General features: G+C 29.8%; 114 protein-coding genes and 2 pseudogenes (2 of these 116 running past the window's edge). 50 read left to right on the plus strand and 66 right to left on the minus strand.

All coding sequences use genetic code 11. The features are described from left to right. From CF386_RS09795 to CF386_RS09810, 4 genes are all read right to left on the minus strand, one after another. Nucleotides 1–688 carry the 5' portion of a LytR/AlgR family response regulator transcription factor gene (locus CF386_RS09795; RefSeq protein ID WP_089074253.1) on the minus strand. 131 nt of this gene lie to the left of the window's left edge, so only the first 688 of its 819 coding nucleotides appear in the window; the start codon lies at nt 686–688; its stop codon lies beyond the left edge, outside the window. A 177-nt stretch (nt 689–865) separates the two neighbouring features. Then, nucleotides 866–1,690, minus strand: a complete 825-nt coding sequence (locus CF386_RS09800; protein WP_089074254.1) for a thioredoxin domain-containing protein — start codon at nt 1,688–1,690, stop codon at nt 866–868. Between the two features lie 59 nt (nt 1,691–1,749). Further along, a complete protein-coding gene (locus CF386_RS09805) occupies nt 1,750–2,652 on the minus strand; it encodes a LysR family transcriptional regulator (RefSeq protein ID WP_089074255.1) in 903 nt (300 codons plus the stop codon). 175 nt (nt 2,653–2,827) lie between these two features. After that, the gene (locus CF386_RS09810) at nt 2,828–3,730 is read right to left on the minus strand and encodes a DMT family transporter (RefSeq protein WP_089074256.1); all 903 of its coding nucleotides are present in this window, start codon (nt 3,728–3,730) and stop codon (nt 2,828–2,830) included. A gap of 388 nt (nt 3,731–4,118) precedes the next feature. On the opposite strand from CF386_RS09810, the gene CF386_RS09815 reads away from it, so the two are divergent. From CF386_RS09815 to CF386_RS09825, 3 genes are all read left to right on the plus strand, one after another. Continuing rightward, on the plus strand, nt 4,119–5,039 hold the full coding sequence (locus CF386_RS09815) for a LysR family transcriptional regulator (protein WP_089074257.1): 921 nt from the start codon (nt 4,119–4,121) through the stop codon (nt 5,037–5,039). A 154-nt stretch (nt 5,040–5,193) separates the two neighbouring features. Continuing rightward, nucleotides 5,194–7,128 carry a RecQ family ATP-dependent DNA helicase gene (locus CF386_RS09820; protein WP_089074258.1) on the plus strand — a complete coding sequence of 645 codons (1,935 nt, stop codon included), beginning with the start codon at nt 5,194–5,196 and terminating at the stop codon, nt 7,126–7,128. Nucleotides 7,129–7,249: 121 nt separating this feature from the next. After that, on the plus strand, nt 7,250–8,044 hold the full coding sequence (locus CF386_RS09825) for a transporter substrate-binding domain-containing protein (protein ID WP_089074259.1): 795 nt from the start codon (nt 7,250–7,252) through the stop codon (nt 8,042–8,044). A 169-nt stretch (nt 8,045–8,213) separates the two neighbouring features. On the opposite strand, the gene CF386_RS09830 is transcribed toward CF386_RS09825, so the two are convergent. From CF386_RS09830 to CF386_RS09840, 3 genes are all read right to left on the minus strand, one after another. Continuing rightward, nucleotides 8,214–8,645 (minus strand): DUF4116 domain-containing protein, encoded by a 432-nt coding sequence (locus CF386_RS09830; protein WP_089074260.1) that lies wholly within the window; start codon nt 8,643–8,645, stop codon nt 8,214–8,216. 258 nt (nt 8,646–8,903) lie between these two features. Then, the gene (locus CF386_RS09835; protein WP_089074261.1) at nt 8,904–10,184 is read right to left on the minus strand and encodes an MFS transporter; all 1,281 of its coding nucleotides are present in this window, start codon (nt 10,182–10,184) and stop codon (nt 8,904–8,906) included. 502 nt (nt 10,185–10,686) lie between these two features. After that, nucleotides 10,687–11,976, minus strand: a complete 1,290-nt coding sequence (locus CF386_RS09840; protein WP_089074262.1) for an MFS transporter — start codon at nt 11,974–11,976, stop codon at nt 10,687–10,689. A 235-nt stretch (nt 11,977–12,211) separates the two neighbouring features. Between CF386_RS09840 and CF386_RS09845 the strand changes: the two genes are divergently transcribed. Beyond that, complete coding sequence (locus CF386_RS09845; RefSeq protein ID WP_089074263.1) at nt 12,212–12,592, plus strand: hypothetical protein; 381 nt, start codon at nt 12,212–12,214, stop codon at nt 12,590–12,592. A 272-nt stretch (nt 12,593–12,864) separates the two neighbouring features. Here CF386_RS09845 and CF386_RS09850 read toward each other — a convergent pair whose 3' ends face one another. Together CF386_RS09850 and CF386_RS09855 are read right to left on the minus strand one after the other, a co-directional pair. After that, the gene (locus CF386_RS09850; RefSeq protein WP_089074264.1) at nt 12,865–13,302 is read right to left on the minus strand and encodes a regulatory protein RecX; all 438 of its coding nucleotides are present in this window, start codon (nt 13,300–13,302) and stop codon (nt 12,865–12,867) included. Nucleotides 13,303–13,396: 94 nt separating this feature from the next. Then, entirely contained in the window at nt 13,397–14,038 is a 642-nt protein-coding gene (locus CF386_RS09855) for a DUF1826 domain-containing protein (RefSeq protein WP_089074265.1), read from the minus strand. Between the two features lie 578 nt (nt 14,039–14,616). Between CF386_RS09855 and arsH the strand changes: the two genes are divergently transcribed. The 6 genes from arsH (at nt 14,617) to CF386_RS09885 (ending at nt 19,308) form a co-directional block, all read left to right on the plus strand. Beyond that, on the plus strand, nt 14,617–15,810 hold the full coding sequence (arsH, locus tag CF386_RS13785) for an arsenical resistance protein ArsH (protein ID WP_089074266.1): 1,194 nt from the start codon (nt 14,617–14,619) through the stop codon (nt 15,808–15,810). A gap of 176 nt (nt 15,811–15,986) precedes the next feature. Next, on the plus strand, nt 15,987–16,520 hold the full coding sequence (locus CF386_RS09865) for a DUF2938 family protein (protein WP_089074267.1): 534 nt from the start codon (nt 15,987–15,989) through the stop codon (nt 16,518–16,520). Between the two features lie 165 nt (nt 16,521–16,685). After that, nucleotides 16,686–17,636, plus strand: coding sequence for a thioredoxin-disulfide reductase (gene trxB / locus CF386_RS09870; RefSeq protein ID WP_089074268.1), 951 nt, complete (start codon nt 16,686–16,688; stop codon nt 17,634–17,636). A gap of 33 nt (nt 17,637–17,669) precedes the next feature. Then, on the plus strand, nt 17,670–17,987 hold the full coding sequence (locus tag CF386_RS09875) for a metalloregulator ArsR/SmtB family transcription factor (protein WP_089074269.1): 318 nt from the start codon (nt 17,670–17,672) through the stop codon (nt 17,985–17,987). Nucleotides 17,988–18,094: 107 nt separating this feature from the next. Beyond that, nucleotides 18,095–18,397 carry a hypothetical protein gene (locus tag CF386_RS09880; protein WP_089074270.1) on the plus strand — a complete coding sequence of 101 codons (303 nt, stop codon included), beginning with the start codon at nt 18,095–18,097 and terminating at the stop codon, nt 18,395–18,397. Nucleotides 18,398–18,762: 365 nt separating this feature from the next. Continuing rightward, nucleotides 18,763–19,308, plus strand: a complete 546-nt coding sequence (locus CF386_RS09885; protein ID WP_089074271.1) for an AAA family ATPase — start codon at nt 18,763–18,765, stop codon at nt 19,306–19,308. Between the two features lie 318 nt (nt 19,309–19,626). On the opposite strand, the gene CF386_RS09890 is transcribed toward CF386_RS09885, so the two are convergent. After that, nucleotides 19,627–19,908: a hypothetical protein gene (locus tag CF386_RS09890; protein ID WP_089074272.1), complete on the minus strand. Its 282-nt coding sequence runs from the start codon at nt 19,906–19,908 to the stop codon at nt 19,627–19,629. A 129-nt stretch (nt 19,909–20,037) separates the two neighbouring features. On the opposite strand from CF386_RS09890, the gene CF386_RS09895 reads away from it, so the two are divergent. Continuing rightward, nucleotides 20,038–20,625, plus strand: coding sequence for an HD domain-containing protein (locus CF386_RS09895; protein WP_089074273.1), 588 nt, complete (start codon nt 20,038–20,040; stop codon nt 20,623–20,625). Between the two features lie 8 nt (nt 20,626–20,633). On the opposite strand, the gene CF386_RS09900 is transcribed toward CF386_RS09895, so the two are convergent. After that, the gene (locus CF386_RS09900) at nt 20,634–22,046 is read right to left on the minus strand and encodes an aminotransferase-like domain-containing protein (protein ID WP_089074274.1); all 1,413 of its coding nucleotides are present in this window, start codon (nt 22,044–22,046) and stop codon (nt 20,634–20,636) included. A gap of 347 nt (nt 22,047–22,393) precedes the next feature. On the opposite strand from CF386_RS09900, the gene CF386_RS09905 reads away from it, so the two are divergent. After that, nucleotides 22,394–23,302 (plus strand): DMT family transporter, encoded by a 909-nt coding sequence (locus CF386_RS09905; RefSeq protein ID WP_089074275.1) that lies wholly within the window; start codon nt 22,394–22,396, stop codon nt 23,300–23,302. A 3-nt stretch (nt 23,303–23,305) separates the two neighbouring features. On the opposite strand, the gene CF386_RS09910 is transcribed toward CF386_RS09905, so the two are convergent. Continuing rightward, nucleotides 23,306–23,698 carry a hypothetical protein gene (locus CF386_RS09910; RefSeq protein ID WP_089074276.1) on the minus strand — a complete coding sequence of 131 codons (393 nt, stop codon included), beginning with the start codon at nt 23,696–23,698 and terminating at the stop codon, nt 23,306–23,308. Nucleotides 23,699–23,885: 187 nt separating this feature from the next. Here CF386_RS09910 and CF386_RS13170 point away from each other — a divergent pair, with 187 nt between their 5' ends. The 3 genes from CF386_RS13170 to CF386_RS09920 all read left to right on the plus strand — a co-directional run bounded on the left by CF386_RS13170 (nt 23,886) and on the right by CF386_RS09920 (nt 26,201). Next, nucleotides 23,886–24,716, plus strand: coding sequence for an anti-phage deoxyguanosine triphosphatase (locus CF386_RS13170; RefSeq protein ID WP_225971761.1), 831 nt, complete (start codon nt 23,886–23,888; stop codon nt 24,714–24,716). Between the two features lie 140 nt (nt 24,717–24,856). Then, a complete protein-coding gene (locus CF386_RS13175) occupies nt 24,857–25,246 on the plus strand; it encodes a hypothetical protein (RefSeq protein ID WP_225971762.1) in 390 nt (129 codons plus the stop codon). A gap of 76 nt (nt 25,247–25,322) precedes the next feature. Further along, nucleotides 25,323–26,201: an AraC family transcriptional regulator gene (locus tag CF386_RS09920; protein WP_089074277.1), complete on the plus strand. Its 879-nt coding sequence runs from the start codon at nt 25,323–25,325 to the stop codon at nt 26,199–26,201. A gap of 43 nt (nt 26,202–26,244) precedes the next feature. Here CF386_RS09920 and CF386_RS09925 read toward each other — a convergent pair whose 3' ends face one another. Further along, nucleotides 26,245–26,988, minus strand: a complete 744-nt coding sequence (locus CF386_RS09925) for a hypothetical protein (protein WP_089074278.1) — start codon at nt 26,986–26,988, stop codon at nt 26,245–26,247. A gap of 44 nt (nt 26,989–27,032) precedes the next feature. Then, nucleotides 27,033–27,407 carry a hypothetical protein gene (locus tag CF386_RS09930; RefSeq protein WP_089074279.1) on the minus strand — a complete coding sequence of 125 codons (375 nt, stop codon included), beginning with the start codon at nt 27,405–27,407 and terminating at the stop codon, nt 27,033–27,035. Nucleotides 27,408–27,946: 539 nt separating this feature from the next. On the opposite strand from CF386_RS09930, the gene CF386_RS09935 reads away from it, so the two are divergent. Further along, the gene (locus tag CF386_RS09935; protein ID WP_089074280.1) at nt 27,947–28,501 is read left to right on the plus strand and encodes a GNAT family N-acetyltransferase; all 555 of its coding nucleotides are present in this window, start codon (nt 27,947–27,949) and stop codon (nt 28,499–28,501) included. A 22-nt stretch (nt 28,502–28,523) separates the two neighbouring features. Here CF386_RS09935 and CF386_RS09940 read toward each other — a convergent pair whose 3' ends face one another. The 4 genes from CF386_RS09940 to CF386_RS09955 all read right to left on the minus strand — a co-directional run bounded on the left by CF386_RS09940 (nt 28,524) and on the right by CF386_RS09955 (nt 30,877). Beyond that, on the minus strand, nt 28,524–29,039 hold the full coding sequence (locus CF386_RS09940) for a lactoylglutathione lyase family protein (protein WP_089074281.1): 516 nt from the start codon (nt 29,037–29,039) through the stop codon (nt 28,524–28,526). A gap of 104 nt (nt 29,040–29,143) precedes the next feature. Next, entirely contained in the window at nt 29,144–30,022 is an 879-nt protein-coding gene (locus CF386_RS09945; RefSeq protein WP_089074282.1) for a LysR family transcriptional regulator, read from the minus strand. A 121-nt stretch (nt 30,023–30,143) separates the two neighbouring features. Next, nucleotides 30,144–30,404: a hypothetical protein gene (locus CF386_RS09950; protein ID WP_089074283.1), complete on the minus strand. Its 261-nt coding sequence runs from the start codon at nt 30,402–30,404 to the stop codon at nt 30,144–30,146. A 29-nt stretch (nt 30,405–30,433) separates the two neighbouring features. Next, on the minus strand, nt 30,434–30,877 hold the full coding sequence (locus CF386_RS09955) for a DUF6789 family protein (protein ID WP_089074284.1): 444 nt from the start codon (nt 30,875–30,877) through the stop codon (nt 30,434–30,436). Between the two features lie 274 nt (nt 30,878–31,151). Here CF386_RS09955 and CF386_RS09960 point away from each other — a divergent pair, with 274 nt between their 5' ends. Further along, nucleotides 31,152–33,236, plus strand: coding sequence for a S9 family peptidase (locus CF386_RS09960; RefSeq protein ID WP_158522379.1), 2,085 nt, complete (start codon nt 31,152–31,154; stop codon nt 33,234–33,236). Nucleotides 33,237–33,423: 187 nt separating this feature from the next. On the opposite strand, the gene CF386_RS09965 is transcribed toward CF386_RS09960, so the two are convergent. The 10 genes from CF386_RS09965 to CF386_RS10010 form a co-directional block, all read right to left on the minus strand. Then, nucleotides 33,424–34,005: a lytic transglycosylase domain-containing protein gene (locus CF386_RS09965; RefSeq protein WP_145955050.1), complete on the minus strand. Its 582-nt coding sequence runs from the start codon at nt 34,003–34,005 to the stop codon at nt 33,424–33,426. Nucleotides 34,006–34,126: 121 nt separating this feature from the next. Next, nucleotides 34,127–34,693 (minus strand): DNA-3-methyladenine glycosylase I, encoded by a 567-nt coding sequence (locus CF386_RS09970; protein ID WP_089074287.1) that lies wholly within the window; start codon nt 34,691–34,693, stop codon nt 34,127–34,129. 6 nt (nt 34,694–34,699) lie between these two features. Then, nucleotides 34,700–35,356: an SDR family oxidoreductase gene (locus tag CF386_RS09975; protein ID WP_089074288.1), complete on the minus strand. Its 657-nt coding sequence runs from the start codon at nt 35,354–35,356 to the stop codon at nt 34,700–34,702. 27 nt (nt 35,357–35,383) lie between these two features. Then, on the minus strand, nt 35,384–35,956 hold the full coding sequence (locus CF386_RS09980; protein WP_089074289.1) for a hypothetical protein: 573 nt from the start codon (nt 35,954–35,956) through the stop codon (nt 35,384–35,386). A 120-nt stretch (nt 35,957–36,076) separates the two neighbouring features. Next, entirely contained in the window at nt 36,077–37,228 is a 1,152-nt protein-coding gene (locus CF386_RS09985) for an iron-containing alcohol dehydrogenase (RefSeq protein WP_089074787.1), read from the minus strand. A 345-nt stretch (nt 37,229–37,573) separates the two neighbouring features. Next, nucleotides 37,574–38,812, minus strand: coding sequence for a sugar MFS transporter (locus CF386_RS09990; RefSeq protein ID WP_089074290.1), 1,239 nt, complete (start codon nt 38,810–38,812; stop codon nt 37,574–37,576). A 156-nt stretch (nt 38,813–38,968) separates the two neighbouring features. After that, a complete protein-coding gene (locus tag CF386_RS09995) occupies nt 38,969–39,727 on the minus strand; it encodes an outer membrane protein (RefSeq protein ID WP_089074291.1) in 759 nt (252 codons plus the stop codon). Between the two features lie 164 nt (nt 39,728–39,891). Continuing rightward, nucleotides 39,892–40,572: an outer membrane protein gene (locus CF386_RS10000; RefSeq protein ID WP_089074292.1), complete on the minus strand. Its 681-nt coding sequence runs from the start codon at nt 40,570–40,572 to the stop codon at nt 39,892–39,894. Nucleotides 40,573–40,661: 89 nt separating this feature from the next. Further along, on the minus strand, nt 40,662–41,111 hold the full coding sequence (locus CF386_RS10005) for a hypothetical protein (RefSeq protein WP_089074293.1): 450 nt from the start codon (nt 41,109–41,111) through the stop codon (nt 40,662–40,664). A gap of 133 nt (nt 41,112–41,244) precedes the next feature. Beyond that, nucleotides 41,245–42,339 (minus strand): tetratricopeptide repeat protein, encoded by a 1,095-nt coding sequence (locus CF386_RS10010; protein ID WP_158522380.1) that lies wholly within the window; start codon nt 42,337–42,339, stop codon nt 41,245–41,247. Nucleotides 42,340–42,455: 116 nt separating this feature from the next. Between CF386_RS10010 and CF386_RS10015 the strand changes: the two genes are divergently transcribed. Beyond that, nucleotides 42,456–43,082 (plus strand): thiol:disulfide interchange protein DsbA/DsbL, encoded by a 627-nt coding sequence (locus tag CF386_RS10015; protein WP_089074295.1) that lies wholly within the window; start codon nt 42,456–42,458, stop codon nt 43,080–43,082. 292 nt (nt 43,083–43,374) lie between these two features. On the opposite strand, the gene CF386_RS10020 is transcribed toward CF386_RS10015, so the two are convergent. Beyond that, nucleotides 43,375–43,737 carry a DUF4156 domain-containing protein gene (locus CF386_RS10020; protein WP_225971763.1) on the minus strand — a complete coding sequence of 121 codons (363 nt, stop codon included), beginning with the start codon at nt 43,735–43,737 and terminating at the stop codon, nt 43,375–43,377. 833 nt (nt 43,738–44,570) lie between these two features. Next, nucleotides 44,571–44,843 (minus strand): hypothetical protein, encoded by a 273-nt coding sequence (locus CF386_RS10025; RefSeq protein WP_089074296.1) that lies wholly within the window; start codon nt 44,841–44,843, stop codon nt 44,571–44,573. Nucleotides 44,844–45,068: 225 nt separating this feature from the next. On the opposite strand from CF386_RS10025, the gene CF386_RS10030 reads away from it, so the two are divergent. From CF386_RS10030 to orn, 3 genes are all read left to right on the plus strand, one after another. Further along, nucleotides 45,069–45,734, plus strand: a complete 666-nt coding sequence (locus tag CF386_RS10030) for an outer membrane protein (protein WP_089074297.1) — start codon at nt 45,069–45,071, stop codon at nt 45,732–45,734. A 169-nt stretch (nt 45,735–45,903) separates the two neighbouring features. Beyond that, nucleotides 45,904–47,247 (plus strand): hypothetical protein, encoded by a 1,344-nt coding sequence (locus CF386_RS10035; RefSeq protein ID WP_089074298.1) that lies wholly within the window; start codon nt 45,904–45,906, stop codon nt 47,245–47,247. 4 nt (nt 47,248–47,251) lie between these two features. Next, the gene (gene orn, locus CF386_RS10040; RefSeq protein ID WP_089074299.1) at nt 47,252–47,797 is read left to right on the plus strand and encodes an oligoribonuclease; all 546 of its coding nucleotides are present in this window, start codon (nt 47,252–47,254) and stop codon (nt 47,795–47,797) included. Nucleotides 47,798–47,884: 87 nt separating this feature from the next. Here the strand turns inward: orn and CF386_RS10045 are convergent, their stop codons facing one another. From CF386_RS10045 to CF386_RS10065, 5 genes are all read right to left on the minus strand, one after another. Continuing rightward, a complete protein-coding gene (locus CF386_RS10045; protein ID WP_089074300.1) occupies nt 47,885–49,174 on the minus strand; it encodes a hypothetical protein in 1,290 nt (429 codons plus the stop codon). Further along, the gene (locus tag CF386_RS10050) at nt 49,174–50,364 is read right to left on the minus strand and encodes a hypothetical protein (protein ID WP_089074301.1); all 1,191 of its coding nucleotides are present in this window, start codon (nt 50,362–50,364) and stop codon (nt 49,174–49,176) included. Before CF386_RS10050 ends, CF386_RS10045 begins: the two co-directional genes overlap by 1 nt. Nucleotides 50,365–50,434: 70 nt before the next feature. After that, nucleotides 50,435–53,437 (minus strand): DEAD/DEAH box helicase, encoded by a 3,003-nt coding sequence (locus CF386_RS10055; protein WP_089074302.1) that lies wholly within the window; start codon nt 53,435–53,437, stop codon nt 50,435–50,437. A 5-nt stretch (nt 53,438–53,442) separates the two neighbouring features. Next, on the minus strand, nt 53,443–54,279 hold the full coding sequence (locus CF386_RS10060) for a protein kinase domain-containing protein (RefSeq protein ID WP_089074303.1): 837 nt from the start codon (nt 54,277–54,279) through the stop codon (nt 53,443–53,445). After that, entirely contained in the window at nt 54,270–56,318 is a 2,049-nt protein-coding gene (locus CF386_RS10065) for a protein kinase family protein (RefSeq protein ID WP_089074304.1), read from the minus strand. Before CF386_RS10065 ends, CF386_RS10060 begins: the two co-directional genes overlap by 10 nt. Before the next feature lie 713 nt (nt 56,319–57,031). Here CF386_RS10065 and CF386_RS10070 point away from each other — a divergent pair. From CF386_RS10070 to CF386_RS10080, 3 genes are all read left to right on the plus strand, one after another. Continuing rightward, on the plus strand, nt 57,032–57,745 hold the full coding sequence (locus CF386_RS10070) for a ZIP family metal transporter (RefSeq protein ID WP_089074305.1): 714 nt from the start codon (nt 57,032–57,034) through the stop codon (nt 57,743–57,745). 412 nt (nt 57,746–58,157) lie between these two features. Further along, complete coding sequence (locus tag CF386_RS10075; protein ID WP_089074306.1) at nt 58,158–58,727, plus strand: cysteine hydrolase family protein; 570 nt, start codon at nt 58,158–58,160, stop codon at nt 58,725–58,727. A 22-nt stretch (nt 58,728–58,749) separates the two neighbouring features. Further along, the gene (locus CF386_RS10080) at nt 58,750–59,004 is read left to right on the plus strand and encodes a hypothetical protein (RefSeq protein ID WP_089074307.1); all 255 of its coding nucleotides are present in this window, start codon (nt 58,750–58,752) and stop codon (nt 59,002–59,004) included. A 151-nt stretch (nt 59,005–59,155) separates the two neighbouring features. Here CF386_RS10080 and CF386_RS10085 read toward each other — a convergent pair whose 3' ends face one another. Further along, entirely contained in the window at nt 59,156–60,412 is a 1,257-nt protein-coding gene (locus CF386_RS10085) for an exonuclease/endonuclease/phosphatase family protein (protein ID WP_089074308.1), read from the minus strand. 997 nt (nt 60,413–61,409) lie between these two features. Here CF386_RS10085 and CF386_RS10090 point away from each other — a divergent pair. The 4 genes from CF386_RS10090 (at nt 61,410) to CF386_RS10105 (ending at nt 64,005) form a co-directional block, all read left to right on the plus strand. Then, nucleotides 61,410–61,853 carry a cysteine hydrolase family protein gene (locus tag CF386_RS10090; protein WP_264080505.1) on the plus strand — a complete coding sequence of 148 codons (444 nt, stop codon included), beginning with the start codon at nt 61,410–61,412 and terminating at the stop codon, nt 61,851–61,853. Nucleotides 61,854–61,874: 21 nt separating this feature from the next. Continuing rightward, entirely contained in the window at nt 61,875–62,081 is a 207-nt protein-coding gene (locus CF386_RS10095) for a hypothetical protein (RefSeq protein WP_089074309.1), read from the plus strand. A 23-nt stretch (nt 62,082–62,104) separates the two neighbouring features. Beyond that, nucleotides 62,105–63,100 carry an FUSC family protein gene (locus tag CF386_RS10100; RefSeq protein ID WP_089074310.1) on the plus strand — a complete coding sequence of 332 codons (996 nt, stop codon included), beginning with the start codon at nt 62,105–62,107 and terminating at the stop codon, nt 63,098–63,100. A gap of 68 nt (nt 63,101–63,168) precedes the next feature. After that, nucleotides 63,169–64,005: a 7-cyano-7-deazaguanine synthase gene (locus CF386_RS10105; RefSeq protein ID WP_089074311.1), complete on the plus strand. Its 837-nt coding sequence runs from the start codon at nt 63,169–63,171 to the stop codon at nt 64,003–64,005. Between the two features lie 11 nt (nt 64,006–64,016). Here CF386_RS10105 and glpD read toward each other — a convergent pair whose 3' ends face one another. From glpD to CF386_RS10120, 3 genes are all read right to left on the minus strand, one after another. After that, nucleotides 64,017–65,534: a glycerol-3-phosphate dehydrogenase gene (gene glpD / locus CF386_RS10110; RefSeq protein WP_225971764.1), complete on the minus strand. Its 1,518-nt coding sequence runs from the start codon at nt 65,532–65,534 to the stop codon at nt 64,017–64,019. Between the two features lie 117 nt (nt 65,535–65,651). Beyond that, the gene (gene glpK, locus CF386_RS10115; protein ID WP_089074313.1) at nt 65,652–67,163 is read right to left on the minus strand and encodes a glycerol kinase GlpK; all 1,512 of its coding nucleotides are present in this window, start codon (nt 67,161–67,163) and stop codon (nt 65,652–65,654) included. Nucleotides 67,164–67,246: 83 nt separating this feature from the next. Next, nucleotides 67,247–68,350: a YeiH family protein gene (locus CF386_RS10120; RefSeq protein ID WP_089074314.1), complete on the minus strand. Its 1,104-nt coding sequence runs from the start codon at nt 68,348–68,350 to the stop codon at nt 67,247–67,249. A 277-nt stretch (nt 68,351–68,627) separates the two neighbouring features. Here CF386_RS10120 and CF386_RS10125 point away from each other — a divergent pair, with 277 nt between their 5' ends. Next, nucleotides 68,628–68,921, plus strand: a complete 294-nt coding sequence (locus tag CF386_RS10125; RefSeq protein WP_089074315.1) for a hypothetical protein — start codon at nt 68,628–68,630, stop codon at nt 68,919–68,921. A gap of 211 nt (nt 68,922–69,132) precedes the next feature. On the opposite strand, the gene CF386_RS10130 is transcribed toward CF386_RS10125, so the two are convergent. Continuing rightward, complete coding sequence (locus CF386_RS10130) at nt 69,133–69,651, minus strand: YagU family protein (protein ID WP_089074316.1); 519 nt, start codon at nt 69,649–69,651, stop codon at nt 69,133–69,135. Nucleotides 69,652–70,137: 486 nt separating this feature from the next. After that, nucleotides 70,138–70,719 (minus strand): outer membrane protein, encoded by a 582-nt coding sequence (locus CF386_RS10135; protein WP_089074317.1) that lies wholly within the window; start codon nt 70,717–70,719, stop codon nt 70,138–70,140. 413 nt (nt 70,720–71,132) lie between these two features. Between CF386_RS10135 and CF386_RS10140 the strand changes: the two genes are divergently transcribed. Beyond that, nucleotides 71,133–71,660: a hypothetical protein gene (locus CF386_RS10140; protein WP_089074318.1), complete on the plus strand. Its 528-nt coding sequence runs from the start codon at nt 71,133–71,135 to the stop codon at nt 71,658–71,660. A gap of 93 nt (nt 71,661–71,753) precedes the next feature. Here the strand turns inward: CF386_RS10140 and msrA are convergent, their stop codons facing one another. Both msrA and CF386_RS10150 read right to left on the minus strand, forming a co-directional pair. Continuing rightward, nucleotides 71,754–72,233 carry a peptide-methionine (S)-S-oxide reductase MsrA gene (gene msrA, locus CF386_RS10145; RefSeq protein WP_089074319.1) on the minus strand — a complete coding sequence of 160 codons (480 nt, stop codon included), beginning with the start codon at nt 72,231–72,233 and terminating at the stop codon, nt 71,754–71,756. Between the two features lie 3 nt (nt 72,234–72,236). Further along, nucleotides 72,237–72,605 (minus strand): methionine-R-sulfoxide reductase, encoded by a 369-nt coding sequence (locus tag CF386_RS10150; protein WP_089074320.1) that lies wholly within the window; start codon nt 72,603–72,605, stop codon nt 72,237–72,239. A gap of 111 nt (nt 72,606–72,716) precedes the next feature. Between CF386_RS10150 and CF386_RS10155 the strand changes: the two genes are divergently transcribed. Further along, nucleotides 72,717–73,556 (plus strand): D-hexose-6-phosphate mutarotase, encoded by an 840-nt coding sequence (locus CF386_RS10155; RefSeq protein ID WP_089074321.1) that lies wholly within the window; start codon nt 72,717–72,719, stop codon nt 73,554–73,556. Nucleotides 73,557–73,620: 64 nt separating this feature from the next. On the opposite strand, the gene CF386_RS10160 is transcribed toward CF386_RS10155, so the two are convergent. Beyond that, nucleotides 73,621–75,315 carry a phospholipase D-like domain-containing protein gene (locus CF386_RS10160; protein ID WP_089074322.1) on the minus strand — a complete coding sequence of 565 codons (1,695 nt, stop codon included), beginning with the start codon at nt 75,313–75,315 and terminating at the stop codon, nt 73,621–73,623. A gap of 335 nt (nt 75,316–75,650) precedes the next feature. Next, nucleotides 75,651–77,600, minus strand: a complete 1,950-nt coding sequence (locus tag CF386_RS10165; protein WP_089074323.1) for a hypothetical protein — start codon at nt 77,598–77,600, stop codon at nt 75,651–75,653. Nucleotides 77,601–77,800: 200 nt separating this feature from the next. Here CF386_RS10165 and CF386_RS13735 point away from each other — a divergent pair. From CF386_RS13735 to CF386_RS10215, 11 genes and pseudogenes are all read left to right on the plus strand, one after another. Continuing rightward, a pseudogene (locus tag CF386_RS13735) lies at nt 77,801–77,881 on the plus strand (IS6 family transposase); the annotation flags it as partial. Between the two features lie 124 nt (nt 77,882–78,005). Next, nucleotides 78,006–78,206 (plus strand): hypothetical protein, encoded by a 201-nt coding sequence (locus CF386_RS10170; protein ID WP_089074324.1) that lies wholly within the window; start codon nt 78,006–78,008, stop codon nt 78,204–78,206. 151 nt (nt 78,207–78,357) lie between these two features. Continuing rightward, the gene (locus tag CF386_RS10175; RefSeq protein WP_089074325.1) at nt 78,358–79,311 is read left to right on the plus strand and encodes a GIN domain-containing protein; all 954 of its coding nucleotides are present in this window, start codon (nt 78,358–78,360) and stop codon (nt 79,309–79,311) included. Nucleotides 79,312–79,729: 418 nt separating this feature from the next. Further along, the gene (locus CF386_RS10180; protein WP_089074326.1) at nt 79,730–79,915 is read left to right on the plus strand and encodes a hypothetical protein; all 186 of its coding nucleotides are present in this window, start codon (nt 79,730–79,732) and stop codon (nt 79,913–79,915) included. Between the two features lie 12 nt (nt 79,916–79,927). Then, nucleotides 79,928–80,203 (plus strand): hypothetical protein, encoded by a 276-nt coding sequence (locus tag CF386_RS10185; RefSeq protein WP_089074327.1) that lies wholly within the window; start codon nt 79,928–79,930, stop codon nt 80,201–80,203. 62 nt (nt 80,204–80,265) lie between these two features. Then, nucleotides 80,266–80,460, plus strand: a complete 195-nt coding sequence (locus tag CF386_RS10190) for a hypothetical protein (protein WP_089074328.1) — start codon at nt 80,266–80,268, stop codon at nt 80,458–80,460. Between the two features lie 136 nt (nt 80,461–80,596). Beyond that, nucleotides 80,597–81,199, plus strand: coding sequence for an IMPACT family protein (locus CF386_RS10195; RefSeq protein WP_089074329.1), 603 nt, complete (start codon nt 80,597–80,599; stop codon nt 81,197–81,199). A gap of 33 nt (nt 81,200–81,232) precedes the next feature. Next, on the plus strand, nt 81,233–81,787 hold the full coding sequence (locus CF386_RS10200) for a PH domain-containing protein (RefSeq protein WP_089074330.1): 555 nt from the start codon (nt 81,233–81,235) through the stop codon (nt 81,785–81,787). A gap of 386 nt (nt 81,788–82,173) precedes the next feature. Then, nucleotides 82,174–82,809 (plus strand): complement resistance protein TraT, encoded by a 636-nt coding sequence (traT, locus tag CF386_RS10205; RefSeq protein WP_158522381.1) that lies wholly within the window; start codon nt 82,174–82,176, stop codon nt 82,807–82,809. Between the two features lie 11 nt (nt 82,810–82,820). Beyond that, the gene (locus tag CF386_RS10210; protein WP_089074332.1) at nt 82,821–83,285 is read left to right on the plus strand and encodes a hypothetical protein; all 465 of its coding nucleotides are present in this window, start codon (nt 82,821–82,823) and stop codon (nt 83,283–83,285) included. Nucleotides 83,286–83,721: 436 nt separating this feature from the next. After that, a complete protein-coding gene (locus CF386_RS10215) occupies nt 83,722–84,936 on the plus strand; it encodes an MFS transporter (RefSeq protein ID WP_089074333.1) in 1,215 nt (404 codons plus the stop codon). On the opposite strand, the gene CF386_RS10220 is transcribed toward CF386_RS10215, so the two are convergent. The 17 genes and pseudogenes from CF386_RS10220 to CF386_RS10300 all read right to left on the minus strand — a co-directional run bounded on the left by CF386_RS10220 (nt 84,907) and on the right by CF386_RS10300 (nt 104,292). Next, the gene (locus CF386_RS10220) at nt 84,907–85,827 is read right to left on the minus strand and encodes a LysR family transcriptional regulator (RefSeq protein WP_089074334.1); all 921 of its coding nucleotides are present in this window, start codon (nt 85,825–85,827) and stop codon (nt 84,907–84,909) included. The two genes, CF386_RS10215 and CF386_RS10220, sit on opposite strands and share 30 nt — an antisense overlap. A 251-nt stretch (nt 85,828–86,078) precedes the next feature. Beyond that, the gene (locus CF386_RS13740) at nt 86,079–86,516 is read right to left on the minus strand and encodes a LysR substrate-binding domain-containing protein (RefSeq protein WP_089074335.1); all 438 of its coding nucleotides are present in this window, start codon (nt 86,514–86,516) and stop codon (nt 86,079–86,081) included. Further along, on the minus strand, nt 86,435–86,995 hold the full coding sequence (locus CF386_RS10230) for a LysR family transcriptional regulator (RefSeq protein WP_089074336.1): 561 nt from the start codon (nt 86,993–86,995) through the stop codon (nt 86,435–86,437). The genes CF386_RS13740 and CF386_RS10230 overlap by 82 nt, the downstream gene beginning before the upstream one ends. A 1,164-nt stretch (nt 86,996–88,159) precedes the next feature. Further along, complete coding sequence (locus tag CF386_RS10235) at nt 88,160–88,795, minus strand: outer membrane protein (protein WP_089074337.1); 636 nt, start codon at nt 88,793–88,795, stop codon at nt 88,160–88,162. A gap of 499 nt (nt 88,796–89,294) precedes the next feature. Next, on the minus strand, nt 89,295–90,935 hold the full coding sequence (locus tag CF386_RS10240) for a peptide ABC transporter substrate-binding protein (protein ID WP_089074338.1): 1,641 nt from the start codon (nt 90,933–90,935) through the stop codon (nt 89,295–89,297). Between the two features lie 214 nt (nt 90,936–91,149). Further along, nucleotides 91,150–91,424 (minus strand): annotated as a pseudogene (locus CF386_RS10245) (hypothetical protein). Nucleotides 91,425–91,667: 243 nt separating this feature from the next. Then, nucleotides 91,668–91,952, minus strand: coding sequence for a hypothetical protein (locus tag CF386_RS10250; RefSeq protein WP_089074339.1), 285 nt, complete (start codon nt 91,950–91,952; stop codon nt 91,668–91,670). Between the two features lie 302 nt (nt 91,953–92,254). After that, the gene (locus tag CF386_RS10255) at nt 92,255–93,628 is read right to left on the minus strand and encodes an NAD-dependent succinate-semialdehyde dehydrogenase (RefSeq protein ID WP_089074340.1); all 1,374 of its coding nucleotides are present in this window, start codon (nt 93,626–93,628) and stop codon (nt 92,255–92,257) included. Between the two features lie 12 nt (nt 93,629–93,640). Further along, the gene (locus CF386_RS10260; RefSeq protein WP_089074341.1) at nt 93,641–95,296 is read right to left on the minus strand and encodes an acetolactate synthase large subunit; all 1,656 of its coding nucleotides are present in this window, start codon (nt 95,294–95,296) and stop codon (nt 93,641–93,643) included. Nucleotides 95,297–95,795: 499 nt separating this feature from the next. Next, complete coding sequence (locus CF386_RS10265) at nt 95,796–96,506, minus strand: helix-turn-helix transcriptional regulator (protein ID WP_089074342.1); 711 nt, start codon at nt 96,504–96,506, stop codon at nt 95,796–95,798. A gap of 136 nt (nt 96,507–96,642) precedes the next feature. Continuing rightward, entirely contained in the window at nt 96,643–97,074 is a 432-nt protein-coding gene (locus CF386_RS10270) for a hypothetical protein (RefSeq protein WP_089074343.1), read from the minus strand. Between the two features lie 157 nt (nt 97,075–97,231). After that, nucleotides 97,232–97,468 (minus strand): hypothetical protein, encoded by a 237-nt coding sequence (locus tag CF386_RS10275; RefSeq protein WP_089074344.1) that lies wholly within the window; start codon nt 97,466–97,468, stop codon nt 97,232–97,234. Nucleotides 97,469–97,796: 328 nt separating this feature from the next. Then, entirely contained in the window at nt 97,797–100,802 is a 3,006-nt protein-coding gene (locus CF386_RS10280) for an ATP-binding protein (protein WP_089074345.1), read from the minus strand. Continuing rightward, the gene (locus tag CF386_RS10285) at nt 100,799–101,458 is read right to left on the minus strand and encodes a two component system response regulator (protein WP_089074346.1); all 660 of its coding nucleotides are present in this window, start codon (nt 101,456–101,458) and stop codon (nt 100,799–100,801) included. Before CF386_RS10285 ends, CF386_RS10280 begins: the two co-directional genes overlap by 4 nt. 463 nt (nt 101,459–101,921) lie before the next feature. Further along, nucleotides 101,922–102,773 carry an ABC transporter substrate-binding protein gene (locus tag CF386_RS10290; RefSeq protein WP_158522382.1) on the minus strand — a complete coding sequence of 284 codons (852 nt, stop codon included), beginning with the start codon at nt 102,771–102,773 and terminating at the stop codon, nt 101,922–101,924. After that, nucleotides 102,722–103,519, minus strand: a complete 798-nt coding sequence (locus CF386_RS10295; RefSeq protein WP_089074348.1) for an ABC transporter permease — start codon at nt 103,517–103,519, stop codon at nt 102,722–102,724. The genes CF386_RS10290 and CF386_RS10295 overlap by 52 nt, the downstream gene beginning before the upstream one ends. 2 nt (nt 103,520–103,521) lie before the next feature. Next, nucleotides 103,522–104,292 (minus strand): ATP-binding cassette domain-containing protein, encoded by a 771-nt coding sequence (locus CF386_RS10300; RefSeq protein ID WP_089074349.1) that lies wholly within the window; start codon nt 104,290–104,292, stop codon nt 103,522–103,524. A 288-nt stretch (nt 104,293–104,580) separates the two neighbouring features. Here CF386_RS10300 and CF386_RS10305 point away from each other — a divergent pair, with 288 nt between their 5' ends. Both CF386_RS10305 and CF386_RS10310 read left to right on the plus strand, forming a co-directional pair. Next, complete coding sequence (locus tag CF386_RS10305) at nt 104,581–105,009, plus strand: DUF1499 domain-containing protein (protein WP_089074350.1); 429 nt, start codon at nt 104,581–104,583, stop codon at nt 105,007–105,009. An 8-nt stretch (nt 105,010–105,017) separates the two neighbouring features. After that, complete coding sequence (locus CF386_RS10310; RefSeq protein WP_089074351.1) at nt 105,018–105,326, plus strand: hypothetical protein; 309 nt, start codon at nt 105,018–105,020, stop codon at nt 105,324–105,326. Here CF386_RS10310 and CF386_RS10315 read toward each other — a convergent pair. Both CF386_RS10315 and yciH read right to left on the minus strand, forming a co-directional pair. Then, complete coding sequence (locus tag CF386_RS10315; RefSeq protein ID WP_089074352.1) at nt 105,323–105,643, minus strand: rhodanese-like domain-containing protein; 321 nt, start codon at nt 105,641–105,643, stop codon at nt 105,323–105,325. The two genes, CF386_RS10310 and CF386_RS10315, sit on opposite strands and share 4 nt — an antisense overlap. Nucleotides 105,644–105,786: 143 nt before the next feature. Further along, the gene (yciH, locus tag CF386_RS10320; protein WP_089074353.1) at nt 105,787–106,107 is read right to left on the minus strand and encodes a stress response translation initiation inhibitor YciH; all 321 of its coding nucleotides are present in this window, start codon (nt 106,105–106,107) and stop codon (nt 105,787–105,789) included. 182 nt (nt 106,108–106,289) lie between these two features. Here yciH and CF386_RS10325 point away from each other — a divergent pair, with 182 nt between their 5' ends. Further along, nucleotides 106,290–107,258: a tyrosine-type recombinase/integrase gene (locus CF386_RS10325; protein ID WP_089074354.1), complete on the plus strand. Its 969-nt coding sequence runs from the start codon at nt 106,290–106,292 to the stop codon at nt 107,256–107,258. Nucleotides 107,259–107,485: 227 nt separating this feature from the next. Here the strand turns inward: CF386_RS10325 and CF386_RS10330 are convergent, their stop codons facing one another. Continuing rightward, complete coding sequence (locus CF386_RS10330) at nt 107,486–108,472, minus strand: D-alanine--D-alanine ligase (protein ID WP_089074355.1); 987 nt, start codon at nt 108,470–108,472, stop codon at nt 107,486–107,488. A gap of 170 nt (nt 108,473–108,642) precedes the next feature. Here CF386_RS10330 and CF386_RS10335 point away from each other — a divergent pair, with 170 nt between their 5' ends. From CF386_RS10335 to CF386_RS10345, 3 genes are all read left to right on the plus strand, one after another. Continuing rightward, nucleotides 108,643–109,320, plus strand: a complete 678-nt coding sequence (locus CF386_RS10335; protein ID WP_089074356.1) for a metal-dependent hydrolase — start codon at nt 108,643–108,645, stop codon at nt 109,318–109,320. Between the two features lie 86 nt (nt 109,321–109,406). After that, entirely contained in the window at nt 109,407–110,141 is a 735-nt protein-coding gene (locus CF386_RS10340) for a nucleoside phosphorylase (RefSeq protein WP_089074357.1), read from the plus strand. Between the two features lie 76 nt (nt 110,142–110,217). Then, entirely contained in the window at nt 110,218–110,901 is a 684-nt protein-coding gene (locus CF386_RS10345; RefSeq protein ID WP_089074358.1) for a Crp/Fnr family transcriptional regulator, read from the plus strand. Between the two features lie 119 nt (nt 110,902–111,020). Here CF386_RS10345 and CF386_RS10350 read toward each other — a convergent pair whose 3' ends face one another. Further along, complete coding sequence (locus CF386_RS10350; protein WP_089074359.1) at nt 111,021–112,289, minus strand: ammonium transporter; 1,269 nt, start codon at nt 112,287–112,289, stop codon at nt 111,021–111,023. 221 nt (nt 112,290–112,510) lie between these two features. Here CF386_RS10350 and CF386_RS10355 point away from each other — a divergent pair, with 221 nt between their 5' ends. Further along, nucleotides 112,511–113,263 carry a hypothetical protein gene (locus tag CF386_RS10355; protein WP_145955051.1) on the plus strand — a complete coding sequence of 251 codons (753 nt, stop codon included), beginning with the start codon at nt 112,511–112,513 and terminating at the stop codon, nt 113,261–113,263. 212 nt (nt 113,264–113,475) lie between these two features. Then, nucleotides 113,476–115,343: the 5' portion of an intermembrane phospholipid transport protein YdbH family protein gene (locus CF386_RS10360; RefSeq protein ID WP_089074361.1), read on the plus strand. The gene runs 82 nt beyond the window's last position; only the first 1,868 of its 1,950 coding nucleotides appear in the window; it begins with the start codon at nt 113,476–113,478; its stop codon lies beyond the right edge, outside the window.

A 115,343-nucleotide genomic window follows, 5' to 3' on the forward strand; every position in this document is an offset into this window, starting at 1 on the left:
GAATAAAATTAAATAACCTCAATTTATTTTCTAAGCTTTCTATCGTTTCTTTGATAAAAAAACTGTCATTGTTAATGCATGCAATTTTATTTTTTTTATGAGAATATATATAATCAATTTGCTCTGGTTCAAAGATATATTCTTTGTCTAGTTTAAATAAATGGAAAAATATTTTTTCTTTTGTATTAGGTGAGTCTTTCATACTTTGGAGCATTTCTGCTTTAGAAAGAAATTTTTTAAAAAACATCAATGTTTGCCGAAAAAAAAACAATAAACTGAAGAGCATTAAAAAGTTGAAAAGAAAATAATCATTTATTTGATTAAGAAAATTGACCAAAAAATCACTTCCATGATCTAAGATTGTCATTGAAAAGGCAAAAAGACCTTGATTAAACAAAATCGTAGTCATTAAAATTATCAACACAAACAAAATTTTTTTATGCTTATTCATCTTTCTAGTTTGAATCAACTTATTAATAATAATAACAAATATACTTGACGTTAACGTAGAGGTTACAATTATAAACATAATATGTTCTTGTAAATATTGAATATTACCTTCATTGACAAAAGCTAAAAAAATTACTCTATATGCAGAAAAAAATATTAGACTATAAATGAAAAAGCTAATCATCAAAATTAATAAAAAGGAACGATTGTCCAAAAAGCGAACTAATTTTTTCATCATTAGGTAGTTTATAATTACATTATATTTTAATTATATACGGTATTTTATATTTGTTTGATTTGTTAGAGTTAACACATATAAAAGTTTTAAAAAAATAGTAAAATGATCTACACAATATTGCCATACACAAGTTGTAGGGATGAATATCAAACTTTTATACACTTATTTTCTTGACCTTCACTGCAACAGGCTCTGTATTTGCTGATAATTAAGTTTTTTCACTCTCTCGTCACCATAGAATACACTGGGTGTTCCTCTTACCCCAATTTTCCTTGCCAATATTCTATTTTTATAAATATTGTCTTTTGCTTTGGGTAATTCTGATTCAATATCAGATTTACTTAACCCAACTTTTATTAAATAGTTATCCACTATTTTTGTGGATAACTTTCCTTTATGCTCAACAAGTAATTTATGAAATTTATCATATTTTTCTGGATATTTTGCAAACAGTGCCGTTGCAACCTCAGCTCCATAGGTCGAACCTGATTGTGGCCCAAAAATAGGAAACTCTTTGATAATGATTTTTAAATCTGGATTGTTTTTGATAAGTTTATAGGCAATTTGTGAAAACTTCTTACAATATCCACAGTTATAATCCAAAAACTCAACTAAAACTTTTGAACCATTCTTATTTCCTATAAAAGGATCTTGCGAATTATTGTAAAGAGCATCCTGGTTATCTTTAATTAATTGTTGAACTTTCAGTTCTTCTTGTTCTTTTTTGTTTTGCTGAAACTTATTCAATGCGTTAACGGTCCAGGAGGGGTTTTCAATTAAAACTTTTTCTAATTCATTCGTTTTCACATACTGGTTCATTTGAATGTTTTCAGCTTTCGTAGACGAGGATGTCTGCAACTTCAATTGATTCAATTGTTCCTTCAAGATGTCCACTTCGTTTTGTACATTTTTTTCTCTTACAAAATCATACGCTGCAACACCAAATGCAACTAATGAAATCACTATAGCTACTTTAGTCAAGCTGTTTCCATTTTTAGTCATACGAATACTTCCGTAAAAAATTTATACATAAAGCTTAGTAAAAAAATGAAGTTGGGTTTTTAATAATGTCGATTTTCTAGATTTAAGATCAAGTTTTTAGACTCACTTAAAAAATCCAAAAAACACTTTACTTTCGATGACATGATTTTTTCAGGCAAATATGAACTCATTATATATTGATTGGGTAATTCAACAGGACACAAAATATTTTTTAAGATTTTATTATCCAAATACTCTTTGATATAAATTTTAGGAACTAGAATAATACCTAAATGATTTAATGCACAATCAATCAATTCAGAGAATGAATCAACGGATAATATGGTTTGGCTTTTTTTAAATAGATCAAGGTTACAATTTAAATTTTTATAGTCTGTGCAATCAATTAAACAATGTCCATCAAAGTCTGATTTTTTAACGGGATTGCCTTTATTTTCTATATATTGCTTTGAAGCGCAAAAAGTAAAATCAATACTGAACAATTGTTTATTTATGAATGACTGGTGATTAAATAATTGAATGTTTGAAAAACCTAAGAAAACATCCACACTTTCAAGCGCGTAATTTACATTAGACTTATAAGTTTTAAAAATTAAATTAATATGTGGATATTTTTTAAAAAAATTAATTAGAAATGGATAAATAAAGGTCTTTGCAATACCAGGTTCAACTACAATATTTAGGTTACCCTCAGGTTTTGTATGTACGCCCCGCAATAGTGATTTAGTATATTCAAATTCATTTCGAAGATTTATACATTTTTCTAAAAGAATTTTGCCTTCTTTAGAAAGTTGAATTCTTTGTTTGACTCGTTGAAACAACTTAATATTGTACTCATCTTCTATTTTTGAGATTTGCTTACTCACAGAAGCTTTCGTAATACCAAGTTTTTGAGATGCTACGGTTATAGATTCATTTTCAGCAACATAGATGAATGTTTCAAATCGGTCAAAGTCAGACATATGTTTCCTTAAAAGAAACACTTAATGAATATTATAAACATAACTCATTATTACAAAACAAACAATAAATAAAGTTAATTTATTAAATATATAAAATAGTATGGAATCATTTAATTAAATAAAAATAATATTTGCTACTGATTATAGTTTAAAGCTTATGAATTTTATTAAATTGTTAATTTTTAAAAATTATCTTGTAAAATCCATTAGTAAAAATTACACCACACAAAACCATTAAAATACCAAAACAAACTGAAATGTTAGGAATTTTTCCGTAAAATAAACCTATTAATACAACAAAAATGGGAACCAAATTGAAATAAATTGATATGTTAGATGCTCCTAGCTTTGTCGCACCATTAACCCAAAATAGATATCCTAAAAAAGTACACATTACACCAAGATACATTAAATTTATAATTACTCGATTACTCTGCTGAGATATTACATTATAAATATCATCATTAGTTAATAAAGCAACTAAGATCAGGCCAACAGAACCAAAAAGTATTGTATATGTTGTAGTCTGTAAAGGAGTTGAGTCTTTAATGCATTTTTGGGTTAAAACGTTATAAAAGCACCAACATAATAAACCACATACTACTGTGAAGTCACCTAAATTAAATTGTATATTCAAAACATTATTGACTGAACCTTTACTTAAAACAATAAATACTCCTGTAACACTTAAGCTTATCCCCAAAATTTGATGTCCTAACATTTTTACTTTATTAATATAGTTATAAATAATTGGTGTAACTACCGGTGTTAGAGAGAAAATTAATGCTGCATTTGTGGATGTGGTTGATTTTAAACCTATAAAAGTAGCACTTTGTGAGCATGTTATGCCTACTAAGCCCAAAAGTATATAAGGTATTATATTTTTTTTTAGAGTTTGTAAATTATTTTTTTCTCTCCAGAACATCCAAAACAACATAACTATACTTGCAATAATAAAACGCTCTGCCAAAAGAAGTGATATTGAACTATTGACAGCTAGATCAGATCCTATAATAAAGGCAGATGACCAAAAAAATGTTGCTAAAATAACACCTAATAGGGTTAAGCTTTTTAACATAATTATTCTCAATAAGTTTTAAAAAAGTGTGTTTGTATTTTTTATTATTAATTAATTTATTTGAATAATACTCTTATTCCACATCTTTAAAATTTACTTTTTGTTTATAAAACTTAAAAAAAGGATTATAAAATTTATTTGAATTTTATGTTATTTTGAAGATTATAACTGCAATATTATAGATCTTATGAGCTAAAATATACAAAGCAGTTATTTTTTCCAATGTAAAAAAAGTCTAAAAATTTTTTTTATAATATTGCTTATATTTTGACGGGAAACTTGATTAAACTTTCGATTGTAGAGTTATCGTTAAAAAAATTGCTTGCAATTTAAAAGCCAAGTTCTTTGTACCTTTGCAGTATTCTACTAATTAAAGAGATTAAAATTTATGCTATATAGTCTTCGCCAAATCGAAGTTTTTATAAAAACAACTCAAACATTAAATATTACCCGTACAGCATCCTTGTTAAATATGACTGTACCTGCAGCATGGAAACAGATTAATAACCTCGAAAATTTATGCGGAAAAAAATTATTCAATCGGAATGGTAAAAGATTGTCTTTAACTTCTGAAGGTTTTTTTTTAATTCAAAATGCTAATAAGTTGATCAATATTTCCGGTAGCCTTGCCGAAAACATAAAATTAATCCAACAAGAAAAACAAACTACCATAAATATATCTGTTGGTAGTACCTTACAAAGTTTTATATTTAATTTTTTGAATCCTTTTATTCATGAACATCAAAAAAAGGTCCAATTTAAATTTGAAATAGACTCGCAGACGCATAGTCTTCAAAAAGAGCAACACGACTTTTATTTTATGTTTGATAATACAAAAATTAATCATCAATCTTATGAAGCATACTCCCTGGTTATGAGTGATTTTGTCTTAGTATGTTCTAATATGAATAAACTCGCATACAAAAAAGAAATCCTGAATACTGACCTACAAAACATTCAATTATTACATAGTACAAGAACTCATGAAATCGAAGATTCATATACTGCTATCAGATTAATAAATCATTACTTTGATAAGCTAAAAGCAGACTGGAGCAATAAAACATCCGTAATTTATTTTGAGACTTATTTATCGCTACGTGAAGCTGTTAAAGCAAATTTGGGAATTGGTTTTTTACCTAGAATATTAGTAGATGATGGAATTAAAATTTTATCTTTTCATGATGAAAATTTAGAAAACATGCAACTTAAGGTGGTTGGTGCTATAAAAAAAGAGGACAACCCCAGTTATACTCACCTTCTACTTAAAGAATATATTATTCAATTTCACAAAAATCATTCGTGTTAATTTGACTATTTTCTAAAGGGCAATAAGTTATTTTTTTTTGGTAGGTTTATCTCTTCTCTAATTAAGAAGTTTTTTAGTGATGCACAATATACAAGGTTACTTTCAAACTGTATACTTTGTAATAATTTTTTTAGTAAGTTAAACAATATTAGTCATGTCAATTAAGGAAGCTTTAAATTATTATTTTGGATTTTCAAGTTTCAAGCCCTATCAAAAGCCAGTCATTCAAAGTGTGCTTGAAGGGAATTCAACTTTAGCGGTATTTCCTACAGGTGCTGGGAAATCCCTATGCTTTCAACTTCCAGCCTTGCTTAAAGAGAACCTCACCATTGTGGTTTCTCCATTAATTGCACTGATGAAAGATCAGGTCGATTTTCTAAAAAGCAATAACATACCAGCGGAACGATTAGACTCAAGCCTTTCAGTTGAACAATATACGGCTTTAATTAAAGATATTAAAACAAATAAAATAAAAATTTTGTATGTATCTCCTGAAAGATTTAACAACGAAAGGTTTCGCTACTTTTTTCAACAAGTGAAGGTTTCATTGTTTGTTATAGATGAAGCCCATTGTATTTCTGAGTGGGGGCACAACTTTAGACCAGAGTATCTCAAGCTACCCATATATGCTGAAGGCTTAAGAGTGAAAACAATATTAGCCCTCACAGCAACAGCAAATCCAAAAGTGCAGAATGATATTTGTAATTCTTTGAAAATAGACAAGCAACATACCTACATATCAGGTTTTTTTCGTCAAAACTTAAAATTAAATTTTTCAGTGTTTGATGATAAGGGTCATCAAAATGATCACCTGATTGATAAACTTAAGAAAAACCCACCGGGTGCAACAATTATTTATACAACATTGCAAAAAACTACTGAAGAATTAACTCAAATATTGAAGAAATACAATATTGCTGCAAGGCCTTATCATGCTGGCATGAGCTCTGAAATCAGGCAGCAAAACCAAGATTGGTTTTTAAAAACCAACAACCCGATAATGATTTCAACTATTGCTTTCGGTATGGGAATCGATAAATCTGATATACGATATATCTACCATTATAATCTACCTAAATCACTTGAAAATTATGCACAAGAAATTGGTCGTGCTGGTAGAGATCAAAAAAACTCCTACTGCGAAGTATTAGCTTACCCTCATGATATTAATACCCTAGAAAATTTTATTTACGGAGATATGCCTAATGTATCTAATATCCATCAATTTTTAGAATATGTTTTTTCTCACAACAATAATATTTCTCTAAAGTTGTCAGAAACTTCGAGACAATTTGATATTAAAATTAATGTGCTCAGGACTATTTTAACTTATTTAGAGCTCAATAATTTAGTGAAATCTATTGCTCCAATTTATACAGAGTATAAATTCGAGCCGAATTTATCATCAAAAGAAATACTAAACAGTATTCCAGTCGAAAACAAACATATTGTTTACTTAATATTTAAAAACTTAATTAAAGGGCGTAAATTTTTTACCATAAAAATGGATGAACTTATAACCGAATATCAAATTAATAGAGGTGAGGTTATTCGGGTTTTAAATTTATTGACTGATACTCAGATGATAAATTTATTCACTAAAGGCATTGCTCATCAATATCAATTATTAACTAATGTGGATGATATCTCATTACTAACCTCTAAAATTTTTGACCTTTTAAATGGTAGAGAAAATGCTGATTTAAAGAGAATTCAATCAGTTATGGATTTAATCAATTCAAATTCATGTCAATCCATATATTTATCTAATTATTTTGGTGAGCATCTTTCAAATCCTTGTGGGCAATGTCATTATTGTATGTCTCATTTGACATTAAATCTAAAAAGAACTTCAGATACATTTACATTTTCTGATAAGGAACGAAATGTATTACAAAATCTATTAGATGAATTACCGACTTCTCTCTATGATTCTAGGAATATAAGTAAAATTTTAATAGGCTTAAATTCACCTTTTATAACAAAATTTAAATATAACAAGCACCCTATTTTTGGTAAATATTCTGATATTCCCTTTAACCTGATTGAATCAAACATACAAAAAGAAATAAACTCAGACACCAATTAATTACATAAAATAAGGTAAAAACCTTATATTAAATCATTCATGTAAAAATAAAATACATCATGTTTTATTTATAAAAATTATGCACTTTTAATTAAATTTAATTTAAAAAGGAAAATACATTATGTTCAAATGGCTATTTATACCATTTATTATGATTGCTATATTTAGTACTTTTGTCGAATCAAAAGAAAGTTTAAAAGTATGTACTACAGGTGATTACCCACCCTTAACTTACTTTAATAAGAAAACCCATAAATTCAATGGATTTGCCATCACAGTCATTGAAAATTTCGCGAAAAGTGAAAATAAAAAAATTCAGTTCGTTCCTACAACATGGGCAAATTTAACAACAGATCTTAAAAATAATTGTGACTTTGCCGTGGGAGGAGTCACTAATACAGCTAAAAGAGCAGAACAGTTTATGCTTTCCCCTCCATTAAAAAGAAATCAAAAATCTCCAGTATTCTCAAAATATAATGCTAAAACATTCACAAGTTTTAATAAGATTGATCAAGCCAGTACAACAGTGATTGAAAACAAAGGCGGTACAAACGAGTCATTTGCTAAATCCCATATCCAACATGCAAATATTATCGTCGTACCATCTAACGAAGCCGCATATGCATGTTTAAACAAATATCCACGTAAAAAATTGGTTATGTTCACTGATCAAATTGAAATTGATTACCGCACACATCAATCTAAAAGTAAATTATCTTCAAGCGGTAAAAATATTTATATACCCAACAACCCTGTTTCACAAAAAGTTTTTATGACAAACAAAAACCAAAAAGGGAAAGAGTTAATGAGCAAGTTTAAGTATTACTATGATAAAAATAGCGTGCATTTTAAGCATTGGTTCATACAAGCTATTGGTCAAAAATACCCTCACCAAAAAGCCGAATGTCCTTTTTAAAATTTAATCCAAAAATTCCTAACAGAAACTTAATTTATTTTAATTAAAAGGTTGTTAGGAAATTTTTAAAAGCTTCTTCATTCTATAAAAGTTGCATAAAAATTGTTTTCAAATGAATGCTTCTATTAGAGCAGATTAAATTTGATTAAGCTTTTTATAATTTGAAATTTTATCTACTATCATTGAGGTTGTGATTTATGCTGCAAATAGCACAAGCAATAACTTCTGGATCAGATTGCAAATTATCTGAAGCAAATTCAAGCGCTAAACCCTCATTATTTAAGGCTGTCAACACAACTTCTTTATCATTTTTCAAACTTTCTGAAGCAAATTTTAAAGAATCTCCTTTCTGGCCAACAGCAGCCAAAACTATTTCTTTTTCATTTTTTAAATCATCAGAAGCATGCTCTAATGAATGAGGATTTTGTCTTATAGCAGCTAACACAACTAATTTATCATTTTTAATATGTTCTGAAGCATGTGCAAGAGATAAACCATTCCTTAAAACTGCTTCTAAAAATATATCTCGCTCACAATTTAAATTTGAATTCACATCTAGATCATTGTTTCTAAAGTCATCTGTATTTTTTACTCGTAACATTTATGATTCCTCTATATTTATGATGAATACATTTATAAACATAAATATAAATCATAAAAAACGATTTTTCTTTCAAAAAAAATCAAAGCTATTGAATTTTTTAAACGTAAAAAACCATGATAAAGAAAATTAAGTTTGCTAATATGAGAGTGAGCTTAAATTTATGATATCTTAATTTCTAAATGAATATTGACGTAGATAAACATACAAATGCATTCATTTATCTATCAAAATGAATGCATGAAATATAGGTTAATATTATTTTTTTAATTTTATAATTATAAGGTATGTTACAAAATAACATATTGCGATTAGATATATTGGACCTAATATATGAATGTTTGTCAAAGGGGTCAATAAGACAGAATCAATTGCCATAGATAACCCAAACAATGAACTAGTACCACCCATAATCATTCCTTGTTCATCATCATTTACCCTGTTTGATAACCAAACTATTAAATTGACAATTAATAACAGTGAAAAAATCGCAAAAACAAAAATTATTACAAATATAGACGGCACGGAAGCGAATATACTCAAAAACACAAACAAAATAGTTATGACCAAACTACTTATGGAAGTTATTTGTTTAAGTGAAATATTTTTTAAAAGTGGTAATATTTTTAATTGGGAAAGAATTAAACCAATCGCATTTACAGTAAAGGTCATACCTATAACAGTTTGAGATACATGAAACTTCTCGGATAATATTAAAGGTAAGCTCTCTATGACTAGTCCGCTTCCCAATTGGGCTAATAAAAAAGCTATAACTAATAAATATATTCTTTTATCTATAAACAAAACTCTAAAACTAAAAAGAATATCAAAAATGTTTAATTTTTGAGTTTGTTTCTTCAATACTTGAAAGGTATCTTGATAAAACAAAAAAATTGTAATGAAGCTCAACATTGAAACTATCCCTGCAATCAAAAAAGGAACAACAACTTTCATAAACACATCACTACCAAATAACTGACCAATTAAAGTGGTTAAAGATGGTCCTATAATGAAACCTATTAACATAGCTAATGTTGCGTAACCAATATATTTTGCTTTCAACTCTTTTGAATGAGCTATATCTGCAATTGCAGCTCTCACCAAACCATTGACGCCTCCCATGAAACCAAGTGTTAGGCGACTAAATATAAATAAATTTATATTACCTAAATATATTGCATAAACAGATAAAAAATAACTTAAAGCAACCCCCATTATTGAAAAGTAAATGAGTTTTTTTCTTCCCCAAATATCGGATAATCGTCCTAATAATGTGCTTCCAATAAATATCCCTAAGGGCCAAAACCCCATAATTAAAGCATAATATATAGTTCGGGTATCTTGATTAACAGAAGCTTCAAAAAAAATATGACTACTCTTATTTAAAACCAAATCAGGCATTAATGGTAGTACTAACCCAACTCCCATTACATCAATCACTAATGTTATAAGAAGAATGGAAAGAATAAACTTAGGTGATTTTTTTTCTTTAACGCTAGACATATGAACTGGATTATTTGATTTTATAAGTGATTTCATATTTATATTTGAGTCCTTATTTTATTGTTGTATTTCTTATCATTTTAAAAGTTAAACGCAACGTCAAGCTCAACAGAGCAAATAAAATTATTTTTTCTGTTCTTCTTTGAAGTGTATTGGCACTTATATTTTTTTAATATTTAAATGCTCATTGAATTTTGTTTTTTCACCTTAACACTAGGTATAATGTTAAATAAGGACAAAAGTACAAGAACAGAATAAATTATATTTTCAGTTCTTTTACAAACGTATCACCAATTAAACATTATATTCAAACCTATGCTTTCATTTATCTTTGTAGTTCGACTTCCTAAAGAAACTTTATAACTCAAAGGAATCAAATTTAAAATTATTATTAAGATTAATTTTGATAATAATAGAATTTATTAAAACTATTTCCTTTATTTTAATATAAGACGTGTTTAATCTAATAAGGTAATGAAGTAAGTCCCTACATCATATTTGTTCTTAAATGAAAAATAAGGAAATAACACATTTAATATTATCTATTCTCTTTTTTTAAATTAAAGATTATGAAGCAACTAAGCAAATAAAAAATTATTACTATATATATTGGGCCTAACATATTAATATTTGTTAAGGGCGTCAACAAAACTGAATCAACCGCCATAGACAAGCCAACCAACGAACCAGTTCCTCCCATAATCATTCCTTGTTCATCATCATTTACTTTGTTTGACAACCAAACTACTAAATTAACATTTAATAATAATCCAAATATTCCATATACAAATATTATTATAAATATAAGCGGCACAGACGGGAATAAACACAAGACCGCAAACAAAATCGGTATAACCAAACTACTTATTGATGTGATTTTTTTAAGTGAAATATTTTTTAAAAGCGGTAATATCTTTAATTGAGAGATAATTAAGCCAGCAGATTGTATAATAAAAACGATACCTATAATAGTCTGTGATACATGAAACTTCTCGGATAATATTAAAGGTAAGCTTTCCAATACAAGGCCGTCTCCCATTCTTAGCAATAAAAAAGCTATGACTAATAAATAGATCCTTTTATCTATGAATAGTACCCTAAAACTAAAAAGAATATCAAAAAAATTTAATTTCTGTTTTTGTTTCTTTAATACTTGAAAGGTATCTTGATAAAGCATAAATATAGTGATGAAACTTAATAATGAAATAATCCCTGCAATCAAAAAAGGGGCAACAACTTTCATAAGTACATCATTTCCAGATAGCTGACCAATCAAAGTAGACAAAGAAGGTCCAATAATTATACCTGTTAATATAGCTAATGTTGCATAACCAATATATTTTGCTTTCAACTCTTTTGAATGAGCTATATCTGCAATTGCAGCTCTCACCAAACCATTGACGCCTCCCATGAAACCAAGTGTTAGGCGACTAAATATAAATAAATTTATATTACCTAAATATATTGCATAAACAGATAAAAAATAACTTAAAGCAACCCCCATTATTGAAAAGTAAATAAGTTTTTTTCTTCCCCAAATATCGGATAATCGTCCTAATAATGTGCTTCCAATAAATATCCCTAAGGGCCAAAACCCCATAATTAAAGCATAATATATAGTTCGGGTATCTTGATTAACAGAAGCGTCAAAAAAAATATGACTATTATTATTCAAAACTAAATCAGGCACTAACGGTAGCACTAACCCTACTCCCATTATATCAATTACTAATGTTATCAAAAGAATGGAAAGGATAAAGTTTTGTGGTTTTTTTTCTTTAACACTAGATATATGAACTGGATTATTTGATTTTAAAAGTGATTTCATATTTATATTGGAACCCTTATTTACTAGAAGTATTCCTTACCATTTTAAAAGTTAACGTAACGTTAATGTCAACAGAACTAATCAAAATTATTTTCTATATTCTATTATGAAGGTGTGAGTTAACACTTATATTTTTATATTAAAATCTATAATTTCATTAATAATTATTGTATAAATATCTCTGTAAACTTTATAATTTAAAAGAATCAAATAAAAATCAATATTAAGGATGATTATGATTTTTGCTAATATTTACTTAAAAAAGAACCAGTATTGTAGTTTTGCCATTTTTCAAGATCGCGGTAATATATTTCTAGTCGATTGTTATGACGGCAACATACGTTTAAATTATTTAATTTATAATCGTATTGAATGCTTATTAGATAAATTAAAGACTCTAAAAGTATTAACCTTTTCTTCTCTAAATAAACACTTCTTTTTTCAAGAACAAGATAATGCAAAATCTTGTTTTATCAATGATAAAAACTCAATTTCAATTAAAAATGCTCTTTCATCTAATAAAATTAATCAATTATTTACAGAATTTAAAAATGAGCATGGAATATATAACAAACATGAATTAAAACAAATAGAAGAACAATTAGTTTATTTTTAAATAAAAAGAGTTAGATTTATTAACTACGTATTACTTTTTATAATTAGAAAGATCTAAAAATAATAAAAGCTTAATGCTTTGACATAATATTTAGTAGATTTTAAATATACATGTTTTTTTATGGAATGATTTAAAGAATCATTTTAAAAATCAGTTCAGAAAAACCTTTTATAGAGAGAACTAAAATCTGTGGAAGACTTTTTTACTAAAATCTACTTACCTTTTGAAAGTAAACCAAAAAAATTCAATTATAAATAATCTTTTGCAACCTTTTAACTTGAAATAATTTCAAAAATATCAGACATAGCATGACCTCGATATTGTAAATATCGTATAATTTTTGCTTTTTCTTTTTGCTCTTTAGGGAGTTTCTCACCAAATTTAGTAACTTTTGATTGTGAACAAATATCAAGCCAATCAATATCTAACTTTTGAATGGACTCTTCTACTAGAAATGGATCTAATTCTTTTTTCTTTAGCTCTTGCTTAATACGTGTTAATCCATGTAATTTACTGAGATTTTTTTTGATTAAGCTATCAATCAATCGTTGATCATTTAAATAACGATGCTCCATTAAAAGTTGAATAACTGTATCCACTTCTTCTTCAGGAAGAGCTTCATGGAGCAATTTCTTTTTAAGCTCACCTGATGAATAATCTCTTTTTGACAGTAAGCGGATAGAAAAATCATAGAGCTTTTTATTATTCAAAACACATATCTCTTCAAAGTTTACTTAAAATAATTCTAACAAATTTTTTATAAGGATTGAATCTTAGCATATAACAAAAAATTATAAGTACCTATTAAACGAAATCTAATGTCATCACCATTCTAGATATTGTGTGATTGACGGGAGAGCGGTGGATAACCGCATTTTCATAATTTGAATCCCAGAGGGTTCCCTTTAATAAAGCAACATCATTATTATTGATTTGATTGATATAACTTTCATATTTTTTTGGAACTTGCCTGTCTTCAGATTCGTTTATTTGTTGTATCACATCAATATTATCGAAACGACTTGAGTTTGATAAGTATTCTGTACCCTCTCCATAATATGTCAAAATCAACCGACAAGGAACGCGATCTACATGAAAGTTAGGACACATAGTCTTATGGATAACATTACATCTTAATCCGACATCTTTCAGCTCAAATAAATATCCAAACATCTCAATAATCAAAGATAAGTCTTTTATAAAATATTCTTTCCCACTAAAATCTGGGAATAGATTTTCTATACTGTCTTTTGCTTTATCAACAGAAATCACTCGTTTGACATCTCTAAAGTTAGAGCCTTGATGGATAAATTGCTCAATATAGCGTGTGATGTCATCAGAAGGTTTTCTTTTCCAAATAGCAAGATTACAATCTTTTTGATAAATATCGGTTAAGTTCATGACATCTTCACTTGATGATGTAAAAGAAGAATTATTTAACTGCATACACTATCTTTTGAATTTTTGATATATTATATCATAACAAAATAAAAATATACTAATGTAAATATTTGTAAATGTAATTGAACTACGTTTTTTATTTGTGGATAATAGATTCATAATTTAAAGGAGGACATTATGAAAAAATTATTTTAGGACTAAGTATTGTTGCACTAACAGCATTACCCACATTAGCAAGCGCTCATGGTCATAATCATGGCCATAATAACCATAAAGAGTGGAATCATGGAAAAGTTAAGTGGCATGGCGGTCACATGAAGTGGGAAACTGAAAAAGTTGGTAAACACAAATGGGTTCATAAAGCTAAATTTTGCACTAGAGGAAATGGATGCTCAACATCAAGATACGTAACGCATCACAAACCATGGTTACGCAATTAAAATTATCTTGTTGTTACAATCTTCAAAAAAAGACCTTTTTAAAGGTCTTTTTTAATAAATATACTCTACGCTCCATTCCCACCATAATTTAAGTAACAAAATAATTTAACTTTTGTGTTTGACATCCCTTAACATATACGTTAAAACATATATATGGTTTTTCATATATAAGGTAAATTTTTCATGAAACTATTATTTGTATGCTCGCACAATCGATGTCGAAGTATTTTATCTGAAGCAATCGCTAATAAATTAGGACAAGGAAAAATTTTAGCAAAAAGTTGTGGAAGCAACCCATCAGGAAAGGTACATCCAGATACGATTAATTTTTTAGAAAAAGCTGGATATAATTTTGAAAATTTAAAGAGTAAATCTTTTGATGATGTAAAAGATTTTACACCTGATTTAGTGATTACAGTTTGTGATCAAGCTAGTAAGGAGCCTTGTCCAATTATTTATAATAACGCAATAAAAATTAACTGGTCCTTAGAAGATCCTTCTGCCCTAAACACATCTTCCTTAGAAAAAGAACAAGCTTTTGTTAACACCATTAGTATCATAGAAAAAAGAGTTAAATATATTTTGAAATGTATCTATGAAGGTCAAAGCCCAGAACAAATATCAAACAGTATTTTACAGCAAATTCCAAGTCAAATAATGCCAAGTTTAGATTACACAAAATTACCATCACCTTTAGATAACAAGCAATCTTTAATGTACCTTAATACTAATATAACTAAAACAGAAATAAAAAAACCTAAAATACTCCTATTGTATGGCTCCTTAAGAAAAGGCTCTTACAGTTATTTGGTTACTAAAGAAGCTCAGCTTATTTTAAACTACCTAGGTGCTGAAACAAAAATTTTTAATCCTCATAATTTACCTGTTTTTAATAAAGATGTTTCCAGTCATCCAGAAGCAGAGAAATTAAGAGAGCTTATGACGTGGTCAGATGGTCAGGTATGGTGTAGCCCTGAACAACATGGAGGTATGACAAGTGTTTTTAAGAACCAAATTGACTGGGTTCCACTAAACATTGGTGGTGTTAGACCAACTCAAGGAAAAACGTTGGCACTCGTTCAAATTTCAGGTGGCTCTCAATCTTTTAATACATTAAATCAGATGCGGATTCTCGGTCGATGGATGAGAATGTTTACTATTCCAAACCAGTCTTCAATTGAGAAGGCCTTTCTAAAATTTGAGCAAAATAGAATGACTCGAACCCCCTTTTATAATAGATTAGTGGATGTTATGGAGGAATTAATGAAATTTACAATTTTACTTTCACAACACAAAGAATTTTTAACTGATAGATACTCCGAGAGAGTCGAAAGTGTCGAATGTCTGAGTAAAAGAGTGAATCAAGAAAAAATATAAGTTGGATTGACATGGGGGTAAAAAACATAAAAAAACTTTAGAAAGTTTAAGTAAACAATATGAAAACACTCGAACAATGACAATTCCTTGTCTTAAAATAGTCGGGGAAATATCAGATAAAAGTCTGATATTTTACGCATTTAAAATTAGAGACCTTATACCTAAAGGAACAACATATGCTAAAGTTTGAAAATATAGCTTTTAATAATATACGCTCAATATTAATACTTAGTATCTTTATTGGAATCATTGCAACTATAATTTTTGATCTTTACTCTATCATACTTAATTTTACTTTTAATATTCACGATCCAATAAATATGAATTTACTGGGTCGCTGGATTGGTTATCTCATTAAAGGAGACATGATTTTCCACAATATTCCTCAATTAATCCCTATAAAATATGAGTTAGCCTTAGGATGGATCTCTCACTACCTGACAGGTATATTGGTCTCTTTATTTTTTCTTATTGCATTAAAATTTTCAAAAAAGTCTCATTCAAATTTAGCAATATTTAGTATTTCAATTTTATTTGGCTGGTTTTTAATGATTGTTCCTTTTACAGTGATGATGCCTGTTATGGGAGGAGGATATTTTGCATCTTCAACGCCAAATCCAGAATTTATTCGCTGGTTAGTCTTTTTTTCTCATTCTATATTCGGTTTGGGTTTATTTGTTGGATATAAAATATGTAAGCGTTTGCAATAGGATTGATAATATACATAATTAGTATCTGGTTAAAAATAATTTAAATTTAAATACCAAAAAACATAAATATAATAATGTGTAATAATTTTAAATATAAAGGATTTCAAAACATTTTTATGATACTTTATAGGTATTGAGAATTGAAATAGCTAAACGCACCAAATTATGAGCAAAATAATACATAGTAAACTTTTAATTTTGGGCTCCGGTCCAGCTGGATACACAGCAGCAATTTATGCTAGTCGAGCAAATTTAAAACCAATGTTAATTTCAGGTCAAGAACCTGGCGGTCAACTTACAACTACAACCGATGTTGAAAATTGGCCGGGCGGTATGGATTTAACAGGACCATTGTTAATGGAGCAAATGAAAAAACATGCTGAAATGTTCGATCTTTCCATCGTCAATGATCATATTGAAAGTTGTAATTTAAAAGAACGCCCTTTTACTCTTAAAGGACAAAACACAACTTATACCTGTGATTCTTTAATAATAAGTACCGGTTCAAGTGCAAAATATTTGGGGTTGCCTTCCGAAGAAAAATTTAAAGGGAAAGGTGTTTCTGCCTGCGCAACATGTGATGGATTTTTTTATAAAAATAAAGAAGTCGCTGTTATTGGTGGTGGAAATACTGCCCTTGAAGAAGCACTTTACTTGTCGAATATCGCCTCAAAAGTACATTTGGTTCATAGAAGAGATACATTTAGAGCAGAGAAAATTATACAAGATCGAATTATGGCTAAAGTAGCCCAGAATAAAATAGAGCTGCATACTAATAATACACTAGAAGAAGTTCTGGGAGATGACTTTGGTGTTACAAGTATAGACATAAAAAGTACTACGAGTGAAACAATCAAAAATATTCCTGTCTATGGTGTATTTATTGCAATTGGTCATCAACCAAACACAAAAATATTTGAAAACCAGCTTACTTTGAACGAGGGTTATATCAAAGTTCAATCTGGACAAAATAAAAATGAAACGCAGACGAACATCCCAGGTATTTTTGCTGCAGGAGATGTAATGGATAATGTTTATAGACAAGCCATCACCTCAGCGGGTACAGGCTGTAAAGCGGCATTAGATGCAGAAAAATACTTAGAAGAAAACCTTTAATGGTTTTCTTCAATAATTGAAGATAAATTTTTTATGAATCCACGAATTTTTTTTAAATGTTTAGCTGATGACACAAGGTTAAAATCTCTTTTAATCATATCCAATCTTGGTGAGGTCTGTGTTTGTGATTTAACAAATGCTCTGCAAGTTGAACAACCCAAAATATCAAGACATTTAGCCGAATTACGAAAATGTAAACTGGTTACGGATAACCGAAAAGGTAAATGGGTATACTATAAGATCAATTCAGATTTACCAGAGTGGGCGCAAAATATCTTAACTCTTACCTTAAAGAATAATTCTGATTACATAAAAGATAACCTTAAACATATATCTAATTGCAATAACTAAATAAACTGTAAATATTTGTCAAGATTGTAAAACATAGTAAAGCTTATTGCTCATATTTCTTTTTCTTACTAAAATTTCAAACATAATAAGAAATAGGAGTTATCCAAATGAAAAAAATAATTATCAGTTTAACTATGCTTGCCTTTTTGTCTATTCCAACTTTAGCAAGCGCACACCCCGGTCATGGTCATGGTCATGGTCATGGTCATGGTCATTGGCATGGTAATGGACATGGCCATCATCACGGAAGAGTAATTAATAAGGGAAAAGTAAAATGGGGCAAACATGACTTCTATAAGTGGAAAACAAAAAGAAAAGGAAATCGAATAATATACAAAACAAGAAGTTGTTACGGTAAACACAATTGTTATAATTCAAGATATGTTGTAAAAAGACATCATCACAGATAAGTATGTTTTTAAAGTAACACGTAAAAGATCTAAATTTTATAATAGATCTTTTGCATTCTTAAAAAATTGCGATCTTTTTTTCACTACGTTCATATTTACAAAACCCTAACCCTAACCCTAAAATCACTATCAGTGTAACTCATTTTTTTTACATATATTCATACAATAATTTGATGAAATAAAACTTAATATTCTAGGGCATGAAAGTATCATCTACTCTTCTTTATATCATTGCAAAACATGCCTATATATGTTTCTCAGTAAAACCCATACTTTTTGAAAATAGTTAATATTAGCACTTTTAAAATTACTTTAATCATAAAACTTTATTCAATCTACTCACTATCAATCTAAGGAGAAAAAAATTGAATCATAAAATTATTTTTACAGGTGGTCCAGGCTCTGGAAAAACCACAACAATAGCCTATTTAGAATCTTTGGGTTATAAAAGTGTTCCTGAATCTGGTCGCAAAATAATTCAACAGCAAATGAAAATAAATAGTACCTCTTTGCCATGGAAAAACAAAAAGTCATTCCGTGACTTAATGGTATCGATGGATATAAACAATTATAAACTTTGTAATTATAAAGATATTACCTTTTTTGATAGAGGTATTATAGACTCTTACGGATACAGTCAGCTTGAGAGCATAAAAATATCCGAAACATTGCTGAAAAGCTGTGAGGAGTTATTATACAACAAAAATGTATTTATTTTTCCACCATGGAAGTCAATTTATTTAAATGATGATGAACGAAAACAAGACTTTGATGATGCTATAGCAACCTATAAAGAAATAGTAAGTGCATATAAAGAATTTAAATATAGATTAATAGAAGTACCAAGATTGTCAGTTAAAGACAGAGCTAAATTTATATTAAATACACTAATTATTTCAAAAGACCAATAGCTTTTATTTTTATATAGATCTTTTTTTGTCTATATAAAGTTAATTAAATCATTCCACTCTCGACCTAATGATTTTTGATTAATAGAAATTATGTATAAATTTTTTTTTATGAAAATTTCCATTTATATTAATTGGTACAATGTAATAGTTCAAGAAGAGTATAACAACTCTTTCCACTTCTTAATAAACCAAAACTGCGATAAGTTAATGCACAGAAATGATTTTTCCGACATTAAAAACATACAACATTATTTTCTCGTATTATATTGCCTTTTGAAGTTATTAATTAATATTTTACGATATTTCAAATTTAGTTTGTTACAAGAAGCGGCACCAATTTTTTTTTTTGCTTAACTGATTATCCTGTTCCTCAAAATTAAAATTATCTCGTATTTCATTTTTCATCACTTTAAGATATTCATAATTTTTGTTTGGGTAGTTTTTCAGGCACACATTAATTTCTGAATACAAATGCTCTGATAGTTCTTTGTTTTCAAGAATATTTTCTAATTTGGGAATTCTTTTATTGTTATCGACCCCATGACCAACTATCGCAAAGCTGATAAAATATAAACAATAAAATACAATAGATAAACTCATGATTAAAACAAATAATAGATTTGATTGATATTAAAAATATAATATGTTTTTTGTCTTATTTCATTAATATAATTGAATTTTTTTATTTTTTTTTTAAATTAAACTATACAAATAACATTAGTAACTATTATGAACGACTTAAGTAAACAAATTTCATTTATATCAGAAGTTGACCAATTAAAATCAATTTTAAGACAAACAGCATTATTATCTAATGAAAGAAGAGAAAATAGTGCTGAACATTCATGGCATGCCGCATTAACTGCTCAAGTTTTATTTCCTTATTTTGAAATAGAAATTTCAACAGAAAAAGTAACTAAAATGTTACTAATTCACGATATTGTTGAAATAGATGCTGGTGACACCTTCGCCTTTAATTCAAAATATTATTCAGAAGAACAAGCTCAAAATGAAAAAAAAGCAGCTCACCGTATTTTTGGCCTCTTACCTGATGAGCAAAGTACTCATTTTGAATCACTTTGGCTAGAATTTGAAGAAGGTAAAACAAATGAAGCTAAATGTGCAAAAGCGATTGATAGAATTTTGCCAGCCATTCAAAATATAGAAAATTTTGGGGGTACTTGGAAAAAATATAATATTTCTCGAGACCAAATATTAGCGAGAAATCAAATTTTAAAGGAAATTGCTCCTAAATTATGGGTTTACCTTAATGAAAAATTAAAAATAGCCATTCAAAATAAATGGATCAAAGACTAAGTGTTTTTCTATGATCTTCCATTAGATGACTTTTCCTCAAGATATTTTCCAATAAACTTATATGCATCATGATATTTTTTCGTATCTTGGAAACCAGAGTAACTAATTTTAATGCAATTTTGAAAGGAATCATCAATTGTAAATAAGGAACCAGGAACAACCAGAATATTTTTTTCCTTTGATTTTTTACACAAATCTATCACTGAGATATATTCTGGTAATTCAATCCAGAGGCACGCCCCACCTTTTGGCATAATATACTTAATATCCTTAGGCCAGTAACTACGAATCAAGGTTATGACACAATCCAACTTTGTTTGATAACTTTTTCTAAGAATCTTTAAGTGTCGCAAATATAATCTTTTATTCATAAATTCTGCAACAGATAGCTGAATTAATAATGGTGTTGCAATAGAAAAATTTAATTTCATAAACCTTATTTTATCCAAATACTTTCCTGGACAACACCAGCCTAGTCTTATATCAGGATGAAATACTTTAGACATTGAACTTATATATATTACATTATCTGGGTTTAATGATTTTAATAATAATGGCGACTTATTATTAAAATACAATTGTCCAAAAACATCGACTTCAATAATTGGAACATCGAATTTTTGAGAAAGACTTACTAACTTTTTCTTATGAGAGTCTGACATTATACATGGTAAAGGATTGCTAAAATTAGGCGTAAGTAATATAGCCTTTATGGGCCAGTTTTCGAGATATTTTTCAAGAATATTTATGTGTATCCCTTGAAAACAGTCCATTGGAATACCCAGTATTTTGAGGTCTAGGGCTTTAGCTATATTAATATATCCAAAAAAGCAAGGGTTGGGGATTGCTATTACATCTCCTTTAGTCGTCATAGACATTAAAGCGGTGGCTATGGCCTCAGTTGCTCCATTTGTGATTATAACCTCATCAATGGGTACTTGGACATTTTGTAATAGTAACTCTTTAGCTATTTCTGATCTTAATTTCATCTCTCCTGGCGGACTGGTATAACCTGAATAGTGATTGTTGCTTAATCGTTTAGTATTCTGATTCATTATATGAAAAAACTGTTTTACAGTTGGATAGCTGGTATCTGGGTGAACTGAGCCTAAGTTAATCATTTTTTCAGAAGTGGCTGACATGATTTCCAAAAAGCTTTTTCCAGCCTTGATTTCAATTGGTTTTAACATTTCTTTAGAATTAGATTTATGATTTAAAAAAGAAACCGTAAAACCTGATTTTTCAAAACCCTCAATATATCCGTAGTCTTGAAGTTTTAATAATGCATTTATAACGGTATTTTTACTTAAGTTTGTTTTCTCAGATATCATTCTAATAGATGGAATTTTTTCACCATATTTATAATAGCCAGAGATAATCTGCTGCTCCATTGACTCAAATAGTTTCTGATATTTAAACATAATCCCTCCAGATTTTTGAGTAAAACAACAAACACATAATGCAAAATTTATTGAATAAACTTGGACTATCCGATGTACCAATAAAAATCTATTTTAATGGCATATTGTCTTTAAATGTCACTTATCTGACCTTTTTTGTCCTCGTAAATTATTCTTATGAAACTAAAATCAATCAAATAAATAATTTGAATTTTAAATAACTTATAAACTGTACCCATATTTATTAAAAAAACTGTATCTTTTATTATTTTGGGTGTTTTTTATAATTTAGCATAATTATCTACATTAACATACTTTAAACGTCTTTCTAAGAAAGTTACAAAAATATAAGGAAAAGGTCACTCTATATGAATCAAATTTCAGCTTATAAAACTTTTAGTTTATTTTTTACTTTCATTTTTCTTTGGAGTACTGGATTTATAACAACCAAAATTGGTTTAGGTTACATGCTCCCCTTTCAGTTATTATTTTTTCGCTATTTAACAGCATTTTTAATTCTATTTACACTTTATTTTGTATTAAAATTACCAAAACTAACCCGTAAAGAAGTTTTGCATCAATTCATAACAGGAATCTTTTTTTCAGCTGGAATTGCAGGCATGTTTTTATCTATTAAAAATGGATTTTCACCTGGTTTAACATCCTTGATTATGGGAATTCAGCCTATATTGACTGCAGTAATTGGGTTTATGATTTTTCAAGAAAAAATGACTTTAAAGCAAATTCTAGGGATGATTGTTGGCTTTATTTCCATTACTTTTATACTGGTCAGTCCTCATTCAAAAAATCATGCTTTTTTATTAGTAGGCTTTTTATTTAATTTACTGGGGCTTTTTAGCTTCACAATTGGAACGATTTATCAAAAAAAGATGGGATCTAACCATCATCCTGTATGTGCCCTCTTTTGGCAATTTTTTGTTTCTGTCATATTATTTTCAATCTTAGGTCTATCTCTATATGGTCATTTAATGGTCCATTTTGATATAAAGTCAGTAAGTATTATTATTTGGCAAGGATTAGTCATTAACATTTTTTCATGGGCTCTGTTGATTCACCTACTTAAAAAATACTCTGCAACAACGGTAGCATCTCTTCTTTTAATTGTTCCTGCTTTAACTACTTTAGAGTCATGGATTGTTTTTGATCAAAATATTACTCTTTTAACATCCATTGCAATATTCACTACAATTTTAGGTGTTTATTTAGTCGTTAAGCCATCTAAGAAAAAAAAGAGTCAGATGGCACTTACACAATAAATATTATGAATTAAGTTTTTTATGGATGTGGTCTTTTAAATTGGTCGATTTAACACATAAATTATGATAAAACCATTTTAAATCATGAATATTACCTTGGTTTAGAATGGTTATTGGTGCCTCATCATAAATGCCATTCTTTTTTTCACATAAGTAATCTTTTTTAGACGTATTTTTCAAACATATATCAAGCATCTTATCAATATTTAAAATCCAGGAACACTTATTTTGAAATAACATCATATTGTGAAAAAGTTGTCCTGAACTATTCTCTAATAATTTAAGTTGATGATCATCTAAAGAAAGTAAATTTTTGATATCATTCGTTTTATAGCCCCATTCAAATAGAATCTCTTTTACTTTCATGAAATTATTAGTTATATTGACTTTATTCATAATAATCTCCTTCAATATTTTTGAAAAGATAAGTTATAGAAAATAATAATTACTGGTTTATTTATTTTCATTATACATTCATATTCAAAGGTTATTTTCATTAAATTAGATAAATGGGTCGCAATGTCGAAAAGGTGGCTTAAATTTTCACTCGCAAAAGACTAGTTAAAATCGTTTGGAGGCATCTATGGACTTAAATAGCTGGCAAAAAAGAATTAGAGAGGATAAAAAAAGAGCTACAGATCATAGAACAGAATATGAAAGAGATGAAGCTCGTATTATTCATTCAGCGGCATTTAGACGACTTCAATCCAAAACCCAAATCTTTAGTATGGGTGAGAGTGACATCTACAGAACTCGCTTAACGCATTCGATGGAAGTCGCCCAAATTGGTAGAGGGATCATAAATTTTCTTCAACATAAAAAACAATATAATGAATTACTGCCATCACCATCTTTAATCACTTCTATCTGTTTAGCACATGATATTGGACACCCTCCATTTGGACATGGTGGTGAATATGCCTTGAATTATTGCATGAAAAATAGTGGTGGTTTTGAGGGAAATGCACAAACACTTCGTATTTTGAGCAAACTTGAAAAATATACGCCACATAATGGTTTAAATCCGACTCGTAGAACATTATTAGGTACCTTAAAATACCCTATTTCATATAGTAAAGCTGTGAATGAAGCTATTTATAAAGAACAAAATACACCCAATCCTAAATGGTTATTTAAAAAAGAAAATGCAATCCCACCTAAGTGCTATTTCGATAGTGAGCAATCTGTTGTTGATTTCATCCTTGATGATGTAACAAGCGATGATAAAGAAAGATTTTTAAAGATCTCTCATAAACCAAATGATAAGAATCCTCATTTTAGCTCCTGCTTTAAGTCTTTAGATTGTAGCATTATGGATATATCTGATGAAATTGCTTATAGTCTCCATGATTTAGAGGATGCTATCTCGCTTGGGTTAATTAGAAAAGACGACTGGATATCTTTTTTTCTTTAAGCACTTATGAAGCCGAGTTTAAAACATTACTTGAAAGTGCCTTTTATACTTATAACCTATCATTCGACGATATTACACATGAACTTTTTCACGATAGAAGTTACAAACGAAAAAAAGCAACGGGAACCATTATTCATTTTTTGATCAGTCAAATCGAATTTTGCGAAAACACTTCTGGTTGCGAAGATCCTCTTTTGAGATTAAATATACAGCTTCCCAAATTAGTAAATGCTTTAAAAGATCATCTTAGTGAAATGATTTTTAAAAAAGTTATTTGTAGCCTGAATGTCCAACAAGTTGAATTTAAGGGACAAAAGTTAATTCTTGAATTATTTGATTTATTAAAAAATGAACCTTTACGCTTTTTACCAGAAAAAACACAAAACAAAATTTTACCTAATATGGATAATGAGCAACAAAAAGATAGAATAATTGCAGATTTTATTTCTGGAATGACTGATAATTATGCAATTCGTTATTATGAAAAGATATTTTTTCCAACTAAAGGTTCAATGTTTGATAAATTCTAATGCATTGGAGGTTTAGATAAAATCCTTATATCAAAACCTCAATTTATAATTTTTGAGTTTTTAATAATAAAAGTATATGAAAGATAAACGTATTGAAGATAAAGTGAGACTAATCTGTGATTTCTTAGATAAACATCCAGAGAAAAGTTATTCTTTAGACGAGTTAAGTCATAGGGCTAATATCTCAAAGTTTCATTTCCAACGTGTGTTTACATCTATAGTTGGTGTATCCCCTAGACGTTATAAACAGTTTTCTCGAATGAGACGCGCTTCGATGCAATTAGTATATGTAAAAGATCTTAAAATTATAGATATTGCCTTATCTGCAGGTTTTGAGAATCCTGAATCCTTTTCGAGATCTTTTACAAAGTTATTTGGGCAATCACCAAAGGATTTTAGAAATAACCCAAACTGGTCAAGTTGGGGACCAAAATTTAATTTCAGTATTCCTAGTCAAACTAATAACTATAACATCACGATAAAAAAATACCCTGATAGGCCATGTGCAATGATTACACATTATGGTGATTATCTTCAAACAATTAAAAGTTTTGACAAATTATTCTCTTGGATTACAAAAAATAAAATAATGAGTACGGCTGACAAAAAAAAATTGCTGATGCCTATTAGTATACCCTCTTCAAATCCCTTTGAAACAGATCAAGATGACTATCAATGCAAACTAGCTTTACCCTATAATGGAAACATATCATCTAACAATCTAGGTATTTATTCAGAAAAAATTCCTGGAGGAACCTATGCGGTAATAAAATATGAAGGACAAAGAGACATTTATGGGTTCCTCCATGCCATAACATTTTTCTTAGTTGATTGGCTGCCTCATTCTGGGTGGAATAAAATGAATGATCAAATTTTAATTGAGCATCTAAACAGTCCTCTTGACGTAGATGAAACAAAACTAATTACACATATCTGTATACCAATTTGTAAATGATAACTTTTAAAGCTTTATTTATGAAAATATACAGTTTAGTTTATTAATTTAAAAACAAAGGATTATTTTCTAACCAATTAGTATTGGTTGTCAATCCAACTAACATCCATGTCGATTCATTTAAACAAAAAAGGACGCACAAATGATCTACGCCACCTATAGCTTTTCCCTGCAAATTACTTGGGACGAGGGGTAAGTGAAAATTTTGTTTACAATTAGCGCCTAAAATTAAAGTTTTATAATTTTGAACCCAACTGGTCAACAACGCAGTTTTAGTAGCACCATTACTATTTTTCAATTTATCACTTTTAACGTGCAGACCAGATTTGTAGTCATTTATTGATTGACGAATATCTTTTGCTGTAATTTCATCACTTGAATCAATAATAATTGCATCAACATAGTTTCCCACATCATGATCATCCAAATAAGATAAATGAGGCCTGGTGTTAATGGCATACATTAATTGATCAGCTTTTAAAGAATTAAAGAGCATTGAAGTTATTATATCATGCGTTGAAACCCAACGATCTCCACAAGCAGCATTATTTTTTTCTTTAATTTTCTGTATCAAATCTAAATTAATCACTTTTCTAAAACCGTTTTTTTTCTTTTGCTCTTGTTCTTTTGCTTTGTTTTGTGATTCAGAGAATGATAATTCTACTTCTGAGAATTCATGTTTTCTATCAAAATTTAATGACTGTATTTCTTCATCTAAACTCATCATTTTGAACAATTTATAATAACTTGCGCCATCACCAACTGTGTGATTCATGGAATAAATCATAGCAAACTCTTCGGCTTCATTATCAAATACAAAACTAAATTTGATTAGAGGTACATCCTTATTAATACATTGCTCTGTTGGTAATATATATAACTTTTTATTAGATTAGAATTTTTTTCATTTATTATTGTATCTAACAGCTCATCAATATTTGCTTTATTATTTAATAAGTTTTTAATATCATATATTTTTAAATATGGTGATATATCATCTATTGAATTTGGTACTTCAAACATTAGCTTACCTTCAGAAGATTCAATCAGCCTTGAGCCAATCCATGGATTTAAGTGTATAATTTCTTTAAATCTATTTTCTAAATCTTCTGATAAAACTGTCCCCTGAAACCTTGTAATAGTTCCTATAGCAGATTCATGACGTTGTATTGTGTTTTCAAAATCGAGCATATTGATTAATGACATACAGTAATATTCCTTGATAATTATTTTTATTTAAAAAAATCATATAATAAAAATGGAATGAATACATGACAGATATTGCTATTTAAAAAAATAATGTTCCAATTATTATAAAATGGCTATCACAATAAACTTTTGTTGTTAAATTGGATTATAACTCCTTTAACAAATTGTAATTATTCAAAGTTTTGAAATTTATCTAAAGAAGCCTTCAAGGTTGATGTCTTCAAAATGTTATTTAGACAAACATGTAAAAATAAAAAAATTCTAACACTTATCTAAAGCCTCTTTTTCCTAAAGGTTCATTTTATTGTATTAAATATTACTTAGTCATCATTTTAGATGCTTAAATCATAGTTTTATTTTTTTATAAACATAAGAGGTATCTATTTATTTTCTTTTGATTTAACGGGGTTAATTAAAATGAAACAATATTTTATTCAAAATAAATTTCATATAGACTTTAAAATTAAAAAACTATAAATCAAATTATCTTTATGTTAAGTTTTATTCATAAAATTTAAAGTATTGGAGAGCAATTAATGACTAGTGAAAAGTTAAAAGTTAACAATTTTAAACCACAACCCCAAAGCGAAACACCAAGTAAATCACTGTGCTCTTCTAGATTAAAATATAGAATTTTAACTAAAGATGATTTTAAATATTTGTATTCACTGAGTTCAGATCCAGATGTGATGAAATTTTTTCCGCATGGCACTTTATCTGAAAAACGGACTCAAGAGAGACATGAATTCTACCTAGACTGTTATCATAAGCATAATCTACCCATTTTCCTTATGTTTTGTTCAAAAACCAATGAGTTTATAGGTCGATGTGGATTTGGTTTATTAGAAGAACAAGTTGAGGTTGGATATGTTTTGCATAAAAAGTTTTGGAGACAAGGTTTTGCATCAGAGTCCTTACAATTTTGTTTACAATGGGCTAAAAAAAATCTTACAACCAAAAATATCATAGCATTAGCCCCATCTGATCATATAGGATCAATTAGCGTGATGGAAAGTTGCAATATGCAATTTATTGAAGAAAAAATAGCATATGGGAAAAATTGTAAGTTTTATCAAATCAGAAATTTATAACTTTGATTAAAATGTTTAATTATCAATCATAAGCGCCACTTGAATAAATTAGTTCGTAACTGTGGCTATAAATTTCTAAAATATTACCGAAAGGATCTTCCATATATATCATGCGATACGGTTTTTCACCCGGATAATAATATCTGGGTTTATCCATTCTTTTTTTTCCGCCAGCCTCCACAATCTTATCAGCTAATGCTTCAACATTAGGATCTTGAACACAAAAGTGGAAGATACCCGTTTTCCAGTATTCAAAATTATTATCAGGATTTTGCTGATTTTTAAATTCAAATATTTCAACGCCTACTCGATCTCCAGTTGATAAATGAGCAATTCTGAATTTGTCCCAACCTGCTCCAAATACGTCCGTACACATTTCACCAATAGCAGAATCATCTTCAGTAATAGTCGTAGGTTTCATGATAAGATACCAACCTAAAACTTCAGTATAAAACTTCACAGCTTTTTCAAGATCTGGCACTGAAATTCCAATGTGAGAAAACGTTCTTGGATATGGGGAGTTAGATGAGCAAGACATTCTATTAGACCTAAATTGAAATTAACAATAATTTTATTTTAGTATCAATTTGAATAAAGTAAAAAAGATATAACTCAAACTTTTCTTAAGATTTATCAATGTAGTTAAAATTTAAAACCATGATCCATTAAAGCATCAATAAAAATATTTAATTTTTTAGACTGTTGAATTCTGTCCTTATAGACAATATAAACATCTCTTGGTTTAGAAGCCCATTCAGGCAGCACATGGACTAAAGTTCCCTTATGAATTTCCTTTTCAACAAATACGTTGGGTATTAAAGTAATACCTAAACCTGCTAAACAAGCTTGTTTTACAGCCATCAATTCATTAATTAATAGTTTAGGAGTCGAAGTGTTTTCATAAAATTGTGGGCCATTATATATCTTCCAGTCCACTAGAGGCTTACCTTTTAATAAATCACAACCATCAAGATCTTCAGGTTTGGTAATGTCAAAAGAATCTGAAAGAAATTGAGGCGAAGCGACTAATATATCCGTTATTTGACCTAATTTCTTAAATGAGACATTATTCAAATTCATTTCAACTGGAGTAATGAATACATCCCAATCCTCAGCATTGAGTTCATCTGGAGCCGTAGATGTCTCGATATATAAGTCAATATCTGGATTATGTTTGAGAAAATTTGAGAAAAACTTTTGGAAACCAAAGTTAATGAAATTTTGTGGACAAGCCACCTTCAACTGGCCTCCGTGGTTCTCATTTTCATTTGAGATATTTTCAGTTTGTAACAAGATTTCATCAATTAAAGGAGAACACTTTTGATAAAACTTATGTCCTGCATCCGTTAATACAAGTTTTCTAGCATTTCGATTAAAAAGACGCACATCCAAAACATCTTCTAATGACTGAATTCTTCTGGTTAATGTTGGTGCAGGAATTCCTAATCTTTTAGACGCTTCTGCAAAATTACCATATCGGACAATACAACCGAAAATATTTAAATCATCAAGATATTTCAAGAATTGTACTTCTCAATTTAATCACTAATGAGTTATTTATAAAAAAAAATTAGGATGTGATCAAGTAAAAAAAAAGAACAACATTATCTATGTCGCCTTTTTGATTGATTTATGTTTAGATTTATAAGTAGTTATGAATTTGTTTATTTAATTCGTCATTCATTTTATTGAAGTCATCCATTATATCTTTTGCAGATTGTGTTAAAGATAGATATTCAATATCGCCAATAAATAACTTTAAATTTAAATTTTTTTCAAGCTCTGTAAGGATCCCTATCAATTCATATTTAGATAGTGAATATAACTTACAAGCTTGTCCAAAACTTTCTTGTTCAAGGGTATTACTTAAAATACCCAATCTTATTACATTTATTAATTCCATTACTCCTAACCTAATTTTATAAGACTAAATTATTCTCCAAGTAATTTCTGGTAACTGACTCCCAATACAACACCGAAAACTAAATGAAGTACTAATGTCATAACAGTTGCTTGAATACCAATATTTAAAGCAAACAAACCTGCCCCCATCATTGGCATTGGGATTAACATCATTATAAGCCATGCAACGACCCCAAAAATAATTCCTTTTGTTAATTGTTTTTGTGTAGGTATCCATTTATTGAAGATTGAAAAGGCTCCTCCCCAAGCTATTGTCCCAATACCAAAATGCATCAACCAACCTATAACCGGTAACTGAGGTAATCCTAATTTAGCATGGACTGTATTAGTCATCATACCTACCGGATCCAAAGCTGGCATAATGCCCATTTTGCCTTTAATGATCATCATCATTGTCAAAACTAAAGTTGCTATAAAACCTGAGATAAAACCTTTTTTTATACTATTTTTCATTTTTATGTCCTCTTCTTAAATTTGTAATTGTTGTTCTAAGCTAGTGTTTAAATATTATCAAACTCTTTAATGTGTGTATTCAGTCAAAATAGTATTCTAAAACTTAAGATAAGATATTTATGAAATACAGCATTTCAAAAATATCCTAATGTGAGGAATTTTTTTTTATGATTTATTTTTTTGAATCAGATTAATAATTAAAAAAGTATGGATTGAAAACCTTTATTGAGCTTATATAATGGAGAGATTAAATACATATATATATAGAATAATAATGAATCCAATTAAACCACCAAACGCAAAAAAAATTCCAAAAGAAATCAAACAACACAATCAAACCAGAGTTGATAATTATGCCTGGCTCCGCGATAAAAACTGGAAGAAGTTTATTGAAGGTGATTTAGACTTTCACGATCCATCGGTAAAAGAATACCTTGAAAGTGAGCAAGCTTACACAAAACAAATTATGGATCATACACAAAGTAGTCAAAAACAAATATATGATGAAATTTTATCTCGAATTGTTGAAGACGATATTAGCTATCCATATCAAAAAGGAAATTACTATTACATCCAAGAAACTAAAAAAGGATTAAATTATCCCATTCTTCAACGAAAATTTGCTTCAATTGATGCCGAAACAGAGACTTATTTTGATATAAATAAAGAATCAGAAAACTATGATACTTTCATATTAGGAACAACATCGGTCAATAAAGATGGGACTTATTTTGCCTATACAGTGAATACAACCGGTTCAATGTCGTATAGTTTAAAACTTAAAGATTTAGCAAAAAATGAACATACTCAATTAAATATAACTGATTTAACAGATTCATTTCAATGGGTTGATAATGAAAATATTTTTTATATTGAAAGAGATGAAAGTGGTAGAGGAAAAACAGTCTGCTCGATTAATATCCATAAAGGATTAGAATCAAGACAAGTTCTCTTTACAAAGCCAACATCGCATGATGACATGTTTTTGGATATGACTAAAACGCCAGATGGTAAATATATATTTCTACATTTAAACAATGGCTCAGATACCGTAATACACTATAAACCCTTAGACTCGGATGCACCCTTTCAACTCTTTGTTGAAGATAAAGATGATATTCAATACAGCATTACTCATAATAATGGTTCATTTTATATTCTGACAAACCTTAATCATAAAAATAATTTTATGATCATGACCTGTCCGGTTGAGAATATTTCAAAATCTAATTGGAAAATCTTTTTAGATGAAGAAAAGGATTTATATCTTGAAACAATGGCTCTTTATAACAAATACTTAATTGCATGTTATAAGAATACGGCTACATCAATGCAAGAAATATTCATCATAAATATATTAACCCATGAGAAAAGATCTCTTAAATTTTCAACCAATAACTTTTGTTTTCATTTAATTGGTAATGATGACCCAAATAGTTATGTCATAAGATTTTCTCTAGAAACACCTATCCAACCCTCAACTCTTTATGATTTAAATTTAGAGAGTCTCAAAAAAATTACTTTAAAAAAGTCTAATGTTCCAAACTATGATACTAATAAATATCAAACAGAGGTTTTAAATGCAACCTCATCTGATGGGCAAAAGATCCCCATTACCATCATTTACAAAAAAGGAACATTGTTAAACTCCAAGAACCCCCTATTATTGTATGGATATGGCTCATATGGACTTGGAATAACACCTACCTTTAATCAGCAAATCTTTAGCCTTATCAATCGTGGATTTATCTATGCTATTGCTCACATTAGAGGTGGTGATGAAAAAGGTTATAATTGGTATCGAAATGGAAAAAAAGAACTGAAAAAGAATACGTTTGAAGATTATTTAACTGTTTGTCACTTTTTGATAGATCAAAAATATACCAATGCTGGTTTAATTACAGGTTATGGTGGAAGTGCAGGTGGATTATTAATGGGAGCTGTAGCAAATATGGAGCCTTCAATTTTCAAAAGTATTATTGCTGCCGTCCCATTCGTTGATGTTGTGAATACCATTTCAGATGCATCATTGCCTTTAACGCCACCTGAGTGGGAAGAGTGGGGAAACCCCATCCTTAATAAAGAGGACTTTGAATACATATTATCTTACTCCCCATATGATAATATTAAACCACAATCCTATCCCAATATTTTAGCTTTAACAGGCATTTCTGATGAACAAGTGACCTATTGGGAGCCTGCTAAATGGGTTGCGAAACTTAGAGACCTTAAAACAGACAATAATCTATTGCTTTTAGATATTAAAATGAATTCTGGTCATACAGGTGCATCTAAAAGGTACCAATGGATTAAAGACAAAGCTTTTGAATATGCTTTTATTTTAAAAGCATATCAATAGAAATAAAAAAGCAGTACAATGTACTGCTTTTGGGTTGTGTTTGTTTATTTATATTATTTTTTGAATCATTAAACAAAATGTTCTTATAGTTATATTTTTCGTTTTTGCAATTTTATATTATTATAATTGATAATTTATTCAATCATTATTTTTTCATAATGAGATATTGATCGTTTTTTACGTTCAATTATATTTTAAAATATCTACTATCCACATAGGTTTTAAGAACTTTATATCTCCCAACATACCTTTGCGTTTCCCTTGGAAGATCTAACATAAACTGTGTTTCTTTTCGCCCTGAGTGATAACCATGTATTTTCTTTAAGGTACTGTCAACACGGCCCTTTCCAGCATTATAAGCTGCAACCACTAAGATATCATTACCATGATAGTAATAATATAAATTTTGTATATATTTAAGTGCTGCATGTGTAGATCTTGCAAAATTAATTCGATCATCTCTATGTCGATTGACCTGAATGCCCATTAACCTCGCTGTAAAAGGCATTAACTGCCACATTCCACGGGCACCTTTTCTTGATCGTGCATAATTATTAAAATTTGATTCTATGTAAGGTATGATGATAAAAGATTTGGGTAACTTCCTACGCTTTAAGTAATAAGTAATTTTTTTTGCCGAATATTCGTGCTTCGCTAAAGAGGATTTAAATTGGTGTATTTCATAATAAGAAGAATAAAAGTGTTTACTTTTTGCATCTGCATGAAAAGAAAGCATCAATGCTAAAAAAAGAAGAGTCAAGTACTTCAATTGCAGCCTGTAATAAATAATTTAAAGTTGCAATATTATATTACAAATTTGCTGATTTAGTAAGAGGGAAAGCTTTACTAAAGCTTAATAAAAGCACAAAGTTTAGAATCTTTATAAGTGACTAAACTTCATTATATCTAAAGCAATTCATATCATGCGCGTTAAATACACCGCAAGCTTTTAAATAAGCTTCGCAAATTATAGGTCCCATAAACAAAAAACCCAATTCCTTTAAACCGAGGTGAAATTTATTCGAAATCGATTTCATTAATTCTATATCCTCTTCACAACTCGTGATTTTAATTGGTTGAAAATCAACAAATGACCAAAGGAAGTGACTAAAGGATTTATAGTTTTGCTGAACCTGTAAAAAACATTTTGCATTATTTATCACAGCTTCAATCTTCTTTTTATGACGAATAATTTCAGAGTTTTTCATCAGGTTTTCAATATCTAAGTGATTATATTGAGCTATCTTTTTTAAATCATAATTTGCATATGCCGCTTTGAAAGAGGCCCTTCTCTTCAAAATAGTATACCAGTTTAAACCAGCTTGATTTAGCTCTAAAACGATAAACTCAAATAATATATAGTCATCGTAAACCGGTACACCCCACTCCCTGTCATGGTACTGAACATAGTCTTCTTTAGTTAAATCTAACCAGGAACATCGAGAGATTCTTGTCATGAGAGATTACCAAGAGATGACTGTTCCGTCATAATTAAAAAATTTACCCGAATCTTTTGGCGCTGATTTCTGAATGACATTAATGATCCCTTTCACAGACTCTTCAACAGTCAGGTGAGCATTAGGACCACCCATATCAGTTTGAACCCAACCCGGATGCATCATTAAAACTTTTATATCCCTATCTTTTAAATCTATCGATAAACTTTTACCTAAAGCATTCATAGCAGCTTTGCTCATTCTATAAGAGTATCTTCCACCTGAACTATTATCCCCTATTGAACCCATTTTACTAGTCATCAAGGCCAAGGTACCATTAGTTTTTAATTTATCTTTGAGAAGTGAAGCCACTCTAAAAGCTCCCACTGCATTTGTATTGAAAGTCTCCAAAAAGCTTTTATCATTTAGCTCTCCAAGTACTTCATCACGCCAAATACCAGCGTTGTAAATTAAAAGGTCAATACTTTTATCATCCAAAGAATTAGCAAGTTTTTGAATACTATCAAAACATGTCACATCAACTTCTGAAAAAACTGTCACATTCCTAGTAACGTCATGATTTTTTCCTCTTATCGTTATATTTACATTGTGATCTAAATTCGAATATTGTCTTGCAAGCTCTTGCCCAATTCCTCGGCTTGCTCCAATGATTAGTATATTCATGTATATTTACTCCTTTAAATAAATTCTTTAATCTCTATTATTCAAACTGGCGTCTTTCCAGTACTGGATTTTATTGATATCAACTTTTGTAGCAAAACCTTTTTTGGTAATAAGGTAACCAATAACATTCGTTTGATAATTTCTCATCGAATAAATAGAATTATCTGTATTCATTTTAGTTTGCTCAATAGGGTGTTTGGGAGGTGGGGTTAATAGAAGTCCTGTTTTAACGAAATTTTCAAAAGCTTCTTTAGTCCTAAAAACAAAAATAATCTTTATCTTTTTGTCATCAAAAAACTTTTTACTTGGAACTTTCATCTTCATAAAAGTGTATTTGTTACTTAAATTGTTATGAGCTAAGCCATAACCATAATTCGTTTGGTATGTCACTTCCTTTTTATTTGTAAAAATAGCCCACCCATATGCGTGATTTAAATTAGTGTTAACATTAGGATATTTCTTTATGGTATTCAATGTGTGTTGATATGATGAATATATCATTTCTTGTTTTTTAGCTAATGCATTTTCTTCGCTAAAGTCACAAGACGAAAGCAACAAACAAACAACGAAAACAAATAATATTTTTGTTAATTTTCTCATAAAATAAACACATTAATTTAAGTATGTTTTAATATAGCAAAATTAACATTATTACAATGACAAATTAAAGTAAAAAGTCAGATAAAATAACCAACTTTTTACATTAAATTGATATTTTTATCATGCAATTGCTTTATCTAAGATTTTTTCACTCACATCAGGAGTTATGGCTTGATGCTCGCCTAACTGTACCATGCCATGTTTTTCAAGCTTAGCGATGACTTGTTTCACTGCATCTGCTTTGCTCATGCCATAGTCATCCAAATGAGTTTTAACATTCAATGAATGAAAGAGTTTCTCAATGTGATTAATCGTTTCTTCAGCTAAATTATCACTTTGATTTAAGCCAAAAACATTTTTACCCATTTGGTTTAACTTTTCTCTTTTTTTAGAAATTTGGTTTCTTAACAGTGACGGTTGAATAATCGCTAATGAACGTGCATGATCAACGCCAAAGAGTGCTGTTAATTCATGTCCAATCATATGCGTGCCCCAATCTTGACTTACACCCGCACCAATCAATCCATTTAGCGCTTGGTTGGCAGTCCACATCAAATTATCATTCCAGTTTGGCGTAGTTGAACGACTTGGGAAGTCTTTGGCTAACTGGATTAAATTTTTTAATAATGCTTCCGCATAACCATCTTGAACCATAGCATCTTGAGGGGTTGTGATATATTGTTCACATACATGAACCCAAGCATCTACGATACCATTCACGAGTTGTCTTTCTGGTAAAGTTTCCATACTTTTGGGATCTAAAACAGAAAATTTAGGTTGTACCAAAGGGCTCATGAAGGCAAGCTTTTGATTTGTTTCTTTCTTAGTGATCACTGACCCACTATTTGATTCAGAACCTGTTGCTGGTAACGTCAAAACAGAGCCAATAGGAAGTGCATTAATTACGGGTTCATTTTTTTCAAGAATATCCCAACCATGACCATCATAACAAGCTGCAGCAGCCACATATTTTGTTCCATCAATAACCGAACCACCGCCTACTGCTAATAAAAAATCAATTTGATTGGAACGAACTAAATTGACAGCTTTATCAAGCGTTTCAACAGTTGGGTTTGGTTCAATACCACTAAACTCAAAAACTTCATGTTCAGATAAAGCTTTCATGACATCATCATAAACATGGTTTTTTTTAATAGAGCCGCCTCCATACAAGACTAAAACTTTCTTACTTGTAGGAATCTCATTTTTAATTGAAGCTATATGCTCTGCACCAAAAAGAATTTTGGTTGGATTATAATAGGTAAAGTTCATGGCAATCTCCTTTTTATAAATAAGATATATTTTTTTCATCATTAATAAAAGATTTATGCTCACATTATGAAAAAATAAAGAGATAATATCTAAAAACTTAATTTCCAAAATTAAGACATCTATTTTAAAGTTAAAAAATAACTCTCCCACTAACTCATCATTAAAACAAAATGCATATATTATGAAGATGATTTTTTTAGATTCAAGCAATAAAAAAACGCATACACTGCTTTCTCAAATGTATGCGTCTTGATATAACTATCTATTTTTCTTTATCTATACTAATTCTATCTTTTCACTATTTATTAATGTCAAAGACAGCATTTCAAAAGAACTCTTACATTATTATTTAGATGTTAAGAATACTGATTTATCGTAGCCTTTCAAGCCATAAAATACGATGTATAAATAACATATAACTGGAATAATAAATGCGTGATGAACGCCAACTGTATCAGCTACTGAACCTTGGATAATAGGAACAATTGCTCCACCAACTATAGATACAATTAATAAGCCTGAGCCGATTGCTGTATATTTTCCTAGTCCTCTTAAAGCAACACTGAAAATTGTTGGGAATTGAATAGAGTTAAACAAACCCACTGCAACGATAGTGATGACCGCAATATTACCATTTGTTAACATTGAAATAACAACTAATACAATTGCGATAGAACTAAACAGTGCAATAATTTTATTTGGAGCAAACTCTTTTAATAAGTAAGTACCAATAAATCGACCTACCATAGCCCCACCCCAGTAATAACCTACATAAGATGCAGCTGTTAAACCTGTTATTGCACCTAACTCAGGAAGTTCAAAGTAATTAATTAAAAAACTACCAATAGATACTTCTGCACCTACGTACATGAATATAGCAACACATCCTAAAATCAAATGCTTATATTTCCAAATTGATCCTCTATCTTCAAGAGCATTAACAGTAGAAGAACTATCATCTTTTGATTTATTCGTATCAATCTTTGGTAATTTTACAAATGCAAACAATAAACCAACTAATACTAAAGCTACAGCTAAAATAATAAATGGCTTTTGTACAGCCCATATTTTACCAGCAACTGTTGTAGCTGTCGCGCCTGCAACTAAAATAAGAATACCACCGAAAAATGGAGCTATCGTTGTTCCAAGAGAGTTAAATGCCTGCATAAAAGTCAAACGACTTGAAGCTGTCTCTGGTTTACCTAAAAGTGTTGCATATGGATTACATGCTACTTGAAGAGTAGTCACACCTGTAGCCATGATAAAGTAACCAAAGATAAACATACCGTAACTTGCATACGCAGCAGCAGGTAAAAAGATTAAACAACCTAAAGCAATAACCATAAATCCAGTAACAATACCTTTTTTATGACCAATTTTTTGAATTACTTTAGCCATTGGTATAGACACAATTGCAAATGTTCCAAAGAACGTAAACTGAACAACCATTGCTTCTACATAATTTAAGCTAAATAACTCCTTTAAATGTGGAATCATTATATCATTCAAACATGTGATAAAACCCCACATGAAAAAAGATAGTGTTAGAAAAGCCAACGGCACTCTATAATTTTGGTTTGTCATATTTCACCTGTACAAATTTAGGAAAACGTTTCGATAGAGTGTGGAATTTATAGATTTTATAGATTTTTGCAATTAATTAGTTTCATACTGTGAACTTGATCAAAAAAAAGACTGCTTTAAAAGCAGTCTTTCAAAATGTGATTTAACTTTTGTATTTTAGAAAGAATACGTTAAACCTGCTGTTACAGCCTGGTATGTAATGGTATCGATGTCAGGTGCGTTGGCTGCAAGATAATTATAGGGAGAAAGCTCTGAAAATTTATCTCCATCAACATAGGTATACTGAACGGTTAGACCAATATCTTCACTCACTTGCCAACCAACACCTGCAACGCCGGTAAATTGCCAATTAGAAGCCGTTTCACCATCTCCTATTGGTACTGTATTTGCAAAATCTACCCCAGCGAGACCACCGCTTCCACTAATACTCAATTTTTGATGCACATAAGATACACCTAATTTCGCAAATAAATAAAAATCTTCAGCAACATTTACTCTTGCAACGGCTAATAAAGGAATTATCGTATTATCTTTCAATTCATATTTTAATTCTGAATTACCAAACTTCCATTTATAATCTGGTGTCTGAAAATTAAATAAGTAACCGACTTCTGGACCTAAAAAGAAACTATCGGTTATTGGAAAAAGGTAACCGAAATTGATTCCACCTGAAAACACACCTAAACCATTGTCAGTACCATTGTAACCACCAAGTCCAAAATCCGTATTCGCCCGTTCTCCACTATTATCAATAGTACCTTTGCTCCCTTCATCATACCAGCCATAACCGAGCTCTAAACCCATATAGGGTCCTGCTGCATCTGCCCCACAAGCTTCGGTGTAACAAGGGTTTGCTATTGCTGAGGTCGCGCAAAATAAAGAACCAACAGCTGTTCCAAGTAGAATTTTTTTCATAACATTTTTCCTTAAATTAAACAAAGAGTTGTCATAAAAAAATATAGTTCAAGATTGTATTCTTTCATTTAAACCCGATAATTTTGTTTCAAAAGTGAGATATGGGTCTTTATATTGTTTTTTTTTTGAACTATATCAGGCTTTTAAGTTTTAGGTATTGTCGATTAAAATGAAAAAGTAACACCCATTCCAACATTTTGAAATCGATAAGGTTGTGTCTCGTTAGAAGTTAAAATATCACTGGAATTATCACCATCAATATAAGTATAGTGAATGGATAAGCCAAGATAATCCTGTAAAGCATAACCTATTCCAATCGAGCCTGCGAAACGCCAATCATTGGAAGTTTGTGTATCTGATAGAGGTGCAATATTTATTGCATTACTGGATACGGAGGTTTTTTGCCGGACATATGCTGCGCCAAGTTTAGTGAACAAATAGACATCGTTTGTCAGATGATATTGGGTAACGGCATAAATGGGAAAGTATAAAGCATCTTCAACCTTTATGGATGCAGAGTTATTTCCTCGATTAAATTTGATATCTGGTGAATTAAAAAAGGTTTCATATCCAATTTCTGGTCCAATAGAAAATTGATCATTAATCGGGAATAAATAACCAATATTTAGACTTCTTGTCACTCCGTCGTTGGATTTATTAGAAGACACTCCCTTATTAACTTGAAAATCAGACATATCTAACCAACCAAAACCAATATCAATACCGATATAAGGACCTTGAGTAAAATGCTCACTACAGCTTACAGTGTCACATTGATTATCTGCATATAAAGAAAAGCTGGTACATAAAACAGAAACGAAAATAATATTGTTAGAAATTTTCATTACTAATTCCTTTTAAAAATTTTTATAAATTAAGAATAGTCTATTATAAAAATTCTTAAAGGAATTCTAGACTTAAAAATAGATTTTATTCAATCTACTTTTAAGTGTTGATTCAAACTCAATGAAGCTTTGTCTGTAGGCTCTATATTGTCAAGTCCCACAGTTAGAAAATCAACTTTTAGCTCATTTAAATCTAGCGTCACTCTTTTGTTTTTAAACATTTTCCTAACATCATCAGATGCCAAAGTACCTACAAACTGATAGTAATCATCAACATTTTTTTTACGAAACTTTCTTGTTGTAAAACTAGATAAATTTGCAGGTTCCCATGACTCAATCGAATAGACTTCTTTGATAACATTTTTAACGATAGCAAATGCGAATTTAAGATTTAATTCTGATGGGATTTTATGCCAAATTCCTCGCGTTGCTTCATACATTTTTAATTTAGTCATTACTGGCTGCATACGATCAGTAACATCAAATAAAAACCCAGAGTGTTGTGCATCAAATTCAGCTTTAGGATAGACATTCATCATAACAAACTCCTTTTAATATGATAAATTATTTCGTGAATAAAATTATATTATTTAAAGATAAAATTCAAATAAAATTATTATTTTTTTCGATTAAATATACATCTTCAGTCTTTTATGATTATATTTTAGACAACTAAGTCTTATTTTGATGGTAAGTGATATAATACAGGTTTTTGTATGCTTCTATCTTAGCTGTTTGAAGGGATCTTTGATTTAAAATTTTTTCTAGCCGGTTTAAATAGCTCACTTTCTTTTTGGTCAGTAAGAATGACGTATAAAGCCATACATATGCTTTTTGATAATCAAGCGGCACACCTCTCCCAAAATAATATAACATGGCCAAACTTTGTTGTGATGGTAAGTGCCCTAACAAAGATGCGCGTTCATATAATTGACTCGATTTATAAATATCAACGTTTTGGTTTAAATCCCCAAATTGGTAAATTTCTCCCAATTTAAATAATGCATTTCCACTGTTCAATTTTGCAGCAGAATCATAGAGATCAATCGCTTTCTTATAATTTCTTTCAACAACAAAACCTTTCTCATAAAAAGTAGCCAACTCAAATAAAGCATTATAATCACCCTGCTCAGCAGCTTTTTCCGTCCAAAAGAAACACTCTCTTGCGTTATTTGATTCACAATAAATTTTGGCAAGCTTTAACTGTCCTTTGAGATATCCCTGACCTGCAGACTTTTTATACCAAAAGTTTGCTTTACTTTGATTTTTTTTAACAAACTTACCAAATTCAAAAAACTCGCCTAATTTAAATTGAGATTGAGAATAACCATTTTCAGCAGATTCTAAAAATAGATAACTGGCTTTTCTCATATTTTTATCCATATTTTGACCTGATTCATTTTCAACACCAAATAAGTATTGTGCTTCAGGTATTCTTTTTTCACTTGATCTTTCAAGCCAATAAATATATTTTTCTTTTTTATATTCATATGGTAAGTCAAATTGTGACTGTTCTGTATTTAAGTACGTCATTGCTAAATTTAATTGTTCTTTACCATTACCTGACTCAGCTTTTTGGATAAGTGATCCATACTCTTCATTAAACAATTTAATTGCATTTTGTTTCGTTACATATTTAGATTCTATATTTTGATTATACCGTTCAAGTAATTCTTTTTTATCAGATTTTAAACTCATATTTTGATAAGATGAGGCAAAACCTGAAGTTATAAAAAACGAAATCAGAACCAAACATATAACTTTCATGACACAACTCATAAAGATTTACATAATTATTATATAACGTCTTAGATTTAACTAAAATTAAATGGTAGATCAATTAATTAGAATTATTAATAGCAAAAATTCATGGAGAATGTGAAATGAAAAAACTGGTAGCTTTCAAGTTTTCTTTAATTTTATTGTCAATACTATTTCCTGCTTTATTATATGCTAGTGAAAGCAAGTTTCCTGAAGGTAAATACTACAGCGTCATTAAGACAATGCAACAAACAAAAAAACCTACAGTAACGGAATTTTTTTCTTATTATTGTTCTCATTGCTTTAAATTTGAAAATTACTTTAACTACCTCAAAACTGTAACTCCGAAAAATACTCAATTTAAAAAAATTTATTTCGTCGGTATTGGCGGAGATAAAACAGATTTATTACAAAAATCATATCTTTCATCGGTTTTGTTAGGTGTTAGTGATAAAGTTTCCGCCAGGTTGTTTAATTTAGTACAAAATCAAAAAAAACCGCCTAGAAATCAAAGTGAAATGATCAAAGTATTTGAAAATATAGGTATTTCAAAGGAGAATTTTTTGCAAGCATATAATTCATTTAGTGTAGAAACCTTAGCCCATCAAGATGATAAAATAATTGAAAAATCAAAAGTCAATGCTGTTCCAAAGCTTCTTATTAACAATAAATATTTAATCAGTACAAAATTTATAAAAACTAAGAAACAATATACAGAGCTTATAAACTACCTACTGACAAAAAACTGATATTTAATAAAGATAACCAAAAATAAAGCCGGATCTCTCCGGCTAAATACATGTTTTACATAATTTTTATATACTCAAATAATATGTACATTTTTTAAAAATATAAATTACAGAAAACATATTAACATACCACTATTCTCAAGTAACAAGAGATTGTTTCTGTTAATATTAATTTGGTAAGTACTGGAATAATTCATATCAATACATTTACATTTTCTGTATCAAAAATTCAGCTTAATAAAGATATTAAGATTATTAAACAAATCCATAAAAAGCCTTTAACTCTATATTTTTACTTATTTTTACAAAAAAATGCATTTCCAACTTGAGAGACGCTCGTTTGATTACTTGTTTGTTGTCCATTACTATCCGATGCAGCTCTATTTGTGATCAATTGGACATAATTAGCTCCAAGTGCAGCTGCATTATTTTTAAGATCATTCATTGCGCCTATCTCTAAGTTTTTATTTGATGTATATTCTCCTGTAAATGAATTTCCCTGATCCCCTGAAACGGAACCCAAGTATTTACAATCTTTATCTGGTTTTTCAGGAGTTACAATAACGTTTTTAGCATTGGGATTTAACTTAATTGCTGCACACCCTGAAATGAATGACACTATTAAAGTTAAAAAGATAATTTTTTTAATAAACATAAAGTTCCTTTTTGATCTAAAAATTTATAATTTTAAAAGTTTTTACTTTTAAATCTATTTGATACTTTATCGTATTTATTTTTTAAAAAAAGTCTTTAGAGTTATCTAGTAAGCTTACGTTAAGTATTGCACAGCAAATAATATTGAATAATTGCAAATTAGTTATTAAATGAGATATTCAAATTTCATGAGGTGAGAGTATCATAAGAGATTTTCCCCTTCCTTTATTGATTAAATATTTATTTTCGTGTTCTTTATTTGTAACCAATAATATTTTCACATCACTTTAAACTATAGAGATAACTACAATATAGATAAGAATAGGATAAACTAATTCTACTCATCTAAAATCTAAAATCTAAAATCTAAAATCTAAAATCTAAAATCAGAAATCAGAAATCAGAAATCAGAAATCAGAAATCAGAAATCATATTATCCTTTCTCCACTATAGAGGAAATAAAAACAAGGTGATTTTAAAATTAGGAAGTTTTCGTCTCATACTGAATAATTTAATTATTTGATATCTGTTTCAATTGGTAGTAATCATAAAGTACTATACTTATTTTTGAAAAAAATTGCTGCTATGACGCAGCAAATTTAATTTGATAATTAAACCTAGTGATCAAAGATTCGACTCTGTACTCAAAATTACCGAATATTTTTAACGACCATGGGACAATTAGGATGCGAATTAGTCAAGCATATCGCACTTGCTCTCTTGTGAGCATCGGATAAACTTTGAGCAAAAACATCAACCTGATGGCTCTTTTTTCCTTGTTGAACATCAACACTATACTTTTGAATCATAAAGCCTCCTTACTACTATACCATACTAACTAAAATGCCATTTAACAAAAAACGCAACCAAAGCAAAAATTAAAAACACAATAACAACTTTACTTAATGCTTTATATTTTGAAGATTTTAACATATCCGAACTTACAACCTTGTAGCCAATCGCTGCAACGAGTAAAACCCAAACTAATAAAGAATAATTTAAAATCACTTCAACCAAATGATTATGAGTCATAACCAAAGTGACAATTAAACCAACAAATAAGACAGGGAAAATGTATAGAGACAGAGTTTTTAAACTTTTATTCATAATTTTTCCTTCAATAATAATCCTTACCGTTATAGTAACTAAAATCGTGTTACAACAAATAAGAATACTTAGAATCTTTGAATTATCTCTAATAATTTTATGGTTTTAACAACTCATTAACAAATTACAAGTTTGTGTCAGTATTTATATAACCACCTTTTTTTTATATTTTTTTTTGTTATGATTCTCCGCGAATTCACAAAAATAATAATCAAGGATAAATAAATGAAAAAAATTAGCTTAGGTCTTTTAATTGCATCTGCTCTAGTTTCAAGCTCTGCTTTTGCTTTTGAAGCAGGTCCTTACATGGGTGTTGAGGCAGGTTATGGATGGACGTCTAAAGGGAATGCAAGTGCATCTACAAAACAGCTAGAGATTTGGAAAAAAGACAACAGAGATAGTGCATCTGCTGTTGGTGGAGTGCATTTAGGTTACCTGTTCCCCGTAACTGACTTTTTAGCAATTGGTCCTGAACTAGGGTGGACAAGCTTTTTTGAAGACAGCAAATCAGGTACTTTTTCAAATTCTGTTGGTGGTAAAACTGTTTCTTGGAATAATCGTATTGATTATTATTCGGCTTTATTAGTTGCTCGAGTCGCTTTAACTGATTCTCTTAGTGTTTATGGTAAAGCAGGTGCTGCATATGTTCAAAACAGATTAGAGCAAACTGGAACTACGCCTGATGCAAATTATAGTTCATACAATGCACATCAATGGAGACCAGAAGCAGCTGTTGGTGTTGGTTTTGGCCTAACGGATAGTTTAACAATGAATGTTCAGTATACCCATGTATTTGGAAAAGATGGAAATGAAGTATATTGGAACCAAGATCAAGATAATAACGTATTAAGAACAGATACGCTTACTCTAGGTTTAGATTACGCATTCTAAGCAAAAAAATTGCTGAGTCCTTCTCAGCAATTTTTCATATCCCTATCAAATCAATCAAACTACATTTATATTTTTTTCAAATTCTAATTTATTCGTTAATTACTATTTTTTTTTGTGAATCTGCTTAAATTAAGATTATAATCATAATAATTAATTTCAAGGAGTTAACATGAATCAATTGGATATGAGTAATCAAAGTTTTAAGGTCAACTATACAACCTTTCTGAGAGTTATTTTAGGAGTCATCTTATTTTCAGAGCTCGTTGTTTTATACACAAATCATTTTTTTTCATTATCGGGTTTTCAGAACTCAATCTCGAATCTTATCGATGCAAATGCTTGGCAAATTTTTAAGTGTTTGAATACTGTCATTCTTGATATGTCATGGTTTGCAGTGTACATATGTCCAGTTTTTTTATTAATGACTTCAATTGCTCTGCTTATTGGTATCTATCCAAGATTAACTAGTACAGTTTCTTTATTAATTTTTTTAATATATTTTTTAAGTCATACCGGATACCAAGGATTATGGGCATTTACTTATCTCATGCCACTTTTATTAAATGTCATTTTATTTATTAATTACATGAGTCATAAACAAAAAAAACAAATTATTTTACCAGATTTTTATTTTATTCATCCAATCCCCTTTCTAATTATTATTGTATCTTTAGGACTATCAGTTTTTGTTGCAATTTTTTTAAGTAAAAATAGTTTATCACCATTTATTGCTGCTCTTATTTCTGCAATTGTTCCTTCAATTATTCTTTTAATTAAATATTTAATCTTTTTCAACAAAACCTCCTGGGATTTTAATGATTTGCATCTTGAACAAAAAGCCAAAGACTTTTCTTTAATCCTGGTAGGTCTAATGTTATGCTTCCAAGTCCATGAGAATGATTTGCTCAACTGGTTTACCCCTGATGGTTTCTCAAAACTGATTACCTCATTTCAAAATCAATCATCTTTACCCCAAGCTATTTTAATAAACTTAGACTTCTTTAAAGAAAATAGTGTTTTGTTTAGCTCTGCTCAAAGTGTCATTGAAAATTTTATTGCACTTTGTTTAGTGGCTCTACTATTTAGACCCATTATTTCAATAGCTGCTACCCTACTATGCTTAGCACTTACAATCATTGAATTTGGTGCAGCTGCAGGATATCAAGTCTCAAATCCAAATGATTACACTTGGGCATATGAATTGTTTCTGACAACCTTTATTCTTTTTGTCTTATCCTTTTATGAAATTAAACGTAGCTTAAATGTTAAATGCATTATTAACAAACTATGTGGTGGTCCTGTACTAGAGTCTAAAAGCTGGCTTCCGAGAATCATTTTAACTTTAATAACGACTGTAATTTTTACAATTGTTATTTATTTGACGCATAATGTTCCTAATTCATTACCTGAATTAACAATTCGATCAGGCTTAACCATATTTTTATATTTAATAATTTTTAATTTATTCGATCTTGCAAAAGTAATATTGCTCAATAGACAAAAAGGAATTTAACCCAATGAAACATAATTTAATATGGATCGATTTGGAAATGACAGGACTGAATCCTGAAACAGATCATATCATTGAAATCGCTACATTAGTAACAGATTCGGAGCTGAATATTTTAGCAACAGGCCCTGAACTCATAATACATCAACCCAAGTCGGTCATGGACCAAATGAATGATTGGTGTATCCAACATCATGGTGCATCTGGCTTAACACAAAAAGTATTATCAAGTAAAATATCCTTAAGAGAAGCAGAGGAACAAACTGTAAATTTCCTTAAAAAGTGGGTCGAACCAAATACCTCTCCAATATGTGGTAATAGTGTTAGTCAAGATAGACGTTTTTTATACAAATATATGCCAAATCTAGAATCGTATTTCCATTATAGAACCATTGATGTCAGTACTGTCAAAGAGTTAGGAAGAAGATGGTATGATAATTTTTATCAAAAATCTCCCAATAAAAAAAATAATCATCGTGCTATGGATGATATAATAGAATCTCTTGAAGAGCTAAAGTTTTACAAAAATAACTTGTTTAAGTCTAATTTATAAATGACAGATGTCCACAAAATACTAATGATGAGAAGCGTTATAATGCTCTGATTCAATTTATTATCACTACAGATTTAATTCAAAAACTTATGATTTTTCTAACTTTCGATCTTTACGAAAACGTTTGAATAGTGGAAAAATCATTACAAGTATAGTAATAAAAGTTATTAATCCAGAAATGATCAAAAAATGAGGAGATGTAATCTGCTCATAATTAAGAGCCATAATTGTTGCGATGGAACTTGCTGGAACCAATAAGGCAGCCACAATAGACACAAATAATAGTACCATGTATGTGGACTCTTCTTTTTCTTGTTTCCAAAGAGAATAGTTATATTCAAGTTCAATGAATGTTTTATTTTCAATTTCGGATAAATCGGCTTGTTGACAAAAATACTGATATAATTTGTCTGCAAAAGGATACGTAGAAATATGAACTATTTTGTAATATCTTCTATATAAGGAGATACGCTCATGTAAACTACCTCTTTGCTTGTTGCTACATGACATCATTTCATCTTTGAATCGATTCAATGAAGTTCTTTGGCTAATAACCGAAACAAATAAATCCAAGTAAAATTGATGTTTAGATAAATTCCAGTTCAGTGATGACTCGTTCTGAGCTTGATCGATAAAAACTAATCGATTCAAATTCAATTGACATCTCCAATCTGCCCAGTAATCAAACTGATTATCAGTTAATCTTTCTCTCTCTTTTACAGAGAGTTTATATCTTTGATCTTGGTTAATAATACCTGCACTCAACTCACTTACACAAATCGTATTACCAGTATTAAAACCATTAATTTGTTTTATCCATGTACAATTAACTAACTCGTGACCAAAAGTATCTTCTTCATAAAGTCTATTTTGATTCAATCGAAAACCTAAGACTGTAGATATGTGTTTCTTTAAATTTTGTCGTTTTCCTTCTTTATCAGTCCACTGGCTCACATTGTGTTTTTCAGTCCTCGGCTCCCACTGAAACACAGTCCGATTTATTTTTGAAATTTCCGTTGCTGTGTAAATCGAGGGGGAATCAAAATGAATATATAATATGTATATTTCTCCAAGAGCTAGTAACTCTAATTGATTAATATTAATTATTTTTTCATCATATTCATTATTAAACGACTGAACAAAAGAAAATAATGGTTTCGAATTATGACCTAGTTTAGTTACAAATCTACCTGATTCAATTGGTCTAAACAAATCGGCACAAGATCTTGTATAGAAACGTCTTCTTTCCTTAATTTCCTCATCCTTTAAATCATGTGCCCAATGTTGCCAAAGGTCACCACTAACAATTTTTTTAAATTCTTTTTTTGAACAAAAAAGAGGTATCAATCCCCAGCCTTTCCAATTAAATTCCGCCATTAATTTTCCTTCAATTCCATTTGAGATAAATCTTTAATTATCTTCGATAACGAATATTTCTCCGCAACTTTTATTAACTGTTCAATTTCTTTTTTAGATAAAGATTCACGCTTCTCTATATATTGGCGCAATTTAAAAGCGTCATCTTTCAAACTTTTTTCTGTAAGAAAATATCTAACTGTTAAACCGGATAAACTTGAAAATTTACCCCATGCTCTAAGACCTATCGGTTTTGCAGGTATCTCATCGGTACCGCACATTAAGATTCCTTTATGTCCTGATTCAATTCCTTTAGATAACCAATCTTTATTTGCTCTGATTATTTTGATTATAGGTAAGCCAAATTCATCCAGCACAATATTTCCTTTGCCAAAAGTTAATTTAGATTTTTTTTCCTGATCAAGATTAAACTCTTCTAGTTTTTTTACAATATCAGAATCTTTGAATGAATCAATTGTTGGTAAAGCTTTGTGCAGTTCATACTCAACACAATTTTTACCAAAAGCAATAATCGCTCTTTCCGGATGACTTATACCAGCTAAAAAAATTCTAGTTTGAAGATAACCTGAAGAATATTCTAAAATATTTCCAAACTCCATTGTTTCATCTGTTAGGTTAAAATCATATTTACATTTAATAAGTGATAAATCTAAACCTTTTAAATTCACAATATTTGATTCTTCTAAAATATGATTTTCTCTAATTTTTCTTTTAAATTCGTCTTCTCGTATATTTTCTATCGGTGTAAAAGATAAGTTATAAGCATCTCTTGGTAATAACCTTTCCGATACAGCACAATATAAAAAAGCTCGTTGGACTATTTTAATAGGAATTCCATATCTAAGAGTTTCTTCTCCAAGCTCAGTTAGAAAGTGTTTACTATCAATAATTTCTACAAACGATTTTGCAACCATGTCACTGACATGCCTTATCACTAATTTTTCAGCAAGAGCCGTTAATACAACGATTGACTTAATTGAGCTAATTCCTTGTTCGATTAACCTTAAAATCATTAAATCAATGTGACTGAATGCCTCTTTACTGCGCTCTTTTATCATCACTTTAATATTCAAGGTTGGAAGCAAATTATCACGCACATAAAACAATGTTTCTCCCGGCTGCAGTTGAGAATTCAAAACCTCAGTGTAACTTTTAAAAACATTATTATAGGATCTATTTTTTTTAGTCATACGAATATACAAACCTTATAATCGTCAAATATAAATCTAATGGTTATCAGTTTTTAGTAAACACAGCTTTCTATCTTGACACTTTAAGCTCATTAAGAAACTTCGAAGCTCTTAACAAAGAACCTTTCTGATAACAAAATGACTTCAATAGTACCATTGCTTTTTTAAACTCCACATCAAGTGCACGAAGCCTATCTGCACCCTGAGTTAAAGTGTGAGAATCACCGATCATTATCAACTGTTTCTTTGCACGCGTTTGTGCCACATTTAAACGTCTCCAATCAGATAAAAAACCAACTTTACCCTGTCGATTAGATCGAGTAAAAGTAAAAATAATAAGATCTTTTTCTTGTCCCTGAAAACTATCCACCGATGCAACTAATTCATTGAGTGGTAGCACTATCTCTAACAGTTTTCCTTGTTTTTGTTCTTTACGAATAGCTTTTTTTATAGCCTTCACATGATTAGCGTATGGTACAATAATCCCAATTTCTCTATTATTTATTAATTCTGGCTTTTCTTTCATAGACAACTTTAGAATCTCAATAATAAGTTTCGTTTCATTGCAATTATCTTGGACAACTAATCTGCCATCTAATAAGATTGTTTTTTCATGTTTTTTTTGAAGCCTTGCAGTATCAATCCAAACCATAGGTTGTGGACAAAACGATAATAATGCTTTCTTTTTAGACATGCCTGCACCAGCAAAGTACTTTTCGTTATAAAACGCTTTGGAGACATAGTCACTTATCATGGAGGGACATCTAAATTGTGTATCCAGCATTATCTTTCTATCTTCGGGTGTTTTTTTCCAAAGTTCTTCAAACCAACTTGAGCGATATAAATTAACAAAATCTCCTGATCCCTTGCTTTTAATTTCATCTATTACTTCTTCGCTAAAAATTGGAGGAAGTTGCTTGTGATCACCAACAAGAATCGCTTTGTTTGACCTAGATAACGGAACTATTAAATTATGTAGTTGTATTTGTCCAGATTCATCAACGATAACAACATCAAAATCTAGTTCTCTAAATAATGACTTTGTATTAATACCTATACAGGTAGCACCAACAACATTTACTTTTTCTATCAGTATCTTATACAGTGCTTGTTGACGCTCAGATTTTACTTTTTCAAACCACTCTTTAAGGTTTGTATAAATATTAAAAACCTTATCAAAGAGTTTATCTATTGCTTGAATATCTTCTCTTGTTTTTATATGGTTAAAACTATCAGGCAAAATAATTTCGTCAACTAATGAAGAAATTTTTATAAAATATCTATCAATTGTTTCTTTTTTGGTTTTGATGAAATTATGATTTTTTGTAAACTTGTTTTCTGTATCTTTGACAGCCTCTTCATGTTGAATTCTATTTTTTTCTAGCCCATCCAAATCAACATTTAGTTTAATTATTCTCCTTTTGATGAAGTTTATTTTTCTATTATTCAACCAATGCCCCAATAGTTTAAAAAAGGGCCACTTTTTTTGTTTGATTTTATTAATTTTTTCAAGAAAATTATCCAACATATTATTTTTTATTAGAATGTTTCTTTTTACAATTGTTAACATTTTCTTAGATTCATTTAATGAATTAATATTATTAATTATGTCACTTTGAGTTTCCTCTATAGCCTTTAAACTTTCTATAATTTCATTTCTATTCATCAACAAAGATTTTAAGTAATCCAACTGTTGTTTTAGAGCTTTTAATGTTTTATCGCTTGAACTAAATAACTGTTTCTGCAACTTTACAGCTTTGTTATCCAGTGTAATATTTTCGAGACATGAACTAATCTTATTTTCATTTCCAATACGAATACATTCAAAATCACTCTCTTCTGACAGGCGTTCCAATACGTTATCAACCGCCTTATTATTTTGAGAGGTAACAAGTATGCGTTTTCCCTGTGCTACAAAATATTTAACCCACTGAAGAATAACGGTTGTTTTACCTGTACCTGGGGGACCAAGAACTAATGCGTAATCTTTGCTACTTATCCCGATCTCAATTGCTTTTTGTTGAGAGTCTGTTCTTGGAAATTTGCTGATTGGTATGTTTAAACGTTGAGGTTTTAAAGGGGAATGAGCATAGACTTCTGCTGCTAATTCAAGTAACCATGGATTTTTGGTTGTTTGAGTTTCAAGTGAATCAACCACATCTTTTCTGACATTTTGAAGTGTAGGTAAAGCTGCTAAATTTAAAAAAGATTGTTTTGGTATTTTTGAAGATTTTTCTTGTTTTTCAATGCTCACATAGATTATGGGTCTGTTTTCAATAGGATTTAGATCAGATATTTCCATATAAACTTCGGTTGAAACACGCATGTTATCAAGTATTTCAAGTAAAGATGGTTGTAATTCTGTAAGGCGTAGATAATCATCTTCATCAAAAGTGATTTCATAATGAAGACGGTAAGTTGTTTTTTTCTTTCTTGCAGTTATAGATGAAGCAAAAAAAGGCATACTTTGCTTAGCAGCTAAACTTTCAAGCTCGTATTCTGAATCTATAAAATCCCTCAGAGCTTGTAAAACTTCAATTTCCTTTTCTGATAATGATTTTTCAGTTATATCATCATCTTTTATCTTTTCACCTTCAATATTCCATGGAGAATTAATTAGTTCAAGAAGATCCGTTACGTATTTACCCGAACTATACCTTAAATCATTACTTTCTAAATGAAAACCAAACTCACGACCACTAAAAAATTTGATCCCCTCTAATTCCAAAATCATTCCATGTTGAAGCATGCGTTGACGATCTAGATTATTTTCATAGTAAATACGGCTTAACCATAAACGTGGTTTATTATTACTTTTTGCTACATTAAGAGTTATTTTGTACTTACCTACCAATAAAGTAATGATAACTGTATCATTTGGTTTGAAGGAGTATAGCCATACTTTTTTAACAGATTGAATTTGTTGAGCAACTAATTCTTGTGACTCTCCATTGCTCGGCCAATTTATGTCCAAATAGTTTTTTTCTAATTTATAAAGTAAAGCTAATGTATACGGATAACTTGCAATTTTTTCTTTTGGCCAAAAAGGTACAGTCTGTTCATGTTTAAGCATAATGATTACCTTCTTCTATTTAATTCCCTTGAAACTTCTTTTAAGATATTTACAATTGAAGAAACGTTGTTAATTCTTTTTCTAACATCAAATGCTAACCCCTTCACTAAAGTATTTGTTAATTTTTGATACACATTTTGCTTTATAAATTTTGGTAATTTGATATTCATTTCATCCCAATTTGAACAGTCAAAATTAAGGTTAAGTTCAATAGGTGCTCCAGTTAATAAATAATGTATTATCTGAGTAAAGGAAAAGACATCAGTAGAATGAGTAAGGCTGACATATCTAACAAATTCTTGTTCTGGAGAACGATAATGAGCGGTGCCCTCTTCCATATGACGTTTTTGATTTGACAAACCAAAATCGATAAAACTAACATCTCTTACGTTTTTGTTTTGATCGCAGTGAATGATGATATTTTCTGGCTTCAAATCCCTATGGATAACTGCATAACGATAAAGTTCAACTATTTTGCATCCAATCTTCTCAGCTATTTTAATTCGATTAGCAAAATCACGACGGTTAGATGGATTTGAATGAATATACTCGTTTAATGGAATGCCATCAATCCAGTCTAATAATAAAAAATGTTTACTTTCTTCTTGCCAATATTGATGGCATTTAGCTGTAATTCCGAATGGTAAACGATTTAAAGCAATAATCTCATTCTTTATAATTTTTATTTCTTTAAATTCGTTAATTTCAATTTCTTTTAGGCCATAATACAAACCAAGTTGAGGGAGCTTAACTCTATAAAATGCTCGTTTCGTTTCGTTACACTTATAAATTATTTTTTCTTTTGAGTAATGTTGTGCATTAACACTTGTTGTCATCTCCATGTCTTTAACACCTCTATCAGTTGGGTTATATTTGGACGATATTTAGGCGTAACATGAAGAACTTCTTGCCAAAATTTATCATTTTGAACAGGTACTTTAATCTTTTGGCACAGGTTTTTCCAAAACACGGTACTTCGTCCTTGAATTACTAATTCCTTGATTGATTTCTCAAATGGTAATTCTCCACTTAGAGAATAAAATATGATTAAACCAAGACTGTAAATATCGGCAGCAAATGTCAAAGATTGCCCTGGTTCGTTAACCTCTGGAGCTTGGTACTTTTGTTCAAAAGTTCTTCGGGCATTAATCGGTAATGTTGCAAGTATTTCTTGCTGACAAAGCTCAAAATTTATTAATACAGGTGAAGTATCTTCTCGTAAACGAATATTTGATAAATTAATAGAACGATGAATTATTAATGGCTCACCTACAGATTGGATTTGATTTAATGTTTCTGCTAAATGAATGAGTACCTCAATTATTTTGTGCCTGGGTGGTTTCGTCTTTAACCATTGACCTAAAGAAGTATTGGGAGCCTTCTCAACAAAAACATACAACTTATCGTCGTCAATCTCTTTATCTTGATAACGTTGAACTCCATCAACTCGACTCAACCTTTTTAAAACTAGTGCTTCTCTTCCCATACTTTGTAATTCACTTTGACGCTGAAGAGAACTTAATTGGTCTAAATTAAAACATTTTGCCCATAACTGGTCATTAAATAAATGAGCCTCAAATACAGTAAAGTATTCAGTTGATTCAGATTTAATTGGATCTAACTTGACCTTGTAGTCTCCCAAAATAATTTCTTCATACTTTCTGGATAGTTGCAAATTACTTAAAGCTTTTACCAGTTTATTAATGTCTAAATGTGTAAGTCTTTTTTTCAACTTTTTTCCAAATCTTGCTCTACAAAATTTAAGAAGTAACTCTCCCAATTGTTCGGTTTTTGTTACCAAAACCTCACCTGCATGATAAAATGGAACTGGTAATTCTTTCCCTTTCAACACACATCCAACATTAGCAAAATGTGATGTAAAAATAACCATGCCACTTTTTTTTAATTCAGGAGATAAATCTTTTAATTGTGTTAAATCTCCAAATCTTCTTAATGCTTCTCGAAGTTTGGTGGCTGGGTTAGATAAATAACTTATTCCAAATTCATTTTCTACAATTAAGCTTTTCCGTTTATTTGTTTCCATATCTAGGGTGATCTTGCCATTATGATCTTTTAGTTCTAGTGGAATGACACCAAATGGGTAAACTAATAAACCATCAAACAATCGAGAAGAATTTTCACTTAAGATAGGGGGACAAGAAACAATGTGAAATCCGTCAAACACTGAGTATTTAAACAGCTCAGTTGCAATTTCTGCTAAACCACGACGTTCATGCAAGCGATCTTCTTGTTGACCAATAAATGGATTATATGGCCAACTTTGGCTTACAAAAGATTGTGAGCTTTCCATTGGGAAAACAAGAGCAGACCAATCTTGATCGCATACTGCAGGTAAGAGGTTTTGATACAATGTTCCATTATTTAAGGTTTCTGAATTCAACGACAAAGAACTCATAGAACCACTGTTTAAGCCATCACTTGCAACAATATATTTAGTTAATGCTTTGTTCTTCAACACCTTATGTTTAATTTCAGGTGGGTAGTCACTACCTACTACAGATAAGGGGTGAATTTCATTCCCAATATCTTTGAACTGCTTAACATTTTTTTCAACACAATAAATTCGAATATTTCCAACAATATGCAGTTCAAATCCAGAGTCTACACAAGTTATAATACCCAGTGTTGCTTGAACACCATTTTTTTTGAACAAATTGTGCAGGTTAAAAATAACACTTTCAATATTAAAAGGTTCATGAGTTTGGTTCATGGTAAGCCAGTTTTTCAACAAATCAAGACCAATCCGGGTATTTGAACCAGAAACTATATCTGCAATTATAGCTTGGCTTCCTGACTGATGTATCCATGAATAATCTCCTACGTTATCTTTGCCAGAAACATTTTTAAAGTACAATTCCATTTTCGTTCAGTCACCATATTGTGAATTAAATTTGTCTAAAGACTTGTAAATATATTTATGCTTTTGTATGAGTTAACGTATTTAGCTATTTCTAAAATTTCCAAAACAACATAAAGTTAAATCCAAGGGATATGACTTTCTTTCCTATCATGTTAACTAAACAAATCCCTCTAAATTAACTGATAATATTTTGCAGGAATAGTATATTCAGCATAAAATTGTGAGATGTTCAAAAATAACTCACTTTAATCTTCTAATAAACAATCTAACATTATGAATTTAAAACTAATTTATTTAAATTATAAATCCATTAATATTGTTGTATTTAGCAAATTTAGCATTCAAATTGGTATTATCACAATTCAAATGTCACATTTTAAAAATAAAATTAATGGCAATTAAAATAATGCTATGCAAATCTTATTTTTCAAAAGATATATCGATTTAAAGAAGGGAAAGGTAATATTTGATCTTTTAATTTCAAAATTTAATTGAATAAAAAAATGGACTTCTAATAACAGACATCCATAGTAACTTAAAGTTTATATCATAAAAAAACTTATTAGCCATACTAATACTGATTGAGAATCAGTGGTTTATGTATTTTAATTTAAACAAATTTATTTAGGTATTTAATTTAAATATGTCTTTATATAACATAAGTATATCTTTGGTCTAATATAATTTACATAAGTTACTAAAATTGTAAATCTATGGATATCGTTGTTCAAATTATACGCTTTTCTTTTTGGTCTGGTATTACCGTTTTATTTGGTGGCTTGCTGGCCTATTTGTTTAATAAAAAAATAAATAATTATACAATTAAGAACTTTATTATTACTATTTTAATGTCATTTGGGGGTGGTGTAATTTTATCAGCAGTTTGCTTCGTTCTCATCCCAGAGGGTCTAGAAAAAACAAATCTATTGAGAGGATTAATATTATTTTTTAGTGGAAGTATTGCTTTTTTATTAATTGATAGAGCCATTGCCAATAAAGGAGGAAGTTATGCTCAGCTTATGGCAATGCTTTTAGATTTTGTTCCAGAAGCATTATCACTGGGAGCAATATTTGCACTTGATCCCAGTCTTGGAATGGTTCTAGCAATCTTTATTGGGATTCAAAATTTACCCGAATCATTTAATGCTTATTTTGAATTGAAGAAAGGGAAATTTACAGATAAATCTATCTTCATTTTATTTTTTTGTCTCAGTTTTGTAGGTATTATTTCTGCACTTGTAGGACATTTTATTTTATCCAGCCATGAGGAGTTAACAGGATCCGTAATGCTTTTAGCAAGTGGTGGGATAATCTATATCATCTTCCAAGATATTGCACCAAAAATAAAGATTGAAAACTCTTGGATACCCGCATTAGGTTTTAACTTGGGTATTGGATTAGGGATCATTGGAACAGCAATAGGATAATATAATTAACAAGTTAATTGTGATCTAAATTTATATGGAAATAAGTACTTACAAAGTTTAAAAAAAATGAATAATTAGATTCACTCAAACTTTTTCAAAAACTCTGCTTTCATGAAATGCAAACTTATCGTAATTTAGAGCTTTTATGAACAACTCTTTCTAAATTTGTCCCAGGTTGGTGTTCAAATGTCTCCATCTAGACTCATTCATTGAATTTAATTTTTATATAATTGATTCAATCAAAATATTACTATTCATTAAGTATTTATCTGGAATAGTAAAACTTAATGACATATGAAAAGCTATCATTGTAAAAAAAACTTACAAACTTGTCTTTTTTTATAAATATACACATTTTTATAACAGGAGTAATATTTCATCAACAAAAGAATTTAACATATGAGAGCATTCTATGAATAACAAAGCATTAATCGTAATCGACTTTATAAATGATATTGTTCATCCTGAAGGAAAAATTTCTCAAGAAATAGCACCTCAAGTCCAAAAAAATGAAGTCATCGCTCATGCAAATAACGCAATTGAGCATTTCAGAAAACAAAGCTTACCTGTCATTTTTGTTAAAGTAGGTTTTAGCTCAGCTTATATCGAACAACCTAAAAATTCACCAATTTTTGGTCTTGCTGATCAATATAAAGCATTGGAGTTAGGTGCTTGGGGAACTGAATATCATAAAGACTTAGATGTTTTAACAAGTGATTATTCTGTAGTTAAAAATAGAATTAACCCTTTTTACAATACTTCCCTAGCAACAGTTTTAAGTGCTAACAATATAGATGAAGTTTTCATGTGTGGTGTCAGTACAAACTGGGCTGTTCACAGTGCTGTAATGGAAGCGCATGATCGTGATTTTAAGGTGAATGTAATTGAAGATGCTTGTGCTGCAGCAAATGAAACAAACCACAACGCATCAATTGAAACACTGTCTAGAGTTGCAAATATAGTAAAGTCCACTGAATTATAAATGATAAATACGGGAGAAAAAAATGAAAAATATAAATCAATTTGCTTGGGCGTTCGTTAATTTTTTCGCATGTTCAAGTGCCATTTTAGTTGCACTTATATTTGGAGCATTGGTCGTGTTTTCTCCAAGTTTTTCATATGCTTCAAATATTGATAGTCAATATATTCAGGACGATGGGCTTAGTTACCCATTATATCAAGACCAAGAAGTAGGTGTCGGCGTATCATGCGCACACTTTAATTCTCTAAATTTTCATTTTCATTACAACTTTAAATAATACAGCTATAAAAAAGAGTGATTTATGTAAATATATGAAATATATTAATAAATCACTCTATCGCTTAACTCTTATATAGTTTTAACTAGAAAGAGACCTATGCTGAAGCTTCTTAAGTTTAAAAAATAATTATTTATATAAACTTTATATATTAATTTGTTGTTGGTTGATAATGATTAACAGGACTTAAATCAGATTGTGTATCGCCACAGTTGGCTTGAACATAATAATCAAATGGACCCGATTTACCTTTAGTACTATCATCTTCATATACAAAACCTTCCACATTACCTTTGATTTCATTAGTCAAGCCAGGATAGCCATAAACATTATAACTTGTTGCATTATCTACTTTATTCCAAGTAATAGTCATAGCATCTCCATCTTCACCTGTTACAGTTGGCATCCTAGGGGCTTTACAAGTTTTTACGGGTCCTGGTCCCGTACTTGTTGTTAATGTAGCTTCAATCATATACGGGTGGTGATCTGTGATACAATTGGGAGTGCCAGTATTACCACATTCATAACCACCAGTAGAAACTAATTGAGAACTATTTTTAATGAATTTTACTTCTTGATTATAAGAAGGGATAGTATGTATTTTAATCATATTATCAGGAGAAGCAATCGTTAAACCTTGCGCATAGGGTGATAAATATTGTTGGTCGAAAGTGTCTGGGTTTCCAGTATTAAAGTCAGCTGAAAAAACTACAGGGGTGTTCTGAAAATCTTTTCTTAATGGATTAATTATCGCTGCATAGATATTTTTTGCAAAATCGCCTCCTTGTTGCGGATCTGATCCCGCAATTGGAAAATGAGTTACCACATAAATAAGTTTTTCAGAGGTGTCTACATTTTGAAAAACAGACCAGGTTGCAATTCTTGGAAATGTACCATAGCCTCCTGTATAAGTTCCCAGATGACAGGTTTGATTTTGAGCTGTGTGACCTGATTGACTCGCAATCTTCTCACAGTTTTGAAAAATTTCATCTTGAACTGAACTACTTATATTTTTCCACCTTTGATTGTTAAACATAATAGGTGTTGCCTCATCAGAACCATTACTTCGCCCATTTCCTATCAATGTGAAAGTGTCTTTACTGGGACTCACCGCAAGAGAAATTTTATCTTTTTCATTTTTATTATTATCGTTTGGATCCCTTTGTCCATATGGATATGCTTCAAGTCCTATGAAGTCATAATTGGGTTTATTATTAATCTCCGAAAAAAATTTATATTTGTCATCCCTTGCGTTTACTTGATTAAAAAAATTATCATACGTTTGTTGAGTTGCTGTTACTGCAGTTGGATGAGTGACCGTTCTAAAGTTAAACACATTTATTGTCATAGCTTGTGCTGATGAGGTTATCAAACCAAGCCATAAGATTAGAGATTTTTTTTTCATCATTTTTAGTCCTTTATATTTTAAGTATCATTTAAATTTATTTTTACTTAGATAATCTCAAATGATCCATTTAGAATATTTTTCTTATTAATAAAATCAATTTCAAATAAAACCTAGCTTGGCCTAGCCTCTTAAATTTTAATTGATCTAATAAATTTCCAAAAAAAATATTTATTATGAAGAAAAGAAACACTCAATTTAATAAATTTGTTGTGAACATTTTTTAAGCGTGACTGCGAAAAATTCCATAACAATTCCTTTTATTCATCTGAGATTATCCGTATCTCAATTATTTTAAATATTTTCAAGCAAACCATTGAAGCTAAAAAACATAAAAATAACTAATTCAATAAGTTATGATGTTCAAGCTGAACAAATGCTGAACAAATAATTTATGCTTTAATTAAAACATTTTTTATCAAAGCTGATCGCAAGTTAACATTTTTATTTAATTTTTTATGAAAATAATCTTAATTATATAAATAAAAAAATAATTTATTTTTTTTATTTCGTATGTATTAAATATAGAAATTTTATGCTTAACCTTCTTATAATTTCATGCTTTCAAATTGAGTTAAATAGTATATTTAATAAGGTTTTAGAAAAATTTTCATGATAATTATCAATAAAATTTAAATGATATATGATTCAATCATACCTATTGCATATACCATATTAAAACATTCTTAAATATTATTATTCACTTAAAAACATCTAACAGTGATTATGTGAAAAAATAAGTTATCAACGACAAATGTAAGTAAAACTTACAGTAATGTTTTTTTTATAAATATACAATATTCTTTATTAGCGTTAATATTATCCCATAGCAACAAACAATAATTCACAATTTCAATTTTAAATAGGAGTAACCTATGAGTAACAAAGCATTAATCGTAATCGACTTTATAAATGATATTGTTCATCCTGAAGGAAAAATTTCTCAAGAAATAGCGCCTCAAGTACAAAAAATGAAGTAATCGCTCATGCAAATAAAGCTATTGAGCATTTCAGAAAGCAAAGCTTACCTGTCATTTTTGTTAAAGTAGGTTTTAGCTCAGCTTATATCGAACAACCTAAAAATTCACCTATATTTGGTCTTGCTGATCAATATAAAGCATTGGAGTTAGGTACTTGGGGAACTGAATATCATAAAGACTTAGATGTTTTAACAAGTGATTATTCTGTAGTTAAAAATAGAATTAACCCTTTTTACAATACTTCCCTAGCAACAGTTTTAAGTGCTAACAATATAGATGAAGTTTTCATGTGTGGTGTTAGTACAAACTGGGCTGTTCACAGTGCTGTAATGGAAGCTCATGATCGTGATTTTAAGGTAAACGTAATTGAAGATGCTTGTGCTGCAGCAAATGAAACAAATCATAATGCATCAATTGAAACATTATCTAGAGTTGCAAGTATTATTAAAACAACTGATCTTTAATAACTAAGAAGGAGTTAAACGATGAAAAATTTTAAAACTTTTAGTGCTCTGGTCATTGGATCTGTAATTCTAACCTGCTCTTTAGCATCAAATGCTTTTGAGCTTACTAATCAAATTGATGAAGCACAAACTGTAAACTGTTCTGTGGGTCAGAATCAACAAGATGCTATTTCAACATGTAATAACTTCAATCCGTTGCTTGAAGGTAGACATCACGAAGACAGATAAATAATAACAAAGGATAAGATATTTTGAGTAATTTTAATTTTCGTACATTTTTTAATATTTTAATATCAATATTACCTACAGGTATTGTCTTTATTTTAACGGAAAATGTCATTTGGTTGGAATATACTTTAATATCTTGTTCTTTATACGTTGTTTTTCATAAATATCATTGGTCTGTTACCAAAATTATTCTTCAATGGATTTTAATTTTAAGCTTATTTAGTGTGATATACTTTTTATCCATTTTACCGATTTACTTTGCTCTATTTACATCATTTTTAGCTGCTATAAGTATTGGTTTATCTGAATTTAATCAAAACTTAAGAACACTGAGTTCATTTATTATTATCCCAACTTTTTATTGTGCTTTTAGTTTTTCAGAATATACCCACAGCAGTCAAATTTTAACTGAGTTCTACAAAATCATCCTTTTCTCTCCATGTTCTTTAATTGGAATGTTCCTAATATTAACCGTAAATGGAGTTATACCATTCCAAAAAAAAAGAATTGATTTATCCTTAGATTTTTCTAAAAACAAAGAACCCTTTCTCATAATATTCACAAGTATTTTTGTCGCCATAATGCTTGGAAATTATTTTATATTTAAATATAACTTACCTGGTGGACAATGGGTTTTATGGTCAATTGTGAGCGTGGCAAATAACAATGTAACCGATACGAAAGCCAAACTCATGCATAGAGTACATGGTGTTTTTTTAGGTTCAGTTATTGGTTTTATACTATGTTTAATCGCTATGTATTTTGTTGTTAATATTCCAATACTTGGTTATGTAATAGCGCTATTAACACCTGCAACATTGCTTATTAAACCTTATGTATTGGCTTTTACCAGTCGATGTTTGTTCATAACGCTCTCAGGATATCTAATAGATCATAGTTTTTTTAAGTCGTTTGAAAGAATTTCAGATGTTCTCTTAGGTGGTATTCTTGGATTAATCATAACTATAATTGTTTATTACATTTATTCTTTCTTTAAGAAAAAAACTATTATCTCTTAAGTGATAAATTATTGTATAATTGCGATTACTAACATAAAACAAATATACTAAAGAACAAGAGACTTTTAATGAAAAAATTTGCTGTTTTATCTTTTTCCGGTGGTATGGACTCATCTTCGCTATTGTTAAAACTACTTGCACAAGGCTTTCATGTCACGACTATCTCGATTGATTATGGGCAGAAACATAAGATAGAACTTGAAAAAGCATCACAACTTATTCAGCTTTTGCAATCCAAAAATTTAAATGTCGAACATCAAAATATTACCATATCTGGAATATCTGAGTTACTTGAATCATCTCTCGTTGAGGGTGGTGATGAAATTCCAACGGGACACTACAGTGAAGAAAATATGAAAAGTACTGTTGTTCCTAATAGAAACAAAATATTTAGTTCAATCATTCAATCTATTGCCCTATCTATATCATTAAAAACTGATTCTGAAGTCTTAATCGCAATGGGAGCACATGCTGGTGATCATGATACTTATCCAGACTGCAGGCCTATCTTTCGTGACAAGGATTATGAAGCATTCATTACAGGTAACTATAATGAAGCAAAAAAAGTTAAATATTATTTACCCTATATTGAATTAGATAAATCTCAAGTTCTTAAAGACGGTTTAAATTCCTGCAATATTTTAGCGCTTGATTTTAAAGAAGTGTATAATCTAACACATACCTCCTATTCAACAGTAAAAATAAACAATGAGTTAATAAGTGACTACTCATCCTCTGCATCTGTAAGTAGAATAGAGGCATTTATAAACAATCACATTCAAGATCCTATACCATACGCAGATCCTTTAACGAATAAAATCCTGGACTGGGACAATGTATCTCAAAAGGTCCAGAAAATCATTCATGATTTTGAGATGCGAAATAATATATCAAAAAATGATTAACTAGAGTCCTATCATGCGAGAGGACTATTCATTAATTTTAATTCGATATAGTCCTTAATGGATTTTATTTTTTCCTGTGGAATCTCTAATCCAAGTTTAGTTCTTCTCCAAAGAATATCTTCTTCAGTTTTTGCAAATTCATTAGAAATCAAATAATCAATCTCTATTTGATAAAGACCATCAAAAAACTCAATTCCCATGTCTTGTATCTTTGAGCAGTTTTTTAATAATTTATATGTATACATCCCATACTGATGAGCATACCTTTCTATAACTGATTCATTTAACCATGGATACTTGGTTTGTATTTGAAAAATTAGAGTTTCTACTGGATATGCAAAATCACCACCAGGTAAAACCGTTTCTTTGGTAACGCAAGGTTTAATATCAGTGAAAAACTGACTTATTTTATCAACTACTGATTCGGAGAGCTGCCTAAAGGTTGTGATTTTCCCACCAAAAATGGACAGTAAAGGTGCCATAGAATCATCTAAATTTAATTCTAAGATGTAATCTCTTGAAATTTTTTGTGCTGATTCTTGTTTTTCATTAACCAGTGGTCTTACACCACTAAAGCTCCAAATAATATCTTTTAACTCAATTTGTTTTACAAAATGTTCATTGATAATATTTAATAAATATGTTTTTTCTTTATCTGAAATTGTCACAAACCTAGGATCACCATCATATTCAATATCAGTTGTACCTATCATTGTGAACTTTTCTAGATATGGAATAGCAAAAATAATTCTTTTATCATCACTTTGAAGAATATAGGCTTTATTAATATTATTTATTTTAGGGATAACAATATGCGAACCCTTAATAAGTCTAATTTGATGAGAAGATGTCAAATTTAAATTATCTTCAATTATGGTTTGAGCCCATGGTCCACCGGCATTAATTAATACTTTTGTCTTTCTTTCAAAAACTTCTTGAGTAAGCCTATTTTTAATCGTTACAACCCACATATTTTTAAATCTTTTGGCCTTCACAATTTGGCAATAATTCCTTACTTCTGCACCATTTTCTTTTGCGTCCATGGCATTTAATAAAACAAGTCTTGCATCATCTACCCAACAATCAGAGTATTCAAATCCAGTTTTCAAGTTTTTTTTAAAATGACCTTCATTGTTTAATTTGACTTTATAGCTTGGCTTTAATATGGTTCTTCTAGCCAAATGATCATATAAAAATAATCCTAAGCGTATAATCCAAGCAGATCTCAAAAAAGGTCTATGAGGTAAAATAAATCTCATTTCACTGACAATATGTGGAGCTTTTTTAAGTAATATTTCTCTCTCTTTTAAAGAATGAGCAACCAATTTAAATTCAAACTGTTCAAGATATCTAAGTCCACCATGAATTAATTTAGAGCTACAAGATGATGTAGCAGCTCCAAAGTCAAAACTATCGAATAATCCTGTTCGAAGACCTCTACTTGATGCATCAGCAGCAATACCACTCCCATTAATACCACCGCCAATAATTAAGATGTCTAATATTGAATTAGAGGAAAATGTGCTCAAAAGAAAATCCCTTTTAATAAAACTATCTATCTAACTTAAGTATATGACTATTTAACAAAATTGATTCATGTTTTTAAAATTTAATAGAGTCATTTCCAGTTTATTTCAAGATCTACCTCATATCTTATTTTTTGCTATATCAGACCAATACTGAACACATTTTACCGCTCTCAACCATCCTTTATATAAACTTTGTATTTCTTTACTTTTTGAATCTGGCTTAAAACTTTTATCGATCTTCATTTTTTCTTTTAATTCATCTAGACTTTCCCAAAAGCCAATCGCCAAACCTGCCAAAAATGCTGCACCTAAAGCTGTAACTTCAATTTCTCTAGGACGTTCAACAGATATATTTAACAAATCAGCTTGAAATTGCATTAAGAAATTATTTGAAACAGCACCTCCATCCACAGTTAAACTTTGTATTTTCATATTGGAATCAACCTCCATAGCATCTATTACATCCTTACATTGAAACGCGATACTCTCTAATGTTGCTCTTATAATATGATCAGCATTAGAATTACGCGTTAAACCCAAAATCGTTCCCCTTCCCCCGGAATCCCAATAAGGTGCACCTAAGCCTGTAAATGCAGGAACTAAGTAAACACCATTGGTCGAATTTACTCTATTTGCACAAATCTCGGAATCTTTTACATTTTTTAATATTTTCAACTCATCCCTTAGCCACTGAACAGAAGCTCCTCCCATGAAAACAGAACCTTCTAATGCATAATTAGGTGTTCCGTCTGCTCCGCATGCTAAAGTTGTGATTAATCCATTTTTTGAGTTTATTTTATTCATTCCAGTATTCATAAGAACAAAACAACCAGTTCCATAAGTATTTTTTATCTGGCCTTCATGAACGCACATCTGCCCAAATAGTGCAGCTTGTTGATCACCAGCCATTCCAGAAATAGGTATTTGGTTGCCACCAAAAATATCGGTGTAACCATAGATAGAAATCGATTTTTGCACTTTAGGTAGCATAGAGCTAGGAATATCAAGTTTTTTAAGAATATTATCATCCCACTTCATATCATTGATGTTAAACAACATGGTTCTAGACGCATTTGTGTAATCTGTTACGTGAACTTTTCCTCCGGTCAACTGCCATACCAGCCATGTGTCTACCGTTCCAAATAATAAATCTCCCTTTTCGGCTTGGGCTCTTGCCCCATCTACATGATCCAAAATCCATTTTAACTTTGTTCCTGAAAAATAAGGATCTAAAACTAGTCCAGTATTTTCTTGAACATAGCTCTCAAAGCCTTCTGCTTTAAGTGCATCACATATATTTTTTGTTCTTCGGCATTGCCAGACAATAGCATTATAAACAGGCTTACCTGTATGTTTATTCCATACTATCGTTGTTTCTCTCTGATTCGTAATACCAATTGCTTTTATCGATGAAATGTTTGTTTTGGATTTATGAAGTGATTCCTTAAAACTTTCAATCTGAGATTTAAATAACTGAATAGGATCATGTTCAACCCAGCCAGGTTTTGGATATATTTGGTTTACTTGAATTTGTGACGAAGATATTATTTGCAAATCTCTATCTACAAATATAGTCCTAGAGCTTGTTGTTCCTTGATCAAAGGATACTATATATTTCCTTTCAGACATTGTATTTAAATCCCTCATTACATAGTTAATAAATGTTTAAGTCTTTCATATTCTTTAAATCGAACTCAGCTAATAATCTTTGACTATATAAAATGATATAAATATAAAACTAATAAACAAAATACACCTAAAATAATCATAGCAATTCCTCCGGCTAAAAGAGGTTTTCCTCCTTGATTAATGAGACTTTTTAGATCAGTATTTAAGCCAATGGCAGCCATTGCCATAGTCATTAGATAAAATGAAGCATTTAATAAAATCGAGCCAACATCTAAATGTAAAAACTTTGAGCACCAGTTAAAAAAACCGAGTGAATTTAAAATAACCATAAACAAAAAATAAAAAATAAAACGAGGACAATAATAATGCCACGGTCTTTTTATAGCCTTATCTTCTGATTCCTGTCGATGTTTAATACCACTTAGAACAACCATAGGTCCTAAAAGAAGTATTCTGACCATTTTGACAACTGTAGCCACTTGACCTGCAAAAATACTGACGGCAAATCCTGCAGCGAGCACTTGAGGAACAGCTTGTATAACAGCTCCTGAAAAAATACCATATTGAAGATCTGTTAAACCTAAATAATTTCCGATTAAAGGAAAAGTAAATATTGCAATAAGACCATACAAAGAAACTACAGCCATTGCTATTGATGTTTGAGTCTCATTAGCTTTTATGACAGGAGATGTGGCTGCAATAGCAGAGCTTCCACATATCACGGTCCCAATTGTAATTAAGGTAGACATTTTTGAATCTAGTTTTAGTTTATTGCAAATATAAATCGTCGAGAAATATGCCATGATCATGCAGAGTAAGTTTATAACTAAAGCACTTCCTGAAATTTTCATCAAATCATATAAATCAAACTTAGCACCCATAAAAATAATCCCTAAAGGCAACAAAGCGTTTGCAGAATACTTGACTCCGTTTAAAAAGAACTTGTTGAGATACTTGGAATTAATGACGCCATTTAAATTCTCAATATTACTTGTTTTTTGATTTTTCTTTAAAAGACTATTTCCCAAAATAATCCCTAATACTATAGATATAATTAAAGGCTCAATGGGATGAATATCAATACCATGTTTATGAATAGTAAAAGGTTTAATTGGTAGATGACTGATTAAATATGAAATGAATGCAATTAAAAAAGTCAAAGATAAACCAGGTATAAGCTTCTTCATGAAATAAAGTCCCTATCTCAATGTTTTTAAATAAAAAATTATTAAATATGGGTCATATCATACGATACTTTTTAGTAAATTGTATTTTTTTTTAAACTGTGTCTTATGAAAACATGAACTTTTTCACTTAAATTTAGAATAGTATATTTTAAGAACATATGACTAGAAACAAATATGTATCTTATTTCATTAAAACTTCATAAATTACGATTTACCTGATTGAAATTATTATATATATTAGAGAAATACAGTTACTTTTTAAAAGGAGATAAGAAGTATGTATAAAAATACCGAATTTCTATTTGAGGAAGCCGCTTTAGGAAAATTAAACTTTTCAATTCAAGAGTTATCTAGCTTGAACCCTCGAACGGAACAAAGTTTATTATCCTCTATTATTGAACATTCATCCTCACAGGCTCAATTATTATCTATTCTTATTTTTTATTCACAAAAAAAAGGATTCCATTGTTTAATGAACAAAAAGGATAAATATGGGGTATCCCCTCAGAAATTGTTAGCTGATAAATTTCCATTAATAAAAGAAGAGTTAAATATTCTTCTTGATTCGTGATGATTGGTTGTTAAAATAAATATGGCAGGATGATTATTTCTGCCATAAATATCAAAACAATTAATCATTGTTTTTCATCTTTAAAATAATTCGATTTATTAATAAGTTATTTATAATTGTAATGTGATTATTATAAATAATTGAGAATAAATAAAAATTACTCTTTTGATGTAACATTCCACCTTTTTAGATAGCAACTATAAAGTTTGTTCTAAGATAGACTTAAATCAGGTTCGTTTGTAATTCTATTTCTAATATCTCTTCTAAAAACTTCAATTGTCCATGCCCACAAAATATGACCTATTGTTTCTGAGAACAACTCTGCTGTAGGAAGATTCCATATTGGCGGAGCTAATTTAAATAAAGGAAGAGCAATACCATGAAATACAATCGTAATAACAATACCGAAAGCTGCACCTTGCCACAGCTTTATTTTTGGACAGATTTCTGAGATAAATGCATATAACATAGCAAAAAAAATAGAAAACAAATGATGAAAACCACATGCTGCAAAATTAATGACATGATTAGAATAATTGTAGACCCAGTTTTGAGCTTGTATCCCTAAATCTTGTAATAACTCTATTGGAGGACTTGCTCTGTCTGGTGTTCTTGGTGGAAAAGGTACTTCTGTTCCAAACTTAACCAAGCTTGCTATATTACCCCCTAAAAATCCACCCCATAATGAAGCTACATACCTTCTATGATTCTTTCTTGTAATTAAACTCATTTTACAACCTTAATCTTATCTATACTATATTTAATAAGCTAGTCTTATATTAAGTTGCAAATATTAGTGCTTTTTAAGTCATATGTATATTTAGAAAATTAGTCAAATATGTTAGTTTTTATTACAGTTACATCCGTATAGAAAATAAACTCGCATTCTAAATGCGGTAATAGTTTTTAACTGATACCCTAAATGAATATTTTTATTAGCCACACTTTACATATTTTACCACTTATATTGTTTTTATTATCTTTCTTTTAAAATTATTCATGAAAATTTACTTTATATCCCCACCTATGACTAGGAACATTAGAAGTTGAAAAAAAATATCGATGAAATGGCTCGCTATTACCTTTTTTTTAATATTTATGTCTCTGTGTAGTTAATATGAGTTTGTTTTTAATTATTAGTCACTCATGCACTTAATGCTTTAAGTGTATGAGTTAAGTAATTGATATTATTTTTGTTTAACTTTATTCATCCAATCTAGAAAGAATAAGTAACACCGAATGATACATTTTGGAAACGTGCAGTATTATTTTTATAATGTGTTTGCTCATTTGTTCCATTAACAAAATTATACGAAAGCTCTAAAGACAAGCTTTTATTTAAATTATAACCAAAACCACCCCCAAATGTTGGCTGCCATTTAGATGAACTTCCTATGGGAAATAGCCAAGAACTGGTGATATCTTGCTGGACTGAAGCGATTCCTGCCCTACCAAAAAAATAAAAGTTTTGATTAATATCTATCTTAGCTTTAATATCAATCGGTATTGTAGTGTTAATCAACAATTTCTCGCTTTTAGCATTGTCACCGGGCATAAAGACATTCCAACCCAAACCAATTTCTGGTCCGACAGAGAAAGTATCATTCACTGAAAATAAATATCCGAAATAGAATTGAGACCCAATGCCTTCATGTGCATCAACTAAGTAATTACTATCATCGTTAGGCCTGGAATTTATCCATGAAAACCCAAGTTGTCCTGATATAAAGGTTTTAGAAAAGCTAGGTGTGGGGAATAATACTACTAAAATTGATAACGTCATTAGAAAATTTTTCATTTATTCGTCCTTAATATCATTTTTTAATTATATTTTTTCCATAAATAATATTTCTAAGTGTCATATACACAAATAATTGAACATCGTTTTAAATAAGAGCGAAAAACGACTTGCTTGCAATTATTTAATTTATAATTATTTTTGACTAACCAATAATAAAACATTGTTTTATTGTTGTAAATATAAATTTACTTTTATTTAACATTCGATTGGCTTCTAGCAAAAGTTAAAATGAACATTGTAGATTATTGATAGAAATACAAAATAATAACTAAATAAATAAAAATCATCCAAGATAAGATTTGCAAAGTTGAATTGTAATCACCTACTATATTATTAAAGAATTAACATAAATTTAAAAATTTACATCTATAATAAAATTTGTTTTAGTAATTAAGTAAGTTATAAAAATTATGATGAAAAGTATTCAAAGATACATGGTAGTTAGTTTTTCCACTGTTTTTCTCAGTATGTCGATTATTATGTTGGTATATGCACTTTATGAAATTATTGTCGGTCTTCATATCATCATTGATCATGCTTTTTTCGCGTTACCTGAAGAAGTCACTAAACCCAATGAAGACGATCCAGTTATCACGACGGTTTTAAATAGTGTGTCATCTGGTGCAATAGCATTAGCATTATATGAACTCGGAATGGGTATTTCTTCCGAATATTTTTTAAGCACATCGAAAAGTCATATACCCCATCAATTTTACCGTTCCCAAAGAAAAGCGGTAACTCGTTTTGTGGCTGTAGCAGTCATCGCTCTGGTGTTAGAGTCCTTTATACTTGTTATAAAATTTGCAAACTTAAACTTGGTCGGAAACTTAACTTATCCAATTGGTTTAATTGTAGCATCGGGCTTTTTATTAATTTCATTAGGCATCTTTTTATATTTAACTCAACAAAATTTGAACACTGAATCAAAAAACAAATAAAGCTCTACCCTTTTAAATTGAAAGTTACGGACGCAGAGCTAAAATGAAAGTTTGATGAATAGATACTTAAAAAGATTCTGTTTTAAATTAAATCTAGAATCTTTTTTTGTAGGTATGACAATATGGTGTTTTACCCGTTTTGGTGTAGTAATTTTGATGATATTCTTCTGCTTTCCAAAAAGTTTTTACTGGAATAAGCTCTGTCACTACATTTAATCCCGAAGACTCCAATATTTTTATAAGATCTTCTGCGCATTCTTTCTCTGATTCATTATTATAAAAAATTGCTGAAATATATTGCGGTCCCATGTCTGGTCCTTGACCACCTTCTTGAGACGGATCATGTATTTCAAAAAAAGCTTTTGCTAAAGTAGTGAAATCTACTTTTGTCTCATCGTAAACAACTTCGACAGTTTCGATATGACCTGTAAGTTTTGTACACACTTGCTCATAGCTTGGATTGTCAATATGCCCGCCCATATAACCTGAAAACACATCAAGTACACCCGGTATTTTTTTCATTAAGTGCTCAACACCCCAAAAGCAACCACCTGCAAAATATGCTTTTTTCATTTTTTATTTTCCTTCTATAAACTTTAATGAAACAGAGTTAACACAATGTCTGATATTTTTTTCTGTCAAAAACTCGCCTTCAAATACATGCCCAAGATGAGCACCGCAATTTGAACAAGTAATTTCAACTCTTCTTCCGTCAGCATCTAGCTCTCTTTTGACAGCACCTTCAATTTCATCATCAAAACTTGGCCATCCACAACTACTTTGAAATTTATGCTCAGATCTATATAGTGGCGTTTCGCACGCTTTACATACATAAACACCTTTTTCAAAATGATTATTATATTTACCTGTAAAGGGATATTCTGTTCCTTTATCAACAATGATTTTTTTTTCTTCTTCGTTAAGCTTATTAAAATATTTATTCATAAGATTTATTTGCCAATTTTTTTTTAGAATATCATAAAATATTCTGTTATTTATATTTTAATGAATAACCTGTAAACTACATCATACAATATGTAATGTACATGACAAAAAATGCAAAATAATATCACCATAAAAACACATAAAAATGGATTAAAATACCTTGATATAAAAACACCACAATGCAAAGCTATGATTTTTTTGCAAGGCGCACAAATTACTAGCTTTATTCCAAATGACCGCCCCGATTTATTGTGGGTATCTGAAGAAAATACATACCAACCTGGGACCAGTATAAGAGGCGGTATACCTATTTGCTGGCCCTGGTTTGGACCTCATCAGGATTCTAAAAAACCTCAGCATGGTTATGCAAGAAATCAACTTTGGGAATTAAACTCCATTTCATACGATGCAGATACGTTATGCATAACCATGTATTTACCAAACACCAAAGAACTCCTCAATCAAGATCTCAATCTTGAAATCGTTTTTAAGTTAAGTACAGAACTTCAAATAGAATTAATCAATCGAAACAATAGTGACGAAACTATTCAAGTCACACAAGCTCTGCATAGTTATTTTCCTGTGAGCGATATCAAAAAAGTTAAAGTAAATGGTTTAAAGGGAGCTGAATATTTCGAGTTTGGAAAGGGCCCTACTTCCGATCATGAAGATTGTGTTCAAATTAATAATGAAACAGACCGCTCCTATCAAAAGGTAGACGAGCAACAAGCTATTCTGGATGAGTCGCGAGAGATTATTATATCTAGAATAAACAGTAAATCCGTTGTTTTGTGGAATCCGTGGATTGAAAAATCAAAATCCCTATCTAACTTTTCATCTATTGACTACAAAAAAATGATCTGTTTAGAAGCCGCTAATATTTTAGATGATAAGATTCTTTTAGAACCCAACCAAACACATAAATTAATTTTAATGATTAAAGAAAAGTAAATACTAACTATGGTAGAAAATCCACCATAGTTAGTCAGTGTTTTGCAACAATATCGTCAATGATTTATGCACTTGGTGAACAAGTTGTTTTATAGACATTTGAAGCATATTTATCATATATTTGAGAGGCATTTTGCAGTGTAAATGACTCTGAAAATGTTTTACTGTTCCAAACCAAATTATAAGTTTTCTCTAAATCTTTTGCTAAACGAGGCTCTCCCCAATTAAAAAAGCCATAATCACGAGTTGCCTCAAAGTAATTTGCACTCAAGTTACCGGTGCCAATCCATGATTTTGCATGTTCTGACTTTGCATCAATGACGATAAATTTAGCATGATCAACCATTGAAAAATCAATACAAGCAACACCTTTAGCTATAGCTGGAGTCCTAAAATTAGTGACCTTCATCTCCACTAAGTTACTTTTACCCAGATTTTTTGCATAATCTAATAAGTCTTTCCAGCCAACGCCAGGTTCATTATGAGCAAAATTCCTTGCTGCGGCCGAAATTCTAACATGAACACCCTCTTTAATTTTCTTTTTAAGTAAATCAACCATAGAGTTCCAATGTTTGCTACCATTATAAAAATTATAAAAGTCAACATTCATTGCCTGCATATCAATTGAGTGTTTAGCTGAATTGATTAAATCAAAAAGAGATTTTTCTTCATTAGATAGTGCATAATTTAATTGAGGATTGTATCCACCTTTATATGTTGCTCTGTGTTTTGTTAAAGGTTGATTGGTTCCTGCTCCCGGAGATACAGCTACAAAAGTGTCCATATGATGATTCGTTATATTTTTTCCTTGATATTTGATAATAGGTTGATCACTTTCATTAGCTGATATTTTAAATATAGAGTTATCTCCGTATTGCTTATCTATATCATAATTTTTTATATCAGCATCAGCAAAGTCTTTCATGATTGAGTTTCGAATAACTTGAGCCTGTTGGTCTAAGTTTGAACTTTTTTTGGTATCTGAGCTTAGATGTAACACGCCTAATTCATGATTGTCAGTAAACTCTGATGGCCCAAAATTTTGAGATCCCATAAAGAATGACTTTCCATCGACAACCATTGTTTTAGCATGAATGATACCTCCGGTGTTATAATCTTGAAAACACTTTCCATTAACCTTCACATAAGCATTATTTATACTATTACCTGACTCTATAAATGTCATTTGATGCGTTATATCATTGTTTTCACAGGAAGATTTGGATGAGAAAACATATTCTGGGTATGGTTCGGCACTTTTATAAGTAAACCCACCGAAAGCAGGGTTTCTTGCATAATAATCACTAACCTTTACATGTATATTTGGACTATATGCATTTAATGAGTCTAGTACTTTTTTATTACTGTTTTCAGTATACCCAAGATACCAATTTACAACAATATATACTTGAACACCCTCTTTAGCTTTTTCTTTAATTTGATCAATCAATTTACTGAAAGCTGCGTTGTCACCGCTAGGCGTAATATAAAAGTTTTCAATAACAATTTCATTTTTTGCACTTTTAATTAACTTTCTATAAGCTTCAAAAGGACTAATTGAATGATCTTCATAGGCAAAGTTTTTGAAACTTTCACTTTCACGAGAACTTGTTATTTTGGAAGCATAATACGGAAAGTTTTCTACTAACCTTAAATTATAGTCATAAGGGGTATACTCAGTAGGTTGATTAGCTGAAGCAATTGTAGTTGATGAAAGTAATATTGAACCAATTACAGCTGAAAGAATTTTTGTTTTCATTATAAATTTCCTGTTATATTAACAACATGGAATTTAGATGGAAATGATTTCATTTTCATGAATTAAATTTTAAATTTTTGTGATATTTGTCAAAAAACATAATCACCTGTTATTTGGCTTGTTTTGGATATGAACTGTGATTTACATTTATCAGCTAAGATTTAAAAAGCGATATTCCAGTTGGTAGAATTGAAACCCCTAATAATATCGCTGAATTAACAGCATTTTTGGAAAAAATACATCATACCAGAAGTATTACTCTCCCAAAATGTATTATTTGACGATAATAGAACAAAGATTAAAGGTAGCGACACATCCTTATGTCCCATAAAAAATCAAAAATGAAGCTTTGTCTGACTTTTAGCTATGTCTACTTCTGCAGGTTCTGACTTTTGTCCATTAGGACAGTTAGCAACTACATAATAAACAAGATCTTCATGTTTATTTTTTGTTGACGTATCTGTAAAGCTATTCCCCTTTATGTTTGACTCTATCGGTTCATTATTCCAATTTTTTACATCGTAAGATATAGCCTGATTGACTTTGTTCCAGCTTAAAGTGACTTCACCAGTCTTTGATATTTTGTCATCAACGGTCGGTTTTTCACATTCAACAGATAATGAGAAATTAGGTATATAGCATGCGTTGTTTCCACCAGCACATGCTTCTTTATCATTAACGACATGTCGAACACCACTGCTTTCAATTAAGTTCCAAGCATAGACATTTTGTAATTGAACGTCTGAAGAACTACCAATCACAGAAATGCCTGAGTCAGTATAATCATCTCCAACCACTGAATAGACTCCCATACCATAGCCTTTAAAAGATTTAGCGCCGTCGATCACGAATGATGAGGGTATCTTAGGTCCACCTCCTTGGTGGTCATAAGGTAATTCAGATTGATAGAAATAAACCTTACCTGAATTGCCTAACCATTCAGTCTGTTTGTCGAAAAAATGTTCAACTGCTAAACCATACATGGTTACATTATTTCCAGTGACTTTAAGACCCTTATTTGCCACAGCTACTTGAGCTCCTTGATTATCCTTAGCCCAAATCCATAAATCATCACCGATAACCGAGTCTTGCTCAATAAGAATAGCTGGATTTTTATTAGCTGTATTTTTACTTGTAAGTTTTACAAAAATATCATAAAGATAACTGTTTTTTGTGGTTGACGTTTTAGATTTATCCATGTGTAATAAAGGTGAATTTAAGTGTCCATCATCCTCAAGAATAAGCCCTGCAATACGTATTCCATTTGCCTGAGTGGTTATTACGGGGTAATCAACATGAGCCGGTTGGATTTTTGGATAACCTAGGCCTAATACAATAAAATCAGATTTTTGGATAGTCATCTGCAATTTATAATTAGCTATCTTTGGATCAGGATCTGGGTTTGCATTAGGAGAAAAAATGATACCTTTTTTACTATCATCTTTATTTATGGTTATGTGATCCTTAGTATTTTTCAATTTCTCAATATCAGACTGATCATTAATAATATAAAAATTATCCTCATTAAGCGGAATTATTTTTGCATTTGTATCAAGCCATTCTGTTCCAATTTTCCCGTCACGCTCAGAAGGAACAACGACATTGAGCTGATTATTCTCCCATATGATATGAGGTTTTTCTGCAATCTTACTGGTTGTCTTATATTGATGAGCATTGCGTTTTATAGTATCACCTGTTGTGTTGACAAGTGTGCTATTCATCCCATCATGTGTCCAATTTTTTCCCCAAGTAGAATTTCTAGCAAACCATTGCTGCTGCGTGCCTCCGTCAACATTACCACTTATATGCGAATCTGCCATAAACCCACCACTAGTATAATGTCCTCCTTTAGATAGATATAAGTTACCGGTAATATTGACTCGACGTAAAGGAGCTGCTTGAGAGACGTTCCAATATTCATTACCTGAAATAGTTAAGTTTTCTAATGCTCGCCAAAAGGTTCGAGTATCTGCGGCACTTGTGTTACCTATAGCAATACCACCATCAATCGTTACATTATCAGGCATGTGTCCTAATCCCATAATTTCAGTAGAGTAATCAACCCCTCTACTAGGAGCTTTGTACGTCCCTTGTTTAAGTAAAATAGCACAGCCATCGATATAATCTTCTTCTATCGTGTCACATGCTTTTAGGGCCGAATCTATTGAATCCTTATTCTCAAGAATATGAACTCGCTTATTAAAAGGTCCGTGTCCATCAGCAAAAATAGAGTTAGATGTAAATCCGAGAGATAGTGTTAATAGTAATAGTGTCTTTTTCTTCATATTGAATCGCTTGTTATAAGTGAATTTTATTTGAGGATAATTTAATATAAATCAAAAGGATATCAGTGATTCACCTTAAAAAAAATTTGTCGGAAAGTAAACTCAGTTAATCAAGAGGTAGATATTATTTCAATATTTTTAGGAGATTCAACAAAGTTAAGATTAAGTTTTCAGACCGAAATCATCCACCAGGTATCATTATGATGGCACTTCGTTATTACCTTACATATATTCGTGAAATTGACGTTATATTTGCTAAGCGCAACATTCATGGAGGTCATCTATAGTTCTTTTATTGATTAAAATGTCTCTTAGTGTCCTTTACTCGTCTTATTTATAACTTATTTCTTTTTTAAAAATTTTATAATATTTAACAATGAAAAAATAATTGATTTGATGAAAAAGATGAAAAATTTATGTTTTGTAGGGTTTGGGATTATAGTTATTTTTTGTCCCTTTTTAATGTCAATAAGCTTGGAAAGTGATGATAATTTCGACGAAAGTATTCAGCAAAAACAATTTATTTGCCAAAAAGACGATAAGCTTATGCAAGATACACTTATTCATCACAACAACGATAGATTGATAGTATCTGAATTAGAATAATTTCAAATTCAACCTTAAATTTTTGAAAAATTTTATAAGTTAGCAAAAGTTGTTAAATATTAATTTTTTTTCAATATAAAATCTATCTATAAATAAAATTTATTTTTAACTTACAAAAATACTCAGAAAATATTCAAAGGAAAGCAACAAAATGAAAAATATTCTCAGAAATAAAGTAAAATGTTTTGTAGTATTCATATTACTATATTCTATTTTTTTATGTCAGGCCAGTGCAGATAATATAACCGTTCATAAAAATATATCAGACTTTTCTAAGCTATCACTTAATTGTAATGGCACCGTTTATTTAAAGCTTGGGAAAAAAGATTCAATAAAAGTAGTTTTAGATAAAAAAGTTCTATCCAAGTTTAATTTAAAAATTAATAAAACCTCAACTACATTAAATCTAGGCATAGAAGATAAAGATAATTCTACACTTCATTGGTTAGAAAATTCAATAAAATCAAAGAATAATGATTTATCTAAAAAAATAAAGTTTTACATAACAATGAAATCAATTAATGGACTGGAAACTCATAATTCTGGTGAAATTTTTGTTCAATCGCCAATTGAAACTTCCAATTTAATCTTAAAGCTATCCAATAATAGCTCAATTAATTTGCCTACAGTTATGAACCATCAAATAGCAGATTTTAATATAGCTAACGATGCAGTTTTAAATATTGGTAACCTCCATAGTAAATCTTTAAACTTAAAAGTCGATAATAATGGAAAAGTAAATGTGGGTGATTTGAGTTCCGATCAAGTTAAATCTTTCTTAAGTAATGCTGGTCAGTTAAAGGTTAATACGTTAAATTCAAAAACAGTTTTCACGTCAATACATAATAAAAGTCAAATATTTATAATGAATGGTAATATAAACTATCAAAAAGTCATTGCGACCAATGCGGGTGTCTTAAAATCAGAAAATGTCAGAACAAACTTTGCGGACGTAAAAATTACAAATGCAGCAAAAATTTTTATGCATATTCTAAAAAATATAAAGCTTGAAGTTCAAAACGATGGTCATCTTTATTTAATTGGTAAGCCTAAATTAAATATAATCCAGCTCCCCAACAATGATGCGGTAGTTCGTTTATCATAATCAATTCGATTAAATTTTGTCTTTAAATACATCTGAGAGTAATAAATATAAAAATTAAATTACTTTCAGCTAATAATCAAAACATTTATTCTAGTATTTGGCATCAAACTCACTTTTCTCCCGGCCGCACCTAAAATATATTAAATATCAACTGCTTATTGAAAAATTATATGCCAAAAAATTGTCTTATATTGTCCCTTTTATGTCCTTTCTATCACTCACAAACTCTCTTTTATTTTATTAAAATTATTTCTTTAAAATATAAAAATATATAAATGAGGATTAAAATGAAAAAATTAGTATTGTATTAGGTTTATTTGTTTTTTTTACATCAAATCTATATGCACTTCAACCAACCACGAATAAAACTATCTCACAAGAAACAATTAAGGTTAGTGATCTTGATTACCAAAATGTCTTGGAACAACGTGAAAATTTAGAACAAGGCAGAAAAGAATCAATTAATCATGATATCGACGATAGTGAACTTGATGAAGACAAAACAACTGACGTTGATTATGAGAAATTTTTAAACCAGCATAATAACTTTAATAAAAAAAGTGATAACGCATTACCTAAAGAGCAAGTGGAAATAATCAACTAACGGGTATTAATGATGTCTGAGAAAATGCAAAAAACTAAAGTTTCTACAAAAGAAAAAATGGATCATGTTTATGATGATGATGTAAAACATAAACATAATAAAGATCATCTTGAATATCGAGATCATGAGCCGTCTCACCCATTAAAAAAACATGGTGGTAAAAATGAAGGTCATAAACATCTTGTAAATCATCATGAAGACGGTCGTCATACTCGTCATCATCATGATAAGAAACACGATCATAAAAAACCTTCAAGAGAACATCATAAAACTTCAAATAAAAAATAAATTTGTAGTGTCTCAATAAAATTTAAGCTAGCTAATCAGTTAGCTTTTTTTAAAAAGTAGTGATGCCACCCTTAGATGGTGTTCTGCTACAAGGTGATATTGAAGCTTTGGAAGATGCAATCGACGAAGGCAAAATAGCACAGCGAGGTTGGACTGTATCCAAATATGGTGCAGTCAAAGACGAAATAAAAAAGAGTGATTTATATAAATATATGAAATATATTAATAAATCACTCAATCGCTTAACACTTATATAGTTTTAACTAGAAAGAGAGAAGTATTCACTTTAAATCAAAAATTGACAATTTTATAACGTATCAATTCATATAATAGAATTGACATAAGCTTTTAGTCTAACTAACATATCTGTTTTAAGGCTAATGATGAAGACTCTTGACTTTTTTAGTACCTACAACAAGTTGTAAAGCTTCTTTTATTGAAAAAAAAAGTAAGTTTATTGGAATAATATACCCTTTAAATAATAAAGATGAGCTAACTGCCCTTTTGAAAGAAGCACAAAAACTTTATCCAGATGCGAGTCATTATTGTTATGCTTATAAAATCGGTAATGTTAGCTCACCCAGCCATGCAGGTATGAATGATGATGGTGAACCGAAAGGTACAGCGGGCAAACCAATTTTTAATCTAATCAATCATAACAACGTAAGTAATATCTTGATTATTGTTGTTCGATATTACGGTGGAGTTAAGCTGGGGGCCGGTGGGTTGACGAGAGCTTACAGTAAGGCAGCAAGTCTTGTTTTTAAATCTATTACAACCGAAACATACTTTATGTCCTTTAAAGCCACAATCACTATTGATTATAAGTCAGAAAAAAAATTGATTATGTGGATTAATAAATCAAAGGTAATCATAGTAAATAAGTTTTACGATAAAGCTATCACTTATGAACTATCTATTCCTCAAACCTTGGAAAGTGAATGGAATAAAATATTTGAAAGCGTAAGTATTGTAAGTAATACACTGAAACGTTAAAAATTTATAAAATTTTAAAGGTGGACTGAATTGATGTTTAATTATAAAAATGCTTCAAAGCAAGAATTAAAAGAACAATTTAAAAGAATTGCTAAATCACAAGGTGAAAGAAACTTTATTATCAGTAATGAAAAATACTATCTTCCTAAAGTTTTAAACGAGAACGAAGAAATATTATCTTTTATAACAGGTAGAATGAATGATACTAAATGGTTAATTACTTTGACTAACCAAAGAATTATTTTAATTGATAAAGGTCTTTTATATGGCCTAAAACAGATCACTATTGATTTAAAACATATTTCTTCGATATCTTCGACCACTGATTTAACTTCAGGGAAAATACAGATTAATCAAGAAAATAACAATTATTTAATAGAACATATTTCAAAAAAACTTGTTGTATACTTTGTCAAAAAGGCAAACGAAGTACTACAAACTATACACTTAGGCGGTTCTTCGTTAAAAAACTCTTCTGACGAATCAACTGAGAATAAACTCGTTGAATTAATTGAATTGAGAGAAAAAGGGTTAATTAATGAAACAGAATTTGCAAAAGCCAAAGCAAAGGTATTAAATATCGAATGAGTACTTGTCTTCAAGTACTATTTATACTTTTTAGTTATGCTTTATAGAGTTCGAACTTTCATTTTTCTTAATAAGAAAGCTTAAATTAAAATATCATGAGCAAAAAGAGAATCTCAGTAATCCTAATAGATAAAAAGTAAAGCAAATAACGCGCCGCCATAAAAGCCTCAATTCCAAGATTCCAATCTTCATTAGTTGATGAAAAGGAAAACAAAAAACCTCGCTCACATTATATTTGTACCCAGATTCAATAAAGTCGTCAAAAATATTGAAAAAAAGTTAATAAAATATTGGACGATACATCTTGCATTAACATGTGTTCACCTTTATTATGAACACTGTTTTTTATGAACACTGTTTTTTATAAATACTCAGGAAATCAAAAAATGAAAAAAATGGATGCAACAAAATTATTATTAGTCAGTTACTTTTTATTTTCATTATGTGGCTGCGCTGCCGTTGGAACAGCTGTGAGTCATATGGATAAAGAAAGTAATACTCAAATGAGTAACAGTATTATTTTACCACCAAAAAAGAAAAGCAAAATTGTATATATTCACATTACAAACTCTACAAATCACCAAGATCTTAATATTAATAAAAAATTAAAAGAATCATTTAAAGAGAAAGGATGGGAGGTTTCAGACAACTTAGAATACTCTAATTATGTTGTCGAAGGTAATGTCATTCAAGTCGGTAAAAAAAGCATGACTTCTGCAGAAGAAATGCTTGGCTCAGGTTACGGAGGAGCTTTTGATGGATTTGCTTCCACTGCAATATTAGCAAGCTCAGCCTCAACTGGAGTTTATGGAGCTGTTGGTGGTGAAGTGGTTGATAATGCAGTTAAAGATGTCAACTATACCTTAATCTTAGACTTAAAAATCAATGTAAATCATAATTTCAAAGAAGATTTTAAAACTCGTTTGCTATCAACGGTCGACCAAGTGAATTTATCATATAAAAGTGCTAAAACCCCATTGGTTGCTAATACCGTCAAAGCAGTTGTAGGATTAATGTCTTAAGAGGAAATAAAATGAAACCTGTTTTCTTGATATGTCTTACCTTAATATTGATGACTGGATGTTCAAGTGAAAAGATTTTATCCCAGGGTGAGGTTGTTAAAAGCATAACAATAAATAAAAGAGGTAATGCCGAGAACGCAGGCATAGTTTCAGAAAAAGATGCTGGAACGGGTGCTGAAGCCGGTGCTATTACTGGAGGACTTCTTGGTCTTGCTTACGGACCCTTATGTGTTATCACTTGCCCAATCGGAGCTATAGCTGGTGGTGTTACAGGAGCCGTAACAGGAGGCACTTATGGAGCGGTTGATGGTGCAACTAATAATCACGCTGTGTTATATTCATATTTAGTACACGACAATCAAACTCAAGAATTGATTTTGATTCACCAATATGACAAACAAAAAATACAAGATCATCAAATGGTGAATATTTATAAAAACAAAAAGGGATTATTTATAAAACCAGTAAATACATAAGTAGTTCATTAAAATTTATTAAGACACTTTTAAATCAAAATTTTCATTGAAAGTGTCTATATTGAAATTAATGGAGACTATTTTATTTTTTATGATAGTTCTGAAAAGTTGTGTTTTTTTGAGGGTGGTATTTTAGCTTCTTGATAATTTATGTACGTATAATGTTCATGACACTTGTTATATGGAAATAATCAAAATTTACTTCATTTTCTACAATGAACTGATCTCCCTTTAAAAACCTACCCTTTCTTTTTTTAAATAATTATTAAAGAAGTAAGCATATTTAGCAAACATAAATATTGTATTAACTTTACAATCAACAATCTTTCCATGTTGGAAACAATTTATTGAATTTTATTAAATTTTTATAAAAATAAAAAAAGCATATAATTCAAACTAATTTTTCATAAAAGTTATATTTGCTAGGACAATTAAAATGTTTGAACTTAATCTATCAAAAAATAATTATTTAATAATTATGATGATTCTTTCTCCAATACTAAACATGCTTCCTGGCGTAAGTTTAGAGCTCATATCCCCTGCTCTTCCAATCATTCAACATGACTTTTCAATTTCATCATCTTTAATGAAGAGCTTAATCAGTTTCAATATTTTGGGTTTTTGTATAGGTTGCTTGATTGTAGGTTTAATGATGGAGTTTATTGGAAGAAAAATAACTATTTTGATTGGTTTATTGATTTTTATGTGTTCAAATTTATTATCACCTTTTTGTAATTCTATAAATTTGTTACTCTTAATGAGATTTCTTCAAGGGTTTTCTATTGTTGTCGCAGCTATTGGTTCAAGAGCAATCATTACACATACCTTTACCGGTCAAGCTTATACTAAAGCTATTATTAATGCATCAACGGCTTATAGTGCTGGTATTATATTAAGCCCTTTTATTGGCTCGTATTTAGTACAATACTTTGGATGGCATTCGTGTTTTTTTCTCAGTTTTACTTTTACTTTATTAATTTTTATAAATATATTATGTTTTTTGGAAAATGACTGTTCCGATGAATTAAAACCAAAAATGATAAAAGAAAAAATATCAAATTTTTTTCTTCTAACAAAAAACCACTCTTTTATGAAAGGAACATTAATTGTTGGATTAACTTTCTTTTTGCAAATTATATTTGCAACAGTAGGACCAGCGATAGTTGAAAATACACTTCATTTATCAGTCATTATTTATGGAAAATTTGCTCTATTAATGGGGTTGGCTTATCTTATTGGGAATATTATCAACCGAATATTAATTGAAAAATTTCCAGTGGAAAAAATACAAAAAGGCGGTTTTTATGCTAATATCTTAACGGGTTTGATTCAAATTATTTTTTCTTTTCAAACTAACATGAATTTATATGTATTTGTAATTCCTTTAATTTTCATGAATTTCTTTAGTGGTTTTATCTATGGTAATACATCTGCAATGACACTGAAATCTTTTAAAATAAATGCAAGCTCAGCAATTGCGATGCTTCTATTTTTAAGTGCTGTCGTTGGATATCTTGGTTCATTTGGTCTTTCTGTTTTTCACATAAAAAGCATAACTGAAATTGGTTTGATCATTTTTTTGATTTCATTATTCCAGTTACTTTTAATCAAGTCTTCGCATCTAATAAGCCTCAAAAAAAGAATTTTTTAAAAAAGTTACAAAAGTACTCGTACTATCATTTATATTCAATTCTTTATGATAAATTAAAAATAACTCCCAATCGATTTTAGGAAAATCTTTAAGGAATATCTTTTTTAATTTACCTTCTCTTAGGGAGCTGTCGACAATACTTTCAGGTAAACATCCGACACATAAACCAGCTTCAGTGGCCGACTGAATTGAATCAAAGCTAGATAATTTAAGCAAGGACTTTTTCATAGTCAAGGCACTTACCCATTGAAATAATTTTTTTTGTGAGTATCCAAGCATATTTTGATCAAAGGGTGAAAAGTTGGATGTGACAGCAAAGGTTGTTTCTTGAATATCTCCCTTTACTAACTCTTCTTGATTAAATAAGGGATGGCTGTTACCTACCACAAAAACCAACTCCGATTTTCTGAGAACCTCGTAATGACACTCAGCATTCATACTAGCTGGCTCGCCAGAAATAAATAAGGAGTTTTTGTCATTTAACAACTGAGTTTGCTGCTCCTCCCAAAGTGATACTTTAACATTAATTAAAATATTAGGGTGCTTTTCTTTGAACCTCTTGATAAGTTCAAACATCGGTTTCTGATGAGTAAAACCAATATTAATTTGAATGGGCTTTATTCTATTTTTTGAATATTGAGCTTGCTTTATCAATTCTTGATATTCTTTAATCATTTTTCGAGCTTGTGGTAACAAAGATTCTCCAAACTCTGTTAATTGTATTTTTTTTCCTTTAGTCTCAAAGAGGTTATCTTCAAGTTCATCTTCTAAATTTCTTATTTGCTTATGTAAAGCAGAAGGAGTCATAAAAAGCTTTTTAGCAGCTGCTGTTAAATGTAACACTTCAGATAGAATAATAAAGTTTTGTATTTGTTTGATTGAGAAATTCATTGGTATTCCGATATATTTTAAATTTTATTAAATATCCACATAATAACCATTGTATTAGTTTAGATTAAACACATTAATTAAAATCAAATATATCATACCAAAGTTAAATAGCCATCATTTGACTTAATAACTTAACTAAAAACATATAATAAAAACAATTACATATAATCTTTATGCAAAAAAGACATTTTTTTATTTGTGCGCTCTTAATCTATGTTAAATTTGAGTAGGTGGCCAATTAATTATACATATCATAAGTCCAAATAAGATTTTTCCAAAAAATCCAAAAATGTAAGTGTATTGTCATCTAATGAACCGTCTTCATGATAAATAGCAAAAAGCTCCCAATAAATACTGGGGAAGTTTTCAATAATAATAGTTTTTAATTTCCCCTCTTTTAAAGAGCTATTTACAAAACATTCCGGTAAACAGCCAATACATAAGCCTGCTTCTGAAGCTGATTGTATCGAAGCAAAAGTTAATAAGTTTAAAAAAGAAGTATTTACCTTTAAACTATTTATAAAATCATATATTTTTTGAAACGAAGCTCCCAACTTAATATTAGAATATAAGGGCTGAATAGCTGGAATAGATAAAGTAAGATTATTTAAATCTTCAGGTAATAAAATACTTTTATCAAATATAGGGTGACTTTTTCCAACAACAAAGACAATCTTTGATTTTTTAATATTTTATTTTTTACATTTTTATTAACTTTTAGCGGCTCTCCTGATAAATATAATGTCCCCTTGGAATTTGAAAGATATGATTGTTGTTCTTCCCACAAAGAAACATTTACATCTATTAAGATATTTGGATGCATTTCTTTAAAATTTTTAACTTTATTCATAACAGATACTTGATGTGCAAAATCAACATTTATTGAAATGGGCGTATCATGAGTTAACGATATTTGAGCCTTTCTTATAAATTTATCGTATTCTAATATCATATTTCTTGATTGAGGTAACATAGACTCCCCAAATCCGGTTAATTCAATTCTTTTTCCTTTAGTTTTAAATAGCTTGTTACCTAATTGTTCCTCTAAGTTTTTTATTTGTTTATGTAAAGCCGATGGTGTCAAATAAAGTTTTTGTGATGCTTCCGTTAAATGCAAAGTTTCTGACAAAACAATAAAGTTATTGATTTGCTTTAGGGTTATATGCATATGGATGTCCCTTATTGTATTTATATTTATATTTATATTTATATTTATATTTTTTTAATTTGTTTTATTTAAAAGATTAAATAATCATATTAAATAAAATGAAAGATTAAACGATAACAAACGTAGGTTTTTTTATTATTTAAAATTATATCTCTCTAAATAATGATTAAGAATTCTTAAAATTTTGACGATACTTCCTTTTTATCAGGAACTTTTTACTTATTTTAAATTCAAACTTTCATGTGGAAAGTGTTCATTTTAAATTAGTTAACATATTATAAAAGCTCAGTCATAAAATTATATTTAGATAACTTCATGTTAATTTTTTAGATGCTTTAACTTTCATATTTATTTTTCAAGCCAAATTTGTCAAATAATCCAAACTTCTTCAATACCTCAAACAGGAAATATTTAGAAAAGTACTTATATTCTTCTAAATAAAAGATAAAGTGAATCAATTTTAACTGAGATTTAATCTTATTTAATTTTTGAAAAATATTAATAATGAGCTTTATTAGAAACTTTTCTGTTACTACGTATCGAGTCAACATAACCATAATAAAGCTATAACTTTATTTGATTCAAATTTAATAATTTCGAATTATAATTAACAACTCTCGTAAGTATAATTTAGATACGTACACTTAAATAAATTGTTGTTAAACTCAGCTATATAGTTAATATAAATGATATGTATTCTATGAGGTTAGGATAATTAAAAATACCAAATTTTTAAAATCTGTATAAAAAAATATAATAAATCAATTGTATATTATCGATTCTGGAATAAATATATTCTCTATGTATTTTACCCAACTTTTGGATCAAACCTTTACCCTGTTCATCAAAATAATCCTGTGTATTAACGAACTAACTCTATTAATCTTGCATTAACAAAGCTAAAAAGTCTAATTAACCATTAAATAATAAATCCCTATCTGTATGATATGCAGCTTGATAGCTTCAAATCTCTTTTAGTATTTAAGCTTGTTCGGTCTAGTATTAGTAAAACTGTAAATAAAAGAAAACAAGTTAAATTTTTCATATATTTTTATTACAATTTTGTATGGCCGATAATCATAATCTCAAATCACTTAACACTCATAACATGAAAACGTGTTAAGTAATTTTATGCGAGTTATACCGACTAAGGAAGGGTAACTTTTAAAATGTATAATTTACACCTAAAGAAACATTTTGAAAGCGATAAGTCTCATCAAATATATCATAATCACTGTCATTATTTTTATCTTTCCCATCTATGTAATTATACGAAAGCTCTAAAGTTACATTTTGTGCTATGTTGTAACCTACACCAGCTCCAAATGCTGCCTCCCATTGATTATTAGTGTCTTTATAAGAGTAACCTAAGTCACTACTATATTTGACTGTTTGAGATACATATGCTACCCCAGCTTTACCAAATAAATACAAATCATTATTCATATTAAACTGAACTTTAAACATAACAGGAATATAATAATTTGTGTTCAACTTAGCTGTTTCTGTATCCAAAAATGAATTTTCTTGTGCTTTTGGAGAGTAAAAATTTGTGCCAATACCAATTTCAGGTCCAAGAGAAAATCGATCATTTATGTGAAATAAATACCCTACATTTACCTCTGCGGTTTCTCCATTATCATCTTTTATTTTACCTGAACCTACATCGTTAATATTATCTATATTCATCCAAGAATATCCACCTTGAATACCTGCATATAACCCTTCAGCATTTACTGATGATGTTGCAAGCCCTGATAAGCCAATAATTACTGTTGTCGTCAATAATACTTTTTTCATTTTAAAATCCTTATTTAATATAATGGTGTTTTTTATTTTTTTGAAAAAAATGGGTTTTAATACTTTATTATTCAAATTTTAAAAACCACAACATAGTGCGAAATATTTTGCTTAGATAAACTTATTATTTTTTAGCAAAATAACCCAACTTAATGAGATAGGCATTCGCGCCTTAACTTTTAATATGCACACAATAAAACAATGTTCTATTATTGTAAATATTCTTTAATTGAAGATTTTATAAATGTTTTTTGAAATAAATTGAATGTGTTTAAAAAAAGAAAATATAAAATTTTATGTAATCTAATTAATATTGTCGATATTGTAAGAACGTAAAATATGATAAATTTAGTTATAACTCTTCTAAATTGACCAACAATAACCTATTAGTAATACATGAAAGTGTTCAGGTTAAGTTTTATAAAAAAAGACCTACTATTAGGTCTTTTTTCTATTAAAAGTTATCATAATAAATTTTATTGCTTCATAACTAGTTAGCTTATGAATGTTTTGTTAAGTATAAGTCTTTTGTATAAACAAAATTTAGTGCATCATTCATTGGAAGTCCTTGCACATATGGCTTAACTAAACGTGTCGCCTGAGCTTGATAAATTGGAGAGACTGGAGCAGATTTATCAATTTGCTTTTCTAACTCATTATAAAGTTTTTTTCTTTTATTAACGTCTAAAGTAACGCCTGTTTTATTTAGAAGCTTACCATACTTTTTGTTATTCCAGTGCCCTGTATTTTCTGAGCCATTTGGAGTTAAAATACTATAAAAAGTCATTGGATCATTATAATCCCCACTCCAACCACTCACAGCAACATCCCAGTTATTAGTTTCTTGTGTAGTATTTAAATAACTTTTCCAATCTTGATTTGAAATAGTGACATTTACCCCAATATTTGTGCTTAACATTGAAGCAATAGCTGTATTAACTTTTTTTAACATCGGACTTGATGCGTAAAGTAAATTAATTTGTAAAGGATGATTTTTATCAAAGCCCGCTTCTTTGAGCCACTTTCTTGCAAGCTTATATCTTTCTTGCGGTGACAGTTTTTCTTGTTGCGTTTGGATTGGTGCATAATTTGCAGTTTTTGTAGGTGCAAAAGTATAGAGCGGACTAAATGCGGGACCTAAAACGTCCTTACTTATAATATCTCTATCAAAACCATAACTGATTGCCCTTCTTACTTTTGGATCGCTCAATTTTTTCTTACGAACATTAAATGCCATATATTCAGTAGACAAATCAGGTGTGATTTTAAGTTGATTAGGATACTGATTTTGTAATTGAGTAAAAACAGGATTTGGCGGCAATCTCCAGCCAGTCATGTCTTCTCCACCAGCTTGATAACGATTAACATCACTATCGGCCTCTTTAATTTCTAAGTATGTAACTTGATTTATAACTGTGTTTTTATCGTCCCAATATAGAGGGTTTCTTTTAGCAACAAAGCGTCCATTTACAATGTGCTTTGTTAATTTATAGGCACCATTTGATACAATATGCTCAGGGTTAGTCCATTTATCACCCCATTTTTCAATTGTTTTTTGCGGTACTGGCATTAAAGAGCCATTAGCCAACATCTGAACAAAATAAGGTGTCACTTTCTTTAATGAAACCTGAAATGTATAATCGTTAATTGCTTTGACACCTAATGTACTAGGTTTTTTTTTGCCCGCAATTATAGCATTTGCATTTTTAACGTTTGCTAAACCAATATAATATGCATATGGAGAAGCCGTATTAGGGTTTGCTAATCTTTCCCATGCATAAACAAAGTCATGAGCAGTTACCGGAGAACCATCAGACCATTTTGCATTTTTTCTTAAATGAAAGGTGTATGTCAAATGATCATCACTCACATCAAAACTTTTTGCAACGCCCGGTCTCATATTACCATTAGCATCAACAGTCATTAAACCTTCAAATAAATCATTATCGATTCTTTGACCATAAACATCAGAAGATAGAGTAGGATCTATCGTTCCTGGTTCCATTTGGTTATTAAAGGTAAAGTTTTGTTGTTGACTTAATTGTGTATTTGACGGTACGTTTGCAGCAGATACATTTGAGCTTAATCCAGCCACAGCAAGACTAGCAACCATGGATGTCCATAATATACTTTTTTTCATAATTTTCCCTATTAGTTATGTTTGTATTAAATTTATATGCGTATAGTTGCATATATTTTGACTATATAATCATATAATGTGAGGATTATCCATAAAATTTTATAAGAAATTTGAAATTCGTATGAATTTATATATTTTTTCGGGGTGTCAATTTAAAAAAAAAAAGCTAACTGATACGTTAGCTTAAATTATATTGGGATACTGCAAGTTGGTTTTATTTCTTATTCGAAGTTTTATGATGCTCTCTTGAAGATTTTTATGATCGTGCTTCTTATCATGGTGATGTCGAGTATGGTGACCGTCTTCATGATGATTTACCAGGTGCTTATGACCTTCATTTTTACCACCATGTTTTTGTAATGGATGGGACGGCTCATGATCTCGATATTCAAGATGATCTTTATTATGTTTATGTTTTACATCATCATCATAAACATGATCCATTTTTTCTTTTGTAGAAACTTTAGTTTTTTGCATTTTCTCAGACATATTTAATACCTGCTAGTTTAAATCTTTTTAAATTATATAAGCACAATATATATGAACTATAAGTTATTTATATAAGTATAAGACCTTAAATTTAAAAATTTAATTAATATAATGCTCTTTTGATTATTCAATATACAATAATCAAAGAAAACATATCTTAAATATATTATTTATCTTAAGCATAAAAAAGGATTAGTCATAATATTTGTTAAATGAAACCCAAAATTTAAAAACAAAGCAATTTTACGATACTTCTTTACGATTATATTTATCGAATAAGTCTTGTATCGAAGGATTTTTCCAAGATACACAGTCATTTAATCCAATGGCCACTACGGCAGGTATCAATGCATTAATTCCTTCAAGTAAACTAATTTTTTGGATTTCATCTAATGTATTAGATTCTAAAACTTGTATGTTTTGGATCAGTGCAGCTATTGTACCTTTTCGTACTTTTATGTTGTTTATAGTCGTTTCATTTTGGGCGTCTGCTAAAACATCTGAAGGTTTAATCAATTTATTCGTCATAATATTTTTATTCTTTAAGTTAATACTAAAAGTATCATAAATCATTAAATTGATTTTGTATTATTGGGAACAGACAAATGATTGTTTGAATCAGACATTATAATCAAAAAATATATTATCTTTTAGAATTAAAAATGATTAAAATAGTTTTTGTAAAAAAAACCAAGTTATAAACATTTTCTTATTAGTGATGGTAATTTACAATGCTATTAATTAAGACTGTATTATTTTCTGTTAAACAGAATTAAACGTACACCTTAATTTAACAATATTAAGATGTACGTTATATCAAATTGGTTTAGTTATTCATTAACAATTATTGTTTTAATATTTACAAACTCTCTTAGACCTTCGACAGATAACTCTCTACCAAAACCAGATGCATTTATGCCACCAAATGGCAATCTCTGATCTGAAGCGACTGTTTTATTTACACAACAAGTACCTGCTTCAAGAAAGTCTCTTGCAATCAATTCTCCTTTTCGAATATCTTTAGTATAGATAGCAGCTCCCAAACCAAAGGATGAGTCATTCGCAATCTCTATAGCGTCCACTTCATCTCTTGCTGGTAAAATCGATACAACTGGACCAAAAAGTTCTTCATCATAAGCTGGCATTCCTTTTGTAACGCCTGTGAGAAGTGTTGGCTCATAATAAAATCCAACTCTATCAAGGACATTACCACCTAACTCTAATTTGGCACCAAGATCCACGGTCTTTTTAACCTGTTCTGCTAATTGAAGCATCAAGTCTTTTCTGGCCATAGGGCCCATTTTAGAGTTTATGTCTTTAGGATCCATACAAGCAAAGTTATTTTCAATTTCGTCTTTCACTTTAGAGATAAAAGACTCGTAAATAGCGTTTACAACAATGATTCTTTTAGGTGAAATACAAATTTGTCCTGCATTAGAAAGTCGTGCGCTCACAATTTCTTTCGCTGCTTTATCTAAATCCGCATCCTCTAAAATTATATATGGATCACTCCCTCCTAGTTCTAAAACCACTTTTTTCAAAGCACGACCGGATTGTTCACCTACAGCAATTCCAGCTCTCTCACTTCCTGTTAAAGTGACTCCCTTCACTAAAGAATGATTAATAACACAATTGGATAAGCTAATGTCTATTACGATAGAGCGCATTAAATTTTCAGGGAATCCAACTTTAACTAATGCTTTTTCTATTGCATTCGCCGCACCAATAGAATTTTCAGCATGCTTTAAAACAAAAGCATTACCAGCCATAATATTAGGTATCATCACTCTTAACACCTGCCAAAAAGGAAAGTTCCAAGGCATAATGGCATAAATGATTCCTAAAGATTTGTATGAAACATAACTTTTGTAATGTTCAGTTTGAATTTCTTTGGGAGCAAGCATTTCTTGTGCATGCTCTGCATAATAATAACAAAGATCAACACACTTTTTAATTTCCTGAATAGCTTGTGTGATTGGTTTCCCCATCTCTTCTGTAATTATATTTGCATACTCTTTTTGGTTACGATCCAGCTCCTGTCCAAGAGCAATCATGAGCTCTTTTTTAAGATCATAAGACTCAAGTTGCCAAATTTTTTGAGCCTGATCCATTTTGATTAAAATGTCATAGACCTGTTCAATTGGCATTTCTTCGTAAGAAGCAACAATGTCTTCTGTCGAAGGATTTATTACATTTATTGACATAGTTAACTCCGGTTATTTAACAACATTTTTTAAATGTTCAAAAAGCTTCATATTTTCACTATAATCTACAGGAACAACAATGACGCTCGGTTTGTCTTTAGAACTTAATGCATTGTTTAGGATATTTGTGAAATTTTCAGACTTATCTACTAGATAGCTATTACAATCAAATGAATTAGCAATTTTTTGCAAATCTAAGCCACTGAGTTGACAATGTGATGATGTGTTGTAAGACATTTCTTGTTTCCATTTAATCAATCCATAATGTCTATCTTCCCAGACAATCACACAAATTGGTATATTTAGATCTCTTGCAGTAGCTAGTGCTTGTATACTCATCATAAAACCACCATCACCACAAAGAGCCACAACATTTTTCTCTGGATATAATCTCTTTGCTTCAATAGCTGAAGGAATACTACCTCCCATAGAGCAAAAACCATTACTGATAAAGACAGTTTTAGGTAAACGGGCTCCATATTGTCTTGCTACCCACATTTTATGAGCACCAACATCACTAATTAAAATATCTTCATCTTTTAATGTTTCTCTGATGTCATGAAGAATTCTTTTAGGTCTCATAGGAAACGCATCATCATCATTATAACTTCTAACATCTTTTTCTATTAGTTCTTGCTGATCTCTAAAGTAAGGTTGATCCTTGCTAATTGATTTAAACTTGTCCGTTTTACTTAAAATTGTATTTACTTGCTCTAAAATTACTTTGATATTACCTATCATTTCAATTTTAGGAATATAATCTTTGTCGACTTCAGCCACGTCAGAACTTATATGAACAATGGTTTTTTCTTTTCCAACATTCCATCGACTAGGTGGATATTCCACCATATCATAACCGACACAAATGACTAAATCTGATTCCTCGAACGCATTAATCACAAGATCTTTCATTCCCATACCAACACAATGAAGTGAACGATCATACAAATTTGATACAGCGCCCTTGCCCATAAAAGTGTGTGCTGAATAAAGTTTGGTATGATTTAAAAATGATTTTAATTCTTTATCACATTCAAATCGAACAGCACCATCACCGAGTAAGATTATAGGCTTTTCATGTTGTTCAATTAAACTTAAAACTTCTTCAATTTGTTTAGTCGTTGTCCCGACATCCTCAAATGACTTATCTGTAGTAAATGCTTTACTACTCGCATCATGCTTTGCAATATCCTCAGGCAACTCAATAAGAACAGCCCCTGGTATGCCTGATGTAGCAACTTTAAAGGCCTTCGCAATAATTTCAGGTATCGAGTCAGCATCTCTTATTGTAACAGACCATTTTGTTACTGGTTTATACATATCTACAGAGTCCATATTTTGATGAGACTCTTTATGAAGTCGATCTGTTTCTGCTTGACCAATGATAGCAACTAAGGGTGAGTTATCCATATTTGCTTGGGCAACCCCAGTCAACAGATTTGTAGCACCGGGGCCCAATGTCGCCATACAAACACCAGGTACACCTGTTAAACGTCCATGCATTTCTGCCATAAATGCAGCAGTTTGTTCATGTCGCGTCGTAATAAAATCTATTTCTGAATCCAGCAAAGAAATCATAACATCGGCGTTTTCTTCACCTGGGACACCATATATAGTCTTAACACCTTGTAGTTCAAGACATTGTAAAAACAAATCGGAAGCTTTCATAGTTGCTCATTTTCTTTATTAAAATTTAAGATAAGATTACTATTTTAAAAAACAATTGCATACATACTTTTAAAAAGAATAAGATTACATTATTGGAATATAATTAAATAATTTATTCCATTAACATTGAAAAGTTCATTTCTATTAAACACATATTGGCATTAAGAAGGATATATAAATTTCGATACAGTCTCTTGTTGATTAATTTAGGCTTTATTATTTGAGTCTTGAGTAATACTATGTAAAACATATTTAAGAGGGTTGTAAATTTCTAATCTAGCACTACTTGGTTCATTACCGTATTTATTTTTCTAAATTTAGTCTAATGTAACACGGTTAATGAAACTACAATCATTACTAATTTCATAAATTGAAAAATATATAATTGAGATAATTTACATATTAAGGTCGGTAAACTTTAATAACAGTGAATTTATTTCGGATAAGCTTTATTAGATTAAATTAAATCTAGTTTATATTAACAATACCCGAAATAAATTTAAGAAAGTTGTAAATTTTGGAATCTAGCACTACTTGGGGAGTTGCCATATTTCTTTTTGTAAACTTCGCTAAAATGAGCATGGTTACTAAACCCACAGTCAATAGCAATTTCTGAAATCTTTAAATTTGTAGTTAAAAGTAATTTACGTCCATTTTCCACCCTTCTATTAATAATCCATTGTTTTGCGGAAACGTTAAATTGTTCAAGAAAAAGGTGGTTTAAAGAACGCACTGATATTTTAAAATGTTCAGCATAATCTGAAACAGTATCAGATGAATTTATATTATTTATGATAAAATTTAAAATTGAAGTTTTTCCTCCAACCACATGATTCCATAGATCTGAATAATACTCTCGATTCATCCCCAAACAATATGTATAGATAAATAAAAATAGTGACTTTGTATCAACTTCCTTTAAATTTAAAAAAGCATCAAGGATTTCTTTATTAATTGGTGTTTTTTCGAAGGTAAGTTGAAATTTAGTGTCCGACTTAGCGGGTGAAATTAAGTTTTTGAGTCCTTCGCTATGTTCAATAAAGGCTTCCTTTGAAAAACTCACAACTTCAATGTTTTTATTATTTTTTATACTTGAAGGAATAACAGGACCTAAAGACATAACAAGCGTCATTCTTTTAATATTGTGGATTCTACCTAAAAAAGAAGCTGAACATCCTGCCTTAAATAATATAAAGTGAATCTTTTCCATGTCAAAATACCTATGCTTAAAAACGTAACACTATGATTATTTTGCATGTTTTGTGTTAAAGATTATATAAGGTTTAGACCTTAAGTTATTAATTTTGAGAGTTAAAGTTGTTTCAAAATAGAATTAAAAGATAATATTAATTTTTATGTTGATAATACATTTTTAGAAAGTCAGGGACTACATTTTTAGGAATCTCATAATCAATTCGGTTTGCATAATAAGTACAATCTTTTAGAGACACATAAGCCTTACCATTTGAAGTGTTTTTCTTAATTTGTCCTAAAACATAATTCAGATCATCATAATCATCTACACCAGCGGCAACGGCTTGGAAATAATTTGAGAAGTTATCAAATGCTATTTTAGATTTATCATCTAGCAACTTTTTTTGCTGACATAATGTTGTAGCTGTTCCAAAAACAATCAAGTCCTTGACATAGTCCTCATCAGTAATACTAGTTCTTGCATCTAATTTCACAAAATCATAAACCTCGTTTGAGAAAACATTAAATGAAGAAATATTTAAACCAATCAACAAAATTGTTTGAAATAGTTTACTCTTAATCATTATGTTTCCCCCTAATAGTCTTTCGGATATCATTTAATACTAATAACTTAAATTATAACTAATTGTTTGAAATACAACTTTCAAAAAACATCATTACTTATAAAAAGAATTTTATTTTTTATTTAATTAAGAAAAATAGATTTTTTAAAACGATATCTTACATTTTTATAAAATTAATAATCATTAAAAACATTAAACTAATGCCATCTTTCTGATCTTGAAAGCAAAAATTATCAGAAATTTCTTCATTGCTTTTATATAATCGTAATTCATTATTATTTTGTTGTATCACATTATTATCTTGCTCAGATCTCTTATGAAACTTTTTAAATGAATATGAATCTGAATAACAATCATCTATTATTTTTTTACAAACTGAACCTAAATTTTTCATCCCTTTTCCCTTTCATTTTTATATTTATATTTATATTTATATTTATATTTTCAAAAACCGCGACCTGTTCAATGTCACTATGAATTTGTATAGTTAAAAAGATATAATAATTAGCCTTTTTTTCTTATAAAAATAGTTATAAGTTATTAAAAATTTTATTTATATTTTTAAAATTTGTATTTAACGATTAACTTTTTAATGAGATGAATAGCGAAGTGTGCAAGAGTCTTTAAGGTTTGGTTGGCTAAAGATATTTCTTATTTTTTAATATCTTCAAATTTAGAAATAAACTTGTCTAACATGTATTGTGCAGAAAAAGTAAACAAAGCTATTTATTTTTATAACTTAGTAGAGCCAAAAGAACAGAAGGATTGATTAAATCTGAATTCTGTTTTAATTTCACAATATCTTCAATACTGTTGATGTAGTCGAAAAGCGTAATATAGCCAAACTGCCCGGAACTTCCTTTAATAATATGAAGTAAATCGTTAACTTTATTCCACTTCTCATTTGCACAGTAATCATCTAATTCGTTAATCATTCTTTTAATTTCTTTTTTGGCATTTATTTTTAAATTAGGATCAGAAATCATTGGTGTTTCATTTTGTTTGAGAATATTTAACTCCACACCTCTGTCTTGCTGATGAATTACAACTTTTTGTAATACTTCTTGAAAAGTAGATATACTGACTGGTTTTGTAACATTTTTAAAAAAAACGGGAAACTTGTTATGGATTCCCTCATTAGCAGTCAAAGATATTATAGGCGTATCAGTATCTAAGATCTCATCATTTTTTTTCCACTTTAAAGAAGCTTTAACACCATTCATTACATGCATCCTAATGTCCATAAAGACAACATCAAAAACATTTTTTGTTCCTAGATGAAGGGCTTCTTTTCCACTGCCTGCTGTCAAAACCTTATGTCCTAGGGATTCAAGCATTATTTTGAATATATCTCTATTAATGCCAACATCATCAACAACAAGTATTTTTAAAGCATACTTACAAGAATCAGCTACCTTCTTATGTGGATTTGAGGAAGCTGCATCATCAGAAACTTCATTTTTAAGCGAAATAAGTTTTTTAAATAAAGCCGAGGGTGAAAAGGGATATGATGGATCTTGTAAAATTCTGTATTGGTTATTTTGCTCATCATTCACAACACACCCCCATTCTTGTAGTTGGCGCCAAAGATTAGTCGGTGCCGAAATGGTTTTATTATTAAAAGTTTTTGGGGAAATAAAGTTTACATTTTGAGGCTCATTAAGTGGAATCATTAATGTAAAAATAGAGCCCTTACCTGGCTGACTTTTTACAATAATATCACCACCTAACCCTTGTGCTAGCTGTTTCGATAAAACTAAACCTAGGCCAATACCTTTAATATTAGAATGCTCACGCGTGTAAGGTACAAATAGTTTTCCTTGGAACTCAGGACTAATACCTAAACCATCATCTTTAATTAAAAAAAACAAATGCTTATTTTTAACATATACTAACAAACTTATGGTACCATCCTGGGAAAATTTAAAAGCATTTCCAATAATATTGATAAGGATTTGTTTAACCTTAAACGAATCAGTTTTAATGAATTCAGGCATATTTCTAGACTTTACTAAAGTCGTAAAAGTATATTTTTGACGTTTTAATTTAGGATAAAAAATAGATGCACTTTCTTCAATAATATCCAATATTGATACATTTTTGAATTGAAAGTTCATATGGCCAGCTTCAATACGTCTGATTACTATTAAGTTATTCATCTGCTCAAGAAGGACATTTGAACTTTCATTAATTGTTTTTAGCAAAAACTTATTCTGCTCTGAAGTTTCTTTAAGTTCTTTTGTCAAAAGTTCACCAGAAGCCATAATACTACTTAATGGCGTTCTAATTTCATGCGTTAACATATCCATTTCTTTTTCTTTGTAAAAACTTTTAAGCTCTGCAGACTTTTTTGCTGCTTCTAACTGCTTAGTTCGTATTTGTATTTTATGTTCTAAATTTTTATTGTATTCTTCAATTTCACTCAATAACTGATTATAACCTTTATTAAACTCATTAATTGTTGGGTTTGTTCTAAACATCACATTATCTTTTGTTTTTTGTTTTGCTTTAATTGACTGTATGAGCTGTTTTAAAGGTAAAGTGAAGTTTTTTTCTAGTATAAGTAACGTAACAAAAGCCATAACAAGCTGAAGAATAACAAATAAAGGAAAAGATTCTAATAGATGTTTTTTATATATATTCACTCTCTGATCTAGAGCAGTTACAGTCACAACCTCAAAGGGAGTGCTTGTAACAATTTGTTTAGTAATTATATACTTTCCAATTCTCAAATCACGAGGCTCCGTGGTTTCTTCGTTGGTTGGAGTAATTTTTGATAAAGCTGACTTTAATAACTGAAAAGGTAGCTGATCAGCAAAGACACTATTTTGATTTTTTAATAACATTCCCTTTTCATTAGATGATATAACGAAAGGATATTTTTCTGGTATTTTTGCTTCTTTTTTCGATGGAGTCTTGAGCATCTTAATTAAAGATGCTGGCAAGTGTGTGCCTTGAGGATATACCTTGTTATTAAATCTATTGAGGACAATAGAAAAGTTTTGCTGGGAGTTGGAATTTTCCAAATAATCAATCAAAGGTACACGCATTAATCCACCAATGTTTATAAGGCCCCATTTTTTAGTCTTAATCCTTTTAAAAACTGGAATTGCCGCAGTTTCTTCAAATTTTCCAGTAATTGTCGGAGCTTCTATTTTAGTTAACTTCCCCCAATGATACCCTTGATAACTTATTCTACTTCCTGCAATCAAAGAAGAAACATCTGCTAAAGCTTCTTTCGTTGTTGTTGTCAAATCATCGCAAGAAGAATAGTTTTTATACACAAGTAAATTTTCTTTTGGTGCTGATACAAAAACTTTTATAAAACCTTTGTAATAAGGTAATGAGTAATTAATTTTATTTAAAATCTCTTTCGCTAAATTTGATTTATTATAGGATGTCGATACACAAGCTTTTTGAGGTCTATCAATATCATTTAAAGTTAAGTTTTTTTGCTCTGGTTTTAAATCATAATCATCTTCATCTTGAAGACGAAATAGAGTAAAGTTGACAAGATCATCTAAATCTTTTTTACCAAAATGGTCAAAGTCTTGAAACTTATTTTGTAATGTATTTATATAATGATTATTTTCTTTAATTGCATCAATTCTCGATTGATCTTCTCTATAATATCCATACAAAGTTGCAGCATTTAAAACTAAATATAACAATACATTAACCATGATAATTTTAACAATGATTGATGTATTTTCTGTTTTGAAAATCATTTATCTAATCTAAGCCCTAACCTACTTGCCCAATTCATTAAATCAAGTGCATTATGCGCTTGTAATTTTCTCATTAGATTAAGCCTATGTGCTTCAACAGTTTTTAAACTGATCACAAGTAGCTCTGCAATATCACGATTTTTATGACCTTCAGCGACTAGTTTTAAAATTTGCAACTCTCTGGGGGTTAATTTTTTTGGAGGATCTTTCTTTTCTGTTTGATCTAAATCTGTAGATATCAAACTAATCTGAATAGCTTCATCGATAAACTTTTGTTCAATAAAAGCATTATTAATCGCTTTTAACAACGTTTCTTGAGAACTTCTTTTTAGAACGTAACCTGAGGCACCAGAATCAATAGCTTGTTTAACTGTTATTTCTTTTGTATCTGCACTCAAACAGACAATTTTTGTTTGTGGCCACCGACCTTTTAATTTTTTAAGTACTGCTAAGCCATCCATTCCAGGAAGAGATAAATCAAGGATAATTAGCTCTGGTAAATTTTTTAAGCAATAATCATAAACTTCTAAACCATTATTGCAAATACCTGTGACTTCAAATTGCTCTGTATTTTCTAATAGACTCTTGACTCCTTCTGCAATAAAAAGGTGATCATCGACTATGAGTGTTTTAATTATTTTATTTTTGTCCAACATTATAAATTTATCTATTCATTAAAAACTATATTTCAAATTATTCTTTCGTTATTTCATAAGGTTTAATTTATGAAATTGAAATCTTTAGTAACGAGTTTAGCTGACAATTCAATGAACATTCTAAAAGTAACATTGAAATATTCAGTCTGATTAGATTAAGGGTTCTTCCATTTACATTTATATCTGAAAATTAAAAAATTAAGTTTTAAGGAATTTTTATACTGCGATTCATTATTTTTATTATGTCTTTGTAATAATTTTAAGGTTTTTGTTTAAACTTTAATTATTATCAACAATGTCGCATCCTTTTAAGGAAACTATCATATCTTTTTATGATCTATACTTCAATGAATTCTTTACTTCGAAAACAATTAAATTTTAAAATTTAAACTTTAAATAAAATTATCTCCTAAAAGTAAAGATCATTTGCGCACTTTCCAACAAGTTATTCGAGAGTATTAATCTATTGTTGCCTATTTGTATCACAATGTAAATTTATGGACAAAAGTCCTTTATCTTCTAGAAAGGTTCTGGCAACTTCTAGCGGTGATTTTTTTTCAATATCGACCTGATAATTTAACGATTGCATCACTTTATTTGTGATTAAGTGATTCAAAGGCTTTAATGCACATTTTATTTCTGGGTGCTTCTTTAAAATTGCTTCTCTAGCAACAATTGCCGCATCATAAGGAGGATTGATGTGCCTGTCATCCTCTAAAGGCACTATAGCATATTTACTAAGCTGTCCATCTGTTGTAAACACTAAAATGGTATTAACAATACCTGTCTTAAATGCTTGATACATTAAATTCGGTTCCATAAGCTTAATTTGAGACTTTGGAATATTTAAATCATATACTTTCTTATAATTTGGAAAGCCATCTTTTCTTAACAAAAATTCAGATGGAACTGCAAGTTTCAGTTTGCTTTCAACCAACTTCAACTGGCTTAACTTATAAACCCCAAATTTTGAAGCGATTGCTTTTGAAATAGCCAAGGTTTGAGAGTTATAAAAACCCAATGGTTCTAGCCATGTAATACCATATTTATCTTCATAACCTTTGTTAACGGTATTATAAATGTCTTGACTGGATAATTTAGGATTAAAGGGTTGCTTTAAAACCGTCAGAAGTCCTGTGCCCGTATACTCAGGATAAATATCAACAGCTCCTTTTTTAAGGGCTTCTGTTACAATATCCGTTGAACCTAAATTTATTTTTTTTTCTACTTTTAAACCAGTGTGCTTTTCTAACATCAAAGCGATTATATTGCCAAGAATATACTGCTCTGTGAAGTTTTTACTTGCAACAACCACAGTTTTGTTGTTTTTTTCATTTGTATTTTTGAGAAATAATAATAACAAGAGCCTATTATAAATATGAATAAAAGAGCCCATGTCAAATTGCTCATGACTCTTTTGGGCTTTGCTTTTACATGCTTTTTATTAAAAAGTATTCCAATTTTTGCGATTAAATAATCAGAAGCAATTGCAAGAATTGCTGCAGGAATGGTTCCGAGAAGAAGAAGCGTATTGTTGTTCAATGCCAACCCTTGGGTTATAAAATCACCTAAACCACCTGCACCAATGAATGCTGCAATCGTCGTTATACCTATGGTCATTGCAGAAGCGATTCTGATTCCTGAAAAAATTGATGGAATTGCAAGCGGTAAGAAAACATGTTGAAGCCTTTGAGTTTTAGTTAAATAAAGACCCTCGGCAGCTGAAACATATTCCCTAGGAATATCCATTAAACCAGTATAGGTGCTTCGTACTATAGGAAGCAGTGCATATGCTATTAAGGCAATAAGTGTTGGCGGATAACCAATACCGACAAAAGGAATTAAAAGACCAAGAATGGCAAGACTTGGTATCGTCTGTAAAATATTTACAAAAGCAAAAACAACTTTTCTCATTTTTGGCTTATAAAACAAGAAAATGCCGAGTGGAATAGCGATAACTATCGAGATAAAAAGAGCTGAGTAAGAAATATAAATATGCTCTAGTAACCTTTCGATTAAATCATTTCCGTGTTTTGAAAAAAAACTGTATAAAATATCCATGATTACTCTATAAAATGTTTGATTTTTTCATATGAAATTAATGACTGACTTTTGTACTGTCTAACAAAGTCATTACTTGGTTTTTGCACGATATTTTTTGGCGTTCCAATCTGTTGAATCTCACCTTGGTCCATAACCACAATTTTATCAGCAAGCAATAATGCTTCACTGAAATCATGTGTGATCAACACTATCGTTTTTTTTAGTTTTTGATTTAGAACTTTAATTTCATCATATAACTGGTTTTTAGTTAAAATATCTAGAGCGCTAAAAGGTTCATCCATTAAAACTATATCTGGATTTGTCGATAGTGCTCTGGCAATATTCACTCTTTGCTGCTGCCCGCCTGATAATTCACTAGGGAAATTAAGCAACATTTTTTTATCCATATTCATAAGTTGGATAAGGTCCTCTGCTTTTATTTGAAGCTCTTTGGGAACTGTTTTTATATTTGAGGTGATGATTGGTAAAATAATATTTTTGTAAACAGACATGTGCGGGAACAAACCTGCTTGTTGAAAGACAAATCCAATTTGGGACTTTAATTCATAAAGAGACATATTTTGGACGCAATTGCCATCAATCCATACATTTCCATCTGTTGGCCTTAAAGTCCCTGCTATTATATTCAGTAATGTGGTTTTGCCGGAACCTGAAGAGCCTACTATAACTATAGTTTCACCGCTTTGAATATCCAAAGTAAAGTCTTTGAGAGCAGGACGAATATCTTGCTGCTTCGTATAGTGTTTAGTTAATCCGTTAATTTTAATCATATAAGAAAATTTTTTTTTTATATTTTAAACTTTATAAGTTATAAACATCAAATATATTTCAACTTTTATAAGCATATAATAATAAAAAACATATTTTTTTTATTTGAATATCTTATTAGTCTTCTCACTTCACAAATTAAGTGAAACTTTTGCTATTAATCATAAAAAACCATTAAATTTAATCATATAATAGAAATTAATGAACCTAATTGAATATCATTTTATTTGTTGTAAAAAATTAGGATAGATAGAATTCACTAGTAACCCGAATTAAAAGGAAGTATATCTATGAAGTGGGGACAAAGAAGTCGTTCTACAGTCACTAAACAAATTATTAATTTTGATAATTTAAAAAAACCAGATAAAAAAAACTGGTATCTTGCAGCACCGGAACATAATGAATTGACTGTCACTCCGGACTTAATTGTGCCAATTTATAATATGAGTTTAAAAAAACTCAATCAACAATGGAATACTTTTGTACAATCAAAAAGATTTACCTTATCCTATTCGAATAAAAATAACGAAAGACAATATGTATTTCGAAGTTTTTTCTTTCGATTTCCAGATTTATTGACTGTTAAACTAATTCCTATCGATGAAAAAACATCATCTTTGGTGATGCTCAGTTTTGCATTGGTAGGTTATTATGATTTTGGCGTCAATAAAAGAAGGGTGAATAAAATTCTAACAAACTTTGAAAACTATATTAAATAAATCAAATAATGACCATATCACTTCAAAACTATCAAGAATTTTTAGTTGGAACTTGGCAAGGTTCCTGGCAAAAATATTTAAACGTAAAGGTGCAAATAAATATTGTTGAGGGCCAAATAAAAGGCTACTACGATATGAACAAGAAAATTATCCACTTTACAGGATATATTGCCTATATAGATGAGCACTCTTTAGAAATTAAATTTAACCCACCTATGGAAAAAAATTCTGGTGGCTTTTTTTATTTTAAAGACAATAAACTTCAATTATATTGCCTTGATATTAAGCATGATTTTGTCAAAATCAGTGATAATTAATACTTACTTACATTGGGATCAACATCAGACGACCATTTGTCGATTCCACCGGTTAGATTGATCACATTATCGAATCCTGCTTGCATTAAATAATTACACACATGCATGCTTCGTATACCATGGTGACAAATACAAATGATGGTTTGTTCTTCATCAAGCTCATTTAAAGCTGATGGAATTTGTGACATGGGGATATTAATAGATTGTTCTAATCGGGCAATATCGAACTCCCACTTTTCTCTCACATCTAATAAAAAAAGATTTCCACTGTCCGATTGAATAAGTTGATGAAGTTCATTCGGTGAAATTTGTTTCATATAATTTGTCCTGATAATAATTTAAATTTGTCAATTTGTTGACAATTGAAAAACTAAGCATGTTATTTTGTAGATGCTAATGGATATTAGCATGTTATATTATTTGTATTTATTTGCCTGCTTAGACTCTTTAAGCAGGATTTTTATCCACCTGCAAACTTTACTTTAAAGCTCATACCCTCTAAAACACTTTTTATTTTTTCTCTATTATCGCCTTGAATTTCTATCTGTTTTCCCTTAACAGAGCCACCACAGCCACAGGCTTGTTTTAGTTTTTTGCAAATATCTTTTAAATTGTTTTCAAGTGGGTTAATACCAGAAATAACACATACACCTTTTCCTTTTCGTCCTTTTGTTTCTCTTTGAATTCGAACAATACCGTCACCGTCAAAGGTTTCTTGTGGTTTGTCTTCTTTAATTTTTCCAAATTCGGTTGAATAAACAAGTCTTGAATTATCACTCATAAGTTCTTATCCCGTTGGCTATTAACAATCAATAATATTTAAAATTGGACTGTATTATATATTTTTTCAAAATACTAATCACACATTTTGTTAAATATATTAAATAATTGTTCCTTTTACATTGATTTATAGATAAAAGTTATATAATTTTAAACTACCAATAAGTTATAGTGCCTTAGAAAATGAAAAGAGTAATAACAGAGATTAGTTGCCCCATTACAAAACGAGAAAGTATGAAGGTATTTTCTAAAAACATTGCCTCAATAGAGCCTTGGAAGGAAATCACGCAACAATCCTATGCACCTAATACCTTGATTTCATTTAATAATGACTGGAATCATTTTATTAATTTTTGTTTAGAGCATCAGATGATACCTCTTCCAGCAACACCTAAAGTAATTAAGCTTTATTTGAATCATGTTCGAAAAACAAGAAAATTAGCTACCATTAAAAGATATTGTATAACTATTTCTCTCGTTCATCGTTGCCATGGTTATGTCACTCCCGTGGATCATCAAGAAATAAAACTTTTGTTAATGTCGATTCATAATGACAAAACCAATGATTTTAAGCAGCCAGCTCCTTTTCGAAAGTTTCATTTAGATCAATTAATTGAAAAGTTAGGCAATAGTGAACGATTAAAAGATTTAAGAGATTTAGCGATTTGGTCATTAATGTTCGAAGCCATGTTAAAAAGGACAGAGCTAAAACTCATTACTTTAAATAATTTAGATTTACAAAACCCGAAAAGTATAACTCTAACGATAGAAGATTACATGTTCACTTTGTCTGAAGAAACTTCGTTATTAATCAGCAAATGGCTCAACCACAGCTTAATTACAGAGGGGTTTCTTTTTCGAAGTATAAATAAACATGGACATATTCATAACCAGCCTATGGATCCTTCCTCTATTTACAGGGTGTTTAGACGTATCGCTGTCGAGTTAAATTTATCTCATTCTGTTATCTTTTCAGGACAATCGCCACGAATTGGCGCCTCTCTTGATTTATCAGAAGATGGCTATCAAATTAATGAGATACAATCCAAAGGCAGATGGAAAAGCTCTGCTATGCCAGCTCAATATGTCGGTCAAATTGCCAAAAGAAATGTTGAAATGGATAAATTTAAAAAGAAAAAAGAATGGAAGTAACCCATCTCGACACAACAAAAATATACATAGACTACCTATATGAAAGTAATCTTTGATTATATCACATAAAATACACTATAAAATATATGGTTATGATAGGATTACCTATTTTGCCCCTTAAATTAGCATTACTTGTAACACATTGATTTGTATGTTACTTACTTAAGAACAAAAAAGGTATTTAAAATTATTAATCATTCAAATTAAAAAATATTTACTAAAAGAAATTATTCAGCATTTATTTTATCTTTCAGATATTCTTGGAATGAATGTCCATTTTCAATTAACATCTTGGGAAACATCGATATTTCAGTCATTCCTGGAAATGTATTGATTTCATTTAAATAAATTTCACCATCTTCCGTTAAGAAAAAATCAATGCGTGATAAATCTTTTAAATTTAAAAATTTGAAAGCTTTTCGAGATAAAATATCAATGATCTCAACTTGCTGTGCTGTCAAATTAGAGGCTTTTACATGGGTCACTGATTGACTGTCAGCACTATATTTTTCTTCAAAAGTATAATGGCTGTTTTGAGGTGCAATGATTTCACCAGGAAAACTGACATGTAATTGATCTTGCATTTCATACGCTGCAACTTCAAGCTCTCTAACCTTCAGGCATTTTTCAATTAATACCACATCTGAATAAGTAAATGCTTTTTTTATAGATTCTAACAGCTCTCCAATGTTATCTACTTTATAACAACCAATCGATGAGCCTTGAGAAGCCGCTTTTACAAAAACCTCTTCATGTTCAAATAAAAAATTAGAAGCTTCAAGCAATGCATCTTCAGATTGATCTTGCAAAAAGATGTAAGGTGTATTTTTTATACCAAGTGCATCAAACCATAATTTAGTTGTCACTTTATTAAAACAAATTTTGCTAGATTCTGAGTCACAACCCAAATAAGGTGTATTAGACATTTTAAGGAGAGATTGAATATCTCCTGTTTCTCCAGGATAACCATGGATACAGGGGATAACATAATCAATTTTTAACTTAGATGTTGTCATATTTAAATTACCATCTAAATCAAAAGACACCTTATCATCATTTGGGCAATACCATCCATTTTTTTTGATTTCAACTTTAATGTATTCTACATTGGGAATATTATTAAGGTTTTCTTCTATGTATTTTGAAGATTTTAAAGAAATTTCGTGCTCTGACTCACCGCCCCCACAAAGAAGCATTATTGTTTTTGTATTCATTCGGTTCCCTTTAAGCAACATATCCCATCTTATAAACTTATATAAATGACAATTAAATGTCGTATTTAGATTAAATACGCATAAATTTTGAGCACCTATATTACAAAATTGAAATATATTAAAACATTATTTATCATATGGTTATGTATTCAAATAATAATAAATAAAATATGGCAAATTTTCAAACTCATTTTTCTGGTGCCGCAATAGCAGGAGTTTTAAGCAGCTCTTTATTTCTCAGTGCGAATGTTGTTTCCATTCATTATTTCCTAGCGTGTCTTTGCCTCACAATTATTGGTGGCATTTTTCCTGACATCGACTCAGATCATTCGGAATCCATCAAAATAATATTTACATTGCTTGCCTTGTTTTTTTCAACATTTAGCCTTATTTTTGTCACCAATCATGCCAGTTTATTAATTTGTATTATTTCTTTTTTTTCTACATATTTAGTAATTAGGTATGGCTTAATTAATGCCTTTAGACATTTAACTTCCCATCGAGGACTCTTTCATTCTATTCCGATGAGTCTTTTGATATCGATTTTAATTTACATGCTTTCTCATTGGGGTTTAAAATTTTCATCGCTATCATCATTAGTTTTTGGTTTCAGCTTTTTAATTGGTTACATTACGCATCTTGGGTTAGATGAATTTTACAGTGTCAATTTTTCCAATGTAAAATTAAAAAAATCATTTGGAAGTGCTTTAACCATTTTTTCTTTAAATAATATTATCGGATATTCCCTATTATATATCATACTTTTTAGCCTCATATTTATAAACCCTATTATAATTTCAAATGCTATTTTGATAAAAAACTTAATTCTTAAAATGCATATTTTATGAGTGACTCCTAGAAAGGACATAAGTCCTTTTAATCTAATCTTGATCCTGTATGATTACCTTAAGTTTTTTAATAAAAATAAATTAATATGATAAATAAAGTAATGCCGCACATTCATGTAAGTGCTGAGCAAATATCTAAAAAAGTTATCATTTGTGGTGATCCTGAAAGAGTAACTCGAGCCTCTTTCTTACTAACAGATACTACTTTAATAGCTCATAATAGAGAATTTAAAGTGTTAAATGGTTATTATCAAAATGAATTAATCACTATTTGTAGCACAGGTATAGGGAGTCCCTCCACTGGAATTGTAATAGAAGAGCTCAACAAATGTAATGTTCAAAAAATCATACGAGTGGGTTCTTGTGGCTCTCTGAGACATGACATTAATCATGGTGATATTATTGTTGCCGAAGGTGCTGTTCGTGATGAAGGGACTTCAAAGTCTTATGTCGCCGATGGTTTTCCCGCAGTTGCGTCAAGGCATCTAATGAGAAAAATAGAAGATTCAATATTAAGTGATACCCAGCTTAATCATTATTTTGGCATTGTCCGCTCACATGACTCTTTTTATATCGATAATGAAAGTGAGATATTACATTTTTGGTCTCAAAAAAATGTTATTGGTTGCGATATGGAAACCTCGACTCTGTTAACTCTTGCTAGATTGAGGGGAATAGAAGCAGCATCAATCTTATTTGTTGTAACAAATTTTTCTAACGATGTACTTGATGAAATCTCAAATTATACCCAAAATAGCCTAAACACAAAATTTAATGAACAGGAAGCTTTAAAATTAGCTCTTGAGACACTGATTAAGTAATAAAATAAATTTATTGGCAATCACATGAATGAGTAGTTAATATGAGTATATGAAATGATACAAACTACTCATTACTATGCAATTAAATTTTGAAATATACAAACATACCAGATTCTACAAAAAATTAAATCAATTAAAAGAACCCTTTTTAAATGATTTGAAAAAGTGTTTTTTAGGAAGTAAGTGCATTCCAAAAAATATTACCCTAATGACTCAAAATCAAAGTCTGCAATACCTATATTTAATTTATGATGGTTCTATTGCTTTTGAAATGACAACTCTAGGTGGAAAAACCTACCAACTAGGGAATGTAAAATGTGATCATACGATAATTGGTGAAATGGAGTTTTATTCAAATACACTCATCCAATCAACAGTTGTCGCGTCTGAAAAAATTAATGTTGAAGTAATTAGTATGGCATTGCTTGAGCAGTTGCTCGAAGAAAAGCCTGAATACCATTTAATTTTCACTACATCTTTATCATATGATTACCTTGATTCTTTGGATGTTATGTATCAAAGAATTCTTCATCCCATATCCTATAATATTGCCATTGATCTGTTAAAAACAGAAAAAAAGTTAACATCATTTAATTCTTCAATAAAAGAAGCTGAACGTTTTGGTACCTCTGATCGCGTATACAGAAGAGCTGTTAAAGGGTTAATGGAGTTAAACTTAATCACTAAAGAAAAAAATAAGCTGGTAATCGTAGACCGGAAAAAACTCGAAGAATATATTGAATCAATGCAGATAGGATAAGGGTAAAAAGAGTGAATTGAGTAAGTCTATGTAAGATATACTAATTCACCTAATTTTAAACTATTATATATTTTTAACTACAAAGAGCTTCTAATTGTTTTTTCCTTTATATGAATTTACTATCCTAATTTTTCATCATGACAAGATAAATCAAGTCCCAATTGTTCGTCATCTAAAGCGACTCTAAAGCCAAGCATCTTATCAATTACTTTTAAAATAATATAAGAAACAATTCCGCTATAAAAAATTGAACTTAAAACACCCACCAATTGGATCGGTACTTGCATGAAATTGCCTTCTAATAATCCAGGAGTTCCACCAATTGATTTGCAAGCAAAAATACCTGTTGTTATGGCACCAATAATTCCCCCTATGCCATGAATACCCCAGCAATCTAAAGAATCATCAATATTTAATTTTCTTTTTAAAACTGTAACGCCCCAATAACAACCCGCACTTCCAAAAATTCCTGTAAATAAACCACCAACAGGATCCACAAAACCTGCAGCAGGAGTAATGGCAACCAAACCAGCGACACAACCAGAAATGATTCCTAATAAACTGGGCTTTTTATGAATGTACCACTCGATAAACATCCATGTTACACCTGCAGCAGCAGTTGCAATTTGTGTCACTAGCATAGCCATAGCTGCTGCTTTTCCTGCAGTTGCAGCAGAGCCCGCATTAAAGCCAAACCATCCGATCCATAATAAAGCTCCTCCAATAACGGCATATATCAGGTTATGTGGCGACATATTATCTTTTTTGTAATTATACCTAGGTCCTAAAACCATAGCAGCCACCAAACCAGCAATCCCTGCGTTAATATGAATCACATCTCCACCGGCAAAATCAAGAACACCTAAACTATCAAGCCAGCCGTCAGGGCCCCATACCCAATGACAGATAGGACAATAAACAAGAATACTCCATAATGATAAAAAAAGAATTAAGGCTGAAAACTTTACACGCTCAACAACAGCACCGACTATAATAACGGGTGCGATAATAGCAAATGTCATTTGAAACATTACGAACAATGATTCAGGAATAGTATCACTAAGCGAATTTATTGATAATTTGTTTAAAGCAATGTTAGTTAAATCACCCAAAAAAGCATTACCCTCGGTAAAACAAAGCGAATAACCTACAAAAAACCAAAGTAAACTAATAATGCATGCTGTTGCAAAGGCCTGCATGCTTAGAGAAAGAATATTTTTTTTTCTGACCATACCTCCATAAAATAACGCTAATCCAGGTATGGTCATAAAAAGCACCAGCACACTCGAAACCAACATCCAGGCAGTATCGCCAGAATTAATGCCATCTGCAAAACAAACGTTAGGCAGTAAAACAAAAACAAAAATTAAAAAAGCTCTAAAATTCATAAAATTCCTAATAATTTGACAAAGTAGACTCTATATACTATTGCAATAATCATGCCATAATTAAAAAAATTTAAGATATTGATTTTATTATTTATTTTTTCTTTAGATTTCTTTGTATTGATGCTTTGCAGGGCAAATGCACTAATATTGTCCATAGTATTTAACTTTTTTTATATTTTTATGTATATTAAATATATGGTGTTTTTTGGATGGTTCATCTTTTGAAGTTATTAAAATGGATATTATTTGCCATTATTTCCGTCATATTTTTAATTTTATTTGGTTTTTCGATTTTTGCCATATATTTGAAGACATTAGGCATTACTATAGAAGGTTTTAGTGGTATTTCCTATGATAAAAAAAGTATTTACCTAAAAACATTAAAATTAAACTATGATGGATTTATTGTTGACTCCCAAAAAATAAAAATCACAAAATCTGAAGATAACTGGTTTAATCTTAAAAACATATATCGAATCAGAACTAGCCAAACACTTATTCAAATTCCCGAAGATTTGCGCCAGAAATCAAAATTTATACCATCAACAGTCATTTTTTATAAAATGCATGCTCGTACATATCCAAAATTAATGTTGAAGAAAATTAAAATAACCTCCTCTCTGGTTATGGCCAACTCGAATGATAAACTTAATCTTTATACACTTTTTGATACAAAGTCTTTCTTTAAATATGATCCATTAAATAGTCAATTTTCAAGTCAAATAAAAAATGGAATAATTGATAACCTTGAATTCAATAAAATTAATTTGAAAAATATTCACTTTGATACAAGGTTTAATCATCTTAAAAGCAGTTTAAACTTTAGTGTTAATCAAGCCGAATCAGAAAAGCCAAATACTATCAAAGTTCAAAAACTTTTTGTACATAGCTCCTATAAAGAAAAAGAAAGAAAAACTCTTTTGAAAATTCATTCGATCAATTTAAATCATCAATCCCAAAAAAAATTAATTTAAATACTAATGAACTGAAAAATTTACTAAATTCCATATATAAAATAAATTTAAATACATTTAATGTTATTAAAGTTAATCATCTAAGATATAATCAATGGAATTTTGATAAGACTATTTTAAAAAAAAATAATCAGAGCCAAAGTTCTTTCATTGAGAGTTATTCAAATCAAAATAAAATAAATTTATCGATCCATGATAATCATAAAATCAATTTGAACATTGATTATCAAAATGATGAATGTCAAATTACTGCCCAAAACACAAACATTGATAAAATTAATTGTGTCTTAAATATTGAAAACCCCCTTTTCAATAATTTAGACATAGGGCATGTAATTGAGAAAAGAAAGGGAACTCTCTACATTAAATATGAAAACAATATATTGAACCTTCATTCAAATAAGGATATTAATATCCATTCTAAATACTTGAGTCAATTTGATATTGGTATCTCCGATGAAAAATTTTCTGTTGAGCCATTTGTAGCTAACTTTTTGGTAACTTCTCAAAAAATCAATTTATTAAAACCTTCTTCAATCTTAGTGACTTCCAAAAATTTTAATGCAAAATCTGATATGAGAAAATTAACGTGCTCCTTTTCAAATTTTAAGTGTCATTCAGACATCAAAAACTCTTTAAAATTAAAAAAGCTTCAGTTTAAAAAAGATATTTCAGTTTCTAACCTCAATTTAAATTTTAACTCCAACATGTTTTATAATTTTAACTCTGAAAGCTTTAATGTCTTTCTCAAACAGATAAAATTTGATATTAATCGGATACAAATTAAAAAAGATGAAGACCAAATATCTATTAAGGACTCGAGTGCTAATGTAAAAATGATTCACCTCAACTCATCCAACCCCAAAATAAACCAAAATAATATTGCATTCAATTCAACAGATATAATATTAGACAGTGAAGTTAATTTTCAAGATAAAACAGAAAGTGCTCTAAAAAAAGGAACTTGGATTACCCAAAATTATCGGCTAGGGATTTTAGGGACAATAAAATTAGAACCCACCCAAAACATTCATAAATTAGATTATGACTATACTATATTGACTAAATTAGATAAAAACAATCTCAAATTTCCCCAAATTAAACTAACTGGAAATGGACAGGTTAAAGATAAAGTGGTTGATTTAAATTCTAAGGTTCTAAATGAAAGCAATACTCTTTTAGCACATGTAAACATATCATCCATCAAAGACAACCACAAAATAAAAATTCAAACAGTCCCATTAGAATTTAGCCAAGACAAAACTTTCCAAAACTTTTATTTAAAGGACTTTCCGTTAGATGTTGATATCACAGAAGGTGCTTTACAAATTAAATCAATTTTTAGTTGGCATAATAACCACTTTAGTAATCAAATTAATATCAAAGGACAGCATTTAAATTTGTCATTATTTAAAAATAAATTTATAGGTACAAATTTAAATTTCCATTTAAAAGACTCTAAATTTAAATCCTTAGATGATGGATTTGTACAAGTTAAAAAAATTGAGGGACCTTTTATAATCAATGATACAATGATTGATTGGAAAATGAACCCGTCTAACCCTGTCTATGGTGTGCTATCTTTAAAAAGTAGGATTTTTGGGGGTACGATCGAAGCCTTAAAAGTTCCAATCAATTTAAATAGCTCTGTTCACAATTTAAATTTAAAAATAAAAAAATTAAATTTAGATGAGGTTTTTGAAAAATTTGGTTATGGTGAAGTTTATGCCTCAGGATTTCTATCCGGTAATGTTCCAGTTATGCTGAAAGATAGACAAATAAATATAAAAGATGGTGATTTACATGCTACAACTCCCGGAGAATTTCACTATGTTAAAAACTCTACGATTTATAATAGTATGGCAAAATCAGACAATGAAGCCGTAAGATTACTAAACCAAATTTTGAGCACATACAAATACAATAAACTAAACTTAAACTTTGATTATCAACCTGAAGGGCTTTTGTTATCCAGATTTAGATTTGAGGGGTATTCAAAAAACTTTGATGGGGATAATGACAATATTAGAGTTAATCTCAATGTAAATATACAAGATAATATTTTACAATTAATGAAATC

The sequence above is a fragment of the Paraphotobacterium marinum genome, assembly GCF_002216855.1.
Lineage (GTDB): Bacteria > Pseudomonadota > Gammaproteobacteria > Enterobacterales > Vibrionaceae > Paraphotobacterium > Paraphotobacterium marinum.

Bases quoted from the DNA above. Each gene is read 5' to 3' on its own strand.
- arsH (WP_089074266.1), top strand. From the start codon at position 14,617: ATGAAACTATTATTTGTATGCTCGCACAATCGATGTCGAAGTATTTTA.
- traT (WP_158522381.1), top strand. From the start codon at position 82,174: ATGAAAAAAATGGATGCAACAAAATTATTATTAGTCAGTTACTTTTTA.
- CF386_RS10190 (WP_089074328.1), top strand. From the start codon at position 80,266: ATGCCACCCTTAGATGGTGTTCTGCTACAAGGTGATATTGAAGCTTTG.
- CF386_RS09905 (WP_089074275.1), top strand. From the start codon at position 22,394: ATGAATCAAATTTCAGCTTATAAAACTTTTAGTTTATTTTTTACTTTC.
- CF386_RS10250 (WP_089074339.1), bottom strand. From the start codon at position 91,952: ATGACGAATAAATTGATTAAACCTTCAGATGTTTTAGCAGACGCCCAA.
- CF386_RS10335 (WP_089074356.1), top strand. From the start codon at position 108,643: ATGGCAAATTTTCAAACTCATTTTTCTGGTGCCGCAATAGCAGGAGTT.
- CF386_RS10000 (WP_089074292.1), bottom strand. From the start codon at position 40,572: ATGAAAATTTCTAACAATATTATTTTCGTTTCTGTTTTATGTACCAGC.
- CF386_RS10275 (WP_089074344.1), bottom strand. From the start codon at position 97,468: ATGAAAAATTTAGGTTCAGTTTGTAAAAAAATAATAGATGATTGTTAT.
- CF386_RS09975 (WP_089074288.1), bottom strand. From the start codon at position 35,356: ATGAATATACTAATCATTGGAGCAAGCCGAGGAATTGGGCAAGAGCTT.
- yciH (WP_089074353.1), bottom strand. From the start codon at position 106,107: ATGAGTGATAATTCAAGACTTGTTTATTCAACCGAATTTGGAAAAATT.
- CF386_RS10210 (WP_089074332.1), top strand. From the start codon at position 82,821: ATGAAACCTGTTTTCTTGATATGTCTTACCTTAATATTGATGACTGGA.
- CF386_RS10345 (WP_089074358.1), top strand. From the start codon at position 110,218: ATGCAATTAAATTTTGAAATATACAAACATACCAGATTCTACAAAAAA.
- CF386_RS10155 (WP_089074321.1), top strand. From the start codon at position 72,717: ATGCAAAATAATATCACCATAAAAACACATAAAAATGGATTAAAATAC.
- CF386_RS10270 (WP_089074343.1), bottom strand. From the start codon at position 97,074: ATGATTAAGAGTAAACTATTTCAAACAATTTTGTTGATTGGTTTAAAT.
- CF386_RS09825 (WP_089074259.1), top strand. From the start codon at position 7,250: ATGTTCAAATGGCTATTTATACCATTTATTATGATTGCTATATTTAGT.
- CF386_RS10310 (WP_089074351.1), top strand. From the start codon at position 105,018: ATGACCATATCACTTCAAAACTATCAAGAATTTTTAGTTGGAACTTGG.
- CF386_RS10085 (WP_089074308.1), bottom strand. From the start codon at position 60,412: ATGATGAAAAAAAAATCTCTAATCTTATGGCTTGGTTTGATAACCTCA.
- CF386_RS09855 (WP_089074265.1), bottom strand. From the start codon at position 14,038: ATGCAGTTAAATAATTCTTCTTTTACATCATCAAGTGAAGATGTCATG.
- CF386_RS10005 (WP_089074293.1), bottom strand. From the start codon at position 41,111: ATGATGAATGTCTATCCTAAAGCTGAATTTGATGCACAACACTCTGGG.
- CF386_RS10230 (WP_089074336.1), bottom strand. From the start codon at position 86,995: ATGCATATAACCCTAAAGCAAATCAATAACTTTATTGTTTTGTCAGAA.
- CF386_RS10125 (WP_089074315.1), top strand. From the start codon at position 68,628: ATGTATAAAAATACCGAATTTCTATTTGAGGAAGCCGCTTTAGGAAAA.
- CF386_RS09900 (WP_089074274.1), bottom strand. From the start codon at position 22,046: ATGTTTAAATATCAGAAACTATTTGAGTCAATGGAGCAGCAGATTATC.
- CF386_RS09925 (WP_089074278.1), bottom strand. From the start codon at position 26,988: ATGATTTATTCCATGAATCACACAGTTGGTGATGGCGCAAGTTATTAT.
- CF386_RS09800 (WP_089074254.1), bottom strand. From the start codon at position 1,690: ATGACTAAAAATGGAAACAGCTTGACTAAAGTAGCTATAGTGATTTCA.
- CF386_RS09890 (WP_089074272.1), bottom strand. From the start codon at position 19,908: ATGAGTTTATCTATTGTATTTTATTGTTTATATTTTATCAGCTTTGCG.
- orn (WP_089074299.1), top strand. From the start codon at position 47,252: ATGAAACATAATTTAATATGGATCGATTTGGAAATGACAGGACTGAAT.
- CF386_RS09865 (WP_089074267.1), top strand. From the start codon at position 15,987: ATGCTAAAGTTTGAAAATATAGCTTTTAATAATATACGCTCAATATTA.
- CF386_RS10095 (WP_089074309.1), top strand. From the start codon at position 61,875: ATGAAAAATTTTAAAACTTTTAGTGCTCTGGTCATTGGATCTGTAATT.
- CF386_RS09920 (WP_089074277.1), top strand. From the start codon at position 25,323: ATGAAAGATAAACGTATTGAAGATAAAGTGAGACTAATCTGTGATTTC.
- CF386_RS09895 (WP_089074273.1), top strand. From the start codon at position 20,038: ATGAACGACTTAAGTAAACAAATTTCATTTATATCAGAAGTTGACCAA.
- CF386_RS09840 (WP_089074262.1), bottom strand. From the start codon at position 11,976: ATGAAATCACTTTTAAAATCAAATAATCCAGTTCATATATCTAGTGTT.
- CF386_RS09835 (WP_089074261.1), bottom strand. From the start codon at position 10,184: ATGAAATCACTTATAAAATCAAATAATCCAGTTCATATGTCTAGCGTT.
- CF386_RS10185 (WP_089074327.1), top strand. From the start codon at position 79,928: ATGTCTGAGAAAATGCAAAAAACTAAAGTTTCTACAAAAGAAAAAATG.
- CF386_RS10305 (WP_089074350.1), top strand. From the start codon at position 104,581: ATGAAGTGGGGACAAAGAAGTCGTTCTACAGTCACTAAACAAATTATT.
- CF386_RS10035 (WP_089074298.1), top strand. From the start codon at position 45,904: ATGAATCAATTGGATATGAGTAATCAAAGTTTTAAGGTCAACTATACA.
- CF386_RS09820 (WP_089074258.1), top strand. From the start codon at position 5,194: ATGTCAATTAAGGAAGCTTTAAATTATTATTTTGGATTTTCAAGTTTC.
- CF386_RS10255 (WP_089074340.1), bottom strand. From the start codon at position 93,628: ATGTCAATAAATGTAATAAATCCTTCGACAGAAGACATTGTTGCTTCT.
- CF386_RS09845 (WP_089074263.1), top strand. From the start codon at position 12,212: ATGATTTTTGCTAATATTTACTTAAAAAAGAACCAGTATTGTAGTTTT.
- CF386_RS10215 (WP_089074333.1), top strand. From the start codon at position 83,722: ATGTTTGAACTTAATCTATCAAAAAATAATTATTTAATAATTATGATG.
- CF386_RS09830 (WP_089074260.1), bottom strand. From the start codon at position 8,645: ATGTTACGAGTAAAAAATACAGATGACTTTAGAAACAATGATCTAGAT.
- CF386_RS10130 (WP_089074316.1), bottom strand. From the start codon at position 69,651: ATGAGTTTAATTACAAGAAAGAATCATAGAAGGTATGTAGCTTCATTA.
- CF386_RS09960 (WP_158522379.1), top strand. From the start codon at position 31,152: ATGAATCCAATTAAACCACCAAACGCAAAAAAAATTCCAAAAGAAATC.
- CF386_RS10010 (WP_158522380.1), bottom strand. From the start codon at position 42,339: ATGAAAGTTATATGTTTGGTTCTGATTTCGTTTTTTATAACTTCAGGT.
- CF386_RS09805 (WP_089074255.1), bottom strand. From the start codon at position 2,652: ATGTCTGACTTTGACCGATTTGAAACATTCATCTATGTTGCTGAAAAT.
- CF386_RS10295 (WP_089074348.1), bottom strand. From the start codon at position 103,519: ATGGATATTTTATACAGTTTTTTTTCAAAACACGGAAATGATTTAATC.
- CF386_RS10105 (WP_089074311.1), top strand. From the start codon at position 63,169: ATGAAAAAATTTGCTGTTTTATCTTTTTCCGGTGGTATGGACTCATCT.
- CF386_RS10045 (WP_089074300.1), bottom strand. From the start codon at position 49,174: ATGGCGGAATTTAATTGGAAAGGCTGGGGATTGATACCTCTTTTTTGT.
- CF386_RS10140 (WP_089074318.1), top strand. From the start codon at position 71,133: ATGATGAAAAGTATTCAAAGATACATGGTAGTTAGTTTTTCCACTGTT.
- CF386_RS09930 (WP_089074279.1), bottom strand. From the start codon at position 27,407: ATGTCATTAATCAATATGCTCGATTTTGAAAACACAATACAACGTCAT.
- CF386_RS10220 (WP_089074334.1), bottom strand. From the start codon at position 85,827: ATGAATTTCTCAATCAAACAAATACAAAACTTTATTATTCTATCTGAA.
- CF386_RS09815 (WP_089074257.1), top strand. From the start codon at position 4,119: ATGCTATATAGTCTTCGCCAAATCGAAGTTTTTATAAAAACAACTCAA.
- CF386_RS10170 (WP_089074324.1), top strand. From the start codon at position 78,006: ATGAAAAATTTATGTTTTGTAGGGTTTGGGATTATAGTTATTTTTTGT.
- CF386_RS10025 (WP_089074296.1), bottom strand. From the start codon at position 44,843: ATGAATAAAAGTTTAAAAACTCTGTCTCTATACATTTTCCCTGTCTTA.
- CF386_RS10165 (WP_089074323.1), bottom strand. From the start codon at position 77,600: ATGAAGAAAAAGACACTATTACTATTAACACTATCTCTCGGATTTACA.
- CF386_RS13170 (WP_225971761.1), top strand. From the start codon at position 23,886: ATGGACTTAAATAGCTGGCAAAAAAGAATTAGAGAGGATAAAAAAAGA.
- CF386_RS10350 (WP_089074359.1), bottom strand. From the start codon at position 112,289: ATGAATTTTAGAGCTTTTTTAATTTTTGTTTTTGTTTTACTGCCTAAC.
- CF386_RS10235 (WP_089074337.1), bottom strand. From the start codon at position 88,795: ATGAAAAAAGTATTATTGACGACAACAGTAATTATTGGCTTATCAGGG.
- CF386_RS10050 (WP_089074301.1), bottom strand. From the start codon at position 50,364: ATGACTAAAAAAAATAGATCCTATAATAATGTTTTTAAAAGTTACACT.
- CF386_RS10080 (WP_089074307.1), top strand. From the start codon at position 58,750: ATGAAAAATATAAATCAATTTGCTTGGGCGTTCGTTAATTTTTTCGCA.
- CF386_RS10135 (WP_089074317.1), bottom strand. From the start codon at position 70,719: ATGAAAAATTTTCTAATGACGTTATCAATTTTAGTAGTATTATTCCCC.
- CF386_RS10260 (WP_089074341.1), bottom strand. From the start codon at position 95,296: ATGAAAGCTTCCGATTTGTTTTTACAATGTCTTGAACTACAAGGTGTT.
- CF386_RS10060 (WP_089074303.1), bottom strand. From the start codon at position 54,279: ATGGAGATGACAACAAGTGTTAATGCACAACATTACTCAAAAGAAAAA.
- CF386_RS10030 (WP_089074297.1), top strand. From the start codon at position 45,069: ATGAAAAAAATTAGCTTAGGTCTTTTAATTGCATCTGCTCTAGTTTCA.
- CF386_RS10020 (WP_225971763.1), bottom strand. From the start codon at position 43,737: ATGTTTATTAAAAAAATTATCTTTTTAACTTTAATAGTGTCATTCATT.
- CF386_RS10265 (WP_089074342.1), bottom strand. From the start codon at position 96,506: ATGGAAAAGATTCACTTTATATTATTTAAGGCAGGATGTTCAGCTTCT.
- msrA (WP_089074319.1), bottom strand. From the start codon at position 72,233: ATGAAAAAAGCATATTTTGCAGGTGGTTGCTTTTGGGGTGTTGAGCAC.
- CF386_RS09970 (WP_089074287.1), bottom strand. From the start codon at position 34,693: ATGACAAGAATCTCTCGATGTTCCTGGTTAGATTTAACTAAAGAAGAC.
- CF386_RS09985 (WP_089074787.1), bottom strand. From the start codon at position 37,228: ATGAACTTTACCTATTATAATCCAACCAAAATTCTTTTTGGTGCAGAG.
- CF386_RS10340 (WP_089074357.1), top strand. From the start codon at position 109,407: ATGATAAATAAAGTAATGCCGCACATTCATGTAAGTGCTGAGCAAATA.
- CF386_RS09980 (WP_089074289.1), bottom strand. From the start codon at position 35,956: ATGAGAAAATTAACAAAAATATTATTTGTTTTCGTTGTTTGTTTGTTG.
- CF386_RS10280 (WP_089074345.1), bottom strand. From the start codon at position 100,802: ATGATTTTCAAAACAGAAAATACATCAATCATTGTTAAAATTATCATG.
- CF386_RS09810 (WP_089074256.1), bottom strand. From the start codon at position 3,730: ATGTTAAAAAGCTTAACCCTATTAGGTGTTATTTTAGCAACATTTTTT.
- CF386_RS09875 (WP_089074269.1), top strand. From the start codon at position 17,670: ATGAATCCACGAATTTTTTTTAAATGTTTAGCTGATGACACAAGGTTA.
- CF386_RS10315 (WP_089074352.1), bottom strand. From the start codon at position 105,643: ATGAAACAAATTTCACCGAATGAACTTCATCAACTTATTCAATCGGAC.
- CF386_RS09880 (WP_089074270.1), top strand. From the start codon at position 18,095: ATGAAAAAAATAATTATCAGTTTAACTATGCTTGCCTTTTTGTCTATT.
- CF386_RS10285 (WP_089074346.1), bottom strand. From the start codon at position 101,458: ATGTTGGACAAAAATAAAATAATTAAAACACTCATAGTCGATGATCAC.
- CF386_RS10160 (WP_089074322.1), bottom strand. From the start codon at position 75,315: ATGAAAACAAAAATTCTTTCAGCTGTAATTGGTTCAATATTACTTTCA.
- CF386_RS10330 (WP_089074355.1), bottom strand. From the start codon at position 108,472: ATGAATACAAAAACAATAATGCTTCTTTGTGGGGGCGGTGAGTCAGAG.
- CF386_RS10300 (WP_089074349.1), bottom strand. From the start codon at position 104,292: ATGATTAAAATTAACGGATTAACTAAACACTATACGAAGCAGCAAGAT.
- CF386_RS09990 (WP_089074290.1), bottom strand. From the start codon at position 38,812: ATGACAAACCAAAATTATAGAGTGCCGTTGGCTTTTCTAACACTATCT.
- CF386_RS09910 (WP_089074276.1), bottom strand. From the start codon at position 23,698: ATGAATAAAGTCAATATAACTAATAATTTCATGAAAGTAAAAGAGATT.
- CF386_RS10065 (WP_089074304.1), bottom strand. From the start codon at position 56,318: ATGGAATTGTACTTTAAAAATGTTTCTGGCAAAGATAACGTAGGAGAT.
- CF386_RS10150 (WP_089074320.1), bottom strand. From the start codon at position 72,605: ATGAATAAATATTTTAATAAGCTTAACGAAGAAGAAAAAAAAATCATT.
- CF386_RS10015 (WP_089074295.1), top strand. From the start codon at position 42,456: ATGAAAAAACTGGTAGCTTTCAAGTTTTCTTTAATTTTATTGTCAATA.
- CF386_RS10240 (WP_089074338.1), bottom strand. From the start codon at position 90,935: ATGAAAAAAAGTATATTATGGACATCCATGGTTGCTAGTCTTGCTGTG.
- CF386_RS10200 (WP_089074330.1), top strand. From the start codon at position 81,233: ATGTTTAATTATAAAAATGCTTCAAAGCAAGAATTAAAAGAACAATTT.
- CF386_RS10055 (WP_089074302.1), bottom strand. From the start codon at position 53,437: ATGCTTAAACATGAACAGACTGTACCTTTTTGGCCAAAAGAAAAAATT.
- CF386_RS10075 (WP_089074306.1), top strand. From the start codon at position 58,158: ATGAATAACAAAGCATTAATCGTAATCGACTTTATAAATGATATTGTT.
- CF386_RS10120 (WP_089074314.1), bottom strand. From the start codon at position 68,350: ATGAAGAAGCTTATACCTGGTTTATCTTTGACTTTTTTAATTGCATTC.
- CF386_RS09940 (WP_089074281.1), bottom strand. From the start codon at position 29,039: ATGTCTTGCTCATCTAACTCCCCATATCCAAGAACGTTTTCTCACATT.
- CF386_RS10325 (WP_089074354.1), top strand. From the start codon at position 106,290: ATGAAAAGAGTAATAACAGAGATTAGTTGCCCCATTACAAAACGAGAA.
- CF386_RS10070 (WP_089074305.1), top strand. From the start codon at position 57,032: ATGGATATCGTTGTTCAAATTATACGCTTTTCTTTTTGGTCTGGTATT.
- CF386_RS09935 (WP_089074280.1), top strand. From the start codon at position 27,947: ATGACTAGTGAAAAGTTAAAAGTTAACAATTTTAAACCACAACCCCAA.
- CF386_RS09995 (WP_089074291.1), bottom strand. From the start codon at position 39,727: ATGAAAAAAATTCTACTTGGAACAGCTGTTGGTTCTTTATTTTGCGCG.
- CF386_RS10175 (WP_089074325.1), top strand. From the start codon at position 78,358: ATGAAAAATATTCTCAGAAATAAAGTAAAATGTTTTGTAGTATTCATA.
- glpK (WP_089074313.1), bottom strand. From the start codon at position 67,163: ATGTCTGAAAGGAAATATATAGTATCCTTTGATCAAGGAACAACAAGC.
- CF386_RS09955 (WP_089074284.1), bottom strand. From the start codon at position 30,877: ATGAAAAATAGTATAAAAAAAGGTTTTATCTCAGGTTTTATAGCAACT.
- trxB (WP_089074268.1), top strand. From the start codon at position 16,686: ATGAGCAAAATAATACATAGTAAACTTTTAATTTTGGGCTCCGGTCCA.
- CF386_RS09950 (WP_089074283.1), bottom strand. From the start codon at position 30,404: ATGGAATTAATAAATGTAATAAGATTGGGTATTTTAAGTAATACCCTT.